Annotated in this window: 105 protein-coding genes and 2 pseudogenes (1 of these 107 cut by a window edge); 65 read left to right on the forward strand and 42 right to left on the reverse strand. The window is 64.3% G+C overall.

Going from position 1 to position 112,801, the window contains the following annotated elements; genetic code table 11:
- Window positions 1–95: the 3' end of a formate dehydrogenase subunit gamma gene (locus WDM24_RS16030; RefSeq protein WP_338699425.1), read on the forward strand. Its footprint begins 907 nt before the window's first position; only the last 95 of its 1,002 coding nucleotides appear in the window; its start codon lies off the left edge, out of view; its stop codon occupies window positions 93–95.
- 30 nt (window positions 96–125) lie between these two features.
- Here WDM24_RS16030 and WDM24_RS16035 read toward each other — a convergent pair whose 3' ends face one another.
- Window positions 126–305 (reverse strand): hypothetical protein, encoded by a 180-nt coding sequence (locus WDM24_RS16035; protein WP_338699427.1) that lies wholly within the window; start codon window positions 303–305, stop codon window positions 126–128.
- Window positions 306–732: 427 nt separating this feature from the next.
- Here WDM24_RS16035 and WDM24_RS16040 point away from each other — a divergent pair, with 427 nt between their 5' ends.
- The 15 genes from WDM24_RS16040 (at window position 733) to dusA (ending at window position 16,116) form a co-directional block, all read left to right on the forward strand.
- On the forward strand, window positions 733–1,395 hold the full coding sequence (locus WDM24_RS16040; RefSeq protein ID WP_338699429.1) for a response regulator transcription factor: 663 nt from the start codon (window positions 733–735) through the stop codon (window positions 1,393–1,395).
- A gap of 61 nt (window positions 1,396–1,456) precedes the next feature.
- Window positions 1,457–3,226, forward strand: coding sequence for a hybrid sensor histidine kinase/response regulator (locus tag WDM24_RS16045; RefSeq protein WP_338699432.1), 1,770 nt, complete (start codon window positions 1,457–1,459; stop codon window positions 3,224–3,226).
- A 199-nt stretch (window positions 3,227–3,425) separates the two neighbouring features.
- Window positions 3,426–3,593: a hypothetical protein gene (locus WDM24_RS16050; protein ID WP_338831802.1), complete on the forward strand. Its 168-nt coding sequence runs from the start codon at window positions 3,426–3,428 to the stop codon at window positions 3,591–3,593.
- 91 nt (window positions 3,594–3,684) lie between these two features.
- A complete protein-coding gene (locus WDM24_RS16055; RefSeq protein WP_166204152.1) occupies window positions 3,685–4,416 on the forward strand; it encodes a sulfite exporter TauE/SafE family protein in 732 nt (243 codons plus the stop codon).
- 616 nt (window positions 4,417–5,032) lie between these two features.
- Window positions 5,033–5,236 carry a hypothetical protein gene (locus WDM24_RS16060; protein ID WP_338699436.1) on the forward strand — a complete coding sequence of 68 codons (204 nt, stop codon included), beginning with the start codon at window positions 5,033–5,035 and terminating at the stop codon, window positions 5,234–5,236.
- Between the two features lie 76 nt (window positions 5,237–5,312).
- Window positions 5,313–6,581 carry an NHLP bacteriocin system secretion protein gene (locus WDM24_RS16065; protein ID WP_338699438.1) on the forward strand — a complete coding sequence of 423 codons (1,269 nt, stop codon included), beginning with the start codon at window positions 5,313–5,315 and terminating at the stop codon, window positions 6,579–6,581.
- 12 nt (window positions 6,582–6,593) lie between these two features.
- A complete protein-coding gene (locus WDM24_RS16070; protein WP_338831803.1) occupies window positions 6,594–8,822 on the forward strand; it encodes an NHLP family bacteriocin export ABC transporter peptidase/permease/ATPase subunit in 2,229 nt (742 codons plus the stop codon).
- Window positions 8,819–11,725 (forward strand): NHLP bacteriocin export ABC transporter permease/ATPase subunit, encoded by a 2,907-nt coding sequence (locus WDM24_RS16075; protein WP_338831804.1) that lies wholly within the window; start codon window positions 8,819–8,821, stop codon window positions 11,723–11,725. Before WDM24_RS16070 ends, WDM24_RS16075 begins: the two co-directional genes overlap by 4 nt.
- A gap of 11 nt (window positions 11,726–11,736) precedes the next feature.
- Entirely contained in the window at window positions 11,737–12,300 is a 564-nt protein-coding gene (locus WDM24_RS16080) for a cyclic nucleotide-binding domain-containing protein (protein WP_338699445.1), read from the forward strand.
- 262 nt (window positions 12,301–12,562) lie between these two features.
- The gene (locus tag WDM24_RS16085) at window positions 12,563–12,736 is read left to right on the forward strand and encodes a hypothetical protein (protein WP_338699447.1); all 174 of its coding nucleotides are present in this window, start codon (window positions 12,563–12,565) and stop codon (window positions 12,734–12,736) included.
- A gap of 45 nt (window positions 12,737–12,781) precedes the next feature.
- Window positions 12,782–12,982: a hypothetical protein gene (locus WDM24_RS16090; RefSeq protein WP_338699449.1), complete on the forward strand. Its 201-nt coding sequence runs from the start codon at window positions 12,782–12,784 to the stop codon at window positions 12,980–12,982.
- A 32-nt stretch (window positions 12,983–13,014) separates the two neighbouring features.
- Window positions 13,015–13,209, forward strand: coding sequence for a hypothetical protein (locus WDM24_RS16095; protein WP_338699451.1), 195 nt, complete (start codon window positions 13,015–13,017; stop codon window positions 13,207–13,209).
- Window positions 13,210–13,874: 665 nt separating this feature from the next.
- The gene (locus WDM24_RS16100; RefSeq protein ID WP_338699455.1) at window positions 13,875–14,075 is read left to right on the forward strand and encodes a hypothetical protein; all 201 of its coding nucleotides are present in this window, start codon (window positions 13,875–13,877) and stop codon (window positions 14,073–14,075) included.
- A gap of 194 nt (window positions 14,076–14,269) precedes the next feature.
- Window positions 14,270–14,473 (forward strand): hypothetical protein, encoded by a 204-nt coding sequence (locus tag WDM24_RS16105; protein ID WP_338831805.1) that lies wholly within the window; start codon window positions 14,270–14,272, stop codon window positions 14,471–14,473.
- Between the two features lie 656 nt (window positions 14,474–15,129).
- Window positions 15,130–16,116, forward strand: coding sequence for a tRNA dihydrouridine(20/20a) synthase DusA (dusA, locus tag WDM24_RS16110; protein WP_166294597.1), 987 nt, complete (start codon window positions 15,130–15,132; stop codon window positions 16,114–16,116).
- A 9-nt stretch (window positions 16,117–16,125) separates the two neighbouring features.
- Here the strand turns inward: dusA and WDM24_RS16115 are convergent, their stop codons facing one another.
- The 5 genes from WDM24_RS16115 to WDM24_RS16135 form a co-directional block, all read right to left on the reverse strand.
- Window positions 16,126–17,022: a LysR family transcriptional regulator gene (locus WDM24_RS16115; RefSeq protein ID WP_338699459.1), complete on the reverse strand. Its 897-nt coding sequence runs from the start codon at window positions 17,020–17,022 to the stop codon at window positions 16,126–16,128.
- A gap of 186 nt (window positions 17,023–17,208) precedes the next feature.
- Complete coding sequence (locus tag WDM24_RS16120; protein WP_338831806.1) at window positions 17,209–18,387, reverse strand: muconate/chloromuconate family cycloisomerase; 1,179 nt, start codon at window positions 18,385–18,387, stop codon at window positions 17,209–17,211.
- A gap of 68 nt (window positions 18,388–18,455) precedes the next feature.
- Entirely contained in the window at window positions 18,456–19,325 is an 870-nt protein-coding gene (locus tag WDM24_RS16125) for an intradiol ring-cleavage dioxygenase (protein ID WP_338699463.1), read from the reverse strand.
- A 70-nt stretch (window positions 19,326–19,395) separates the two neighbouring features.
- Entirely contained in the window at window positions 19,396–19,920 is a 525-nt protein-coding gene (locus WDM24_RS16130; protein ID WP_338831807.1) for a flavin reductase family protein, read from the reverse strand.
- Window positions 19,917–20,546, reverse strand: coding sequence for an FAD synthetase (locus WDM24_RS16135; protein WP_338831808.1), 630 nt, complete (start codon window positions 20,544–20,546; stop codon window positions 19,917–19,919). Before WDM24_RS16135 ends, WDM24_RS16130 begins: the two co-directional genes overlap by 4 nt.
- Window positions 20,547–20,821: 275 nt before the next feature.
- On the opposite strand from WDM24_RS16135, the gene WDM24_RS16140 reads away from it, so the two are divergent.
- Window positions 20,822–22,399 (forward strand): 4-hydroxyphenylacetate 3-hydroxylase N-terminal domain-containing protein, encoded by a 1,578-nt coding sequence (locus tag WDM24_RS16140; protein WP_338699469.1) that lies wholly within the window; start codon window positions 20,822–20,824, stop codon window positions 22,397–22,399.
- A gap of 107 nt (window positions 22,400–22,506) precedes the next feature.
- The gene (gene catC / locus WDM24_RS16145; RefSeq protein WP_166294606.1) at window positions 22,507–22,797 is read left to right on the forward strand and encodes a muconolactone Delta-isomerase; all 291 of its coding nucleotides are present in this window, start codon (window positions 22,507–22,509) and stop codon (window positions 22,795–22,797) included.
- Between the two features lie 49 nt (window positions 22,798–22,846).
- Here catC and WDM24_RS16150 read toward each other — a convergent pair whose 3' ends face one another.
- From WDM24_RS16150 to WDM24_RS16165, 4 genes are all read right to left on the reverse strand, one after another.
- Window positions 22,847–23,830, reverse strand: coding sequence for a cysteine synthase A (locus WDM24_RS16150; RefSeq protein ID WP_338831809.1), 984 nt, complete (start codon window positions 23,828–23,830; stop codon window positions 22,847–22,849).
- 304 nt (window positions 23,831–24,134) lie between these two features.
- Window positions 24,135–24,722: a TIGR02281 family clan AA aspartic protease gene (locus WDM24_RS16155; RefSeq protein WP_338699472.1), complete on the reverse strand. Its 588-nt coding sequence runs from the start codon at window positions 24,720–24,722 to the stop codon at window positions 24,135–24,137.
- Window positions 24,723–24,747: 25 nt separating this feature from the next.
- Window positions 24,748–24,951, reverse strand: a complete 204-nt coding sequence (locus WDM24_RS16160) for a DUF1289 domain-containing protein (protein ID WP_029078517.1) — start codon at window positions 24,949–24,951, stop codon at window positions 24,748–24,750.
- A gap of 107 nt (window positions 24,952–25,058) precedes the next feature.
- Window positions 25,059–26,663 (reverse strand): sensor histidine kinase, encoded by a 1,605-nt coding sequence (locus WDM24_RS16165; RefSeq protein ID WP_029078518.1) that lies wholly within the window; start codon window positions 26,661–26,663, stop codon window positions 25,059–25,061.
- 235 nt (window positions 26,664–26,898) lie between these two features.
- Between WDM24_RS16165 and WDM24_RS44500 the strand changes: the two genes are divergently transcribed.
- Window positions 26,899–27,006 carry a hypothetical protein gene (locus WDM24_RS44500; protein WP_414645727.1) on the forward strand — a complete coding sequence of 36 codons (108 nt, stop codon included), beginning with the start codon at window positions 26,899–26,901 and terminating at the stop codon, window positions 27,004–27,006.
- Window positions 27,007–27,051: 45 nt separating this feature from the next.
- Window positions 27,052–27,450: an Imm1 family immunity protein gene (locus WDM24_RS44505; RefSeq protein ID WP_166204171.1), complete on the forward strand. Its 399-nt coding sequence runs from the start codon at window positions 27,052–27,054 to the stop codon at window positions 27,448–27,450.
- A 448-nt stretch (window positions 27,451–27,898) separates the two neighbouring features.
- Here WDM24_RS44505 and WDM24_RS16170 read toward each other — a convergent pair whose 3' ends face one another.
- The gene (locus tag WDM24_RS16170) at window positions 27,899–28,771 is read right to left on the reverse strand and encodes an NAD(P)-dependent oxidoreductase (RefSeq protein WP_166294613.1); all 873 of its coding nucleotides are present in this window, start codon (window positions 28,769–28,771) and stop codon (window positions 27,899–27,901) included.
- A gap of 209 nt (window positions 28,772–28,980) precedes the next feature.
- Here WDM24_RS16170 and WDM24_RS16175 point away from each other — a divergent pair, with 209 nt between their 5' ends.
- The 6 genes from WDM24_RS16175 (at window position 28,981) to WDM24_RS16200 (ending at window position 33,825) form a co-directional block, all read left to right on the forward strand.
- On the forward strand, window positions 28,981–29,418 hold the full coding sequence (locus tag WDM24_RS16175) for a VOC family protein (RefSeq protein WP_414645728.1): 438 nt from the start codon (window positions 28,981–28,983) through the stop codon (window positions 29,416–29,418).
- 56 nt (window positions 29,419–29,474) lie between these two features.
- Complete coding sequence (locus WDM24_RS16180; protein ID WP_338699477.1) at window positions 29,475–30,605, forward strand: Mrp/NBP35 family ATP-binding protein; 1,131 nt, start codon at window positions 29,475–29,477, stop codon at window positions 30,603–30,605.
- Between the two features lie 209 nt (window positions 30,606–30,814).
- Window positions 30,815–31,045 (forward strand): hypothetical protein, encoded by a 231-nt coding sequence (locus WDM24_RS16185; protein ID WP_338699478.1) that lies wholly within the window; start codon window positions 30,815–30,817, stop codon window positions 31,043–31,045.
- A 309-nt stretch (window positions 31,046–31,354) separates the two neighbouring features.
- Window positions 31,355–32,443 (forward strand): TRAP transporter substrate-binding protein, encoded by a 1,089-nt coding sequence (locus tag WDM24_RS16190; protein WP_338831810.1) that lies wholly within the window; start codon window positions 31,355–31,357, stop codon window positions 32,441–32,443.
- A gap of 123 nt (window positions 32,444–32,566) precedes the next feature.
- Window positions 32,567–32,740: a hypothetical protein gene (locus WDM24_RS16195; RefSeq protein WP_166294618.1), complete on the forward strand. Its 174-nt coding sequence runs from the start codon at window positions 32,567–32,569 to the stop codon at window positions 32,738–32,740.
- Window positions 32,737–33,825: a TRAP transporter substrate-binding protein gene (locus tag WDM24_RS16200; RefSeq protein WP_166294620.1), complete on the forward strand. Its 1,089-nt coding sequence runs from the start codon at window positions 32,737–32,739 to the stop codon at window positions 33,823–33,825. The genes WDM24_RS16195 and WDM24_RS16200 overlap by 4 nt, the downstream gene beginning before the upstream one ends.
- A 68-nt stretch (window positions 33,826–33,893) precedes the next feature.
- Here WDM24_RS16200 and WDM24_RS16205 read toward each other — a convergent pair whose 3' ends face one another.
- The 3 genes from WDM24_RS16205 to WDM24_RS16215 are packed head-to-tail and all read right to left on the reverse strand — an operon-like array spanning window position 33,894 to window position 39,965.
- Window positions 33,894–35,438: an efflux transporter outer membrane subunit gene (locus WDM24_RS16205; protein ID WP_414645729.1), complete on the reverse strand. Its 1,545-nt coding sequence runs from the start codon at window positions 35,436–35,438 to the stop codon at window positions 33,894–33,896.
- A gap of 10 nt (window positions 35,439–35,448) precedes the next feature.
- The gene (locus WDM24_RS16210; protein ID WP_338831811.1) at window positions 35,449–38,694 is read right to left on the reverse strand and encodes a CusA/CzcA family heavy metal efflux RND transporter; all 3,246 of its coding nucleotides are present in this window, start codon (window positions 38,692–38,694) and stop codon (window positions 35,449–35,451) included.
- Window positions 38,695–38,750: 56 nt separating this feature from the next.
- Window positions 38,751–39,965: an efflux RND transporter periplasmic adaptor subunit gene (locus tag WDM24_RS16215; RefSeq protein WP_338831812.1), complete on the reverse strand. Its 1,215-nt coding sequence runs from the start codon at window positions 39,963–39,965 to the stop codon at window positions 38,751–38,753.
- A 404-nt stretch (window positions 39,966–40,369) separates the two neighbouring features.
- On the opposite strand from WDM24_RS16215, the gene WDM24_RS16220 reads away from it, so the two are divergent.
- Window positions 40,370–41,044, forward strand: a complete 675-nt coding sequence (locus tag WDM24_RS16220) for a response regulator transcription factor (protein ID WP_338699488.1) — start codon at window positions 40,370–40,372, stop codon at window positions 41,042–41,044.
- A 2-nt stretch (window positions 41,045–41,046) separates the two neighbouring features.
- Window positions 41,047–42,372, forward strand: a complete 1,326-nt coding sequence (locus WDM24_RS16225; RefSeq protein ID WP_338699490.1) for a sensor histidine kinase — start codon at window positions 41,047–41,049, stop codon at window positions 42,370–42,372.
- A gap of 83 nt (window positions 42,373–42,455) precedes the next feature.
- Here WDM24_RS16225 and WDM24_RS16230 read toward each other — a convergent pair whose 3' ends face one another.
- The 4 genes and pseudogenes from WDM24_RS16230 to kynU form a co-directional block, all read right to left on the reverse strand.
- Window positions 42,456–43,817: a PDZ domain-containing protein gene (locus WDM24_RS16230; RefSeq protein ID WP_338831813.1), complete on the reverse strand. Its 1,362-nt coding sequence runs from the start codon at window positions 43,815–43,817 to the stop codon at window positions 42,456–42,458.
- A gap of 119 nt (window positions 43,818–43,936) precedes the next feature.
- Window positions 43,937–45,226 carry a M20/M25/M40 family metallo-hydrolase gene (locus tag WDM24_RS16235; protein ID WP_338831814.1) on the reverse strand — a complete coding sequence of 430 codons (1,290 nt, stop codon included), beginning with the start codon at window positions 45,224–45,226 and terminating at the stop codon, window positions 43,937–43,939.
- 146 nt (window positions 45,227–45,372) lie between these two features.
- Window positions 45,373–46,211: pseudogene (kynA, locus tag WDM24_RS16240) on the reverse strand (tryptophan 2,3-dioxygenase).
- Complete coding sequence (gene kynU / locus WDM24_RS16245; protein WP_338699496.1) at window positions 46,208–47,401, reverse strand: kynureninase; 1,194 nt, start codon at window positions 47,399–47,401, stop codon at window positions 46,208–46,210. The pseudogene kynA and the gene kynU overlap by 4 nt, the downstream one beginning before the upstream one ends.
- A gap of 177 nt (window positions 47,402–47,578) precedes the next feature.
- On the opposite strand from kynU, the gene WDM24_RS16250 reads away from it, so the two are divergent.
- Window positions 47,579–48,412, forward strand: a complete 834-nt coding sequence (locus WDM24_RS16250; RefSeq protein ID WP_338831815.1) for an alpha/beta hydrolase — start codon at window positions 47,579–47,581, stop codon at window positions 48,410–48,412.
- A 217-nt stretch (window positions 48,413–48,629) separates the two neighbouring features.
- Here WDM24_RS16250 and WDM24_RS16255 read toward each other — a convergent pair whose 3' ends face one another.
- From WDM24_RS16255 to WDM24_RS16275, 5 genes are all read right to left on the reverse strand, one after another.
- Complete coding sequence (locus WDM24_RS16255; RefSeq protein WP_166294637.1) at window positions 48,630–50,231, reverse strand: TRAP transporter large permease; 1,602 nt, start codon at window positions 50,229–50,231, stop codon at window positions 48,630–48,632.
- Window positions 50,228–50,767, reverse strand: coding sequence for a TRAP transporter small permease subunit (locus WDM24_RS16260; RefSeq protein ID WP_029078537.1), 540 nt, complete (start codon window positions 50,765–50,767; stop codon window positions 50,228–50,230). The genes WDM24_RS16255 and WDM24_RS16260 overlap by 4 nt, the downstream gene beginning before the upstream one ends.
- Window positions 50,768–51,084: 317 nt before the next feature.
- Complete coding sequence (gene moaA / locus WDM24_RS16265) at window positions 51,085–52,119, reverse strand: GTP 3',8-cyclase MoaA (RefSeq protein ID WP_338699502.1); 1,035 nt, start codon at window positions 52,117–52,119, stop codon at window positions 51,085–51,087.
- Between the two features lie 274 nt (window positions 52,120–52,393).
- Window positions 52,394–52,879 (reverse strand): hypothetical protein, encoded by a 486-nt coding sequence (locus WDM24_RS16270; RefSeq protein WP_338699504.1) that lies wholly within the window; start codon window positions 52,877–52,879, stop codon window positions 52,394–52,396.
- Window positions 52,880–53,039: 160 nt separating this feature from the next.
- Window positions 53,040–53,720, reverse strand: a complete 681-nt coding sequence (locus WDM24_RS16275) for an HAD hydrolase-like protein (RefSeq protein WP_166294642.1) — start codon at window positions 53,718–53,720, stop codon at window positions 53,040–53,042.
- A gap of 139 nt (window positions 53,721–53,859) precedes the next feature.
- Between WDM24_RS16275 and WDM24_RS16280 the strand changes: the two genes are divergently transcribed.
- From WDM24_RS16280 to WDM24_RS16305, 6 genes are all read left to right on the forward strand, one after another.
- Window positions 53,860–54,630, forward strand: coding sequence for an SDR family NAD(P)-dependent oxidoreductase (locus tag WDM24_RS16280; RefSeq protein ID WP_338699507.1), 771 nt, complete (start codon window positions 53,860–53,862; stop codon window positions 54,628–54,630).
- A gap of 108 nt (window positions 54,631–54,738) precedes the next feature.
- Window positions 54,739–55,437 (forward strand): ribose-5-phosphate isomerase RpiA, encoded by a 699-nt coding sequence (gene rpiA, locus WDM24_RS16285; RefSeq protein WP_338699509.1) that lies wholly within the window; start codon window positions 54,739–54,741, stop codon window positions 55,435–55,437.
- A gap of 23 nt (window positions 55,438–55,460) precedes the next feature.
- Window positions 55,461–55,991 (forward strand): DUF2059 domain-containing protein, encoded by a 531-nt coding sequence (locus WDM24_RS16290; RefSeq protein ID WP_338699511.1) that lies wholly within the window; start codon window positions 55,461–55,463, stop codon window positions 55,989–55,991.
- A gap of 173 nt (window positions 55,992–56,164) precedes the next feature.
- Window positions 56,165–57,550 (forward strand): glutathione-disulfide reductase, encoded by a 1,386-nt coding sequence (gene gor, locus WDM24_RS16295; RefSeq protein WP_338699513.1) that lies wholly within the window; start codon window positions 56,165–56,167, stop codon window positions 57,548–57,550.
- Between the two features lie 43 nt (window positions 57,551–57,593).
- The gene (locus tag WDM24_RS16300) at window positions 57,594–58,682 is read left to right on the forward strand and encodes an alpha/beta hydrolase family protein (protein ID WP_338699515.1); all 1,089 of its coding nucleotides are present in this window, start codon (window positions 57,594–57,596) and stop codon (window positions 58,680–58,682) included.
- A gap of 222 nt (window positions 58,683–58,904) precedes the next feature.
- The gene (locus WDM24_RS16305) at window positions 58,905–59,093 is read left to right on the forward strand and encodes a DUF2934 domain-containing protein (protein ID WP_166294654.1); all 189 of its coding nucleotides are present in this window, start codon (window positions 58,905–58,907) and stop codon (window positions 59,091–59,093) included.
- Here the strand turns inward: WDM24_RS16305 and WDM24_RS16310 are convergent.
- The gene (locus tag WDM24_RS16310; RefSeq protein ID WP_338831816.1) at window positions 59,069–59,560 is read right to left on the reverse strand and encodes a hypothetical protein; all 492 of its coding nucleotides are present in this window, start codon (window positions 59,558–59,560) and stop codon (window positions 59,069–59,071) included. The genes WDM24_RS16305 and WDM24_RS16310 overlap by 25 nt on opposite strands.
- 56 nt (window positions 59,561–59,616) lie before the next feature.
- Here WDM24_RS16310 and WDM24_RS16315 point away from each other — a divergent pair, with 56 nt between their 5' ends.
- On the forward strand, window positions 59,617–59,970 hold the full coding sequence (locus WDM24_RS16315) for a cupin domain-containing protein (protein WP_166294656.1): 354 nt from the start codon (window positions 59,617–59,619) through the stop codon (window positions 59,968–59,970).
- 1,118 nt (window positions 59,971–61,088) lie between these two features.
- Here the strand turns inward: WDM24_RS16315 and WDM24_RS16320 are convergent.
- A complete protein-coding gene (locus tag WDM24_RS16320; protein WP_338699520.1) occupies window positions 61,089–62,015 on the reverse strand; it encodes an alpha/beta fold hydrolase in 927 nt (308 codons plus the stop codon).
- 146 nt (window positions 62,016–62,161) lie between these two features.
- Here WDM24_RS16320 and WDM24_RS16325 point away from each other — a divergent pair, with 146 nt between their 5' ends.
- From WDM24_RS16325 to WDM24_RS16340, 4 genes are all read left to right on the forward strand, one after another.
- On the forward strand, window positions 62,162–63,550 hold the full coding sequence (locus tag WDM24_RS16325; protein WP_338699522.1) for a class II 3-deoxy-7-phosphoheptulonate synthase: 1,389 nt from the start codon (window positions 62,162–62,164) through the stop codon (window positions 63,548–63,550).
- Between the two features lie 29 nt (window positions 63,551–63,579).
- Window positions 63,580–63,933, forward strand: coding sequence for a diacylglycerol kinase (locus WDM24_RS16330; protein WP_165123196.1), 354 nt, complete (start codon window positions 63,580–63,582; stop codon window positions 63,931–63,933).
- Window positions 63,934–63,974: 41 nt separating this feature from the next.
- Window positions 63,975–65,120, forward strand: a complete 1,146-nt coding sequence (locus WDM24_RS16335; protein WP_338699527.1) for an NAD(P)/FAD-dependent oxidoreductase — start codon at window positions 63,975–63,977, stop codon at window positions 65,118–65,120.
- 87 nt (window positions 65,121–65,207) lie between these two features.
- The gene (locus tag WDM24_RS16340) at window positions 65,208–66,959 is read left to right on the forward strand and encodes an NAD+ synthase (RefSeq protein ID WP_338699529.1); all 1,752 of its coding nucleotides are present in this window, start codon (window positions 65,208–65,210) and stop codon (window positions 66,957–66,959) included.
- 66 nt (window positions 66,960–67,025) lie between these two features.
- Here the strand turns inward: WDM24_RS16340 and WDM24_RS16345 are convergent, their stop codons facing one another.
- Window positions 67,026–68,030 carry a DUF2865 domain-containing protein gene (locus WDM24_RS16345; RefSeq protein ID WP_414645730.1) on the reverse strand — a complete coding sequence of 335 codons (1,005 nt, stop codon included), beginning with the start codon at window positions 68,028–68,030 and terminating at the stop codon, window positions 67,026–67,028.
- A gap of 307 nt (window positions 68,031–68,337) precedes the next feature.
- Window positions 68,338–68,646 carry a hypothetical protein gene (locus tag WDM24_RS16350; RefSeq protein ID WP_029078553.1) on the reverse strand — a complete coding sequence of 103 codons (309 nt, stop codon included), beginning with the start codon at window positions 68,644–68,646 and terminating at the stop codon, window positions 68,338–68,340.
- 297 nt (window positions 68,647–68,943) lie between these two features.
- Between WDM24_RS16350 and cysS the strand changes: the two genes are divergently transcribed.
- From cysS to WDM24_RS16370, 4 genes are all read left to right on the forward strand, one after another.
- Window positions 68,944–70,359 (forward strand): cysteine--tRNA ligase, encoded by a 1,416-nt coding sequence (cysS, locus tag WDM24_RS16355; protein ID WP_338699534.1) that lies wholly within the window; start codon window positions 68,944–68,946, stop codon window positions 70,357–70,359.
- A complete protein-coding gene (locus WDM24_RS16360) occupies window positions 70,356–70,862 on the forward strand; it encodes a GNAT family N-acetyltransferase (RefSeq protein ID WP_338699536.1) in 507 nt (168 codons plus the stop codon). The genes cysS and WDM24_RS16360 overlap by 4 nt, the downstream gene beginning before the upstream one ends.
- Complete coding sequence (cimA, locus tag WDM24_RS16365; RefSeq protein WP_338831818.1) at window positions 70,859–72,457, forward strand: citramalate synthase; 1,599 nt, start codon at window positions 70,859–70,861, stop codon at window positions 72,455–72,457. Before WDM24_RS16360 ends, cimA begins: the two co-directional genes overlap by 4 nt.
- Window positions 72,458–72,613: 156 nt before the next feature.
- Window positions 72,614–72,991 carry a VOC family protein gene (locus tag WDM24_RS16370; protein WP_338699540.1) on the forward strand — a complete coding sequence of 126 codons (378 nt, stop codon included), beginning with the start codon at window positions 72,614–72,616 and terminating at the stop codon, window positions 72,989–72,991.
- Window positions 72,992–73,207: 216 nt separating this feature from the next.
- Here WDM24_RS16370 and WDM24_RS16375 read toward each other — a convergent pair whose 3' ends face one another.
- Window positions 73,208–73,813, reverse strand: a complete 606-nt coding sequence (locus WDM24_RS16375) for a TIGR00730 family Rossman fold protein (RefSeq protein ID WP_166296821.1) — start codon at window positions 73,811–73,813, stop codon at window positions 73,208–73,210.
- A gap of 261 nt (window positions 73,814–74,074) precedes the next feature.
- Here WDM24_RS16375 and WDM24_RS16380 point away from each other — a divergent pair, with 261 nt between their 5' ends.
- The 4 genes from WDM24_RS16380 (at window position 74,075) to WDM24_RS16395 (ending at window position 78,799) form a co-directional block, all read left to right on the forward strand.
- Entirely contained in the window at window positions 74,075–76,015 is a 1,941-nt protein-coding gene (locus WDM24_RS16380; protein WP_414645755.1) for an ABCB family ABC transporter ATP-binding protein/permease, read from the forward strand.
- Between the two features lie 140 nt (window positions 76,016–76,155).
- The gene (locus WDM24_RS16385; protein ID WP_338699545.1) at window positions 76,156–76,854 is read left to right on the forward strand and encodes a phosphatidylserine decarboxylase; all 699 of its coding nucleotides are present in this window, start codon (window positions 76,156–76,158) and stop codon (window positions 76,852–76,854) included.
- Between the two features lie 78 nt (window positions 76,855–76,932).
- On the forward strand, window positions 76,933–77,811 hold the full coding sequence (pssA, locus tag WDM24_RS16390; RefSeq protein ID WP_338701256.1) for a CDP-diacylglycerol--serine O-phosphatidyltransferase: 879 nt from the start codon (window positions 76,933–76,935) through the stop codon (window positions 77,809–77,811).
- A gap of 268 nt (window positions 77,812–78,079) precedes the next feature.
- Window positions 78,080–78,799 (forward strand): RraA family protein, encoded by a 720-nt coding sequence (locus tag WDM24_RS16395; protein WP_338699548.1) that lies wholly within the window; start codon window positions 78,080–78,082, stop codon window positions 78,797–78,799.
- A 63-nt stretch (window positions 78,800–78,862) separates the two neighbouring features.
- On the opposite strand, the gene WDM24_RS16400 is transcribed toward WDM24_RS16395, so the two are convergent.
- Together WDM24_RS16400 and WDM24_RS16405 are read right to left on the reverse strand one after the other, a co-directional pair.
- Entirely contained in the window at window positions 78,863–79,483 is a 621-nt protein-coding gene (locus tag WDM24_RS16400) for a TerC family protein (protein WP_166296816.1), read from the reverse strand.
- A gap of 189 nt (window positions 79,484–79,672) precedes the next feature.
- Window positions 79,673–79,954, reverse strand: coding sequence for a hypothetical protein (locus tag WDM24_RS16405; RefSeq protein WP_166296814.1), 282 nt, complete (start codon window positions 79,952–79,954; stop codon window positions 79,673–79,675).
- A 505-nt stretch (window positions 79,955–80,459) separates the two neighbouring features.
- On the opposite strand from WDM24_RS16405, the gene WDM24_RS16410 reads away from it, so the two are divergent.
- On the forward strand, window positions 80,460–81,287 hold the full coding sequence (locus WDM24_RS16410) for an SDR family NAD(P)-dependent oxidoreductase (protein WP_166296812.1): 828 nt from the start codon (window positions 80,460–80,462) through the stop codon (window positions 81,285–81,287).
- Here the strand turns inward: WDM24_RS16410 and WDM24_RS16415 are convergent.
- Window positions 81,265–82,719: a PLP-dependent aminotransferase family protein gene (locus tag WDM24_RS16415; protein ID WP_338831820.1), complete on the reverse strand. Its 1,455-nt coding sequence runs from the start codon at window positions 82,717–82,719 to the stop codon at window positions 81,265–81,267. The genes WDM24_RS16410 and WDM24_RS16415 overlap by 23 nt on opposite strands.
- An 88-nt stretch (window positions 82,720–82,807) precedes the next feature.
- Between WDM24_RS16415 and WDM24_RS16420 the strand changes: the two genes are divergently transcribed.
- Both WDM24_RS16420 and WDM24_RS16425 read left to right on the forward strand, forming a co-directional pair.
- Entirely contained in the window at window positions 82,808–83,215 is a 408-nt protein-coding gene (locus WDM24_RS16420; RefSeq protein ID WP_338699555.1) for a cupin domain-containing protein, read from the forward strand.
- Window positions 83,212–83,679 (forward strand): carboxymuconolactone decarboxylase family protein, encoded by a 468-nt coding sequence (locus WDM24_RS16425; protein WP_166296810.1) that lies wholly within the window; start codon window positions 83,212–83,214, stop codon window positions 83,677–83,679. The genes WDM24_RS16420 and WDM24_RS16425 overlap by 4 nt, the downstream gene beginning before the upstream one ends.
- 118 nt (window positions 83,680–83,797) lie before the next feature.
- Here the strand turns inward: WDM24_RS16425 and WDM24_RS16430 are convergent, their stop codons facing one another.
- The 3 genes from WDM24_RS16430 to WDM24_RS16440 all read right to left on the reverse strand — a co-directional run bounded on the left by WDM24_RS16430 (window position 83,798) and on the right by WDM24_RS16440 (window position 86,894).
- A complete protein-coding gene (locus WDM24_RS16430; RefSeq protein ID WP_166296809.1) occupies window positions 83,798–84,394 on the reverse strand; it encodes a DUF2889 domain-containing protein in 597 nt (198 codons plus the stop codon).
- Between the two features lie 213 nt (window positions 84,395–84,607).
- On the reverse strand, window positions 84,608–86,164 hold the full coding sequence (locus WDM24_RS16435) for an acyl-CoA synthetase (protein ID WP_166296808.1): 1,557 nt from the start codon (window positions 86,162–86,164) through the stop codon (window positions 84,608–84,610).
- Complete coding sequence (locus WDM24_RS16440) at window positions 86,094–86,894, reverse strand: TetR/AcrR family transcriptional regulator (protein ID WP_166296807.1); 801 nt, start codon at window positions 86,892–86,894, stop codon at window positions 86,094–86,096. The genes WDM24_RS16435 and WDM24_RS16440 overlap by 71 nt, the downstream gene beginning before the upstream one ends.
- A 96-nt stretch (window positions 86,895–86,990) precedes the next feature.
- On the opposite strand from WDM24_RS16440, the gene WDM24_RS16445 reads away from it, so the two are divergent.
- The 7 genes from WDM24_RS16445 (at window position 86,991) to WDM24_RS16475 (ending at window position 94,537) form a co-directional block, all read left to right on the forward strand.
- Window positions 86,991–88,175 (forward strand): lipid-transfer protein, encoded by a 1,185-nt coding sequence (locus tag WDM24_RS16445; RefSeq protein ID WP_338699561.1) that lies wholly within the window; start codon window positions 86,991–86,993, stop codon window positions 88,173–88,175.
- A 7-nt stretch (window positions 88,176–88,182) separates the two neighbouring features.
- Window positions 88,183–88,638, forward strand: coding sequence for a MaoC family dehydratase N-terminal domain-containing protein (locus tag WDM24_RS16450; protein ID WP_166296805.1), 456 nt, complete (start codon window positions 88,183–88,185; stop codon window positions 88,636–88,638).
- Entirely contained in the window at window positions 88,635–89,042 is a 408-nt protein-coding gene (locus tag WDM24_RS16455; RefSeq protein WP_338831821.1) for a MaoC family dehydratase, read from the forward strand. Before WDM24_RS16450 ends, WDM24_RS16455 begins: the two co-directional genes overlap by 4 nt.
- A 219-nt stretch (window positions 89,043–89,261) precedes the next feature.
- Window positions 89,262–90,089 (forward strand): SDR family NAD(P)-dependent oxidoreductase, encoded by an 828-nt coding sequence (locus WDM24_RS16460; RefSeq protein ID WP_166296803.1) that lies wholly within the window; start codon window positions 89,262–89,264, stop codon window positions 90,087–90,089.
- A gap of 12 nt (window positions 90,090–90,101) precedes the next feature.
- A complete protein-coding gene (locus WDM24_RS16465) occupies window positions 90,102–91,247 on the forward strand; it encodes an acyl-CoA dehydrogenase family protein (RefSeq protein WP_166296802.1) in 1,146 nt (381 codons plus the stop codon).
- Between the two features lie 354 nt (window positions 91,248–91,601).
- The gene (locus tag WDM24_RS16470; protein WP_338699569.1) at window positions 91,602–93,266 is read left to right on the forward strand and encodes a thiamine pyrophosphate-binding protein; all 1,665 of its coding nucleotides are present in this window, start codon (window positions 91,602–91,604) and stop codon (window positions 93,264–93,266) included.
- Window positions 93,266–94,537, forward strand: coding sequence for an NAD(P)/FAD-dependent oxidoreductase (locus WDM24_RS16475; RefSeq protein ID WP_166296799.1), 1,272 nt, complete (start codon window positions 93,266–93,268; stop codon window positions 94,535–94,537). Before WDM24_RS16470 ends, WDM24_RS16475 begins: the two co-directional genes overlap by 1 nt.
- A 10-nt stretch (window positions 94,538–94,547) precedes the next feature.
- Here the strand turns inward: WDM24_RS16475 and WDM24_RS16480 are convergent, their stop codons facing one another.
- On the reverse strand, window positions 94,548–95,816 hold the full coding sequence (locus WDM24_RS16480; RefSeq protein ID WP_338699570.1) for a lipoprotein-releasing ABC transporter permease subunit: 1,269 nt from the start codon (window positions 95,814–95,816) through the stop codon (window positions 94,548–94,550).
- A gap of 63 nt (window positions 95,817–95,879) precedes the next feature.
- Window positions 95,880–96,113, reverse strand: a complete 234-nt coding sequence (locus WDM24_RS16485) for a hypothetical protein (protein WP_166296796.1) — start codon at window positions 96,111–96,113, stop codon at window positions 95,880–95,882.
- An 858-nt stretch (window positions 96,114–96,971) separates the two neighbouring features.
- Here WDM24_RS16485 and WDM24_RS16490 point away from each other — a divergent pair.
- Entirely contained in the window at window positions 96,972–98,489 is a 1,518-nt protein-coding gene (locus WDM24_RS16490; protein WP_338699572.1) for a papain-like cysteine protease family protein, read from the forward strand.
- Between the two features lie 10 nt (window positions 98,490–98,499).
- Window positions 98,500–99,075 carry a hypothetical protein gene (locus tag WDM24_RS16495; protein WP_338699574.1) on the forward strand — a complete coding sequence of 192 codons (576 nt, stop codon included), beginning with the start codon at window positions 98,500–98,502 and terminating at the stop codon, window positions 99,073–99,075.
- Between the two features lie 117 nt (window positions 99,076–99,192).
- On the opposite strand, the gene WDM24_RS16500 is transcribed toward WDM24_RS16495, so the two are convergent.
- Together WDM24_RS16500 and WDM24_RS16505 are read right to left on the reverse strand one after the other, a co-directional pair.
- The gene (locus WDM24_RS16500) at window positions 99,193–99,603 is read right to left on the reverse strand and encodes an ASCH domain-containing protein (RefSeq protein ID WP_338701258.1); all 411 of its coding nucleotides are present in this window, start codon (window positions 99,601–99,603) and stop codon (window positions 99,193–99,195) included.
- 71 nt (window positions 99,604–99,674) lie between these two features.
- The gene (locus WDM24_RS16505) at window positions 99,675–100,580 is read right to left on the reverse strand and encodes a hypothetical protein (RefSeq protein WP_338699577.1); all 906 of its coding nucleotides are present in this window, start codon (window positions 100,578–100,580) and stop codon (window positions 99,675–99,677) included.
- Between the two features lie 266 nt (window positions 100,581–100,846).
- On the opposite strand from WDM24_RS16505, the gene WDM24_RS16510 reads away from it, so the two are divergent.
- Window positions 100,847–102,040, forward strand: a complete 1,194-nt coding sequence (locus WDM24_RS16510; protein ID WP_338831822.1) for a succinylglutamate desuccinylase/aspartoacylase family protein — start codon at window positions 100,847–100,849, stop codon at window positions 102,038–102,040.
- 209 nt (window positions 102,041–102,249) lie between these two features.
- Here the strand turns inward: WDM24_RS16510 and WDM24_RS16515 are convergent, their stop codons facing one another.
- From WDM24_RS16515 to WDM24_RS16525, 3 genes are all read right to left on the reverse strand, one after another.
- The gene (locus WDM24_RS16515; protein ID WP_338699579.1) at window positions 102,250–104,448 is read right to left on the reverse strand and encodes a xanthine dehydrogenase family protein molybdopterin-binding subunit; all 2,199 of its coding nucleotides are present in this window, start codon (window positions 104,446–104,448) and stop codon (window positions 102,250–102,252) included.
- Between the two features lies 1 nt (window position 104,449).
- A complete protein-coding gene (locus tag WDM24_RS16520; protein WP_338831823.1) occupies window positions 104,450–104,905 on the reverse strand; it encodes a (2Fe-2S)-binding protein in 456 nt (151 codons plus the stop codon).
- A gap of 868 nt (window positions 104,906–105,773) precedes the next feature.
- Window positions 105,774–105,962, reverse strand: coding sequence for a hypothetical protein (locus WDM24_RS16525; RefSeq protein WP_338699581.1), 189 nt, complete (start codon window positions 105,960–105,962; stop codon window positions 105,774–105,776).
- A gap of 513 nt (window positions 105,963–106,475) precedes the next feature.
- Between WDM24_RS16525 and WDM24_RS16530 the strand changes: the two are divergent.
- A pseudogene (locus WDM24_RS16530) lies at window positions 106,476–107,251 on the forward strand (IS5 family transposase).
- Between the two features lie 398 nt (window positions 107,252–107,649).
- Here the strand turns inward: WDM24_RS16530 and WDM24_RS16535 are convergent.
- On the reverse strand, window positions 107,650–108,627 hold the full coding sequence (locus WDM24_RS16535) for an NADPH:quinone oxidoreductase family protein (protein ID WP_338699582.1): 978 nt from the start codon (window positions 108,625–108,627) through the stop codon (window positions 107,650–107,652).
- Between the two features lie 375 nt (window positions 108,628–109,002).
- Here WDM24_RS16535 and WDM24_RS16540 point away from each other — a divergent pair, with 375 nt between their 5' ends.
- The 3 genes from WDM24_RS16540 to WDM24_RS16550 all read left to right on the forward strand — a co-directional run bounded on the left by WDM24_RS16540 (window position 109,003) and on the right by WDM24_RS16550 (window position 112,683).
- Window positions 109,003–109,776: a motility protein A gene (locus WDM24_RS16540; RefSeq protein ID WP_029078588.1), complete on the forward strand. Its 774-nt coding sequence runs from the start codon at window positions 109,003–109,005 to the stop codon at window positions 109,774–109,776.
- 28 nt (window positions 109,777–109,804) lie between these two features.
- Entirely contained in the window at window positions 109,805–110,635 is an 831-nt protein-coding gene (locus WDM24_RS16545; protein WP_029078589.1) for an OmpA/MotB family protein, read from the forward strand.
- Between the two features lie 113 nt (window positions 110,636–110,748).
- On the forward strand, window positions 110,749–112,683 hold the full coding sequence (locus WDM24_RS16550; RefSeq protein ID WP_338699587.1) for a potassium transporter Kup: 1,935 nt from the start codon (window positions 110,749–110,751) through the stop codon (window positions 112,681–112,683).
- Window positions 112,684–112,801: the final 118 nt, after the last annotated feature.

Raw genomic sequence — 112,801 nt, forward strand, 5'->3', positions numbered from 1 at the left:
GGGCGAAGGAGCACCACAGCCTGTGGCTGGAGGAGGAGACGCGCGCCGCGGCCAATGATGCGCGCTCGAAGCCGGCCGCCACGGCGGCGGAGTAGGAGCAACGCCGCCCCCCGGGGGCGAGATCGCTAAAGCCGCACGGCCGTCGTTGCAAAGGCCTCTGCGACCGGCTCTTGCACGCGGTCAAGGACCGCGGCGCTGACTCCCGCCACAACGACGGCGGCCGCGCAGGCGAGCAGGAAGGCTCTCATGGCTATCCTCCCAAAGAGGTCGAGTGCAGCGAGAGAATACACAAAATCGATCGTCACGGACAGCGCTGCTTTCCCGCGCCGTTGCGTCGACGCTTGCTTCTGACGCATCGCAGCTGCCGGCATGACAGCCATTGCCGTCGTGGCGCGTTATCGGGCACCTGTGCTGCAAAATGCGGCTCCGCCACTTCGTCGCGTAATCCGGCAACCACGCCTCGCACGGCACCCATAACAGATGTCGATGTGATGACGAGCCCGTTGATGGAAAATCAGGACGCGGGCGGCGGCCACCATGAAGAATCAAATCCGCCGGTGGATCGACCAGGGTCCGCGTCCGCCCGGCGCCAGCCGCGCAACACGGCAACGGGGCATTCAGACGATCACTGCAAAATGACCAGACTGACCAAACCGGCAAATGGATTTGTGAATCGAACTCCTTGATTGGAGTTGGTTGATACCCTAATACCGTCATCGGCAGGGGTGATGCATGTGCGGGCTGGTTAAAGCGATCATTGCTGACGATCACGCCGTGGTTCGGGAAGGGCTGAAGCAGCTTCTGTCGACCGTGGACCAGCTTACAATCGGTGGAGAAGCCGCGGACGGCGAAGCCGTTCACCGGCTGCTGAACGAGAGCTCCGCCGATCTTCTGATACTCGATCTCGGCATGCCGGGTGTGGGCGGGTTTCAGTTCATAGCGAACCTGAAAGCCGAATGGCCTGAGCTGCGCGTTCTTGTCCTCACCGCCAATGTTGAGCCACGTTCCGTTCGGGCAGCCTTTTCCGCGGGCGCGAACGGCTATTTGACCAAGAGCGGGGATCCGTCGGAGCTCATCGCTGCAATCGATGCCATCAGAAAAGGCAACGCCTATGTGGCGGAGGAGGTTCGCTTTGCGGTGGACCAGCATGACGGCCTGAACGAAACCCCGGAGCCCACGGCTGCGATCATATCTCCGGTCACGCTGACAAGGCGTGAGCGGCAAATCCTGGGGATGATCCCTCACGGCGCCACCAGCCGCGACATCGCCAACCGCCTCGGCATTAGTCTGCTTACCGCCCGGAAGCATCGCGAAAACCTGATGCGGAAGCTCGATCTGCATAGTGGTGCCGAATTGACAGCCTACGCGATCCGTCTCGGCCTTCCAGCGGGCTAGCTAGCGCAGCGGCAATTCGTGAACGAAGCCGCCGCAACGATCGGCGCGCGGAGAGGTTTCGATGCAAGAAGACAAGATACGCGAGGCGCTCGTCGAGCTCTTGTATCGTAATTCCTATGGCGTGGTGGCCTCCAACGTCCTGATCTCCCTGGCGGCGGCGTACGTCCTGAGGAACACCGTACCGGCGAGCTGGTTGGTCGGATGGCTCGGTGCGCTGTATCTGCTCACCGCCATACGCGTCCTGGCGGCGCGCCGGTTCTTCAGCCGGAATCGAGAACCAGCGTCTGTGTTGCGATGGGCGTGGCTCGCGGCTTCTTTTTCCTGCGTGTCGGGCCTGCTGTGGGGAATGCTCGGCTGGGTCGGGTTCGTTCCTGAACAGCCCGTTCCTTTTTTATTCACCGCTGTTGCCTTGACCGGTCTGGTCTGCGGCACGGTTCCGTCGCTCTCGGCCTTTCCGCCGGCTCTGATCGGCTCGATCATCGCAACGGTGCTGCCGGTCATGGCGCGCTCCTTTATCAATGGAGGTGATGCTTCCGGCGCATATCTCGCCCTGCTTACGGGGCTTGTGGCCATCAATTTCTACTACTGCCGCACGACGCACCGCATGCTGCGTGAGACCATCAGGTTGCGTCTGGAAAATGTCGAGCTCGTCAGCCACTTGCAGGAAGAACGCGACCGCGCGCAGGCGGCCGATCGTGCGAAAACGCGTTTCCTTGCGGCGGCAAGTCATGACCTGCGCCAGCCGATCCATGCCTTGAGTCTGCTGATCGCCACGCTCGCGGCGCTGGGTCACCGCGGCGCTGTCCAATCCGGCGATGCACGCGATCTGGCTGGCAAGGCAAAATCCATTGTCGGCAACCTCAGCGCCCTCCTGAACGGACTGCTCGACATCTCCCGGCTCGATGCCGGCGTCGTCACTGTTGCGAAGGAGACGGTGAATCTCTCCCAGCTGTTCTACCAGCTCAACAACGAGTTCGCTTCCGTTGCGAAGGATCGCGGCCTTGATTGGCGTGTCGTTGAAAGCCGTCTCCAGGTGGACAGCGATCCCATGATGCTGAAACGGGTGTTGGGCAATCTGCTGTCGAACGCCTTTCGCTACACGGGATCCGGCGGCGTTCTGCTCGGCTGCCGCAGGCGCGGCGCGTCGGTGGAAATCCAGATATGGGATACCGGCCCCGGCATCCCCGCAGATCAGCAAGCAATGGTCTTCGAGGAGTTCGTGCAATTGCAGAACCCGGCGAGGGATCGCACGCAAGGGCTTGGCCTCGGCCTCGCCATCGTTCGCCGCACCGCCGCGCTGCTGCAACATCCGGTGAAACTGGTCTCCGTCACCGGGCGCGGCTCGATGTTTTCCGTTACGGTTCCGCAAGCCAGTGCGGTGGCGCCTCCCTTGCCCGATAGCGCGGCATCACCCGCAGCCATCGCCGTCAGCATCATGGTCGTGGAAGACGAGGAGGATGTTCTCGATGTCATGGTGCAGTTGCTCACGCTGCAGGGGCATCGGGTCTATGCCGGCCGATCTGCCGCTGAGGTGCAACAGATTCATGCAGAGGCGATGATAACAGGCGATGCACCGGTCGATCTGATCATCGCCGACTACCGCCTCGGAGATGGTGCTACAGGCCTGGAGGCAATCGAGGCTCTTTGCGCCCATATCGGCCGCTCGGTCCCTGCCTTTATCGTAACCGGCGATACCTCGCCGTCGCGCATCAAGGAAGCGACCGCCAGCGGCTATCGTGTTCTGCACAAGCCGATCAGCGGCGAGGAATTGCACGATGCGATCGTCACAGCCTGCGTCGATGGCAAGGAAGCAATCATGAGTGATTGCTGAAACATTAGACGACGAAATACGACATCTGCCGTATCGCTCGCGAATCAACCCAACGATATCCTTCACCCCAACTGGACGCGCTTGAACGGCAGCCGATCTCGAACCCGGCTGTTGGGAGCAGGAGTGTGCCATCAACGGGGGCTGTCAAGACGGGCAGCTTCGCTCCGAGCGCGTACAAGAAGGCAAGTTGGATATGGCAATGACCGATAGCTCCCACGCCCGGCGGCCATCGCCAGCTCTCAAGGCGTGGACAATCGCCGTCCTGGCCGGCTTCGGCATTTTTCACGTGGTCGGAGGATACATGCTGCATCACGCGCTGAGGTTCCGACCCATCGAAACGGCAACAACGGCGATCCAGGGCGACTAGATGGATTGGCTGACGCCACGCGCGTGAGTTCGGACGCCCCCCACGCTGTCCGGCCATCGCCGGCAATCACCGTTCTCCAGGAAGCGATACCATGTCAGACGTAGCGGTTTATTTGGTGCTGAGTGGGGCGGTTTTTGCGGGCGCGTTCGTTTCCGGCCTTTCCGGATTCGCGTTCTCGGCGGTCGCCGGCGCGATCCTGCTACACGTTTTTCCGCCTATCGAAGCAGTGCCTTTGATGATGGCTTGCAGCATCACCGTGCAAGCCGCCAATCTGTTTGCGCTCCGCAAGAGCATGCAATGGAAAACCAGCCTCGTTTTCATCGCTGGTGGATTATTGGGCATTCCGATCGCGATCTATTTCCTGCAGAATGTGGACACCGGGATGTTCAGACTGGGCTTTGGAATTCTTGTATCGCTTTACGCGGCATATGCCTTGTTGCGGCCAACGGCTGCCTATTTGCGTCAGATGGACAGCCGGAGCAGGAACGCGCTGGTGGGGTTTGGTGGTGGGCTGGTCGGGGGGCTGACTGCGATGCCCGGCGCACTTCCTGCGATCTGGTGCGACATCCATGGTCTCCCGAAAACTCAGCAGCGCGGCCTGGTCCAGCCCTACATCGGGGTGATGCAGCTTTTCGCCCTCGCGCTCATGCTTTCGCACCACAGCCTCTCGCTCAAGGTCTTGATCGACTTTGGCATTTCGCTGCCCGCCTTGGCCGCTGGAACGGCCGTGGGTATCGTTCTGTTCGGACGCGTCAACGAAGCAGCCTTCAAGCGGATTATCCTGGGTTTGTTGCTGTTTTCGGGACTCTGCCTTGTGATCTAGAAGGGGTCTCGGTGGAACGGTGCGGGCGGCTTCGGGCTGAACATCTCACACCGCGCCGTCACCTGCGGCGGCACAGGGCCTTTCGACATTAACCTCCTGACCGACGACGAAATACGACATCTGCCGTATCGCCCAGCGACCGGGATAAGGATATGAAGCCGGGTCATTGGGACGAAGTTCGTCTCGCGCATTCGCGTGAGACGCTTGCCATTGACGAAACGGGAGATGGAATATGACCATTGCGCAAGATGCGAATAAGCAAGGGGAAGCTGAGGGTCTCGAGGGCGCCGCTCAGGACAAAGCTTCCGAAATCTCAGCGACCTCTGATGCGCTCAGCGACAGCTCCCTGGACAAAGTGTCAGGCGGTTGTTGGCCGTTCAGTACTCTGGCGGCTGCCATCTACGCCAGCGCAGGCCCGACGGGCTAGAAAGCACCTGAGCCGACGACGGCTTGAAGAGGTCGCCTCCGCCGCCGCGCATCGAACCGGAAATGGTCGATCTCATTGATATCGGCATGTCCGCTTTGCTCCATTTCTGGAGGAGCGGACATGAGTTGAGCGCAGGGTTGCAACGTCGGGCTGGCCCCGATCAGCATTGATCAAGGATGGAGATTGAAGATGGCCAATGAGCAGGACACCAATTCGAAAGCGCAAGCCGATGCTGGCGAGAGCCTCAAGGACGACGCACAGAGCAAAGCCTCCCAGATCTCGGCGACGTCCGATGCGCTCAGCGACTGCTCCCTGGACAAAGTGTCGGGCGGCGCCTGGCCGTTCAATAATCTGGCGGCTGCCAGCTACGCCAGCACAGGCGGGGGAGGTTGACCGAGAAAGCACCTGAGCCGACGACGGCTTGAAGAGGTCACCTAGCCAAAGTGGCTTCGGTGTTTGCGGGGGCTGCGTGAGACGGGAAACGGAGCGAATCTTTCGGGCAGCGGCCATCGAGCGGCTTTCGAATCCCGAACAGCTCGACCATGTTGTCGGCGTCACGCGCCCGTTCGACTGGATGGCTGCAGCGGCGCTGGCACTTGGTCTTGCCGTGCTGGTTGCCTGGAGCGTGCTCGGCCGCATTCCAACCCGTGTATCCGGTGATGGCATTTTGTTGAGCAGCGGCGGTCGTCTGGTCGACGCCGTCTCCGCGGTCAGCGGCAAGCTGGCCTCGCTCGAGGTCGGCATCGGCGATGCCGTCCGCCGCGATCAGGTGATCGCCCGGATCGTCCAGACCGAGACCGAGCAGCGGCTTCAGCAGGCGAGGGATGTCCTGCGCGAGCGCGAACGCGAGCATGCCGAGCTCGCCGGGGCGATCTCGCGGGAGATCGATGCCAAGCTTGCCAATTATGCGGCGCAGGAGGCAGGTCTGGGCAACGTGATCGCGGCTGCCGAGAAGCGCACCGCCTATCTCACCGACGAGGTGGCCAAGCTCGAACCGGCGGCAGCGAACGGAACTGTCACGCGCAGGTATCTCGAGGACCGCCGCGTCGAACTCAACAATGCGCGGGAACGCATCACCGACGCAAGGAACGACATTCTCAAGCTCAATGCGCAGCAGCTGGATCTGCAGACCCAGCGGGAGCGCGATCGGCTGCTTTCGGAATTCAAGGTCAATGATGCGAAGCGGACGGTTGAGCAGCTTGCGGCCGAGCTGGAGCGGGGATCACGGATCCTCAGTCCTGCCGACGGGCGCGTCGTCGAACTCAAAGTGTCCAGCGGCGCCGTGCTTGCCTTGGGTACGCCGGTTATCGAAATCGAGACCGCGGGACAGGTCCTCGAAGCGACGGTCTACATGCCGCCGGACCGTGGCAAGAACATCAGGCCCGGCATGGAGGTTCGTGTCGAGCCGAGCACCATCAAACGGGAAGAATACGGCGCGATTGTCGGCAATGTGGTGGCGGTTTCGGAATTCCCTGTGACGCCCCAGGGCATGCTGGCGGACCTGCACAACGATGCATTGGTCAAGCGCTTTTCGCAGGACGGCGCGCCCTATACGGCCAAGGTGACCCTGGAGCGCGATCCCTCCACCGTCAGCGGGTATCGCTGGACCTCCGGCAAGGGGCCGCCGATCCAGCTCTCGACCGGTACGCTGACCCGGGCCGAAGTTACGACGCGCGAGCAGCAGCCGATCGATCTGGTGATTCCGCTGATGAAGCGGCTCAGCGGCATTGGCGGCTAGGATCGGCAGCGCATGACCGCGTCATCGCGCCAAACCGATGCTCGGCCGGCGCTCCTCGATCGCCTCGGCAACTGGATCAGGCGCATTCCGCTGCCGGCGCGACGGCGCTGGGTGACGCCCACGGTATTCCAGATGGAAGCGCTGGAATGCGGCGCAGCTTCGCTCGCGATGATCCTGGCGTATCACGGTCTCTGGGTGCCGCTGGAAAAGCTGCGCGAAGCCTGCGGCGTGTCCCGGGACGGCAGCAAGGCTAGCAACGTGCTGAAGGCCGCGCGGCAATTCGGACTGACGGCAAAGGGGTTCAGGAAGGAGCCGGCAACGCTGCATGAGCTGCCGATGCCATCGATCATCCACTGGAACTTCAACCATTTCGTGGTGCTCGAAAGGCTGGATTCGGATTACGCCTATCTCAACGATCCCTCGACCGGGCGCCGCAAGGTCGGTCACGATGAATTTGACGCGGCCTTCACGGGCGTTGTCCTGGCGATGGAGCCGGGCCCCGACTTCAAGCCGGGTGGTCGCGAGCCCGACCTTGTTCCGCTGCTGCTGCGGCGACTGTCGAATTCGTTAGGGGCGGTGCTGCTGCTGGTTGCACTCAGCATGGCGCTGGTGGTGCCCACCATCCTGGTTCCGGCATTCGCGAAAATCTTTGTCGATGACGTTCTGATCAAGCATGTGGAAGGCTGGTTCACACCTTTGCTGATCGGCATGGCGATGACAGCCGTGGCGCGGGCGCTGATGACAGCATTTCAACAGTCGCTGCTCCTGCGCATCCAGACCAAGCTCACGGTGACGATGGTCAGCCAGTTGCTCTGGCACGTCCTGACCCTTCCGATGGAATTCTTCACCCAGCGGCACTCCGGCGACCTCGCCAACCGCATAGCCGCCAGCGAACAAATCGCCCAGCTGCTTTCGAACGGGGTGGCTGCCAATGCGCTGAACCTGATCGCGGTCGTCTTCGTTGCCGTGACGATGGCGTTCTACGACGGTTTGCTGGCCGCGATCAGCATCGCCATGGCTCTCCTCAATGTCCTCGTCCTCAGGCTGGTCGCGCGCCAGCGCGAGGACCTCAACCGCAAGCTGTCAATCGAACGTGCCAAGCTGAATGGAAGCACCATCGAAATCATCCGCACGATCGAAACGATCAAGGCCGGCGGCCTGGAAGATGACGCCTTCGCGCGCTGGGCGGGGTTTCAGGCCAAGGTCCTGAACGCCGAGCGTGATCTCGGCGTCTACTCCACCTTCCTCGACAGCTGTCCGATCTTCCTGACCGGATTGACCACCGCGATCGTGCTGGGGGTGGGGGGCCTTCGGATCGTCGACGGCGCATTGACCATCGGTGGCCTCGTCGCCCTGCAGGCGCTGCTCACCAGCCTGGTCGAGCCGGTCAACGCACTTGTGCAGCAGGCCGCTGTCTTCCTCGCCACCAAGGGCAATTTGTTCCGGATCGAGGACGTCTTCAACTATCCCGCCCGTCCCCTGGTGCCGATCGAGCGCACGCCCGCAACGATGCCCGCAAAACTGTCGGGCCGGGTCGAGTTGAAGGACGTCTCGTTCGGCTATTCGGCGCTCGAGCCGCCGCTGATCGAGGATTTTTCGCTGGTCGTCGAGCCCGGCCGCCGCGTCGCGCTGGTCGGAGCATCAGGCAGCGGCAAATCCACCGTTGGACGGCTGGTCAGTGGACTCTACCGGCCGTGGTCCGGCGACATCCGCATTGACGGCTGGCCGATGGCCGAGATTCCCCAGGAGATATTCACCAATTCGGTTGCCTATGTCGATCAGGAAATCTTGCTGTTCGAAGGGACCGCCCGCGACAACCTCACGCTCTGGGACCATACCGTGGCTGAGGCCAGCGTGTCCCGGGCGCTCAAGGATGCGCTGATCCACGAGGAGGTTGTCGTCCGGGCCGGCAACTACGATTGCCACGTGGCCGAGGACGGCAGGAATTTCAGCGGCGGCCAGCGGCAGCGGCTCGAGATCGCACGGGCGCTGGCAGGCAATCCTTCCGTGGTCGTCCTCGACGAGGCCACTTCCGCCCTGGATCCGATCGTCGAGAAGGCGATCGACGACAATCTCCGGCGCAGGGGATGCACCTGCATCATCGTCGCGCACCGGCTCAGCACGATCCGCGACTGTGACGAGATTCTTGTGATGAGCAACGGGCGGGTCGTGCAGCGGGGAACGCATCAGAAGCTGCTCGCCGAGGGCGGCGAATATGTCCAGCTGGTGTCGAGCGAATGAACCGCGTCTACCAGCCTCCCGCCCTCGAAACTTCGCCCTGGCGCGAAGGCGCGGCGTCTCGCCCAGTCGGGCTCGATAGCCACCGACCGCTGCCGATCAATGACCTCGATCTCGTTCTGCACGTCGTGCGCGGCTATGTCGACCTGTTTGCCGTCAGGGAGAGCGCCAGTGGCGAGCCGAGCCGGCGGCATCATCTGTTTCGGGTCGAGCAAGGCGCGGTGGTTTTTGGCCTGCCCGGCATCGGCGATGGAAACGGAAATTCGGTGGCTGTGATTGCGGTCGGCGGTCTCGAGACCGAAATCGTGATCGATCATCGCGGCCGTTTTGCCGATCGGGACGCAATCGACGCATGGACCGCGCTTGTGTCGGGAGTCATCGCAGCGTCTCCTCAAGGAGCGGTCGTGCAGCAGGCCGCGATCGGCTCGCGATACGCATTGGCAGCCGGCGACATTCTCCGGCTTTCCGGCCGGCGGGTCGGCTGGATCGGGATTGAGCATGGGACCATCGGCGTGATGGAGATGCCGGCGACCCATGGCTCCAGGGAGTGCCCCGCGCCGATGCCGCCGGGAACGTGGATCGTCGCCCGCGAGGAGGCGACGCTGGTGGTGCGGGAGAGCACGGCATTCCCGCTTGCGGAGATATGGGCCGCGCTTGATCGATTCCATACACGTGTCATGGAAGGCCTGTGTCGCAGGATCGACGAGGAAACCCTCGCGGAGGCCGACCGCCTGCGCCTGCGCTCGAACCTCAATCGGCTACGGACCAGCAGCATTGTCGGTCGGCTTGCCGGTATCATCGCTGCCGAGCCCGGATCGACGCAACCCGGCGCGGTTGGTGCTAGCCGTCTGCTCGCCGCCTGTCGGGAGGTCGGAGCAGCGCTGGGCATATCGCTCCAGGCTCCGGCCAATATGGCGTTCGACAATGATGATCTTGCGAGCGCCGTGAGGATCGCGGAGGCGTCGCGGGTGCGGACGCGGCGGCTGTTGCTGCGCGCCGACTGGTGGAGCAACAGTGCCGGACCATTCGTGGCGTTTCTCGGCGAAGACCGGCGGGCCGTCGCGATCCTTCCGGGGGCAGGCGGCCGCCACATCATCGTTGACCCCGACGCCGGCACGCGCCGTGAATTGACGCGCGCAACCGCCGCCGAACTGGCGCCCGAGGCAGTGATGTTCTATCGCCCGCTGCCTTCGGGAGCTCTGACGGTCCGCGATCTCCTGAAGTTCGGCGCCGCGACGGTCCGGGCGGATTTTCTGCGGATCATTCTGGCGGCCCTGTGCCTCGGTCTTCTCGCGCTGGCCACGCCGCTGGTGACCAAACTGCTGATCGATTCCGTGCTCCCGCGCGCGGAGGTCGACCAGCTCCTGATCTGCGCCATCGCGCTCATTGTCGTGACGCTGGTGACCGGCGGATTTCAGGTGATGCAGGGCATCGCCATGCTTCGGCTTGAGAGCCGGCTGGACTGGGTATTGCAGGCGGCGGTTGTCGACCGCCTGCTGCGGATGCCGGCCGGTTTTTTCCGTAACTTCTCTGTTGGTGACCTCGCGGACCGCACCCTTGGGGTCGAAGCCGTCCGCACCATCGTCACCGGCCGCGCCATTCGCGGATGTCTGGCGTTGGTGTCCAGCGCCTGCAGTTTTGCCGTGATGCTCATCCTCGACATCAGGCTCGGCATGCTGGCCGCGGCGCTCGCCGTGCTGCGCGTCGCAATGGTGGTCGCGATCAGTCTGGTCCGGCTGTCGGAGGAGCGCGAGAGCCTTTATCAGCAGGGATGGCTGGAGGGGCTGGTGCTACAACTCCTCACCGGCGTCGGAAAACTGCGGATTGCGAACGCGACCATGCAGGCGCTCTCGATCTGGGTCGAGCGCTTTTCCAAGCAGAAGCGCCATTTTATCGCGTCGCAGCGTGCGGGAAACCTCCAGAAGAGCCTCGAGGCGGGGTTTCCGGCATTGGCGACGCTGCTCATCTTTGCCCTGGCCCAGACGACTTCAGGCGCGCGGCCGGTACACGAGCTTGGTACGTTCCTGGCATTCTATGCGGCGTTCGGGCTGTCGCTCGCCGCGGTCGGCGAGTGGGCGCTGGCGCTCGGAGAGCTGCTGGTCGCAATCCCGAGGATCGAGCGGATCAAGCCGATCATCTCGACGGCGACCGAAATCAGCGACGAGCAGAAGTCGGTTGGCGAGATCGGCGGCTCGATCGAGTTTGCCAACGTGTCGTTCCGCTACGGCGACAGCGGGCCGCTGATCCTCGACGATGTCAGCCTCAGCGTCGGGACAGGAGAATACCTCGCCATTGTCGGCCCGTCGGGGAGCGGGAAGTCGACACTGTTCCGATTGCTTCTCGGCTTCGAGAAGCCGGAGTCCGGCGTGATCTTTGTCGACGGCAAGTCGCTCGAGACCATCGACGTCGGCTTGTTGCGCCGCGACGTCGGTGTCGTGCTGCAGAACTCCAGGCTCGCCTCCGGCAGCGTCTATGAAAACATCTGCGGCGCAGCGCAGCTATCGATTGACCAGGCCTGGGAGATCGCACGGCTGGCAGGATTCGACCGCGACCTCGAGGCCATGCCGATGGGCATGCAGACACTCGTTGCAGAGGGCGTCAACACGCTCTCGGGTGGCCAGCGCCAGCGATTGCTGATCGCACGGGCGCTGGCGCATCGGCCGCGGCTCTTGCTGATGGATGAGGCTACCAGCGCGCTCGATAACCGGTCGCAGGCCATCGTCAGCGATTCGATCTCACGGTTCAACCTGACGCGCATCGTCATCGCGCACCGGCTCAGCACCGTTCAGTCGGCGGACCGGATTGTCGTGCTGGACGGCGGCAGGATCGTGCAGACCGGCACTTTTGCCGAACTGATGGCGCAGCCGGGCCTGTTTGCGGATTTCGCAAAACGTCAACTGATCTAGGGGGCACCGATATGCGCAAGGTCCTCTTCATATTCGGCGTGCTGAATGACTCCGACATCGACTGGATGGCCCGTGCCGGCGCCCGCCGCGGCATCGGGCGGCAGGACGTCCTGATCGATGAAGGCGTGCCGATCTCGTCGATCGTCCTGCTGTTGCAAGGACGAATGGGCGTGAGCGTGTCCGGCATCGGCGAGATCGCCCAGCTCGAGGCGGGCGACTTCGTCGGCGAGATGTCGCTGGTCGATTCAGCGCCGCCCTCGGCCACGGTGGCTGCGAAGGTCGATTCGGTTGCCCTGTTCCTGGACAAGCAGCTCCTGAAACGAAAGCTCGCGGGAGATCACGCCTTTGCCAGCCGCTTCTATCGCGCGCTGGCCATCCTGCTGTCGGACCGTCTGCGCGCCACCGAGCGCAGGATGGCCTACGGCGAGCAGGAAAGCGGTCTCGGCGACGAGACGACCCGGTTGAAGGACGAGCTTGATCCTGCCGTGCTCGACCAAGTGTCGATCGCGGGCGAGCGATTCGACCGCCTGCTCAAGCTGGTCGAGGAGGTCGCGATGAGGGGCGCCAGATCCTGAGATCGAAGGCAGGGCCTTTCGAAGGGGAGGCCTTTCGACGGGGGGCCTTTCGACACTTCCCCGTGACCGGCGACGAAATACGGCATCTGCCGTATCGCTCGCAAATGGATCCAGCGGTACCTTTCACCCTCAAGCGCACCAAACAAAGGGTCAGCCGGGAAACCGTTTTCCCGCCCCTGGCTTTGAAATATTTGGGAAATGACTTCATCGTAGCTATGCAACTATAAATCTAGTTTTCATATACTGAAATTGGAGATTGAGAATGGCCAACAAGCAGGACGCGAATTCCAAGCCGGAAGCCAAATCCCTCGATAGCCTCAAAGAGGGCGCTCAGAACAAAGCATCCCAAATCTCGACGTCTGAAAAGGATGCACTCAGCGACGGTTCGCTGGACGATGTGTCCGGCGGTCGCGTGCCTCCGACCCACGGGTTCTGACGTCCGGCCATAGCGCTTGGCATTGATCAGAGTTGGAGATTGAACATGGCCGATCAGCAGGACACGAATTCCAAAGGGCACGCCGGACCTGGCGAGAGCCTCGAGGACGGCGCGCAAAATCAAGCCTCCCAAGTCTCGCCGGCGGCTGATGCGCTCAGCGAAGGCTCGCTGGACGATGTCTCAGGCGGCGGTTGGCCCCTCAATACTTTCTCGAGCAGCGTCTACCGCCCCACGAACGGTGGCTAACCAATCAGCATCGATGAAGGTAGAGATTGGACATGACCAACAAGCAGGATGCGAATTCAAAGGCGGGGGCTGAACCTCGCGAGAGCCTCAAGGACGGCACGCAGCACAAGATTTCCGCGACGCCGGAGAAGGATGCGCTCCGCGATGGCGCGCTGGACGATGTGTCGGGCGGCGCTTGGCCGTACTACACCAACACGGCTTCATCCGGGGGAACGCCGGGGGGCTAACCGCTCGGGAAACCGTTTTCCCGCGCACTCGAAATACCCAGGAAATAAGCCCAGCGTAGCGCTTCAACGTCGGGTTGGCCCGATCAGCATCGATGAAGGTGGAGATTGAATATGACCAGTGGGCAGGACACGAATTCAACGGCGCAAGCGGAATCTCTCGAGAGCAGCAAGGGGGGCGCCGAGAACAAGACATCCGAAATCTCGACGACGTCTGATGCACTCGCCGACAGTTCGCTGGATGATGTGTCAGGCGGCGCTTGGCCGTACTTGACAAGCAGCTATTCATCCGGCGGTACGCCTGGGGGCTGATCGAGGAAGCGGCTGTGCCGCATCGGTCTGGAAACCGGCTCATCGCGATCACCACTGATTAAAATGGAAATTGAATATGACCAATAAGCAGGACACGAATTCAACGGCGCAAGCGGAATCTCTCGAGAGCAGCAAGGACGGCGCTCGGAACACGGCGTCCCAAGTCTCGCCGGCGGCTGATGCGCTCAGCGACAGCTCGCTGGACGATGTGTCAGGCGGCAGTTGGCCGTATAATAACGCTGTGCGTGCCGGCATCGGCGCCACAGGCGGCGGAGGTTGACCGAGAAAGCGTCTGAGCCGACGACTTGAAGCAATGGCGGGCTAACAATCAGCCTTGGTGAAGCTAGAGATTGAACATGACCAACAAGCAGGATGCGAATTCGAAGGCGGCGGCCCAACCTCGCGAGAGCCTCAAGGACGGCACGCAGAACAAGATTTCCTCGACGCCGGAGAAGGATGCGCTCCGCGATGGCGCGCTGGACGATGTGTCGGGCGGCGCTTGGCCGTACAATGGCACTGCGGCTGCCAGCTACGGCGCCGGCGGCCCGGGGGGCTAGCCGAAAAGCGCTCCGCCCGCGCATCGGTGCGGAATGGCCCATCGCTCAAGGGCCCCGCGCGATGCCACGAAACAAAGGGGCGACGCCGGGGAAATCGTTTTCCCCGGCCCTTGAAATCCTTGCGAAACAAGACCAGCGCAGCATTTTCAGCATTGGGTTGGCCCGATCAGCATCGATGAAGGTGGAGATTGAATATGACCAGTGGGCAGGACGCGAATTCAACGGCGCAGGCCGAATCTCTCGAGAGCAGCAAGGACGGCGCTCAGAACCAGGCATCCCAGATCTCGCCAGCGGCTGGTGCGCTCAGCGACAGCTCGCTGGACGATGTCTCAGGCGGCTCTTGGCCGTTCAGTAGTGCCGCGCGCGCCAGCTACAGCGCCAACGGCCCGACGGGCTAGCCGAAAGCGCTCCGCCGCGCATCGGTGGGGAATGGCCCATCGCCCAAGCGCGATGCCGCGAAACAAAGCGCGACGTCGGGGAAACAATTTCCCCGGCCCTTGAAATCCTTACGAAACAAGACCAGCACAGCATCCTCAACGTCGGGTTGACCCGATCAGCATTGATGAAGGCGGAGATTGAACATGACCAGTGGGCAGGACACGAATTCAACGGCGCAAGCGGAATCTCTCGAGAGCAGCAAGGACGGCGCTCAGAACACGGCACCGCAAACCTCGACGACGTCTGATGCGCTCAGCGACAGCTCCCTGGATAAAGTGGCAGGGGGCGGGTGGCCCTACGCAACGATGGGCTCTGCTCAGGTCACCCCGACCATCTGACTTGGGGCGACAGCGGAATCGGGTCTGGATATTGCCGAGATCTTACGATGATCGATGGTCCTGCGGGCCATCGATCATTTCGTTCTGCTGTCGAGCAACTTCAAACGTACTCGCGTCGCCCGGAGCGTCCCGCGGCCGCGACGCTACTTTGCATGGGGTTGTTTTCGATATTTTGGTTTGGCCGGACGTTGCTCGCAGCTTTATGGCGCAGATCGGACGGGCAGGGTTTCCGAAAACATCATATTGCATTGCGCCGGTGTTGTGATTAAGCAATTGAGATGAAATACAAATTCTCCATTGCGCCGATGATGGATTGGACCGATAGGCATTGCCGCATCTTCCATCGCCTGATGTCGCGGCGGGCGCGGCTTTATACGGAGATGCTGACGACCGGCGCCGTGATCCATGGCGACCGGGCGCGGTTGCTCGGCTTCGACGCCAGCGAGCATCCGGTGGCGCTGCAGCTCGGCGGTTCCGATCCGCGCGATCTTGCGACCGCAGCAACGATCGGCGAGGAGTTTGGTTACGACGAGATCAATCTCAATGTCGGCTGCCCCTCGGATCGGGTGAAGGATGGCCGCTTTGGCGCCTGTCTGATGGCGGAGCCCGCGCTGGTCGCCGAAGGCGTTGCGGCGATGAAGCGCGCGGTGAAGGTCCCCGTCACGGTGAAATGCCGGATCGGCATTGACGACCAGGATCCGGAGGTCGCGCTCGATACGCTCGCCCGCGGTGTGATCGCCGCCGGCGCGGACGCGCTCGTCGTGCACGCACGCAAGGCCTGGCTGAACGGCTTGTCGCCGAAGGAGAACCGCGACATCCCGCCGCTCGACTATGATCGCGTCTATCGCCTCAAGGCGGCCTTGCCGGATGTGCCCGTCATCATCAACGGCGGCATCACGAGCCTCGCCGAGGCCAAACAGCATCTGGCGCATGTCGATGGCGTGATGCTGGGGCGGGCGGCCTATCAGGAGCCGTGGCGGTTGCTGTCAGTCGATTCCGAGCTGTTCGGCGAAGCTTCGCCGCACGCGACGATGAAGGACGTGTTCGCGGCGATGCTGCCCTATATCGAGCGGCAACTGGCCGAAGGCACGCGGCTGCATTCGATCACGCGCCATTTCGTCGGCGCCTTCCACGGCGTGCCCGGCGCGCGCGCCTTCCGCAGGCATCTGGCCGAGAACGGCGTTCGGCCGGGCGCTGATATCGACGTGCTGCGCGATGCGATCGCGCGTGTTGACGATCGCGCGCCTGCGGCGGTCGCGGCCTGAGGGCGCGGATTACGACTTGCGCTGACGCCGCGTCACCTCCTGCGCGATCTTCAGGAAATTGAAGAGATGCGGCATCCGGTTGTCGCGCCGGTAGTTCAGCGACAGCGCGGTGCCGGGATTGTGCCCCTCATAGGCGCGGTAGGTGACGCCGGGCCGTTCCGACTGCGAGACTGATTTCGGCACCAGCGCGATGCCGACGCCGACCGACACCAGGCTGATCGCGGTCTGATAATCCTGCGCCAGCACCTGCGATTTCGGGATGAAGCCTTCTTCGAGGCAGATATTGAGGATGTGGTCGGCGAAGCTCGGGCGCGGCTTGCGCGGGTAGAGGATGAATGTCTCGGCCTTGAGCGCCGACAGTCGCGTGATCTGCTGTTCGAGCAGCGGCGAGGTGTCGGGCAAAGCGAGGATCAATGGTTCCTGCAGCAGCGGCTCCGATTTCAATTCCTCGTCGTCGAGCGAGGGGCGGGCGACGGCGATATCGATCTCGCGCTGGATCACCGCGCGCTTCTGTTCGGCATTGTTCATCGCCGACAACGCGAGCTCGACGTCGGGATAGGCCGAACGAAACGCCTTGATCACGTTGGGCAGCACGCCATAGGTCGCCGAACCGACGAAGGCGACGCGCAGGTGACCGGAAAAGCCTTCTCCGATCCGTTTGATCTCGCGGTGCGTTCGATCGAGCCGCTCCAGCACGTCGCGCGCGCGTTCCAGCAGGACGTTGCCGGCCTGAGTCAAGCGGATCTGGCTGCGGCTCCGGTCGATCAGCATGACGCCGAGATCGCTCTCCAGCTGCGCGATCTGCCGGCTTAGCGGCGGCTGGGCGATCGCGAGCCGCGATGCGGCGCGACCGAAATGCAATTCCTCGGCGACGGCGACGAAGTAGACCAGTCGCCTCAGATCCATGACATCGTCGCGATCGGTCACGGCCAGGCGAACGTTGGTTCGCGCGCTTCCGCGGAAGCTGCGGGGAAGGCCTGCCGGGTTTGATGCCGCGTGGTCATCAGCGCTTGATCGAGACGATGGTTCCAGCGGGAAGACTGAGCGGGCATCCCTGGATTGTCAATTGTCTGCGGGGACGACGCCATCTGCCTAATCCTTCCGGGCAAAGGCGCGGATCTTGTCCTCGTCGACCTCGACGCCGAGACCGGGGCCATCGGGGACGCAAATCTCGAACTCGTCGAACCTGATCGGGTTGACGACGAGATCCTCCACGAGAATCCGCGGACCGAAATGCTCGCTGCCCCATTCGAGCCTGGGCAGGGTGGCGAATGCGGCGAGATGCGCGGCCGCGCCGATGCTGCTCTCCAGCAGACAACCGCCATAGAGTTCGAGGCCGTGCGCGGCCGCGACCGCCGCCGCGCGCTTCATCTCGAACAGGCCGCCGCTTTTGACGAGCTTCAACGAGTAGACGCTGCCGCAGCCCATCGTGGCGGTCCGGGCGATTTCTTCCTTGGTGAAAGCGGCTTCGTCGATCAGCAGCGGGATCGAGGTGCGTGCCGCGACACGCGCCATGACTTCCAGCTGCTGCGCTGACACCGGTTGCTCGACCAGAGCGACGTCCAGCTCCTCCAGCGCCGGCATGAAGCGGATGCATTCGGCCTCGGTCCAGCCCTGGTTAATATCGACGATCAGCTGTACCTCGTCACCGAGGCCGGCGCGCAGCGCCTGCAGCCGCTTCAGATCGGCCTGCGGCCGGCTGAAGCCGAACTTGATCTTGAACTGGCGGTGCTCGCGGCGGCGCAGCTTCTCCTTGGCTTCCTCCAGCTCCTGGCCGCTGTCGCCCGAAGCCAGCGCCCAGATCACCTCCATGCGCGCGCGCACCGCGCCGCCGAGCAGGGCGCTGGCGGACAGGCCGAGCGTCTTGCCGGCGGCGTCGACCAGCGCGGATTCGATGGCGCCCTTGGCCGCGAAATTGCGGGTCGCAGCCTTGCTCATGCGCAGCGCATTGGCTTCGAAGGCGAGGGCAGGCTGTCCCAGCAGTGCCGGCGCCAGATAATTCGTGACCGCGGCCTTGATCGATTCCACGCTCTCCTCGGCCCAGCGCGGCCCGCCGAGCGTCGAGGCTTCGCCGATACCCGACACGCCATTGTCGAGCAGGACACGGACCAGCACATAGCCCTGATGCGTGACTTCGGTGTTGGACAGCTTGTGCCGGCGGCGGGTCGGCGCCTCCACGATGGTCGCGCGGATGCTGCGGATCGTGGTGTCTTTCGCGAGAGGCGGCACGTGTTGCACGGGCTCGGCGATGTCGATCAAGGCACGACTCATATGTCCTCACATGTCAGTTCAAATGAGCCCTGCCGGGCTTTGCGAGGCCTGGCAGGGCGTAAGACGTATCACTCGGCTGCGACCAGCCGCTCGACCGCCGCCTTCTTGAGCTTGAAGTCGAAGTCGAGAACGAGGTCGGTATCAGCGCCGGCCGGGGCCTTGCTGAACTTGCCGATCAGGCTCTGCTTCACGGCAAACACCGAGTCGTTGTCGAGGTACTTGGTCTCGGAATCGTAGATCTGCGAGATCAACGATTGATAGCCGTCCTTCGAGAGCATGAAGTGGATGTGGCCCGGACGCCAGGGATGGTGGCCCATGTATTTCAGGAGCTCGCCGCCGGCCCCATCATAGGGGATCGGGTAGGGCTCGGGGCGGAGCGCCACGAAGGCATATTCGCCGTTGGCATCAGTGGTGAACCGTCCGCGCAGATTATAGGCCGGCTGCTCGGGGTCTTGCAGGTCATAGAGCCCGTTCGGCGCGTCCTCCCAGACGTCGAGGGTGACGCCCTCGATCGGCCGTCCCGCGGTGTCGCTGATGCGTCCGCTGACTCTCACGGTCTGCGCGTTGTCGAACGACTTCTTGATGATGGAGGCGCCCTTGGCCAGCACCGGCGGATTTTCCCGGTAGAACGGTCCGAGCACGGTGGACTCGCTCTCGCCGTCGGTGACGCGGTGATCGAGCATGTCGACCAGCACCTCGACGCCGAGAATATCCGCGATCAGGATGAACTCGTTGCGCTTCTCGTCCGAGATATCGCCGGCGCGGCGCAGGAATTCGCAGGCGGCGAACCACTCGGCGAAGGTCAGGTCGACCTCCTTGCAGAAATCGTGCATGTGGCGGATCAGGCTGGTCATGATCTGACGGTTGCGGTCCGGAATGTCCTTCGCGAGCGCGGCGATCACGTGGTCGGTGATGGTGTCCTTGTTGACGTTCAGCATGGTCGTTTCCTCCTTTTCTTGCAGTTTGATCGAACTTGCATCCCCGTTTCGGGAATCTCGGTTGGTGGTCTCACCAGACGAATTCGTAGCCGGCATTCTCCAGCATCGCGGGCGCGGGGTGTGGATCGGCAAGCCCGCCGAAACGGCCGCGGAAGAACAGCAGCGGCTTCTTGCTTTGCTCGAGCGCCATCTCGCGGACATGGCCGAGGAAGATGGTGTGATCTCCTGCGATGATCTCATCGGCAAGATCGGTCACGAAATACGCCGCTGCGTTGGCGATGACGGGCAGCTCGTTGCGGCGTTCGAACACGTCGGAGAGGTCGAGCCTGGGCTTGCCGGCGAAATGCCAGGCCAGATCCTCCATCCCCTCGGCAAGGACGCTGACCGCAAAGCGGCCGGTCTTCTGGATGTTGCCAAGCATCTTCGCGCTTTTCGCGATCGAGATCGCGACCAGCGGCGGCTCGAGCGACACCGACATGAAGGCGTTGGCCGTCATGCCGTGGTCGCGTCCCTCGCAATGCGTCGTGATGATGGTGACGCCGGTGCCGAACTGGCCACAGGCATTGCGCAGTTCTCGCGGATCGATAGCGGTCATTGGCTTGCGACCTCGAGTTGGGCGAGAGCGGATCGATTGGCCGGTGGCGCGGTCACGATATCCCGCCAGTTTTCCAGCGCCGCTGCGGCGGCGGCAAGACCGGACCGCCGCAAGCTTCGGATGCGGCTGCTCGACACGATCTCGCCATTGCCGCAGCGCACCGGCGGCAGAACACGCGTATTGAAGTGTTGCCGCAGCAGCTGCGCGGTGCCGCCCTTGCAGGATCCGAAGCGAAAATCCTCGCCGACGATCACCTCGCTAGGCTGCAGACGCTGCAACTCGGCGAGGAAATCGGCCGCGCTGCGCCGGACGTAGATCTGGTCGAAACCGGCGACGACGATGTGGTCCGGCGCGAATGTTGCGATGCGCTCGAGCTTTTCGCGCAGCGATATCAGCGGCTCGGCCTGGCCGAAATAGACCTTTGGCGGCGGATCGAAGGTGTAGACCACGGCCGGAACGCCGCAGCGTCGCGCCGCCGCGATCGTCTGCCGGAGCAGTTCCTGATGGCCGCGGTGGACGCCGTCAAATGCGCCGATCGTCACGACGCTCGAGTCGAGGGCCGATTCTCCATCGCGATGGAAAGCGACAGCCGTGCTGTCAAAAACCTTGCCCAAACCTTGGCCCATGGTTCGCTCCGGTTTCGCTCCCTTGCCGTGCTGTGCAATTGCTGCGTCAGCTACGGCGTTGCATCGGCCGGACGGTCATTGCCGTCAGGTCCGTGCCACCCGAGTCATAGCCCGAGCCGCGGCGGTCCGCGCGGTATGGTGTGATACCTTTCGCCCGCTCCCGCTCAGCGCGTAGCGTTTCCCCCGATGTCACGCCGACCAAGAGCGTGACGAGATGGTCCCGGGCCGGTGTGGCAATTCCGCCGGTCCACCACAGAAGCGGAGGAGAAACGTCCATGACTACTGCAGCTGCCCTGCGGGCTGATGCGCCTGCGTCAACCACTAGCGTCTATACCGGCGCGGAATTCCTGGACAGCATCCAGGACGGCCGCGAAATCTACATCTATGGCGAGCGGGTCAAGAACGTCACGGCGCATCCTGCCTTCCGCAATTCGGCGCGGATGGTGGCGCGCTGGTACGACCGCTTTCATGAGAAGAAGGATCAGATCGGCGTCCTGACCGACACGGGCTCGGGACAGTTGACCCATCCGTTCTTCCTGGGTTCGCGAACGGCCGACGACCTGATCAGGGGGCGCGATGCGATCGCCGAATTGCAGAAGGTTGCGTTCGGCTGGATGGGCCGTTCGCCCGACTACAAGGCGGCATTCCTCGGCACGCTCGGCGCGAATTCGGGCTTCTACGGCGAGTACGCCGGCAACGCCCGGAAGTGGTATGCCCGGACCCAGGAGCGGCTCGATTTCTGGAATCACGCCATCGTCAATCCGCCGATCGATCGCGACCGCGCGATCGAGGATGTGCGCGACGTCTTCATGCATGTCGAGAAGGAGACCGATGCAGGCCTGATCGTCTCAGGCGCAAAGGTGGTCGCGACCGGCTCGGCGCTGACGCACTACAATTTCATCGCGCATTACGGCATCCCGATCAAGGACAAGTCATTCGCGCTGATCTTCACGGCCCCGATGGACGCCAAGGGCGTCAAGCTGATCGCGCGCTCGTCCTACGAATTCACCGCGGCCGCGACCGGCTCGCCGTTCGACTATCCGCTGTCGAGCCGCTTCGACGAAAACGACTCCATCCTGGTCTTCGACAAGGTGCTGGTGCCCTGGGAGAACGTCTTCATCTATGGCGACGTCGACAAGATCAACCAGTTCTTCCCGGCGTCGGGCTTCGTGCCGCGGTTCACCCTGCACGGTGTGACGCGGCTTGCCGTCAAGCTCGACTTCATCGCCGGACTGTTCTCGATGGCGGTCGAGGCGACCGGGTCGAAGGATTTCCGCGGCGTGCAGACGGCCGTCGGCGAGGTGATCGCCTGGCGCAATCTGTTCCACGGCATTTCCGATGCGATGGTGAAATCGCCGATCGCCTGGCAGGGGACTGAGGGCTACAATCTACCCAACCTGAACTACGGGCTGGCCTATCGCGTGTTCGCGCCGATGGCGTATCCGCGGATCAAGGAGTTGATCGAGCGCCATGTCGCGAGCGGCCTGATCTATCTGCCGTCGAGCTCGGCCGATCTGGAGAGCGAGGCGATCCGGCCCTATCTCGACCGCTTTGTGCGCGGTTCCAACGGCTATGCCGCGATCGACCGGATCAAGCTGCTCAAGCTGCTCTGGGATGCGATCGGCTCCGAGTTCGGCGGCCGGCACGAGCTCTACGAGCGCAACTATGCGGGTAATTACGAGAACCTGCGCGTCGAGACGCTGATGGCCGCGAGCGCCACCGGCGACCTCGGCGCGATGCAGGATTTCGTGCGCAACTGCATGAGCGACTACGACGTCTCCGGCTGGACGGCGAAGGACCTCATCAACCCCGATGACATCAACCTCGTCAGCCGCGGTCTGGTGCAAGGCTGACGACAGGGCTGACGATCTGGTAGACGGAATATCGGAGCCGCCGCGATCGCACGGCGGCTGCGTTCCGTTTTCGCGCCACTTCATCCTTGCAGAGAGAGTTCACCGTCATGCTGTTTCACGTCGAAATGGAAGTGCGGATTCCGCACGATCTCCCGACTGAGCGAACCGACGCGTTGAAGCAGGCCGAACGTATCAGAGCCATGGAGCTGCAGCGCGCGGGCGTCTGGCGCCATTTGTGGCGGGTGGCCGGTCGCTACGCCAATGTCAGCGTCTTCGACGTGTCAGGCCCGCAGGAATTGCACGACATCCTGTCCGGCCTGCCGCTGTTTCCATTCATGGAGATACGGGTCACGCCGCTGTGCCGGCATCCGTCGTCGATCCACGATGATGACCACTAGCGGCGGGCGAGCGCTGTTCGCGAAGCGATCGCGCCAAATCGCTCCCGATTCACGTCATCCAGGGTGGCAGCGGGAGATTTTTCTTGCGCAGGAAGTCCGGATTGAAGAGTTTGGACTGGTAGCGCTGGCCACCGTCCGCGAGGATGGTGACGATGGTCTTGCCCGGACCAAGGTCGCGTGCCAGCCGCATGGCTCCCACCACGTTGATCGCGCTCGAACCGCCGAGTACCAGTCCCTCTTGCGCGATCAAGTCGAACAGGACGGGCAGCGCCTCCTGATCGGTGATCTGGTAGGCCATGTCGATCGGTGTGCCTTCAAGGTTCTTCGTCACACGGACCTGGCCGATGCCTTCCGTGATCGATTCTCCTTCGGTCGTCAGCTCGCCCTTTGTGAACCAATTGTAGAGCGCGGCACCCATTGGATCGCTGAGCGCGATCTTCACATCGGGATTGCGCTCCTTGAGGGCGCGCGCGATTCCACCCAACGTTCCGCCACTGCCGACGGCACACGTGAAGCCATCGACCCTTCCGCCTGTCTGGTCCCAAATTTCAGGGCCGGTCGTGCGGTAGTGGCCATCGCGGTTGGCGACGTTGTCGAACTGGTTTGCCCAGAATGCGCCCAGTTCGTCAGCGAGGCGACCGGAATAGCGGGCATAGTGGCCGGGGTCGGAAGATGGTACCGCGGGCATCAGGCGCAGATCGGCGCCGCATAGCCGCAGCATATCCTTCTTTTCCTGGCTTTGCGTGTCAGGCATCACGATCACGGAACGATAACCGCGCGCATTGGCCACGAGCGCAATGCCAATGCCGACATTGCCGGCTGTGCCTTCCACGATGACACCGCCCGGCTTGAGCTGACCGCGCTGCTCGGCGTCGTTGATGATGGCAAGCGCCGCACGATCCTTGATCGAGCCGCCCGGATTCAAAAATTCGGCCTTACCGAAAATGTCGCAGCCCGTGATTTCCGATGCCGCGCGCAGTCTGATCAATGGCGTATTGCCAATGGATTCTAGGAAGCCAGATCGAACGTTCATGGTTGCCCGCCCCAGCCGAACAATGGCTTGATGCTATTTTTTCGTTGGTTTCGGAAATTTCCTTGTCGCTTGGTGTGCGAGATTGGAAGTCCTGGCCTCCGAGCGTGCTGCTATCAAAGACATCATGTGCCGACATGCTGAAGCAGCGCGTAAGGCTCAGTAGAGCCATTTTTTATGCGACGTACAATCTTCGTTTTTCGACGCTGCGGCTGCGGATCATTCTTGCAAGATGCGGGAGTTGATCCGGCGTTTGTTTGAGCATGATCTTTTCGGAAAACCGCTTCGCACTTTTCCGGATCATGCTTTAGTCGACGGCGGTGCGCGGGCGCCGGTGACGGCTTGAGGGGGAGACACTACCGGTGACGTCGGGGTATCCGGTCAGCGATAGTGTGTCGGAGCGGACGCCCCAGCTCTCGAGCCGATCGAGGAAGCTCATGCCGAGCAAATTGGTCTTCATCTGCCCGCGCTGCACCACCAGCGCCGGCACCGATTTCTCGACCAGCTTGCCGACCGCGAGCCGATCGAGCGTCAGCCGCGCCGCCTTGGTGTGACCGCCGGCGGTCTCCAGGTCGACATTGTATTCGAGCATGTCGGTCGGCAGCCCGATCGCCTTGGCGGTTTCCCAGGTCAGCACCACCGAGGTCGCGCCGGTGTCGATCACCATCGGCGCGCTGACGCCGTTGATCTTGGCGCGGAACGCGAACTCACCGCCCTGGCCGCGTGCGATCTGCACTGCGGGGGCAGAGGCGGGGGCCGAGGCAGTGGCGGTGCTGCGGCCGAGGATCTGGTTGAGATTTTCCCTCGCGCGCGCGATCTGGTCGGGATCGCCATAGGTCACGACGGCGCCGGCGGTCGTCATCAGCAGCAGGATGACGAGGAGGATGCGGGTCACGGTGCGTCTCCGGCGGCTGCGCCGATCAGGCGCGCTTCGGATGCGGCTCCATGCGCTCGAGCCCGGCGTCCGCCATGCGCGCCGGCAACGTCGCCATCACCGTCAGCCGCTCCGTGCGGTCCATCTTGTGCCAGCGCGCGATCTCCGGAAGCGTGCGGCCACAGCCGAAGCAGAGCTTCGTTTTGGGGTCCATCATGCAGACTGCGATACACGGCGTTTCTGAGCTCATTCTTCCAGTGTTGAACGGTTTCAGCCGCTGGTGCAAGCCGGCCGAAGCGCGATGCTGTCATCACGCCTCAGCTTTTTGTCGTGAGCATGGTCTCCCGCGCCATGCTGCTACAATCCGGTGCCGGCACTCATGATCGCCCTGCGGCGCACACGTGTGCGGTCGGCGCCCATCGTGGGCTCCGCGGGCTCCGGCTGCATCGGCGGCGATTCTTCCGCCATTGGCGCCAGCGCGCTCATCACCCGTTCCGGCGGTAAGGTCACGATCACCTCGGTGCCGATGCGCAGCTTCGATTTCAGCGTGAAGGTGCCGCCATGCATGTCGATCAGGCTTTTCGCGATCGGCAGGCCAAGGCCTGCACCCTGTTCCGCCGACTTGATCGAGTTGGAGCCCTGGCCGAACGAGGCCAGCACGACCGGGATCTCGTCCTCGGCGATGCCGCTTCCGGTATCCTTGACGCTCAGATATTGCCCGCCCGATGCGGTCCAGCCGACCTTCAGCCAGATCTCGCCGCCCTGCGGCGTGAACTTGATTGAATTGGAGAGCAGGTTGAGCACGACCTGGCGGATGGCGCGCTCGTCGCCCCAGATCCTGGGCATGCCGTGCTCGAACACTTCGTGGATCGTGATGCCGCGGCTGGAGGCACGCAGCTTCAAGAGATGGTGGCAATCGGCGACGACATGCACCAGTGCCACGGCTTCTTCATTCAGCTCGTAGCGGCCGGCCTCGATGCGCGACAGGTCGAGGATCTCGTTGATGAGGTTGAGCAGGTGCACGCCGGAATTATGGATATCGGCGGAATATTCCTTGTACACCGCAACGGCATGCGCGCCGAAAATCTCGCTCTTCATCACCTCGGAGAAGCCGAGGATGGCGTTAAGCGGCGTGCGCAGTTCGTGGCTCATCTGGGCGAGGAAGCGCGACTTGGCGACGTTGGCGGATTCGGCGCGGTGCCGCGCCTCGTCGGAGATCGCCTTGGCCTGCTCCAGTTCGCCGATCAGCGCGTCCTTTTCGGCGCGGGCTTCCAGCGTCGCCAGCGTGGTCGAATGCAGGCGGTGCGCCAGCAGCGCGAAATAGCCCTCGGCGGCAAGCGCGAGCAGCGCCAGCACGTAATTGTCGAACGCGCCGTTGAGCACGAGATCGAGCGCGATGCCGACCGTCACTGGAACGGTCGCCGCGAGGGCCGCGATCGGCAGGCTCGCCGCCAGCATGCTGGAGACTGCGATCACCAGCAGCATCAGGAACATCATCAGCGTGTTGGAGGCGAGATCGCGCCCGGCGGGGTGGATCAGTATCGCGGTCCAGCACAGGCCGTAGAGCAGGTCGAGCAGCACGAAGCGCGTCCGCCATTTGCGGGTCACCGCGACCGAGGGGGGCTCGGCGAGGAAGCGGGCGCAGCTGCGGATGATCGCGAGATGGACGGCGAGGATGCCGACGGTCCAGGCGCCGGCCACGATCGGCTGCATCCAGAGGCCAAACAGCACGCCGGTCGCCACCACGAGCAGCATCACGACGTAGGACGCCGACATCCGGGTCTGGGCGTATTGCCGGAGCAGTTCGGCGTCGAACGCCGGGCGGGTTCCACTGGTTGACGTTAACCGATCCCGCGCCTCACGCACCCGCTGCGCGGCGGCACGCCGGCTATTCACCGGCGACGCCACCTGGGGGCTTGCCGGAAGCTGTACAACTTCAGGCTTTTCTGCGGGATTACTCATAAACAACACAAATCCTGCCCGCGAACCGCGCGGGCTTTTTGCATTGTCTATCTGTGACGCCAAATCATTAAGCGATGACTTAAAGAGCTAAAGAAACTCGTTAACGGGGGGTTAAATTAACTTTTGCGCGGGCGCCGCGCTGACGGGCCATCCACGCCTTTCTTCGCATTGATCCAAAGACGTGGATGCCCAGGACTAGCCCGGGACCCACGTCGAAGGTCATGCTGCGGCCGTTATGCAGCAGCAGGGACTTTCGGAAGGCACGCTGTTTATAAACAACCCAACCATCTGCTCAAGTTGCACAAACCTTCTTCCACGCATGCTACCATCAGGCGCAGCTTAACGTTATAACTCCGAATGGCTCGACAGTGTTCGTTGGGGTGCATCCATGAGAGCCCAGTTTTTCGACAGACAGGACGCCACGAATCCTCTGAATGAGACAGTAGTTGACGGGTCGCCAGCGTTGCGAAGGATCATTAACGACACACGGCAGAGGCAACCATTTTTGTCGGAGCTTGTCGGCACAAACGATCGCAAGCTGCTCTTAGGCCTCGGATCCGGGGATGGTTGCGTACAGTTTAGTTCAACTGATGGGGCTCCGCCTTACTTGATGGCGGTGGGGACAATTGAGCACGAAGGAGGGGGTACGCAAGAGTTCTTGATGGGCGATACATCGACACCAATGCCGCGGCGCTATTGTCTTCCAATGGAAAAGGTAGCTGAGATTGCGGTCGCTTTCTTGGAAACTGGCGAGCGATCGTCGAGCGTGGAGTGGGAGGAAATTTAAGCCGCAGAGAGCGCGATACCGGAACCCCCAGCCTGTGTGCAAGGTGGTAAGACGGTGGGCGTTTTGCGCACGTCGGCCGGAGACTTATCTCTCGAAAGTGGATGGGCTGGACCTGCCGCAGACATTCCGCGCGGAACCTCTGCCAATTTCGGTGACAGTGCACTTAACTCCCCGACAATGATCATTCTTGACCCTGTTCTGCGGATACGGTGACAGTGCACTAAACCGCCAACTAGAAGTTACAATTTCGGAATAATGGAAGTGTGCCCCTGATTTGCCCGACATGTCAAGTTGCCATATCGAATGCCGGCGGCCGGCCAGCTCCTTTGCATGGGGTTGTTTTCGATATTTTGGCAGCGCGACCTTCAAAGGGAAAATTCTCCTTCGCGAGACGACGCTGCATGGCTGGTGACCCGCCGACGCGGGTCACCGCGACCTATGCGAGCAGCTACCGCTGCAGCCGCGCCAGCAGGCTCGACGTATCCCAGCGCTTGCCGCCCATCTTCTCGACCTCGGCATAGAACTGGTCGACCAGGGCGGTCGCCGGCAGCGTGGCGCCGTTGCGGCGGGCTTCCGCCAGCGCGATCGAGAGGTCCTTGCGCATCCACTCGACCGCGAAGCCGAAATCGTACTTGCCCTCGTTCATGGTCTTGTAGCGGTTCTCCATCTGCCAGGACTGCGCCGCGCCCTTGGAGATGGTCTCGATCACGGCCGCGACGTCGAGGCCGCTCTTCTTGGCGAAGTGGATGCCCTCGGAGAGGCCCTGCACGAGGCCGGCGATGCAGATCTGGTTGACCATCTTGGTCAGCTGGCCGGCGCCCGCCGGTCCCAGCAATTTGCACATCCGCGCATAGGCGCCGGTGATGATCGGCTCGGCGCCGGCATAGGCGTCCGCGCTGCCGCCGCACATCACCGTTAGCACGCCGTTCTCGGCGCCGGCCTGGCCGCCGGACACCGGCGCGTCGACGAATTTGAAGCCGGCCTTGGTGGCGGCCGCATCGAGCTCGCGGGCGACCTCGGCGGAGGCGGTGGTGTGATCGACGAAGGTCGCGCCCTTCTTCATCCCGGCGAAGGCGCCGTCGGGGCCGATCGTGACCGCGCGCAGGTCGTTGTCATTGCCGACGCAGCACATCACGAAATCCTGGCCTTCGGCGGCGGCCTTCGGCGTCGGCGCGGTCTTGCCGCCGAACTTGTCGGCCCATTCCTTCGCCTTCGCCGCGGTCCGGTTGTAAACGGTGACCTCATGGCCGCCCTTTTTCACGAGGTGTCCCGCCATCGGGAAACCCATCACGCCGAGACCGAGAAAAGCGACTTTAGCCATATCTGTTACCTTGGGTTCTGTGATTTGCCGTGGTGATCGCCCCTTGAGACCGCCGGAAAACGTCGCGGCGGGCAGGGCATTCCGTCCATGGAAGGAGCCGCACCATACCCCCTGCGCAGCGGAGGGCAACGCCTTCGTTGGATGGCAGACCCCGGTTTTGTGCTAGGATCGCCCCACCAAAGAACTTCACAAAAATGGGAGTGTCTCGCATGGGCATGAGCGTGGGTGTGCTCGATCATTTCAATATCCGGACCCGGAATCTCGCCGCCACGGTGCGGTTCTATGAGGACATTCTGGGCCTGGAGAAGGGCGCACGGCCGAACTTCGCGTTCCCCGGCGCATGGATGTACAGCGAGGGCAAGGCGGTCGTGCATCTGGTCGATATTTCGCAGACCAGCGAGGCACAAAAGCCGGATTCCGGCGTCGTCCACCACGTCGCCTTTGCCAGCCAGGGCTTTGACGGGATGAGGCAGCGGCTTCAGTCCAAGGGCATGGAATTCGACTCGCGCCAGGTTCCCGGCGGCGACCTCTGGCAGATCTTCGTCAACGACCCCAACGGGGTCATGATCGAGCTGAACTACGAGGCCGCCAAGGAAGGCGGCTCGGCAGCGCCGGCCGAGCGGCGGGACGACGTCGGAGCGAGGTAGCCTTTTGCGCTGCAACGCTCTATGGGTCGTCGCTTGAACTTTTCAGGAGATGCGCCGTGAGCGTGACGCAGCAACAGGTTCTCGATTGCCTTGCCAAGGTGATGTCGCCGCGCGGCACAGTCTTGACCAACGCCAATGTGCTGTCGGCGATCACGGTCACCGACGGCAAGGTGTTCTTCTCGATCAACGTTGACGCAGCGGAGGCCCGCGCCTGGGAAAGCGTGCGTGCGCAGGCCGAGAACGCCGTGCGCGCCATTCCCGGCGTCAGCGTGGCGATGATCGCGCTGACCGCGGAGCGCAAGGCGGGCGCTGCGGCGCCTGCGCCGCGGCCGGCCGGCGGCGTCCCGCCGGCGTCCGCGCACCGGCATCCGCATCCGCCTGGCGCGCAATCGCCGATGGCGCGCCAGGCCGAGATTCCCGGCATCTCCGCCGTGATCGCGGTTGCCTCCGGCAAGGGCGGGGTCGGCAAGTCGACCACGGCGCTCAACCTCGCGCTCGGCCTGCGCGACCTCGGCCTGCGCGTCGGGCTGCTCGACGCCGACATCTACGGCCCGTCGGTGCCGCGGCTGACCGGCATCCGCGAGAAGCCGCAGCTCAACGCCGACAAGAAGATGATCCCGCTGCAGCGCTTCGGCCTGTCGATCATGTCGATCGGCTTCCTGGTCGAGGAGGACACCGCGATGATCTGGCGCGGGCCGATGGTGATGTCCGCGATCACCCAGATGCTGCGCGACGTCGCCTGGGGCACGCTGGACGTGCTGGTGGTCGACATGCCGCCCGGCACCGGCGACGCCCAGCTGACGCTGGCGCAGAACGTCCCGCTCAAGGGCGCCGTCATCATCTCGACCCCACAGGACCTCTCGCTGATCGACGCCCGGCGGGGATTGGCGATGTTCAAGAAGGTCAACGTGCCGGTGCTCGGCATCGTCGAGAACATGAGCTATTTCCAGTGCCCGCATTGCGGCGCGCGCTCGGACATCTTTGGCCATGGCGGCGCCCGCCACGAGGCCGAGAAGCTCGGGGTGCCGTTCCTCGGCGAAATTCCCCTGCACATCGCCATCCGGACCGCGTCCGATTCCGGCACCCCCGTGGTCGAGAGCGAACCGGACGGCCCGCACGCGGCGATTTACCGCGCGATCGGCGGCAAGGTCCGTGAGCAGCTGCAAGGTGTCATCGCCGCAGCCTGAAGTTGCCTTGCCGTCGTCACGGGCCGGGCTCTAAAGGCGTCGGCCTCGGCGGCGGTTCTTCACAGAACTGTCGCGCTGAACGGTTGCTGGACCGCTTTCGGCCTGTATGGTTGTGAAGAGATAGCCGAATCGTACCAGTCTGTCCGTCAGCTTAAACGAGTCCATCGCCAGGCCGTAACCGCGGGAAAGGCCGTGAGGCCACGATCAACATGGCAGCACCAGCAAAGAAAGCACGCCGCAAACATCTGACGCGGGAGAAGCGCGAAGAGGCTTCCCGGATGGCATTCAACATTGCGAAGAAATCCGACTCGATTAAGGAGGCCGCGGCGGCGATCTCGAAGACGTATGGCGTGAGCCACACGACCGCACAAAGCTGGATCCGGCGCGGGCGGCACTTGGCCAGCCAGGCCAAGAAAGCGCGGGAGACGACGCGGCGCTGATTGCCCCGGTAGCCCGGTGGTTGAGCGCGGGCCGGACGGCGCGCACGCGGCGATTTACCGCGCGATCGAAGGCCCGGTCCGCGAGCAGCTGCAAGGCGTCATCGCCGCGGCCTGAGCAGCAATTTCCGGCCGATTCCCGCGTCATCAGACTTTCGTTTAATTGGCGCGGTCATGCCATTGTCGCGTTTCCGTGAGGCCGCCTTCCGTGTTAAAGGGCCGACCCAGAGCGCCTCGGCAGGCCTGTGCAAGCGTCCCGCCGGAGAACTGCTTGCGGTCACTGGGAAACGCCCCTCAAGGAGAAGCCTTACGATGAAGCGTCGTGATTTTTTGAAAGTTTCTGCGGCCGGTGCTGCCGCGACGGCGGTTGCGGCGCCGGCGATCGCGCAGTCCTCGCCTGAAATCAAGTGGCGCCTGACCTCGAGCTTCCCGAAGTCGCTGGACACCATCTATGGCGGCGCCGTCGAGGTTTCGAAATACGTCGCCGAAATGACCGACAACAAGTTCCAGATCCAGGTGTTCGCGGCGGGTGAAGTCGTCCCCGGCCTGCAGGCGCTGGACGCGACCTCCAACGGCACGGTCGAGATGTGCCACACCGTCTCGTACTACTATGTCGGCAAGGACCCGACCTTTGCGATCTACGCGTCGGTGCCGTTCGGCCTCAACGCGCGCATGCAGAACTCCTGGTGGTACCAGGGCGGCGGCGAGGCGCTCGGCAACGAGTTCTTCAAGAAGTTCGGCGTGATCGGCTTCCCGACCGGCAACACCGGCACCCAGATGGGCGGCTGGTTCCGCAAGGAGATCAAGACGGTCGCCGATCTCTCCGGCCTCAAATTCCGCATCGGCGGCATCGCAGGTCAGGTGCTGCAGAAGGTCGGGGTGGTGCCGCAGCAGCTCGCCGGCGGCGACATCTATCCGGCGCTCGAAAAGGGCACCATCGACGCCGCCGAGTGGGTCGGTCCCTATGACGACGAGAAGCTCGGCTTCCAGAAGGTCGCCAAGTACTACTACTATCCGGGCTTCTGGGAAGGCGGTCCGACCGTGCACTCCTTCATCAACCTGGAGAAGTGGAACGCGTTGCCGAAGAACTACCAGGCGATCCTGACCAATGCGTGCGCCAACGCCAACAGCTGGATGAATGCGCGCTACGACATGCAGAACCCCTCGGCGCTGAAGCGGCTGGTGGCCGGCGGCACCCAGCTGCGCCCGTTCACCAACGAGGTGCTCGAGGCCTGCCTCAAGGCGACCAACGAGCTGTGGGGCGAGATCTCGGCCAAGAACGCCGACTTCAAGAAGTCGATCGACGCCATGCAGGCCTACCGTTCGGACCAGTATCTGTGGTGGCAGGTCGCCGAGTACACCTTCGACAGCTTCATGATCCGCTCGCGTACCCGCGGCTGATCGGCGCAGCGTTCGCGCGAGGAGAACGCTGCAAGACGACAAGCAGGGGTTTCGCTTCCAGGAATGAAGCCCACGCCAAGCTTCAACTTAAGTAGCCCGGCCTCTGCAAGGAGGCCGGGTTTTTTGCGTCTGGCGTTCGGCAAGGGGATGCTCCATGCTCGCGCCCGAAGCCTCGACACGAAGGCGGCGCATGATCGGTCACCGGTCATGACGGCAAAAAAAGAAAACTGGCGCGACGATCGCAAGCAGTCGACGCTCGGACAACACAATCATACAGGGCAGGATTCATTCAAATGAAGCGCAGGGATTTCATCAAGGTCACGGGTCTGGGCGTCGCTGGTGCCGCAACCGTCGCGGCGCCGGCCATCGCGCAGTCGATGCCGGAGCTCAAGTGGCGGCTGACGACGAGCTGGCCGAAGTCGCTCGACACGTTGCACGGCGGCGCCGAGCTGATGGCGAAGGCGGTGGGTGAAGCCACCGACAACAAATTCCAGATCCAGACCTTTGCCGCCGGCGAGATCGTGCCGGGCCTGCAGGTGCTCGACGCCGTGCAGAACGGCACTGTCGAGATGGGGCACACCGCGCCCTATTATTATTACGGCAAGGACGCGACCTTCACCTTCGGCTCCTCGGTGCCGTTCGGACCCAACATGCGCCTCAACCAGGCCTGGTACCTGCTGGGCGGCGGCAAGGAGCTGCTCAACGAGTTCTACAAGAGCTACAACGTCACCTCGCTGCTGGCCGGCAACACCGGCTGCCAGATGGGCGGCTGGTTCCGCAAGGAGATCACCAGCGTCGACGATCTCAAGGGCCTCAAATTCCGCATCGGCGGCTTTGCCGGAAAGGTGATGCAGAAGCTCGGCGCGGTGCCGCAGCAGCTTGCCGGCGGCGACATCTATCCGGCGCTGGAAAAAGGCACCATCGATGCAGCCGAGTGGGTCGGTCCCTACGACGACGAGAAGCTCGGCTTCCACAAGGTTGCGCCGAACTATTACTTCCCCGGCTGGTGGGAAGGCGGCCCGATGCTGGTGGCGATGATCAACCTCGACAAATGGAATGCGCTGCCGAAGCACTATCAGTTCGTACTCGAGCAGGCCGGCCATCTCGCCAACAACTGGATGATGGCGCGTTACGACCAGGCCAACCCGATCGCGCTGAAGAAGCTGCTCGCGGTCGGCACCAAGCTGCGCCCGTTCCCGGCCACGGTGATGGAAGCCTCCTTCAAGGCCGCCAAGGAGCTGCATTCCGAGGTCTCGGCGACCAACGCCAACTTCAAGAAGGTCTATGACTCGCTGACGTCGTTCTCCAACAACGGCTATCAATGGTTCCAGGTCGCCGAAGTCGGCTACGACAATTTCATGGCGCGCCACTCGCAGGTGTGACCGCGGCTCGGCATGATGACGACAGCAAGCCCCGAAGCCATCGCTTCGGGGCTTAGCTTATTCAACGGTCAGTTCTTCGACGCGACGCGGCTTTCGAACACGCAGGCGCGCCAGTCGCTGGTCGCGCAATCGGTCGGCCAGCCGCCGCCGAGCGCCATGAACAGCGCCGCGGTGTCGGACAGCCGCGTCGCCACCGCCTGCACGCGGGTGATCGCGGCATTCAAATAGACCTGCTGCGCGTTCAGCACATTGACCTGATTGACCTGGCCGAGCCCGAGCTGCTTCTGCACGATGTCGAGGCTGGCCTTGGCGGCGTCCTCCGCCTTGATCGCGGCCTGCACGGCACGGGCGTCAGCCTGCAGGCTGCGCAGCGCGTCGGCGACGTTCTGGAACGCCGTGACGACGGCCTGGCGGTACTGCGCGTTGGCCTGCTCAAGCGCGGCCTCCGCCGCCTTCTGCTTGTGGTACAGCGTCAATCCGTCGAACACGGTCTGGGTCGCGCTGCCGGCAACCGTGTAGAACAGCGTTCCCGGCGTGAACAGCTGGGCGGCGTTGAAGGCGGTCGAGCCGGGGTTGGCGGAGATGGTGAAGCTCGGCAGCCTTGCTGCGATCGCGGCACCAACCAGCGCGCTTGCCGAATGCAGATTGGCCTCGGCCGCCCGCACGTCGGGGCGCTGCGCCACCAGCGTGCTTGGCAGGCTCACCGGCAGATTGCCCGGCAGCGCGAGGCGCTGCAGATCGAATTTCTGCAGGATCTCATCGGCGGAAAATTGCCCGGCCAGCGCCGTGAGCAAATCGCGCTGGATCGCGAGCTGCTTCTGCAGCGGCGGCAAGGTCTCCTCGGACTGCGCCAGCGCCGCCTGCTGCGCCAGCACGTCGACCTGCGCCGCCTGGCCGGCATTGAACTGGTTCTGCAGAATGCCGAGGATGTCGCGCTCGACCTTGATGATGTGCTCGGTGGCGGCGATCTGGCCGCGCAGCGAGGCCTCCTGGATCGCCGCCGTCACCACATTGGAGGTGAGCGTCAGATAGGCCGCCTCGAGCTGGAACTGAGCCTGCTCGGTGAGCGCGTCGAGGCTCTCGACGTTACGCATGTTCTCGCCCCACACGTCGGGCACGAAACTGATATTGAGCTGCGCGGTGTACAGCGTGTAGCGGGCCTGCGCCGTGTTGCCGGGCCCCGACACGGCGTTGGAGACAAGCTGGTCGGACGGGGTGAAGTTTGCGCCGACTTGCGGAAAGTACAGGCCGCGCTGCGCCAGCGCGTTGAAGTTCGCCAGCCTGATCGCGGCCTCCGCGGCCTGCAGCGACGGATTGCGCTCGACCGACATGCGGATCAGCTGGTTGAGCGGTGCGGAGCGGAACGCGGCCCACCAGCGCGTCGGGATGTCGGCGCCGTTGACGAAGCGTTGCCCGGCCACGCGCGGTCCGGCCGGATCGGATGGCGGCGATTGCAGCTTCTCCGGCGTGTAGCCGGCGACGGTGGGGGCGGGCGGCGACGAGAAATTGAGGCCGACCGCGCAGCTTGCAAGCATGAGGGCGCCGGCGGCCGCGGCCAGCCCGCGCATCGCGGGAGCGGCATGACGCGGCGTGCTGGTGCTGAAATCGTCCATGGCAGGCCCCCTAATGCGCGGCTTCAGGCGGCGCCGCGGCAGGCGTCTCGCTGGGCGCGGCGGCACGTTCGCGCGACAGGAAGATCTTGCGCAGCGCGGGTGCTACGATCAGGAGCAGCAGCGGGCCGATGAACATGCCGCCGACCACCACGGTTGCGAGCGGCCGCTGCACCTGGCTGCCGATGCCATGCGACAGCGCGGCCGGGAACAGGCCGACGCCCGCGGACAGCGCGGTCATCAGCATCGGGCGCATGCGCTGCTCGGCGCCGTTGAACACCGCCTCCGCAATGCTCTGGCCCGACGCGCGCAGCTCGCGGAAATAGGTGATGTTGAGAATGCCGTCCATGACCGCGACGCCGAACAGCGAGATGAAGCCGATCGCGGCCGAGATCGAGAAGTCGAGCCCGGCGAGGTACAGCGCGATCAGGCCGCCGCCGACCGCGAAGGGAATGCCGGCCAGCGCCAGCAGGCTGTCGCGCAGCGAGTTGAACAGGCTGTAGAGCAGCACGAAGATCAGAAGCAGCGTGACCGGCACCACGATCATCAGCCGTGCCTTGGCGGCTTCGAGATTGTCGAACTCACCGGACCAGATCATCCGGTAGCCGGTGGGCAACGGCACCGCCTCGGCGATCTTCGCCTGCGCCTCCGCCACCGTGCTGCCGAGATCGCGGCCGCGGACGCTGAACTTGATCGGGATGTAGCGCTGGCTGCGTTCGCGATAGATGAACAGCGCGCCGGTATCGAGCGAGATGTCGGCAAGCTCGCTCAGGGGGATATAGGCGTTGGTGCCCGACGGAGTGGCATAGGCGACCTTGATGTCGCGCACCGCGTCGATGCTCCTGCGGAATTTCGGATCGAGCCGCACCACGACGCCGAACTGCCGGTCGCCCTCCAGCACCGTCGTCGCATTGGCGCCGCCGAGCGCGGCCTGCACCACGGTGGTGACGTCGCCGGTGTTGAGGCCGTAGCGCGCGGTCTTTTCCCGGTTGACCCGGATGTTGAGGTTGGGCTGGCCGACCAGATGGAAAATGCCGAGATCGGCGACGCCGCGGATTTTCGCCATCTCCTGCGCCACCTTGGTCGCGAGCCCTTCGAGCACGTCGAGATTGGGGCCGATGATCTTGATCGAGTTCGCGCCCTTCACGCCGGAGAGCGCCTCCTCGATGTTGTCCTGGATGTACTGCGAGAAGTTGAAGGTGACGCCGGGCATCTCCTCGTCGAATTCCTTTTGCAGCTCCTCGGTGAGCTTCTCCTTGGTCAGACCCGGCGGCCACTGGTCGAACGGCTTGATCGGCGCGAATAACTCGACATTGGAGAAGGGCGAGGCGTCGCTGCCATTGTCGGGGCGGCCATGCTGCGACACCACGGTGATGATCTCGGGGTGGCGCAGCAGGATCTCGCGCATCTTGCGGGTCGGGTCGGTGCCGGCCTCGAGCGAGATGGTCGGCGGCATCGAGGCGCGGATCCAGAAATTGCCTTCCTCGAGCGCGGGCAGGAATTCGCTGCCGAGCCGGCTCGCCGCCAGCGCGCTGAGGCCGAGGAACACGATCCCGGCCGCAACCGCGATCTTCAGATTGGCCTGCGACCAGCGCAGCACCGGCGTGTAGCTCTTGCGCAGCCAGCGCACGATGATGGTTTCGGTTTCCTCGATATGCCGCGGCAGCAGCAGCGACGCCAGCACCGGCGTCACCGTGAAGGTCGCCAGCAGCGCGCCGGCCAGCGCATAGCCATAGGTGCGCGCCATCGGGCCGAAGATCTGGCCCTCGACGCCCTGCATCGTGAACAGCGGCACGAAGGCGGTCACCGTGATGGCCGCGGTGAAGAACACCGCCTTGTCGACCTGCAGCGCGCTGACGAAGATCATGCGCAGCCGTTCGGTCCAGCCCGGCGCAGGCCCGCCGTGCTGCGTCGTCGGGTCGCTCCCCCAATAGCCTTCGGCGAGGTTCTGCAGCACGCGCAGCCGGTTCTCGGGGCTGGACTGGAAGTTGCGGAAGATGTTCTCCATCATGATGACGGCGGAATCGACGATGATGCCGAAATCGACCGCGCCGAGCGACAGCAGATTGGCGTCCTCGCCCTGCAGCACCAGGATGATGATGGCGAAGAACAGTGCGAACGGGATGTTGGCGCTGACGATCAGCGCGCTTCTGAGGTCGCCGAGGAAGACCCACTGGATCACGAACACCAAAAGGCAGCCGAACAGCAGATTGTGCAGCACCGTGTGGGTCGTCACGCTGACCAGCGAAGAGCGATCGTAATAGGGTACGATCTTGACACCAGGGGGCAGGGTGCCGTCGCTGTTGATGCTGGCGACCTCTTCCTCGACCCTGGGGATGATGTCGTTGGTGTGCTGGGTGCGTCCCATCACCACGATCGCGGCGGCGACGTCGTCATGGCCGTCCTTGCCGGCGATCCCGAGCCGCGGCACATAGCCGATCGACACCTTGGCGGCGTCCTTGATCTGGACCGGCAGCCCGTTCGACTGGGTCAGGACGATGTTCTCGATGTCCTGGACCTTGTAGCCCTTGGTGACGTCGTCATCGCCGCCGGAATTGATCAGGCCGATGCCGCGGATGTTGACGGATTGCTGGCCGATCGCGATCTCGCGGCCGCCGACATTGACGTTGGAATTGCCGAGCGCGCTGATCAGCTGCGGCACGGTGATGTTGTAGGCCTCGAGCTTGGCGAGATCAGCGTCGACGTTGAACTGCTTGGTGGTGCCGCCCCAGGAGTTGATCTGCACCACGCCCGGAAGCGTCATCAGCCGGCGGGCAACGACATAGTCCTGCAAGGTCCGCAAATTGGTCAGGCCGAAATTCGGCGGCCCGACCAGCTGGTAGCGGTAGATCTCGCCGACCAGGCTCGATTGCTGGATCTGCGGGACCTGACTGCCGGGCAGCTGGACGTTCTGCGTGAGGCTGTTGGTGGCCTGGGTCAGCGCGAAATAATAGTCGACGCCATATTTGAAGGTGACCCGCACGAAGGACAGGCCGTAGAACGAGGTCGAGCGGATGTTGACGACACCGGGCGTCGAGTACAACCCGACCTCCATCGGGATCGTGTAGTACTTCTCCATTTCCTCGGCGGAAAGCCCGGCGGCCTGCGCCGTGATCTCGATGATCACAGGCGCCGGGTTCGGATAGGCCTCGATGTTCAGCTTGGCGAACGCCGCGAACCCGGCGGCGCAGAACACGATGAGGCCAAGCACGATGACGGCGCTTCGGGTCAGGCCGAACTGGAGGAGGCTCTTGATCAAGGTGCTGCACTTCCTCTCGGGGTGACGAGCGCGCGCTCAGCGTCGCATCCGGCGTGCTATCCGGTGGCCGCATTGGCGAACTTGTTGCTGAGGAAGATCGCGCCGCTAGAGGCGACCTTTTCACCGGCGCCGAGGCCTGAGAGGATCTGCCGCCAGCCGTCCTGCTCCATGCCGATCACAACCGTGCGGCGGTCGAATTTGCGGCCGTCAGTCGTGACCCAGACCGTCATCGTTCCGTCGCCCTCGCGCACGATCGCGTCCGAGGGCACGCTGACCGACAGTTTCGGCGGCTCGGTTTCGATGGTGAAGCTCGCCAGCATGCCGGCGCGCAGCTTGTGCTGGGGATCGTCGATCACCGAGCGCACCAGCTGACGGTGCGAGGTCGGATCGATGTTGAGGCCGAGCGTCGTAACGCGGCCGCGAAACACCTCGTTCGGATAGGCGGGCAGGCGGACCTCGACCGTTTGGCCGATCCGATACGAGGGGGCATCGGTCTCGATCACATTGGCGACCATCCACATCGTCGAGATGTCGGCCAGCGAGTAGGGCGCCGGGGCATTGCCGGGCTGCACATAGAGCCCCGGCGCGGCGTTGCGCGCGATGATCCGCCCGGAGATCGGGCTCGGAACCACCAGGATGGAATCGACCTTGCGGTCGGCGACGATGCGGTCGATCTCGGCGTCGGTCTTGCCGAAGATGCGCACCGCGTCGCGCGCGGCCTTGTAGTTGCCTTCGGCGGTCTGCTGATCCGACGTCGCCTGGTCGACGTCCTTCTGCGCACCGCCGCCGGTCTTCAGCAGCTGCCTGACCCGCGCCAGTGTCCTGATCTGCAGTTCGAGCACGCCGGACGAGGCGAGCAGCGATGATTCCGCCTGCAGCAGGTCGGGGCTGTCGATCGTGAACAGCGTGTCGCTCTTGGCAACCTCGTCACCGACATTGAGCGGCGTGTCGACGATCCTGCCGGGATTCGGCGTGAAGGCCTGCACCAGCATGTTCTGGTTGAAGTCGATCGAGCCGACCGCGTTCTTCAGTGTCCGGAACGAACGTTGTTCCGCCGCCATGACCTTGAGCGAAGCGGCCTGCTTGTCGCTCAGCGCGACATATTGCTGCTCGACGTTGACATCCTGCGGCGCGGTCTCCTGCGCTGCCATCTTCTGTGCAGCCTTGGCGCTCACGACGCCGTCGGCGCGCGTCATCAGCCACGTGCCGGCGAGGAGCACGGCCAGCACCGGCATCGCCGCAAAGCCCATATGCTTCATTCGAAATGACATCGCCCGCCCGGCCAATCCTGCATGAAACCCTCGCGCGAGGATCGAGGTCTTGCCGCATATTGGGCAGTCGTCGAGCTCTCAGCGAGAACGAGCAATCTGTTATCAGGGCTTGCTGACGCCAGCCTTACGCTGGCCGGCCCATTCATGCGGGGGGTGCGCCGATTTTGATTGCAGCCGGTAGGCGTTTATCTATTTTCACGTCATGGCCGGTGGGACCGGCCATAGTGAAAACATAGCGCGGGTCGCGCAATCGAGGCGTTATGCCTAAATGCGTGTCGTTTGCACATCGTGATTGCCCAAGGTGATTGACCAAAACGCGATCCGTCGCGCTGTTCGTCTCGTGGCTGGCGCATCGCGACAGGATGTGCAAACGGAAGACATCGAATGAAGACAGGACTGCTGCGATGCGCCTTCTGATCGTCGAGGACAATGTCGAGCTCTCGAGACTTCTCGCCAGCGGGCTGATGGCGGCGGGGTATGAATCCGATGTCGTCAACAGCGTTGCCGAGGCGCGTGATGCGCTGCGCAGCGTCACCTATGCCGCCATGATCCTCGATCTCGGTCTACCCGACGGCGACGGCCTGTCGGTGCTGTCGGAGCTTCGCCGCAAGACCGACCCGCTGCCGGTGCTGGTGCTGACCGCGCGCAACGGCCTGCAGGATCGGGTCAACGGCCTGCGCAGCGGCGCGGACGACTATCTGGCGAAACCGTTCGCGCTGGAAGAGCTGGTGGCACGGCTCGAAGCCATCCTGCGCCGGCCCGGCCAGCTGCTCGGCTCGTCGCTGAAGCTCGCCAATCTTGTCTACGACACCGAGAGCAAGCAGGTGTTCGTCGACGGTGCGCCGCACGTGTTCTCGGCGCGTGAGACGTCGGTGCTGGAGATCCTGCTGCGGCGGCAGGGTCGGGTGGTGCCGAAGAAGAACGTCGAGGACCACATCTTCGGGCTGTCGGGCGAGGTGGCCTCGAACGCGGTCGAGGTCTATGTGTCGCGCCTGCGCAAGCTGCTCGCCGAGCACCACGCCAGGATCATCATCCACACCATTCGCGGCGTCGGCTATCTGATGGCGGAGGAGAAGTAGCGGTGTTCCGCTTCAAGTCGCTGACCTCGCGGATCGTGTTCCTGCACATCGTGGCGGTTGCGGTCGCCGCGATCTTCCTGCCGCTCTTGCTGCTATGGCTGTTGAATACGGAGATCAACCATCTGCATCGCGAGGCAATGCGCGATCAGGCTGCCGATCTCGGCCAAAACCTCTCCGTCGATTCCAGCGGCAAGGTATCGCTGAACCTGCCTGATAGCCTGAGGGGGCTCTATTCCGACGCCTATGGCCGCTACCGCTACGACATCTACGATGCGGACGGCCACGTGCTGTTTTCGTCGCATCGCGAGGCGCCGCCACTGCCGGCCTCGGTCGACCGGATCTCCGGTGCCAGCGTCACCAGGCTGCTCGGCGGCCAGACGCTGCGGATCCAGGTCGCCGAGGACCTGTCGCATCGCGACGTCATCATCGATGACATCGTCACCAACTTCTTCCGGCGGGTAGGCTGGATCACCATCCCGATCCTGCTGATCCTGCTTGCCGCCGATATCCTGATCTTTCGCCGCGCGATTGTCCCGCTGTTGCGCGCCTCGGAGGAGGCCAGGAGCATCGGGCCGGCCAGGACCGATATCCGCCTGCCGACCGAGGGGATTCCGAGCGAGATCCTGCCGCTGGTGACCGCCGTCAACCAGGCCTTCGACCGTCTGGAGGACGGCTTTCACGTGCAGCGCCAGTTCACCGCCGACGCCGCGCATCAGCTTCGTACCCCGCTCGCGATCCTCAGGACCCGGATCGAGACGCTGGACGCAGCCAAGGGGACCAGCGAGCTGCATGCCGACATCGAGAGCATGAGCCGGATCGTCAACCAGCTGCTCGAGATCGCCGAGCTCGATACGCTGGTGCTGGATCCCGGCGAGACTGCGGACCTGCGCGCGGTGTGCGCCGAGGTGGTCGGCTCGATCGCGCCCTACGCGCTGGCGCAGCAGAAGGACATCGCGCTGCGCGGCACCGACAGTCCGGTCCGGGTCAGGGGCAATGCCGAGATGCTGCAGCGGGCGATCTTCAATCTGGCGGAGAACGCCATCAAGTACACCGCCGATGCGACCTCAGTCGATGTCGAGGTGCACGAAGACGGCTCGGTGCAGGTGCGCGACTGCGGACCGGGGATTGCGCCCGCCGAGCAGGGCCTGATCTTCCAGCGCTTCTGGCGCAGCGATCGGCAGCGCACCGACGGCGCGGGGCTCGGGCTGTCGATCGTGCGCGGCGTCGTCGACGATCACGATGCGACGGTGAGGGTGGAGAACCTGCCGGCCGGCGGTGCCCAGTTCACGCTGCGCTTCCGCCTAGCCGAGGCTGAGCCGGCGTCGTGAGACGGCCTGCGGTTGAACAGAGGGTTTTGAGCGAAGTGGTAATGCACCCGAAAGCGGACGTCTCACGCTTCAAGCTGTAGCCTTCAACCGCTGTGGCCAGCTTGGGCCACCAGCCAATCGCCGACAACCGACTCGATCGCTGTTTGGTAGGCCGGATGCCGCGCCGGCGTCAGATCCCACGCCCGCGGAGCCTTGAAGCTCGTTGCCTGGTCTGCGGCATCAGTCAGGTAGTGGTCCATGTGGTCGATGATCCTGAGCTCGCCGCGGCCGGGGTGGACGCTGTTGACGTTCTGCAGAATCGCCCGGCTGTCGGCTTCACCGGTGATGAAATCCGCGTTTCCGTAAACCACCAGCACGGGTAGGTCGAGCGGCGCCCACAACGCCGGCAGGTTGAGCGCGGCGACCTGGCGCAGGTAAGCGTCCGAAGCCGGATACTTGATCATCGCCGCAGCGGCCGGCCGTTCAGCCAGCAGCGCCGCGCGTGGCTGGCCCTCGATCAGGAGGCGATGCATCGCCCATTCCTTGAGCGCCATGCGGTCGGCCACCGCGGCAGGCGCCAGCCCTTCCAGTTGCAATTGCCGGCGCACATTGACGAGTTCGTACTCGAACCACGTCGTGCCCACGCCTTGCATGACGACGATGCCACGCACCGGGTCGCGTGCCGCGGCCATCGGCGCTTCCACGCTGCCGATGCTGTGGCCCAGAATGAAGACCCGCTCGGGATCGACCTCCGGCCGCTGCTTGAGCATCCGCAGGCCGGCGACGTAACCGGCGAGCTCGCCCTCGAGATCCACTTCCTTGGCCGGCGGCCCTTCGCTGTCGCCGACGCCGCTCTTCTCAACCCTGAGGGTGACGAAGCCGCGGCGGGTGAGGGCGGTGAGCAGGCGCCGGTAGGGCTCGGCGACGTCGTGGTCGGGATCGAAGGAATAGTCGACGCTGTAGCTGCCGATGCCGCCGATCAGCAGCACCGCCGGTCGCCGTCCGGCAGCAGGCGCCTGCGGCGTGGTCATGATCGTGCGCCGAAGTCCGGTCGGCGTTGTGACGGCGTCATAGGTGAAATCGACGCCGGAGGCAGTCTCGAACGGTACAGCGCCGAGCGTGATCGCCAGTGTGAGCGGTTGGCCGGCGCGGCGCAGCTCGACGCGGATGGTGTCGCCGGCGCGGTGCACCCGCACCTCGCGCAGGAAGTCGTCAACTGCGGCGAGCGGCGTGCCGTCCACCGACACCACGACATCACCGGAGACCACGCCGGCTTGAGCGGCCGGCGAGCCGGCGATGACGCGCGCGGCCAGCACGCCAGGCCCGATCGAGCCGGTTCCTGCCGGCAGCGGCGTGGCCGTAATGCCGAGCAGTCCGCGACGCCCGAGATCGAGCGCCGACCCCGGGGTCGCCAGGATGACCAAGAGCAGGATCGAGCAAAGCAGTCCGATCAGGTGCTTGTACATCACACCGACCTCCCCAGAAGCGGTTTGCGGTGCGCCAGCTTAGGGACAGTGCGCAGTCGCCGCAATCACTGCGGTGCCATTTCGGGCCGTGCGCAAACGCCGTGCGGTAGCCTGCCGGTCTATTTCACCTTGCCGTCGGACAGGTCCATGATCATGCGGGCGGTCAGGTACAGACGCGGCACGACGCTGTTGATCTGCACGTACTCCGCATCGTTGGAGTGTGCGCCGAAGCCGGACAGGCCCATGCCTTCCACCACGGCGCCCTTGGTCTTGAGGGCGGCAAACGCAGCGTCGGTGCCGCCGCCTGTGGCTCTCTCGGCCACGTTCAGCGACATGCCCAGCTCCTGATAGATCGTCTTGCCGTGGCTTGCCACGCGGCGCGAGGCATCGTTGGCTTCGAGCGGCGGGCGACGCACCTCGAATTTCACGTCCACCTTGGAGTCGGCCAGTAGGCGGTTCTTGATCTTGTCCTGCAGCGCCTTCTCGAGCTCGTCGAAATCCGCAACCTTGAGCGCGCGCGCATCGGCCTGGGCGGTGGCTTCAGCGGGGATCACGTTGCGGTTGGTGCCGGACTTGGAAACCGTCCAGTTCAGCTTCAGGCCCTGCTCCGGCTTGGAGAGGTCCTTCATCTGCAGCACCTGGTGTGACAGCTCATAGAGCGCATTGACGCCGCCTTCGGGCCTGGCGCCCGCATGCGACGATCTACCCTGCACCGTCAGGTAGGCCGAGCCGATGCCGCTGGTGGCGAGGCGGAGCGTGCCGCTGGCGTCGCTGCCTTCGAACGAGAACACGGCATCCTGCTCCGCGGCAACGCGGGTGATGGTGCTGCGCCAGCCGGGCGAACTGATTTCCTCGTCGCCGTTGATGAGCACGGTGAGGGTGCCGTAGTCCTTGAAGTTGAGCTTCTGCAGCAGCGCCACGGCATGGAGGATGGTGGCGATGCCCTGCTTGTCGTCGGCGATGCCGAGCCCATAGGCCTTGTCGCCATCGATGCGGAAGGGTTGGTCCTTCAGCATGCCCTTGAGATACACCGTGTCCATGTGCGCGATCAGCATGATCTTCGCGCTGCCGGTGCCGGTGAATACGGCCTGCACGGCCGGGCCGATCTTCTCGGGCGTGTCGTCCAGCCGGTAGATGTCGGTGGTTTGCAGGATCTCCACCGCGCCGCCGATCTGCTTGAGCTGGCCGGCGATGCGCTCGGCGATCTGGTTGAGCCCCTCGATGTCCTTGCTGCCGGATTCGATCTGCACGAGGTCGCGCAGGGTGTCGAGGAGCGGCTGCTGCTCCTGCTGTGCCAGCGCGCGAAGGTCGGCCTCCGGCGCCGCATGCGCCACGGGCGCGGCAACGGCCAGGCCGAGCGACATGATCAGTGGGCGAACGAACGAGCGGGCGGGACGCAATTGGGGCATGGGCGGGGATCTGCGCGTTCGAGGACGATCGGTATCCGGTGTCTTCACAGGCCTCACGGCCGCCGTCAACAGTCGCGGCGTGCCTTGCTGCCGCAAGGCACGCCGAAAGCGCTGAAGCCCGCGACTGCTTCGGCTGGCCCGAGATCCTACAGCTCTGTTCTCACCTTCCAGAGCTCCGGGAACAGCACGACCTCGAGCATCCTGCGCAGATAGGAGACGCCGGAGGTGCCGCCGGTACCTTGCTTCAGGCCGATGATCCGCTCGACCGTGGTGACGTGGTTGAAGCGCCAGCGGCGGAAATAATCCTCGAATCGACCAGTTTCTCCGCGAGTTCGTAGAACATCCAGTAGGTTCCGGGAGATGCGTAGATCGTCTTCCAGGCGGCCAGAACCTTGTCATTTTCGCTCCGCGTCGCGCGCCAATCGGTGCGATGCGCATCCTCGCCGATATCGAAGCCATTGCGTCCGAGCAGAAGCAAGGCCTCGTCGTAGAGGCTGGGTGCGGCAAGAATCTCCTCCAGCCTCGCGACGATGTCGCCGCGATGGTCATGCGGGCGCAGCATCGCCAGGTTGCGGTTGCCGGCCAGGAATTCGATCGCCCGGTACTGGTATGACTGGAAGCCGGAGGATTGTCCGAGCCGGTCGCGAAACTTGGTGTATTCGCTCGGCGTCATCGTCCGCAACACGTCCCAGGCATTGTTGAGTTGTTCGAAGATCCGCGCCATGCGCGATAGCATCTTGAAGGCGGACTGAAGCTGATCCTGGCGAATGGCACTGATCGCCGAGCAGATTTCGTGTATCGCAAGCTTCATCCAGAGCTCGGACGTTTGGTGCTGGATGATGAACAGCAGTTCGTCATGCGCGCTCGAGAGCGGCTTCTGGGCTCCCAGCACAAGTTCCAGATTCAGATAGTCGCTGTAAGACATGCGTCCCGCAAACGACATCTGGGCGCCTTCCCGGGAGGGGTCGTAGGGTTTGTCGGTCATGTCATCAGGGCCCTTTTGCGATATTCGGCGGTGTCCCACCGTCGGTTGGCGATGACGTCAGCGATCACGTCGACCGCGGCGCGAACCTCCGTTTCCCCGATGTAAAGCGGCGTGAAGCCGAAGCGTATCGCGTCCGGCGCCCGGAAATCGCCGATCACGCCGCGCGCGATCAGTGCCTGCATGATCGCGTACCCATTGTCGTGACGGAACGAGACCTGGCTGCCGCGTTTGCTTCCGTCGCGCGGTGAGGCCAGCTTCAGCTCCTGGCAGCGCGCCTCCACTTCGCGGATGAAGAGATCGGCGAGCACGATCGACGCCTGACGCACGTCGTTCATGCTGACGCCGTCCCAGACATCGAGCGCGGCGTCCAGCGCGGCCATCGCAATCACCGGCGGCGTTCCGACCCGCATCCGCTCGATCCCCGAGCCGGGCCGGTAGTCGAGATCGAACGCAAACGGCGACTGATGTCCCATCCATCCCGACAGCGCCGGCCGTGCGTTCTCGGCATGCTGAGGCGCCACGTAGATGAAGGCCGGCGCGCCGGGACCGGCATTGAGATATTTGTAGGTGCAGCCAACCGCGAAATCCGCTTTCGCGCCCAGCACGTCAACCGGGATCGCGCCCGCGGAATGTGCCAGATCCCAGATCGTGATGGCGCCGGCGCTGTGCGCCTTCTGCGTCAGCGCGGCCATGTCGTGAAGCCGGCCGGTGCGGTAGTCGACCTCGGTCAGCATCGTCGCAGCGATCGTGTCGTCGATGGCGGCTTCGACGTCCTCAGGCGCGACGACCTTGAGCGTATATCCCCGGTCGAGCGTCCTGAGCAGACCTTCGGCCATGTAGAGATCGGACGGAAAGTTTCCGTTGTCGGTCAACACCGTGCGCCGCGACGGGTTGAGCTCGAGCGCCGAAGCCAGCGCCTGGTAGATCTTGATCGAGAGCGTGTCGCCGACCACCACCGTGCCCTCCGGCGCACCAATCAAGCGGCCGATGCGGTCGCCGATCCGGCGCGGCTGGACCATCCAGCCGGCGCTGTTCCAGCCTCCGATCAGTTGCTTTCCCCATTCCTCCGATATCATGCGGTGGACGCGTTCCGAGACCGCAACGGGCAACGGGCCGAGCGAATTGCCGTCCAGGTAGATCACGCCATCCGGCAGGCTGAACAGCGATTGCGTTCGTTTGAAATCGGTCATCCGTTTTCCTCACGCGCAACGGCAAATTCTGCCATGCGAGCCATTTACTTCAAGCCTAAAATTTATAGGCATGAAATATATTCCCGCTGTGCCTCGGGCCTCCATGCTATTAGATTCCGTCAACCTGCGTCGTATTTATCGGCGCTGACCCGCAGGTCCCCGAACGGACATCGGTCCATGATTTTCCATCAGGTTTCCGACTGGAATGATGCCTATGCCAACGCCGCCAACATCCCCGGCGGCGAACGCTGGCCGGGGGCGTGGGTGCAGCCGGCCGAGGCCTATCGTGATGAACTCCAGGGCACCGCCCGCGCCAGGCTCGACATCAGCTATGGCGAGAACGCACGGAACCGGTTTGACCTGTTCCTCCCGCAAGGTTCGCCCCAGGGCCTGGTCGTGTTTGTCCATGGTGGCTTCTGGCGCGCGCTCGACAAGAGCTACTGGTCGAACCTGGCGCGCGGCTCCGTCGACAGCGGCTATGCGGTGGCGATGCCGTCCTACACGCTGTGCCCTGCTGTTCGCATCGCGGACATCACGCGTGAGGTCGGCGCCGCGGTCGAGCGGGCCGCCTCGATGGTCGAGGGGCCGCTATTTCTGACAGGCCACTCCGCGGGCGGCCACCTGGTCACGCGCATGATCTCGGCGACGTCGCCGCTGCCGGATCAGGTGCGGGCGCGCATACAACACACGCTCTCGATTTCCGGCCTCCATGACTTGCGGCCGCTCATGAAGACCGCCATGACCGCCGATCTCAGGATTGATGACGCGGAAGCATGGGCCGAAAGCCCGGCATTGCTGCAGCCATTGCCCGAGGCACGGGTGACCTGCTGGGTCGGCGGAGCGGAGCGTCCGGAGTTCATCCGTCAGAATGCCCTGCTGGCCAACATCTGGACCGGCCTCGGGGCGCGGACCTGCATCATCGAGGAACCCGGCCGGCATCATTTCGACGTCATTGACGGTCTTGCCGATCACCGTCATCCGATGGTCCGGGCGCTGTTGTCTGCCACCTAAGCGTTTTCGAGCGAAGTGGACGCCGGTTCGCGTGAAGAAAACGCGTCAAAACAAAAAGCTAGAGCGTCGGTTCTGATTCAATCAGAACCGAAAGTGCTCTAGCCGATCGGTGGTTGCTCCGAGCGCGTCAAGGCCGACCTGTCTCGCGACCGCCAAAACAAGCGAAAACCCCGGCGCGAAAGCCCCGGGGTTTTTCCTTCTGAAGAAGCGAGGCGCGCTATTGCTTCGGTTGGCCGAAATCGAGCGGCGGCAGCTCGATCTGCGGCACCTCGATCTTGATCTTGCTGAGATCGACGTCGAGCGGCTTGTCGAGCAGGGCGGTCACCACGATCGGGAAAGCGATCACGATCGCCACCATGATCGCCTGCAGGCCGATCCAGGGCAGGGCGCCCCAATAGATGTCGGAGCTCTTGACCTCTTTCGGCGCGACGCCGCGCAAATAGAACAGCGCGAAGCCGAACGGCGGATGCAGGAACGAGGTCTGCATGTTGACGCAAAGCATCACGCCGAACCAGATCAGCGCGGCATCAGGTCCCACGACCGGCCCCAATACCTTCTGCGCGATCGGCGCGATCATCGGCAGGATGATGAAGGCGATCTCGAAGAAGTCGAGGAAGAACGCCAGGAAGAAGATGAAGAGGTTGATGAAGATCAGGAAGCCCCAGACGCCGCCGGGCAGCGAGGTCAGATGGTGCTCAAGCCAGACGCCGCCGGAGACGCCGAGGAACACCACCGAGAAGCAGGTCGAGCCGATCAGGATGAACACCACCATGGTGGAGAGGCGCATGGTCGACTCGTAACCCTGCTTGATCAGGCCGCGCAGGTCGGGGATGCGGACGGCTTCGAGACAGAGCCAGACGACGGCGAGATAGACCACTGCGAAAGTCAGCTTGAACAGTTTTCCATCGCCGATGAGCATTCCGATGATCGTGCCGATGCCCGTGGCGGCGATGCCGATCAGCAGCATCTTGTGGCCCTTGTTGCTCAGATCCTTGTGGTGGATCGCGGCGAGAACGATGGCGCCGATCGCACCCATCGCGCCGGCTTCCGTCGGCGTCGCCAGGCCGAGCATCATGGTGCCCAGCACCACGAAGATCAGCACGGCCGACGGAATGATGCCCATCAGGCATTTGCGCCAGAGCGGCCAGCCCGTCAGCGTCCGCGCTTCCTTTGGAACCGCAGGGACGTGACTTGGCTTGAAGATGCCGAGCAGGAACGTGTAGCCGGCGAACAGGGCGATCTGGAGCACCGACGGTCCCCAGGCGCCGAGATACATGTCGCCGACCGACTTGCCGAGCTGGTCGGCCATCACGATCAGCACCAGCGAGGGCGGCACCAATTGGGTGATGGTGCCGGAGGCGGCCAGCACGCCGGTGATGTAGCGCACATTGTAGCCGTAACGAAGCATCACCGGCATCGAGATCAGCGCCATCGCGATGACTTGCGCCGCCACCGTGCCGGTGATTGCGCCGAGGATGAATCCGACGATGATCACCGAGTAGCCGAGGCCGCCGCGGATCGGGCCGAACAGCTGGCCCATCGAATCCAGCATGTCCTCGGCAAGCCCGCATCGCTCCAATATCGCGCCCATGAAGGTGAAGAAGGGAATCGCCAACAGCAATTCGTTGGAGAGCACGCTGCCGAAAATGCGGCCCGGAATGGCCTGCAGGAAGTTCATGTCGAAGAAGCCGAGATAGATCGACAGGAAGCCGAACGACAGCCCGAGCGCGGCCAGCGTGAAGGCTACCGGGAATCCGATCAACATGGCCAGAATCAAGCCGCCGAACATCAGTGGCGGCATCATTTCCAGCGTGATCATTGGGTCGGCCTCTCATACTTCGCATCGATCACGACGTAACCCTTCAGTGCAGCGATGCGCTTGATCACTTCGGAGACGCCTTGCAGCGCCAGGAAAACGAAGCCCACGGGAACAACGAGCTTGATCGGCCAGCGGACCAGCCCGCCGGCATTGCTCGAAATCTCACCCACTTCGTAGGCTTGATAGAAGAATGGCCAGGACAGATAGCTGAGCAACAGGCAGGACGGGATCAGGAAGAACAGCGTTCCGATCATGTCGAGCCAGAGTTGGCCGCGCTCGGACAGCATGAGATAAAGAATTTCGACGCGAACATGCTCGTTCTTTTTGAAGGTATAGGAGGCGCCGAACATCACGAAGACGGCGAACATGTACCACTGCAATTCGAGCCAGCTGTTGGAGCTGTAGCCGAACGCGTAGCGGATCATCGCGTTGGCGGCGCTCACCACGCAGGCGGCGAGCACGAGCCAATTACAGATGCCGCCCAATTTCTCATTAAGCAGATCGATAACCGTACTTAGTGCCAGCAATGGGCGCATCACGATCTCCACGGTCGCGCCCTCTGCGCGCCGAATACGTTCTCAACCATCATCTGGCCGCCGCGCGCATGCGCACGGAGCCACGGCTCACTTTCAGGAGCAGTTGCAAACGTTCGTCCTCCCCCGAAATCCGCTTCAGCCGTTCTTGGCTGCCGGGGGCAGCGGCCTATCCTGGCCAGACTAGCGTGGAAGCTAAGGCACCAAATCAGCGCCGTGGAACGCCGTCAATCGGAAAATGGGCAAATTGACGCGCGGGCAAATCGTTGTCCCGCCTTGGCAATCAGGGGACAGGACAGGCGTCGGGGAGGGGGCCGAGTCTAGCCGCCGGTCACGCTCATATGGCGGCTGACGCTCGGACGATTGTGGCGGCGGTCGATGATGAAATCGTGCCCCTTCGGCTTCAGCCCGATGGCGCGGTCGATCGTCGCCGACAGCAGCTCGTTGTCGTCGGAGGCGCGCAGCGGCCGGCGCAGGTCGGAGGCGTCCTCGTGGCCGAGGCAGGTGTGCAGCGTGCCGGTGCACGTGATCCGCACCCGGTTGCAGGATTCGCAGAAATTATGGGTCATCGGCGTGATGAAGCCGAGCTTGCCGCCGGTCTCGGCGACCCGGACATAGCGGGCAGGGCCGCCGGTGTCGTCGGCGAGATCGGTCAGCGTGTAGTGCTTCTCGAGCCGCGCGCGCAGCAGCGACAGCGGCACGTACTGATCGATGCGGCCTTCGCCGATGTCGCCCATCGGCATCACCTCGATCAAGGTCAGGCCCATTGCCTTGCCGTGCGCCCATTGCATCAGCGAGGGGATCTCGTCCTCGTTCATGTTCTTCAGCGCGACCGCGTTGATCTTGACCGCGAGCCCCGCCGATCGCGCCGCCTCGATGCCCGACAGCACCTTGTCGATGTCGCCCCAGCGGGTGATGGCCCGGAATTTTACGGGGTCGAGCGTGTCGAGCGAGACGTTGACGCGGCGCACGCCGCAATCGGCCAGCTCCTGGGCGAAGCGGGCGAGCTGCGAGCCGTTGGTGGTCAGCGTCAATTCGTCGAGCGCGCCCGTTGTCAGATGGCGCGACAGCGATCGCACCAGGCCCATCACGTTGCGGCGGACCAGCGGCTCGCCGCCGGTGAGGCGGATCTTGCGCACTCCCTTGGCGACGAACGCCGAGCAGAGCCGGTCGAGCTCTTCCAGCGTCAGGAGATCGGCCTTCGGCAGGAAGGTCATGTCCTCCGACATGCAGTAGAAGCAGCGCAGGTCGCAGCGGTCGGTGACGGAGACGCGCAGATAGCGGATCGTCCGGCCGAACGGATCGGTCATCGGACGAAACAGCGAGTCAGAATGCGCTTGCGTGGATCCGTTCATTCAACCCAAGCCTTCAACTAGGTCTTGCGACCTGTTCCCTGCGTGCCGCGCCGTGATCGGCTCTGCACTGACAATCTATGCATGTTGGCTCGTTGTCACAATGCGTCCCTAAGGATGATCCGCAACATGTAACGCCGATTGCGCGCGATAGGCGAGCCATATCGCGTGATGCATGATCGCAATCGCCGATGTGTCTCCACAAACACCAAAAACCCGGCTTTGGGCCGGGCTCTTGTGCAGTGCAATCGTTTGCGATGTTCGACGCGCTTGCGCGCTAGCTTTTCGGAGCCGCAGCTGGCGGCGGCGCCGCGGCGGGAGCGGGGAACGCCGCGTCCGGAGCGGCAGCAGGAGCTGCGGCGGCCGGCTTCGGCTTCTTCTTTTTCGGCCGCATCGGCTTGCGTGCCGCGCGCGGCGGCGGGCCGGCGGGTTGCAGCTCGGCGAACACCGGGCTCGGATCGAGCGCGGTGGTGGCCGGGCTCGTGAAGTCGCCCGGTGTGCGGGTCACCGTCACCGGCACCGTCGCCGGCTGGAACTTCGGCATGTTGAAGGTGACCGTGAAGTTCGCCTCCGGCGCCGGGATCGACACGGTGCAGGGCGTCTTGCAGCCCGGACCGAGCGAGGTCACGGCGTCCGCGCCCTGCGGGTTCGAATCCAGCTGCACCGGTACCGGCGGTGGCGCCGACTTGAACGAATCCAATGAGAAGGAGGAGCAGCCGGCCAGGCTCAGCCCGGCGGCCGCAATGACGATGATACGACGCATGATCCACACTCTACTGCGGCAATCAGCCACAATCCCCGGCGCGACCATAGGAGCGTCGGAACAGGGGCGCAACCGGGGGAGGTCTGTTCGTTAAAGGATGGTTAACAGCAATATCGCATGGCAAAATATTGCCAAGTTATATCAATGCGTTGCAGAAGATTTATGCTGCGCCGAGGCTGGCGACGGCGTCCGGCAGGTCGCGCATATGGCTGATCAGCCGGTCGGGCTTCAGCTCGGTCATCGGTACGTCGGTATAGCCGAAATCGACGCCGATCACCGGGACCTGGGCCCGCCGCGCAACCCCGACATCGGGGCCGGCATCGCCGACCATGATGGCGCCGGGCAGCCGGCCGCCGGCGCGGGCCACCGTCTCGCGCAGGAACGCCGGATCGGGCTTGGCGACGCCAAACGTGTCCTGGCCGCAGATCGCGGCAAAGCGCGAGGTCAGGCCGAGCCGGTCGAGCAAGAGCTTCGACAGCCATTCCAGCTTGTTGGTGCAGACCGCGAAGCGATGGCCCTTGGCCGCGAGCCGGTCGAGCGCGGCCTCCAGCCCGTCGAACGGGCGCGAGCCGTCGGCGATGTGCTCGGCGTAATAGTCGACGAAGACCTTGGTCAAACGGTCGAGTTCGCCAACGCTGACCGCGCGTCCGTCCACCTCGAGGCCGCGTTCCAGCAGCTTGCGCGCGCCGGCGCCGATCATGTTGCGGGCGGCAGCCAGCGGCACCGGCGGCAAATCTTCGCGGGCGAGCACATGGTTCAGCGCGCTGATCAGATCAGGCGCGGTGTCGACCAGCGTGCCGTCGAGATCGAACACGATGATGGGGGGAGAGGAGGCGGACATCACGCTTTTCGCTATCGGGCTCGGCGCCGCGATGCAAGAGTAGATGTGCGCGCGTGATGAAATTGGGGAGGCCGCGATGCGGGAACTTGCCGGAAAAGCCGCTTTTGTCACCGGGGCGGCCAGCGGCATAGGATTGGCCATGGCAACCGCCTTCGCCCGCGAGGGCATGAAGGTGATGCTGGCCGATATCGAAACCGGCGCGCTGGACAAGGCGGTCGATGCGCTGCGTGCCACCGGCGCCGACGTTCATGGCGTCGTCTGCGATGTCGCCGATCCCGACAGCGTCCAGGGTGCGGCGCAGGCTTCATTCCTCGCCTTCGGCAACGTTCACGTCCTCTGCAACAATGCCGGCGTCGCGGGCGGCGGCGGCATCGACCCGATCTCGCTCGACGACTGGCGCTGGGTGATCGACGTCAACCTGATGGGCGTCGTGCACGGCTTGAGGAGCTTCCTGCCGCATATCCGCAGGCACGGCGAAGGCGGCCATATCGTCAACACCGCATCGATGGCCGGGATGAATGCCGGGCTCGGTCTCAGCCCCTATTCGGCGACCAAGTTCGCCGTCGTCAGCATGTCGGAGGGGCTCGCGGCGCAACTGAAGCCGCTCGGGATCGGCGTCAGCGTGCTCTGTCCGAGCTATGTGCGGACCCGGATCGGCGAGAGCGGGCGCAACCGCCCCGAGCAGTACGGCCCGTCCCGCCAGTTCGCTCCGGACAGCCCTGCGGCCGCGATCATCGCCGAGATCGCGCGTCGCCTGGAAGCCGGTCTCGATCCGGCGTCGGTTGCGGACCGCGTCGTGAACGCGATTCACGACGATCAGTTCTATGTTTTCACACATCCCGGGATGCGGGCCGAGGTCGAAGAGCGTTTTTCGGTGATTTTAGCCGCGATGGATGCCGTTTCGGCCTGAAGACGGGCCCGGATGCCGCTATTCCTGCCCGTGAATCGAGGCTAGATATGCGCGCGCCGGGCCGCCCATTGGCGTGTCCGGGACGGCGAAACCGGGGGCTAGCGGCACGTGGACATGGACGCACTGAAACGCCAGGCGGCGGCGCGCGCGCTAGAAGAGGTGCGCGACGGCATGAAGCTCGGGCTCGGCACCGGCTCGACCGCCAAGCATTTCGTCGAGCTGCTCGGCGACAAGGTCCGCGCCGGCATGAAGGTGATCGGCGTGCCGACCTCGGAAGCGACCCGCGCGGATGCGATCCGTTGCGGCGTGCCGCTGACCACGCTGGATGAGATCGACCATCTCGACCTCACCATCGACGGCGCCGACGAGATCGACCCCGCGCTCAATCTGATCAAGGGCGGCGGCGGCGCGCTGTTGCGCGAGAAGATCGTGGCGGCCGCCAGTGATCGCATGATCGTGATCGCGGACGACAGCAAATGGGTCGACGTGCTCGGCCGCTTTCCGCTGCCGGTCGAGGTGATCCCGTTCGGACTGGCCGCGACCCAGGCCGCGATGACGCGGGCGTTCGCAGAGGCCGGCGTGTCCGGCCAAATGGTCATCCGCAAGGGCAAGGACGGTCACGCTTTTGTCACCGATGGCGGCCACTGGATCATCGATGCCCATCTCGGCCGGATCGGCGACCCGCCGCGTCTGGCCGGTCTGCTCAGCGTAATTCCGGGCGTGGTCGAACATGGCCTGTTCATCGGGCTTGGCAGCGTCGCCGTTCTGGCCGGCGCACAGGGAATTCGGGTTGTTGAACGGCGATGACGCCGCAAGCAAGGAGACTTGGAATGAAGCGTTTTTCGGGACTTTTGTCGGCTGTGGCCCTGTCGGCCGGCCTCGCGTTCGCGGCCGCGCCGGCAATGGCGCAGCAGCCGCCCGCTGCGCCCAGCGTCAAGCAGTCGACCCCCGCGGCGATTGGGTACGCCAAGGAAATCCTGACGATGAAGAACGTGCAGGTGATGTATGCCGGCGCCGTTCCCGGCATCATCGAGAAGACCAAGACCGGTCTGCTGCAGCAGTACCTGAACTACCAGAAGGATCTCGACGAGGTCGCGGTGATCGTCGCCAAGGCCTACGCCGGCCGCGAGAAGGAGATCGGCGACGGCATGGCGCAGATCTACGCCGCCGAGTTCACCGAGCAGGAGCTGAAGGACCTCGTGACGTTCTACAAGACGCCCCTCGGTCAGAAACTTTTGACCTCGGAGCCCAAGGCAATCAACGACTCCCTCCAATATATGCAGCAGTGGGCGCAGCAGTTCGGCGTGCAGGTCAACGCCCAGTTCAAGGCCGAGATGAAGAAGCGCGGCAAGGATATCTAAGCGCGCTGCTTAGGAGCTTAGCGCTGACGTTTCCGCATCCGTCATGGCCGGGCTTGTCCCGGCCATCCACGTCTTTCTTGCTGCGGAAACCAAGACGTGGATGCCCGGGACAAGCCCGGGCATGACGAGTGATGAGGACAGCGCAGGGCGAGGCGTAGTGAGAGAGGGTTGCCATGGCCGAGTTTGACGTCGACCTGTTTGTCATCGGTGGCGGTTCGGGCGGGGTTCGTGCCGCGCGCATCGCCGCCAATTATGGCGCCAGGGTCATGGTCGCCGAAGAGTACCGGATGGGCGGCACCTGCGTGATCCGCGGCTGCGTGCCCAAGAAGCTATTCGTGATCGGCAGCCACGTCCACGACGAGATCGAGGACGCCGCCGGCTTCGGCTGGCGCATCGGCCAGGTCTCGTTCGACTGGGCCACGCTCGTCGCCAACAAGGACAAGGAGATCGCCCGGCTCGAGGCCGCCTACACCACCAATGTCGAGAAGTCCGGCGCCAAAATTGTGAAGACCCGCGCGGTGCTGGAGGATGCCCACACGCTCCGCCTCGCCACCGGCGAGAAGGTGACCGCGAAATACATCCTGATCGCGACCGGCGGCGCGCCCAATCACGGGCCGGCCGTGCCCGGTATCGAGCACGTGATCTCCTCCAACGAGGCGTTCCACCTCAAAGAGCTGCCGAAGCGGATCGTGATCCAGGGCGGCGGCTACATCGCGCTGGAGTTCGCCGGTATCTTCAATGGCTACGGCTCCGATGTGACCGTGATTTACCGCGGCGACAACATCCTGCGCGGCTTCGACGAGGACGTGCGCAAGCATGTGCGCGCCGAGATGGAGAAGAAGGGCATCACCATCATCACCGGCTGCACGGTGGCGAAGGTCGACAAGCACGGCCGTGACGTCACCACGCATCTGTCAAGTGGTTCGAGCATCGCCTCCGACCAGGTGATGTTCGCGATCGGCCGGCATCCCAATGTCGGGGGTCTCGGGCTCGAGGCCGCCGGCGTCGCCATCAATCCCGCCAATGGCGGCATTCAGGTCGATGCCTGGTCGAAGACCTCGGTCGACAACATCTATGCGGTCGGCGACGTCACCCACCGCACCAATCTGACCCCGGTCGCGATCCGCGAGGGCCATGCCTTCGCCGACACCGTGTTCGGCAAGCGGCAGGTCGCGGTCGACCACGCGACGATCCCGACCGCGGTGTTCTCGCAGCCCGAGGTCGGCACCGTCGGCCTCACGGAAGAAGAGGCGCGGGCGCAGTTTTCCCACGTCGACATCTACAAGACGGATTTCCGCCCGATCAAGGCGACGATGTCCGGCCGCGACACCCGGGTGCTGATGAAGCTCGTGGTCGACGGTGTGAGCGACCGCGTGCTCGGCTGCCACATCGTCGGCGACTGCGCCGCCGAGATCACGCAGGCGGTCGCGATCGCCGTGAAGATGAAGGCGACCAAGGCCGATTTCGACGCCACCGTTGCGCTGCATCCGACCGCGTCCGAAGAGCTGGTGACGATGCGCACCCCAACCGCGCGCCACGTCCGCCAGGCGGCGGAGTAGGGCTGCCGTCGCGAGATTTCTCGCGCATCAGAGGGAAGCCCCGATGAGGTTTCTGGTGCTGTGGCTGATCCTCGTCGCAGCACCGGGCCTCGCGTGGGCCGAGGATGCCGTATTCAAGGTCGGCGTCACCACGCGCGATTTCACTCCGGCCGAGCCTTACGATTGGCGCGGCGCCAGCATGCATGCGCTCCGCGCCACCATCTGGTACCCGGCCGCGGCAGATGCGCGCGAGCAACCGCAATGGATCGGGCCGCGCATCGTCCCGTTCATCAGCACCGGCATCGCCGCGCCTGATGCGGCGCCGGCGGCGGGGCTCCGCCACCCGCTGATCCTGCTGTCCCACGGTTTTGGTGGCTCGGCGTCCAATCTCGCCTGGCTCGGCGCGGGGCTTGCGGCGCACGGATTCATCGCCGTTGCGGTCAACCACCCCGGCAACAACGGATCCGAGCGCACGACGGTCGACGGTTATACGCTGACGTGGCTGCGCGCGGTCGATCTCAGCGCGCTGATCGACGCCATGCGCGCCGACAGCACGTTCGGCGACCGGATCGACCCGGCGCGGATCGGCGCCGCCGGCCATTCGTATGGCGGCTACACCGTGATCGCTATCGCCGGCGGCATCACCGATCCGGAACGGACTCCGGCATTCTGCCGCTCGCCCGCCGCCGATGCGCTGTGCACGTCGCAGTCAGGCGCGACAGAGCTGCGCCAGAAGAGCCAGTTGCGCTTGACGGCGGATCCTGATTTCCGGCAGCGCTATAGTCTGGCCGGCCATTCCTATCGCGACGAGCGCGTTCGCGCCGTGTTTGCGATGGCGCCGGGGCCAGTGCCAGCCTTCACGCCGGAGAGCCTTGCCGCCATATCGATCCCGATCGCGATCGTCGCGGGAAGCGCCGACGAGATCACGCCGACGGCCTCAGGCGCCGAGGCGCTCGGCAAGGCTGTCCCCCATGCGACGCTGAAGCTGTTTCCGCACGCGGGCCACTTTGTCTTCTTCGGGACCTGTACCGCGATAGGGCGCCTGGTCATCGGGGGGGCCGTATGCCGCGATCCCGATGGCACCGATCGCGACGCGGTCCATGCCGAGACCATCAGCCTTGCGCGCGATTTCTTCAGCGCGAACCTGCGCTGAGCGGACTGCGCCAGGCGCCGGAGTAGGGGGCTACCCGCACGCCCCCGGCGCGCGGTGGGTAATGGTGCGCCCGGCGCCCGGCGCCACACAATCTGATTGCTCCGGGCCGCGCCGCGTCGCAGACTGCGGCGGCGCACCATATCGCGCGCGTTTTGGAACATTGCGCCGAACTGGAAGTTCCCCATTCAAACGATTTGATATTCGCGATTCAGGGAGCCGCTCATGACAGGTCCCACCGAGCAGGAGATCAGGACCCGAGCCTACGAACTGTGGAAGGACGCCGGCGAACCGCACGGCAATATGGATCAGCTCTGGTATAAGGCCGAAAAGGAGTTGCTCGCGCGCAAGGCCGCCAACGGCGAGACGCCCTGCGGAATGAACGGCCATCACAAGCCGACGTCAGTCCAGTAGAGCGCCGGATCGAGCTCGACGCAATCAACGGCATGCGATCGCCGCGTCCATCGGGCGCGGCGATCGCGTCTTGCTCCCCGGCGATATGCTTCGAGATCACCTCGAAGCCGGCGACGCAACCCACCGGCGCTTGGAACGTCTCTCTGCCGCGGACATTGACATCGGTGTCCCATACGACGGAGGAAACCAATGATCCGGCCGATTGCTTTAGCTCTTTCAGTTCTCGTCGCCTCGACATCCCTTGCCTTCGCGCAAGCAAGCTCCAGCGGCAGCGCAAGCTCCGGTGGCAGCGCGAGCTCCAGCGGCAGCGCAAGCTCCAGCGGCAGCGCGAGTTCGAGCAAGAATTCGAGCGCTGCTGGCAGCAGCCAGGGTTCGCCCGCCACGACAGGACAAGGGCAGGGACAGAAGCCGCCGAGCGCAACAGACAAGTAATCAAAGAGGCCGCAGGAGTAAGCGGCCTCTTTCATTTGTCGCCTTCAGGCTGCCGTTTATCGCCTTCAATCTGGCGGGCCAGGAGGCATCCATGAGCGACGCGATCGATCTTTCACAAAAGCTGTCGACCTTCACCGATCACTGGTCGCCGCGCACCGTCGCACAATTCAACGCCTGCGACGTCATGGTCGTGAAGGTGCAGGGTGAGTTCGTCTGGCACAAGCACGACGACACCGACGACTTCTTCCTTGTGCTGAAAGGCGTGCTCGACATCGAGCTGCGCGACCGCACCGTGACGCTGAGGGAGGGCCAGATGTACATCGTGCCGAAGGGCGTCGAGCATCGGCCCGTTGCAAGGGAAGAGGTGCATCTGCTGCTGATCGAGCCGACGGGGACACCGAACACGGGCAACGCGGCGACGGCTGCGCCGCGCAAGCTGCTCTGATGCCTTCAGTTCACGGCGACGAAAAAAGGGCTCCAGCACTTGACCGGGACGGACAGCGCTGGAGCCGTCAAGTAAGCGCCCATGTTCGATCCGCCGAGTGACGATAGCTACGTAGCGAGGTGAGTGCGGGTTTCAGTGTTGAGAGAACTTGTTCAACGGGCGTCGCTCTGCGCCAAAGCGCGAAATTCATAAGTCCAATCAACGCGATCGACCCTGTCCAGTCCCTCGGCGGAAAATATTCCGCTTGGCGTTTGACCCAACTCAGATGTTCAATCTGGCCGTCTCACCCGATTGAGGGGCACGTCGCGGTCGTCACGAGTGTTGCGGTGGGATGCGGTGGACGCCGAGCATGCGAGAGACGAAATGCTTGTCAGGCGGACGGCGAAATCGTGTGGTCCTGACGCCCTAGTGGCAGGTGTCTCGTCGCAGGATGCGAAAGCGTTTTGCGACGGCGGTGACAAGCAAGCCCAGTCTCACCGGGGAGAGCACGTATAAGCCGTAACCCATCGCGCAGGGAAAGCCGGGATGTTTCCGGTTACACCTGTGGTCCTACCTCCCGTGCTTTCGCTGCACGGGACCCATGGGTGCGATCGGCACCCGGCTTTCCCTGCGCCCTCTGCTTGAGGAGAGGGTGGAACGAAGAGCAAAGCTCGGACGATTCATGTCGCGAGAACGTGGGTGCGCGCGCAGATCTATCCCCGTCATCCTGAGGTGCGAGCCTCTTCGGCGAGCCTCGAAGGATCGACGGCCACCGGCCGGGCCGTGCATCCTTCGAGGCTCGCTCCGCTCGCACCTCAGGATGACGGGATCGATAGCCGTCATGCGAGCGAAGCAATGACGCCGCGGTCCATCGGTTCAACGACGACTGTCTCTGGAATACTGGATCGCCCGGTCAAGCCGGGCGATGACACCGGAGGTGGGGTGCGCCAATGACGCTGCGAACGACGCTACAAACGATCGCGCGAGAACCATCCGCATCGTCGTCCTGGCGAAGGCCAGGACCCATTACCCCAAGTGCTCGTTGTTGCGCGACGCTGGGGCCGCGATCCCGTTCACAAACAAATGCGGTGGTTATGGGTCCTGGCTTTCGCCAGGACGACGGCCGGGGAAATCTAAGCCTACCCCTCCGCCTCAAGCCACTCCGCGGCGCCGCGCCACAGCGCGTCGCGGTGTTCGCTGCGGAAGAAGCCGAAATGGCCGATCGTCTTCGCGCCGGCATCCGCGGGGCGGATCGAGATGATCTCCGGTGTGGTCGAGGTGAACGCGGAGCACAGCAGCTCGACCGCAGGCCGTGTCGCCCAGGTGTCGTCGGTGATGCTGATGGCGCGGAGCTTGCCCTTGAACTTTGTAAAATTCTCCCGCGCGGCCAGCGTCGTGTCGTCGAGCAGGTAGCGCTTGCGCATCGCCCAGCGCGTCCATTGCTCGAACACGCCCCTCGGCAGGTCCATGCCGAGCCCGGCCCAGCCTGGCAGGTAGCCGAGCGTGCGCGCCAGCGGCAGGCCGACGCCGTTCATGAAGGCGACGACGCGGTAGCGCTCGGGCGAGGCTATCAGCTTCCAGGTGGCGGCCTGCGAGGCGATCAAGAGCGCGCGCGGGATCTCGGCGTTGTTCGGCAACAGGCCGAGCGCCTGGCCGCCGAAGGAGTGGCCGACATAGGCGAAGGGCAGGCCGCGGTAGCGCTCGCGCATCCAGCTCACGGCGGCGGTGGCATCGAGCGCGGCCCAGTCCGCCATCGTGGCCTTGAAGCCGGCGAGCGACTTCGGCTTGTTGAGGCCGGTCGCGGCCATCGGCCTGCTATCGCCGGTGCCGCGGTAGTCGTAGGTCAGCACCGCCGCGCCGCGGCGGGCGAGATAGCCGGCAAAGCCGCGATAGACTTTTCGGGACACGGCGGTCGCCGAATTGATCAGCACGGCGTGGCGCTTGGCGCCGCGCGGCAGGAACAGCGTCGCGGCGAGCAGATAGCCGTCCGCGGCCGGTACGACGATGTCGTCGCTAAAAACGTCGTCCAGCGTGGCGGAGGCCACGGCGATTTCCCTGGCATTCATGGTATGGTCCAGCAAAGGCGAATCCGCATTTTCCTGCAAGAGTTTGACGGGATTGCAGGAATCCTTCTAGCGGGGGACCGGGCGGCTGTGTATAAGCCGGGCTTTCCCGTCGATTAAGTCGCGGTTTTTGCTCAGGAGTTGACCTCATGTCCGAGCGGTGGACACCCGATAGCTGGCGCGCCAAGAAGGTGCTGCAGGTGCCCGATTATCCCGATGCCAAGGCATTGGCCGATGTCGAGGCCCAGCTCGCGACCTTTCCGCCGCTGGTGTTCGCCGGCGAGGCGCGCAGCCTGAAAAAGGCGCTGGGGCGGGTCGCCGCCGGCGAGGCCTTCCTGCTGCAGGGCGGCGATTGCGCCGAGAGCTTTGCCGAGCACGGCGCCAACAACATCCGCGACTTCTTCCGCGTCCTGCTGCAGATGGCGGTCGTGCTGACCTATGCCGGCGCGCTGCCGGTGGTGAAGGTCGGCCGCATCGCCGGCCAGTTCGCAAAGCCGCGCTCGTCGCCGACCGAGAAGCAGGGCGACGTCGAGCTGCCGAGCTATCGCGGCGACATCGTCAACGATATCGCCTTCACGCCGGAAGCGCGGATTCCCGATCCGCAGCGCCAGCTGATGGCCTACCGGCAGTCGGCGGCGACGCTGAACCTGCTGCGCGCCTTCGCCACCGGCGGCTTCGCCAATCTCGGCAGCGTGCATCAATGGATGCTCGGCTTCCTGAAGGATTCGCCGCAGTCCCGCCGCTACAAGGAGCTGGCCGACCGCATCTCGGATGCGCTGAATTTCATGCGCGCCTGCGGCCTCGATCTCGAGAGCCATCCCGAGCTGCGCGCCACCGATTTCTACACCAGCCATGAAGCGCTCTTGCTCGGCTACGAGCAGGCGATGACGCGGGTCGATTCCACCACCGGCGACTGGTACGCGACCTCCGGCCACATGATCTGGATCGGCGACCGCACCCGTCAGCTCGATCACGGCCATGTCGAATATTTCCGCGGCATCAGGAACCCGATCGGCCTGAAATGCGGCCCGTCGCTGAAGCCGGACGAGCTGTTGAAGCTGATCGACATCCTCAACCCCGACAACGAGCCGGGACGGCTGACGCTGATCAACCGCTTCGGCGCCGACAAGGTCGGCGACCATCTGCCGGGCCTGATCCGCGCCGTGCAGCGGGAAGGGCGCGTCGTGGTGTGGTCGTGCGATCCGATGCACGGCAACACCATCACCTCGACCTCGGGCTACAAGACCCGGCCGTTCGACCGCGTGCTGTCGGAGGTGAAGTCGTTCTTCCAGGCCCATGCCGCTGAAGGCACCCATGCCGGCGGCGTGCATCTGGAGATGACCGGGCAGGACGTCACCGAATGCATCGGCGGCGCGCGCGCCATCACCGATGAGGATCTCAACGACCGCTACCACACGGTCTGCGATCCCCGTCTCAACGCCGAACAGTCGATCGATATGGCCTTCCTGATCGCCGAACTGCTGAAGCAGGAGCGTGTCGGCAAGGTCAAACCGATGCCGGCCGCTGCGGGGTTGTGATTTGGGGCAGGTGACTTGGGGACAGTGACTTGCTGAGGTTCTGGCGGGCCACCATCAACTCGCGCAACGGGCTGGCGTTCGCCATTCGCTCGGAGCAGGCGATTCGCGAGGAGGTGGTGGCGCTCGTGCTGTCGCTGCCGCTGGCCTGGCTGGTCGGCGCCACCGTGATGCGCCGGGTCGAGCTGGTCGCGACGGTGGTGCTGGTGCTGGTGATCGAGCTGCTCAACACCGCGATCGAGAAGCTCTCCGACCGCCTGACCATGGATCACGATCCGCAGATCGGCCGGGTCAAGGACATGGGCTCGGCCGCGGTCGGCGTCGCGCTGGTGATGGCCGGGGTGTTCTGGCTGTTCGCTCTCGCCGAGCGCATGGGGGCGTTCTGAGTCTGACCATGATCCGGAACGGCAAGGCGTAGGAGGTCATCGTGAGCGCCAACAAGGCGATCAAGCTTGCGGTGATCGGACGCGGTCTGATCGGATCGGCGGCTGCGCGACATCTGGCCAAAATGGGCCACGACGTTGCACTGATCGGGCCCGATGAGCCGGCCGATTTTTCGCAGCACAGCGGCGTCTTCGGCAGCCACTATGATGAGGGCCGCATCACGCGGACCTACGATCCGGGGGCGTTCTGGCGACAGGCGAACCGCGCTGCGATTTCGCGCTACGGCGAGATCTCGGCGGAAAGCGGTGTGGAATTCTACCGCGAAGCCGGTGCGCTTCACGTCGGCAACAGCGAAACCACCGATGTCGCTTCGGTCGGCACGATCTGCGCCGAAGACGGGATCGCTTGCGAAGAATTTCGTGATGCGGGGCTAGCCGAGCGATTTCCGTATCTCAAATCAACCGCGGGAATGCAGGGCTTTTTCGAGCCGCGCAATGCCGGATACATCTCACCGCGCCGCCTGGTCCGCGCGCAGACGATCGCGGCGGAGCGGGCGGGCGTAGGGATCATCGACGAAGCTGCGCTGGGGATTTCGGAGAACGGCTCCGGCGTGACGATCCGGACGCGATCGGGCAGTGTGGAGGCCGAGCGCGTTCTCGTCGCGACAGGCGGGCATACAGAGTCGCTGCTCGGCCGCTCCCTGGGCTTCACGGTCTATGCGCGCACCGCGGCGCTGTTTCGGCTTGGTGCGGCGGAGGTTCAGCGCCTGGCCGGAATGCCGTCGATGCGCTGTCTGGGGCCCAAGGGCGACAATCCCTATATCCTGCCGCCGATCCGCTATCCGGACGGCCAGACCTGGCTGAAGCTCGGCGGTGATCCGGTCGACATTGCGCTCGACAGCGAGGCTGACATCAAGGACTGGTTCCGATCGGGCGGATCGGTTGACGTTGCTGATCACCTGCAAGGGCAGATCCTTGCCCGTATCAGCGACCTCAGGTTCGAGGAGCGCCGCGTGGTGCCGTGCATGACCACCTTTGGCGACACGGGCTTGCCCTGCATCGGACCACTTTCCGAGCGGGTGACGGTCGCATTCTGCTGCTACGGCAAGAGCGCGAAATGTTCGGACGAATTGGGCCGGTTGGGCGGCATGGCGCTGCTCGGCGAGGTCAGGGCAGAGCTTGCGCCCTGATTGGCCCCCGTCATGGTGCGATTTCTGCAATCGCACCATGACCGGACGACCATTGAAGTTTGCCCTTGTGCGGGACAACATGAGCGTATGAGCGAACAACAGATCAAGATCACCCTGGCGCAACTCAATCCGACGGTCGGTGACGTCACCGGCAACGCCGCGAAGGCGCGCGCCGCGCGCGAGAAGGCGAAGGCAGACGGCGCCGACCTCGTGGTGTTGTCGGAGCTGTTCGTCGCCGGCTATCCGCCGGAGGATCTGGTGCTCAAGCCGGCGTTCCAGTCGGCCTGCCGCGCCGCGATCGAGGAACTGGCGCGCGAGACCAAAGATGGCGGCCCAGCCATGCTGATCGGGACGCCCTGGGTCGAGGATGGCAAGCTCTACAATGCCTGCGCGCTGCTCGACGAGGGCCGCATCGCCGCGCTGCGCTTCAAGGCCAACCTGCCGAATTACGGCGTGTTCGACGAGAAGCGGCTGTTCGCGCGCGGCCCGGCATCGGGCCCGGTGACGGTGCGCGGCGTGCGCATTGGCGTGCCGATCTGCGAGGACATCTGGCTCGAGGAGTCGGAGGAATACGAGAACGTCGTCGAGTGCCTGGCCGAAACCGGCGCCGAGATCCTGATCGTGCCGAACGGCTCGCCCTATGCCCGCGACAAGACTGATCTGCGGCTCTCGATCGTGGTGGCGCGCGTCACCGAGAGCGGGCTGCCGCTGATCTATCTCAACGAGATGGGCGGCCAGGACGAATTGATCTTCGACGGCGCCTCGTTCGCGCTGAATGCCGATCTTTCGGTGGCAGCACAGCTGCCGGCGTTCGAGGAGAACATCACGACGCTGATCTGGCGCAAGACGGCGGACGGCTGGCGCTGCAACGGGCCGATCACGCCGCAGCTCGAGGGCGACAAGGCGGATTATGCGGCCTGCGTGCTCGGGCTGCGCGACTATGTCCGCAAGAACGGCTTTCCTGGCGTGCTGCTCGGCGTCTCCGGCGGCATCGACTCGGCGCTGTGCGCGGCGATCGCGGTCGATGCGCTCGGCGCCGACAAGGTGCGCGGCGTGATGCTGCCGTTCCGCTACACCGCGCAGGTCTCGCTCGACGATGCCGCCAAGCTCGCGACCGCGCTCGGCATCCGCTACGAGGTGCTGCCGATCGCCGATGCCGTGAACGGGTTCGAGGCGATTCTCGCGCCGGTATTCAAGGGGCTGGAGCGCGACATCACCGAGGAGAATCTGCAGGCGCGGGCCCGCGGCACGCTGTTGATGGCGATCTCCAACAAGACCGGCGCCATGGTGGTGACGACAGGCAACAAGTCGGAGATGTCGGTCGGCTACGCCACGCTGTACGGCGACATGAACGGCGGCTTCAACCCGATCAAGGACATCTACAAGACCGAGGTGTTCCGCCTGTCGAGCCTGCGCAATGCCTGGAAGCCGGACGGCGCACTGGGACCGTCGGGCGAGGTGATCCCGGTCAACATCATCATCCGGCCGCCGACCGCTGAATTGCGCGAGAACCAGACCGACCAGGATTCGCTGCCGCCCTACGACGTGCTGGATGCGATCCTCGAGCGGCTGGTGGAGCGCGAGGAGCCGCTTGCGACCATCATCGCCGCCGGCTTCGATCGCGACGTGGTGACCCGCATCGATCGCCTGCTCAACATCGCCGAATACAAGCGGCGGCAGGCCGCGCCTGGAGTGAAGGTAACGCGCAAGAATTTCGGCCGCGACCGCCGCTATCCCATCACCAACCGCTTCCGCGATTTCGGCCAGGCATTGCCGGAGCCCGACGACAAGCTGGTGACCCGCACCTCGCGCGCGTCGGCCGAAGCGTTCGAGGGATAGAGCATGATCCGGAAAAGTGGGGACCGGTTTTCCGCGAGATCATGCTCAAACAAAAAGGGATAAGCGTTACTGCTTCTTCTGCGGAATGAAGGTCGGTCCGACGGTGCGGATCTGGCCGTCGCTTGCGGGCGCGGCCGGCGCCGTGGCGTCAGCGGCGGCGGGTTGCTGCGGCGCTGCCGCGGCCGGCGCGCCCTTCTTGCCGGCGGCGGCCTTGGTCTGAGCCCGCTGCTGCATCTTCCGCGCGCTCTCCTCGGTGACGATGATGTCACCCTGCTGCTCGGCGGATGCCTTGTCGTCGACGGCCTTCAGCGCCTCCGCCCAGCTCTGGCCGGCCGGCTTGCAGGAGCAGGACGGGTTGAACTCGGTGCGGTACTTGAAGGCGTTCGGCAGCGACGAGTAGGACTGGCCGTTGATCGAGACCGCCTGGTTGATGTCCTCGCCGGGATTCCGGTAGGTGAACAGGCTGGCTTCCGCGGCGGGGCACTGCGCCTTGCAGATTTGCTCGTCGGCGGCGAAGCGTGCCTGCGAGGTCGCGAACGAGATCGGGAAATAGGCGCCGTCGCAGGTGCGGACGCAGACGGTGCGGAAGGTGCCGGACTGTGCGCCATATTGCGCGTCGGGCGGGGGCAGCGGATTGGGATTGTTTTGGCCGCCGCCGAACAGGTTCTCGATGAAATTGCCGGGGCCGCGCGCAGCCGCGGCGTATTGCGGGCCGCAATTGTTCTGCGCGAGCGCGGTCAAGACCGAGCGGCGCTGGTTCTCGCGGTCGGCGCCGCCGAGTCCGCCGGAGCGCAGCCGCTCCAGATTCGTAGTGATCTGGTCGAGATTGGCGCGCATCTGCTGGATCTGGGTGTTGACCGGACCGCACTGCGCCGAGTTGTTATTGAACAGCGAAAAGAAGCCGGAACTGTCGCAGCCCATCCGCCGAGCCTGCGCCGTCACCCGATCGAGCTCGCCCTGCTGCCTTGTGGCCGCATCCTGATAGCGGCGGATTTGCTCGTCCTTGGCCGGATCGCCGGTGCCGCCGCCACGATCAATCGCCGCCAGCTGGCCTTCGAGCCGTCCGCACATCGGATTCGCCTGCGGATTTGCCTGCGCGCCCTGAGGGGCCGGGCCGGCGGGCCCGGGGGCACCTGCGCGAATGCGCCCGTGGCGGGCAGGGCGATGCCGGCCAGCACGGCGCCGGTCAGAAGCCAGCGGGAGAAGCGAGAACAGGGGCTATTGGGCATATCCGGCCATTAAAACGACGCCGCGCGGCGATCAACGCCAAAGCGCGCGGCCAAGCCGCCTGCAATAGCCGTTTCTCGGGGCAGCGTCACGTCGTTTCCGGGGCGCCGGTGTGGCAATAACCCCGCTTGACCAGCGGCTTGCCGCGGCCTCAGCGCTGACAGGTGATGGCGACGTATTCGCCGCAGACGTTGCCCGAGCATTTCTCGTTCGCAGCGTGCGGAACTGCGCCGGTGATCTCGTCCGGATCGACGCGGCGGTAATTGGTGGCCTGCGCAAAATCGCGTGACTGGCAATAGGCGCGGGCGGCGGACGCGCCGCAGCGGTCGCCGCGGGCCAGGCATTGGTCGATGCCGTAGCCGTCGGCCTGGTTGGCGATGATGAAGACGCGGCTGTCGGCCAATGCGGCCGAGGAGACAAGGAAGAACGTGCAGGCAATCAATGCTGAAATGGGCCGCATGGCGCACCAATGAAATGGCGGGGAATCCGCTGGCCCTTCCGATACGCCCAAATGCTTAATAATGATTAACCATGAGGGCGTTGGCGTGATTTTGGTCCACCCCCGGCGCTGCAAATCGCCCGAAAACAGCCCCTTGACGCCATGCAGGGGGCATGAGACAGGATGGAACCATGAACGGCCACCTCGCCATCTGCAGCATTTGCCGCGAGATTATTAGCTAGCGATTCGCTGGCTGAGGCCGTCTTTTCTCAATCACCCTGAGATGATCGGACGCCCGGCCGCGAGGACAGGTGATCCATGGAATTGCGCCTTTACGATACGTTGACCCGGGAGAAGCGGCCGTTCGTGCCGCTCGATGCCAATAACGTCCGCATGTATGCCTGCGGACCGACGGTCTATGACTTCGCCCATATCGGCAACGGCCGCGCGGCTGTTGTTTTCGACGTGCTGTTTCGCATGCTGCGCCATCGCTATGGCGCCGGCCACGTGACCTATGTCCGGAACATCACCGACGTCGACGACAAGATCAACGTTCGCGCCGCGCGGGATTATCCCGGCGTGCCGCTGAACGAGGCGATCCGCAAGGTCACCGAGCAGACCTATCAGCAGTACCAGGACGACGTCACGGCGCTGGGCTGCTTGCCGCCGACCGTGCAGCCGCGCGCCACCGAGCACATCCCGGAGATGCGCGCGATCATCGAGAAGCTGGTCGCCGGCGGTTTTGCCTATGTCGCCGAGGATCACGTGCTGTTCTCGCCGCAGGCTATGAACGCGGCCAATTCGGAGCTGCCGCGCTACGGTGCGCTGTCGAAGCGTTCGCTCGACGAGATGATCGCCGGCGCCCGCGTCGACGTTGCGCCCTACAAGCGCGACAACACCGACTTCGTGCTGTGGAAACCGTCGAAGCCGGGCGAGCCGTCATGGCCGTCGCCGGCAGGCATCGCGGTCGAGGGCCGGCCCGGCTGGCACATCGAGTGCTCGGCGATGGCCTGGAAGCATCTCGGCGAGAAGTTCGACATCCATGGCGGCGGCATCGACCTGGTGTTCCCGCACCATGAGAACGAGCTCGCACAGACCTGCTGCGCGTTCAACTCCGACCGCATGGCCAATGTCTGGATGCACAACGGCTTCCTGCAGATCGAAAGCGAGAAGATGTCGAAGTCGCTCGGCAACTTCTTCACGATCCGCGATCTCCTGGCCGATTGGCCGGGCGAAGTGCTGCGGCTCAGCATGCTGAGGACGCATTACCGCTCGCCGCTCGACTGGACGCTCAAAAGCGCGGAAGAGGCCGCGAAGACACTCGACGACTGGTATGCGATTGCGGCCGACGCCGAGCCCGGCGCGCCGTCGCCGGCGATGGTCGAGGCGCTTTACGACGACCTCAACACGGCGCAGGCGATCGCCGTGCTGCACGGCCTGCGCAATGCCGCGTCGGCGAGCGAGCAGAGCCGCAAGGAGTTTGCCGGTTCGCTCCGGCTGCTCGGCTTCCTGTCGGAGAGCGCGGCCGCGTGGGAGGGACGCAAGCAGCAGGCAAGTGGCGTCGATGCTGCCGCCGTCGAGGCGCTGCTCGCCGAGCGCACTGCGGCGCGCGCACGCAAGGACTTCAAGGAGTCCGACCGGATCCGCGATCAACTCGCCGCGATGGGCGTGGTGATCAAGGATGGCAAGGATGCCGACGGCAAACCGGTGACGACCTGGGAGGTTGCGCGATGAGCCGCTCCGCACCCGCATTGCGCCCGTATCTGCCTGATGACGCGCCGCTGCTGGCGGCGATCTTTGCGGCCTCGATCATGGACCTGACCGGCGACGATTACAGCGAGGCGCAGCAGGAAGCCTGGGCGGGGGCCGCCGACGACGAGGAGGCCTTCGGCAAGAAGCTCGCCGGCCAGCTGACGCTGATCGCGACGTTGCAGGGCGCGCCGGTCGGCTTCGCCTCGCTGAAGGGGGCCGATCACATCGACATGCTCTATGTGCATCCGAGCGCGGTGGGGCAGGGTGCAGGCAGCGCGCTGTGCGACGCGCTGGAGAAGATCGCGAGCGCCCGCGGCACCAAGGCCCTGAAGGTCGATGCCAGCGACACCGCGCTGGAGTTCTTCCGCAAGCGCGGCTACATCGCGCTGCAGCGCAATACAGTCACCGTCAACGACGAATGGCTCGCCAACACCACGATGCAGAAGACGCTCGACGGTGTCGCGACCCCGGAAGGCCACGCATGAGCCGCGAACGCCTCTATCTGTTCGACACCACGCTGCGCGACGGCGCGCAGACCAACGGCGTCGATTTCACGCTGCAGGACAAGCAGGTGATCGCGGCGATGCTCGATCAGCTCGGCATCGACTATGTCGAGGGCGGCTATCCCGGCGCCAATCCGACCGATAGCGAGTTCTTCAGCAAGAAGCCCGCTTTCGACCATGCGCGCTTCACCGCCTTCGGCATGACGCGGCGGCCGGGCCGCTCGGCGTCGAACGATCCGGGGCTCGCCGCCATCCTCGCGGCCAGGGCGGATGCGATCTGCTTCGTCGCAAAATCCTCCGCCTACCAGGTCCGCGTCGCGCTCGAGACCACCAATGAGGAGAACCTCGCCTCGATCCGCGACAGCGTCGCCGCGGCCAAGGCACTCGGCCGCGAGGTGATGGTCGACTGCGAGCATTTCTTCGACGGCTACAAGGAGAATCGCGACTACGCGCTCGCCTGCGCCAAAGCGGCCTATGAGGCCGGCGCGCGCTGGGTGGTGCTGTGCGATACCAATGGCGGCACCATGCCGCATGAGGTCGAGACCATCGTCGGCGACGTGATCAAGCATGTGCCGGGCGCGAACCTTGGCATCCATGCGCATAATGATACCGAGCAGGCGGTGGCCAATTCGCTCGCCGCGGTGCGCGCCGGCGCGCGGCAGATCCAGGGCACCCTCAACGGCCTCGGCGAGCGCTGCGGCAACGCCAATCTCTGCTCGCTGATCCCGACCTTGAAGCTGAAGCAGGAGTTTGCCGAGAAGTTCGAGATCGGCGTCACCACGGAGAAGATGGCGACGCTGATGAAGGTGTCGCGCACGCTCGACGACATGCTGAACCGCGCTCCCAATCGCCACGCGGCCTATGTCGGCGAGAGCGCCTTCGTCACCAAGACCGGCATCCATGCCTCCGCGGTCATGAAAGATCCGCAGACTTACGAGCACGTGCTGCCGGACTTGGTTGGCAACCACCGCAAGGTGCTGGTCTCGGATCAGGCCGGCCGCTCCAACGTGATGGCCGAGCTCGACCGAGCCGGCATCGTCTACGACAAGGGCGACCCGCGGCTGACGCGTCTGGTCGAGGAGCTGAAGGAGCGCGAGGCCGCAGGGTTCGCCTATGAATCCGCCAACGCCTCGTTCGAGCTCCTGGGGCGGCGCACGCTCGGCAAGGTGCCGGAATATTTCAAGGTCGAGCAATTCGACGTCAATGTCGAGCAGCGCTACAACGCCAACGGTCAGCGCGTCACGGTGGCGCTCGCGGTGGTGAAGGTCGACGTCGACGGCGAGCGGCTGATCTCGGCCGCCGAAGGCAACGGTCCGGTCAATGCGCTCGACGTGGCGCTGCGCAAGGATCTCGGCAAGTACCAGAAATATATCGACGGGCTGAAGCTGATCGACTACCGCGTGCGTATCCTCAATGGCGGCTCCGAGGCGGTCACGCGCGTGCTGATCGAGAGCGAGGACGAGACCGGTGACACCTGGACCACGGTCGGCGTGTCGCCCAACATCATCGACGCCTCGTTCCAGGCGCTGATGGATTCGTTGGTCTACAAGCTGGTGAAGTCGGGCGCGCCGGTGTGAGTGGCTAGGCCGTTATTCCGGGGCGCGTCGACGACGCGAACTATGGTGCGCAATTGCGCACCTGAGAATCTCGAGATTCTCAGATGTGCAATTGCACATCATAGTTCGATGCCTCGCATCGCCCCGGAATGGCAGCATAACGAGAAGGGCGCTTGCATGATCGACCACGTCTCCGTCGGCGTCCACGATCTCGAACGCGCCGCGCGGTTCTATGAACCGACGCTGGCCGCGCTCGGCCTGACCCGTCTGGTCACGCGGCCGGCAACGATCGGCTTCGGCAAGGCCTATCCCGAATTCTGGATCAATCTGCGCGCCGCCATGGCACCCGTGCCGCATGAGAGCGGCAGCCATATCTGCCTGCGCGCCAAGACCACCGCCGAGGTCGATGCCTTCCATGCCGCCGCGTTGGCCTCCGGCGGCTTATCCGATGGCGCCCCTGGCCTGCGCCCGCACGACCGCTTGCGCTACTACGCCGCCTTCGTCCTCGACCCGGACGGCAATCGCATCGAGGCCGTGACGTTTCCGAGCGAGTAGGGTGCGGCTTTCCGCCAGGTCGCGATGTTGCCAAACGCGTCATCCTGAGGTGCGAGCCCTTGCGAGCCTCGAAGGATGCACGGCCCGGCTGGTGGCCGATTCATCCTTCGAGGCTCGCCGAAGAGGCCTCGCACCTCCAGCGACAAAGGCGAAGCCTTTGCGCGGGGATGACGGTGAGAGGGCTGTGCAAGCCGGCACAGCTCGAAAACTTCTCGCCTACAGCCGCCGCGCCACTTCCGGCGCGAGTTCCTTCGCGGCTTCCGGTGTGCGCGCCACCGCCGAGCGCAGCCGCGGCAGGATGTCGTCGACGCGGTCGGCCATCAGGACGTTGATCGGCAGCGTCGCGCGGATGAATTCGGTCGTGCGCATGTGGCTCAGCAGCGAGAGCAGGGGTTCCCAGAAGCCATCAATATTGGCGAGCAGGATCGGCTTGTGGTGACGGCCGAGTTGCTGCCAGGTCAATTGCTCGACCAGCTCCTCCAGCGTGCCGATGCCGCCGGGCAGCGCCACGAACGCGTCCGAACGTTCGAACATCAGGCGTTTGCGCTCATGCATGTCGGGTGTGACGATCATCTCCTGAACCGAGGTCAGCGCGTTCTCGCGCGCGCGCAGGAATTCGGGAATGATGCCGGTGACGGAGCCGCCATGGTCGAGGGTGGATTTTGCCACCGCGCCCATCAGGCCGATCGAACCGCCGCCATAGACCAGGCGCACGTTGTTTTCGGCAAAGCTCTTGCCGAGCGCGACGGCAGCTTCGATGAAGCGGGGATTGTTACCGGGGCCGGAGCCGCAATAAACACAGACAGTCTTGATTTGGTTCATACATTCCTTGTGGCACTGCAGCGTAAACAGGGTCAAGACTCGCATATGGGGATTGTGGGCCAAAAAACCCCGTAAATTCCCGCGAATCGCGAACAAATTTCGCCATAAGCCTGTACGTGACATTCAAACGATCTATATGACGAGCACAATGGCAAATCGTGGAAAAGCTGTGGCAGCGGACCGCCGCGCCGCGAACGCGCGGGCGGGCTCCTGATGGTGCCGCCGCAACCGAATGTGACCGCTGCTGCGCCGCCCGCGGCCATGGCGCCGGCCGTCGAGAAGGGGACGCTGCTCGGCACCCTCGTACATCTCTGGCCCTATATCTGGCCGGGCGATCGCGCCGATCTGAAGACGCGCGTGGTCTGGTCGGTGGTGCTGCTGCTGTTCGCCAAGCTCGCGACGCTGTCGGTGCCGTTCACCTTCAAATGGGCGATCGATGCGCTGAACGGCACGGGCTCGGCGCCGGTCGCGCCGTCGAACTGGGTGGTGTGGCTGATCGCCTCTCCGGTGCTGATGACGATCAGCTACGGCGCGGTGCGCATCATCATGGCGGTGCTGACGCAGTGGCGCGACGGCATCTTCGCCCGTGTCGCGATGCACGCGGTGCGGCGGCTCGCCTACATCACCTTCGTGCACATGCACGAATTGTCGCTGCGCTTCCATCTCGAGCGCAAGACCGGCGGCCTGACCCGCGTGCTGGAGCGCGGCCGCTCCGGCATCGAGACCATCGTGCGGATGGTGATCCTGCAGCTGATCCCGACCATCGTCGAGGTCGCGCTGCTGGCTGCGGTGCTGCTCTGGCAGTTCGACTGGCGCTACGTGCTCGCCGTGCTGCTCACCGTCGTGGTGTTCATGTACTTCACCTACATCGCGACCGAGTGGCGGATCGAGATCCGCCGCAAGATGAACGACTCGGATACCGAGGCGAACACCAAGGCGATCGACTCGCTCCTCAACTACGAGACGGTGAAGTATTTCGGCGCCGAGGAGCGCGAGGCCAGCCGCTACGACCGCTCGATGGAGCGCTACGAGCAGGCCAGCGTGAAGACCTATACCTCGCTTGCGGTGCTCAACACCGGGCAGGCGATCATCTTCACCGCGGGCCTGACCGCGACCATGCTGATGTGCGCGTTCGGCATCCGCAACGGCACCCACACCGTCGGCGATTTCGTGCTGATCAATTCGATGATGATCCAGCTCTACCAGCCCTTGAATTTCATGGGCATGGTCTATCGCGAGATCAAGCAGGCGATCATCGACATCGAGAAGATGTTCGACGTGCTGGAGCGCAATCCCGAGGTCAAGGACGTGCCGGGCGCGAAGCCGCTCACGGTGTCCTCCGGCAGCGTGCGCTTCGAGGATGTCCGCTTCGCCTACGAGCCCGACCGGGCGATCCTTAAAGGTCTGAGCTTCGAGGTGCCGGCCGGCAAGACGGTCGCAATCGTCGGTCCCTCCGGCGCCGGCAAGTCGACGATCTCGCGGCTGCTGTTCCGGCTCTACGACGTTTCGAGCGGCCGGATCCTGATCGACGGGCAGGACATCAGGAACGTGACGCAGGCCTCGCTGCGATCGGCGATCGGCATGGTGCCGCAGGACACCGTGCTGTTCAACGACACCATCCGCTACAACATCCGCTATGGCCGCTGGGACGCCAGCAATGACGAGGTCGAGGAGGCGGCGCGGCTGGCGCAGATCGACGGCTTCATCCGGATGTCGCCGCAGGGCTATGAGACCCAAGTCGGCGAGCGCGGCCTAAAACTCTCCGGCGGCGAGAAGCAGCGCGTCGCAATCGCGCGCACGGTGCTGAAGGCGCCGCCGATCCTGGTGCTGGACGAGGCGACGTCTGCGCTCGACAGCCACACCGAGCACGAGATCCAGGGCGCGCTGGAGCGGGTCTCGCGCAACCGCACCTCGCTGGTGATCGCGCATCGGCTCTCGACCATCGTCGGCGCCGACGAGATCATCGTGCTGGATCAGGGCCGGATCGCCGAGCGCGGCACCCATGCGCGGCTTTTGGCCGGCGGCGGCCTCTACGCCAGCATGTGGAACCGGCAGCGCGAGGCCGAGGAGGCCCGCGAACGGCTCGCCCAGGTCGACGACGATGGCCCGGCGCCGAATCGCCTGCCGCCGCCGGTGACCGAATCCTCTGACGATTCCACCCCGGTTGCGGGTGAGAAGCCCTTGCCGACCGCCGCGGAATAGTCGATTTAGGGCATGATCCGGAAAAGTGCGAAGCGGTTTTCCGAAAGATCATGCTTAAACAACCAACTAAAGCGCGATGATCCCATCGCGCTTTAGGGCCTCTCCCGCCAAACCGGGCGGGGAAACGCAAGCGAGCTTTGATGTCGATCGCGAATTCCATCCGCGCGCAGATCCCGCCGATCCACCCCGAGGGCTATCCCTTCATCGGCGGCTTCGCGCTGGCGAGCCTGATCCTGTTCTGGATCTGGACCCCGCTCGGCTGGATCGGGACGCTGCTCACGGTCTGGTGCGCGCTGTTCTTCCGCGATCCCGTCCGCGTGACGCCGCTGCGCGACGGCATCGTGGTGTCGCCGGCCGATGGCCGCGTCTCGATGGTGGTGCAGGCGCTGCCGCCGGCCGAACTCGGCCTCGGCGACAAGCCTTTGCCGCGCGTCTCGGTCTTCATGAGCGTGTTCAACTGCCATGTGAACCGCAGCCCGGTGGTCGGCCGCATCGACCGCATCGCCTATCGCCCGGGCGCGTTCATCAATGCCGAGCTCGACAAGGCGAGCGAGGACAATGAGCGCAATTCGCTTGTCATCTCGACCGCCAACGGGCGCATCGGCGTGGTCCAGATCGCGGGTCTGGTTGCGCGCCGCATCGTCTGCTTCGTCAAGGAAGGCCAGTCGATCGGCGCCGGCGAGCGCTTCGGCCTGATCCGCTTCGGCTCGCGGCTCGACATCTATCTGCCCGAGGGCACCAAGGCTTTGGTCTCCGAGGGGCAGACCGCGGTTGCCGGCGAGACGATTTTGGCGGATTTCCGCGGCGCCGATCCGGGCCGCACCTACCGCGCCGATTAACTCTGTTTCGCCCGCCCAATCGGCCGGTTCCGGCCGCGATGGCGGAGCCGGGCCATGCTTGCTATATTACCAAGCATGATGCCATCCGATCCCAATTCCACCGAGTTTCGCCGCCGGCGGTTCCGCCCGATTCCGGTGCGGATGCTGGTGCCGAACATGATCACGCTGCTGGCGATCTGCGCCGGCCTCACCGCGATCCGGCTGTCGACGGAAGGGCGGATGGAGCTTGCGGTCGCCGCCATCGTGTTCGCCGCGATCCTCGACGGCATCGACGGCCGCGTCGCGCGCCTGATCAAGGGCCAGTCGAAATTCGGCGCCGAGCTCGACAGCCTGGCTGACTTCGTCAATTTCGGCGTCGCGCCGGGCCTGATCCTGTATTTCTGGACGCTGCACGAGCTGAACAATGGCGGCTGGATCGCCGCGATGGTGTTTGCGATCTCCGGCGGCCTGCGGCTGGCGCGCTTCAACGCCTCGATCGACGATCCGAACAAGCCGGCCTTCGCCGTCAATTATTTCACCGGCGTACCGGCGCCGGCCGGCGCGATCACCGTGCTGCTGCCGATCTATCTCGCCTTCCTCGGCGTGCCGATGCCGCCGGCGACGCTGACCGCGTTCTACACGCTCTTGATAGCGTTCCTGATGGTATCGCGGCTGCCGGTGTTCTCCGGCAAGACCGTGAAGATGCGCGTGCCGCCGGAGATGGTGCTGCCGGTGTTCGTCGCCGTGGTGTTCTTCGTCGCGCTGCTGATCGGCTATCCCTGGCACATCCTGTCGGCCGGCTCGGTGCTGTATCTGATCAGCCTGCCCTGGGGTTGGAAATCCTATCGCGACCAGGAGCGCAGCCTCGCCGCGCAGACGCAGGCGGCGAGTGCAGCCGCGCCGGCATCGGCTGCCGCGCCCTACGCGGCACCGGCCGCGGAGAGTGACCGGGACGATCGTCCGACGCATTTGCACTGACACATCTGCCTGACCCGTCATCCCCGCGCAAAGGCTTCGCCTTTGTCGCTGGAGGAGCGCGTAGCGCGTCTCGAAGGATGCACGGCCACACTGGGGCCGTCGACCCTTCGAGACGGCCGCTGTGCGGCCTCCTCAGGGTGACGGTGATGAAGTTCGTTCGCGCTCTCCCAAATATCAGCCATGAGCGTGGCTCGGTTGGGTTCGCCGCCGATCTCGGCTATAGGCCTAAGACCGGCCAGCGAACGCCAAAAATCAGGAGAGAAACGCCGTGACGACATCCGCTTCCGCCCCGCTTCCTGCCTCCGTCTTTGAAGCGTTGGCGCGCTACGACACGCCGACGATCTGCAACGCGATGGAGATCGTCGCGCCGGAGCGCCGTCTGATCGGCTACACGGTGAAGCCGCTGGTCTGCCCGTTCCCGACGCTGCCGCCGATCGTCGGCTATGCGCGCACGGTCGCGATCCGCTCGGTGCTGAAGTCCGGCCTGTCGGCCGAGGAGCAGTCGAAGCGCCGCATCGAATACTACGAATATGTCGGCACCGGCTTCGGTCCGCGCATCTCGGTGATCCAGGACATCGACGGGCCCGACGTCGGCTACGGCGCGTTCTGGGGCGAGGTGCAGAGCGCCGTGCACAAGGCGCTCGGCTGCCTCGGCGTCATCACCGACGGCTCGATCCGCGACATCCCGCAATGGGCCCCTGGCTTCCAGGCGCTGGCCGGCTCGATCGGCCCGTCGCACGCCTGGGTGCATGCCGAGAGCTTCGGCGGCGAGGTCCGCGTCGCCGGCATGACGGTTCGCTCCGACGATCTGATCCACGCCGACAGCCACGGCGCGATCGTGATCCCCTACGAGGTCGCGGCCAAGCTGCCGGAAGCCGCCGAGCTCTGCGGCCGCCGCGAGACGCCGATCCTGGACATCGCGCGCTCCAAGGATTTCACGCTGGAGAAGCTGAAGGAAGCGCTGAAGCGCTCGGCGGAAATTCACTGAGGCGGCATGCGCTGTCGATTTGCGGAACGGCGGGCCGTGAGGCCCGCCGTTCTGCTTTCATGGTCACGCCGGCGCGACCTTGGCGATCTCGGACGCGCCGCGCACCGTCATGTCGATGGCGACATAGAGGATCACGGCCAGGCCGACATAGGCGATCCAGCGATGGTTCTGCAGCAGTTTTGCGATGAAGCTGGCGGCCGCGCCCATCATCGCGATCGAGAGCGCCAGCCCGAACACCAGCACGATCGGCTGCTCGCGCGCCGCACCTGCCACGGCCAACACGTTGTCGAGCGACATCGAGACGTCGGCGACGATGATCTGGGTCGTCGCCTGCAGCAGCGTCTTACGTGGCGTCTCGGTCCCGTCGGCGCCATGCACGGCCGTCGCCTCGTGTTCGGTGGCGCGCAGCTCGCGCCACATCTTCCAGCACACCCAGAGCAGCAGGATGCCGCCGGCCAATAGCAGGCCGACGATCTGCATCAGTTGTGTGGTGACAAGGGCGAACAGGATGCGCAGCAGCGTGGCGGCGCCGATGCCGATCAGGATCGCCTTGCCGCGTTGCTTCTGCGGCAGGCCGGCCGCGGCAAGGCCGATCACGACGGCGTTGTCGCCGGCCAGCACGAGGTCGATGACGACGACTTGCAGCAATGCGCTGAGGGCGTCGAGTGAAAACAGGTCGGACATGGATCATGCTCCCCTTGAGGTCGGGGAGTGGACCGGTTCGACGACGCCGGCTGTTGCCGTCATGCGGACGGAAAATCCGCCACGACGCTGGTCACGTCGTGGGTCGAAGCAGGGCCACTCCAACTGAGTTCCAGTCCGACATCGCAGCTTGTGGCTGCCAGAGGGGCCCGGCCTGGGATTACGGTCGCGTTACCGACGCAGCGCGGCCTGTTCCTCGAAGAACAGCGCCGCCTGATCCGGCTCGCCGAGGATCGCCGCCGCGCACCCCATGAAGGTGAACGCGCCGGCAAAATCCCACAGCGTGAGGTTCGCCGCGCTGCTGCGCACGTGGATCACGCACGCGGCCATCGCGGCAATGGCTGCCTCGGCGAACAACAACAGGCTGAGCGCGGGCAGCACGAGTGCGGGCTCAACCAGGCGGACCGTCAGGATGATCGGCAGCGCGGTGAGCACGCCGAACAGCAGGAGCATGCCGTACGGCTCCAGCGAGGGAGCCCTTCGCAAAATCCGGTCTGGAATGGTCGAGGACATTTCGATCCCTGCCGACCTTTGCCGATCCTGGCCTTGTCGTTCATCTCAACGATATCAGAATGCATTCACCTTGACGCGCGGCGCGGCGCCGCGCGTCGGCAGGTCGCGCGACAAGCTGACCATGCAGGCATCGTATTTGCACTGGTCAGCAACGCCCTTGGGACCGTCTTTCTGCGCGGATGAGGCTGTGTTTGGTGATAAAATCCCGAACCATCACGACGAGGAGCGCCGCCTGCGGCGCGTCGGGAACCAGGAGGCCGAGCAGATGCACGACTGCCGAGTGGGCCATGTGGCCGCTCTGGGTGACCAAGGAGCGGGAGGCCTTGGGCCAGCCATGATGGACGCCGTTTTGGCGCCGCCGGCGCCGTGGCATGCCATGGCAATGTCCGCAAGGGGCCTTTATCTTCGGTGGCAGCGCTGGGCGTACGATCGAAAGGCAATTTCGATGAATATGGCAGGCAAGACGGTGCTGATCACCGGTTCCACCGATGGCGTCGGCCGCTACGTCGCGATGAAGCTGGCTTCCGCCGGCGCCCGGGTGCTGATCCACGGCCGCGATACCAAGCGGGCGCAGACCTTGGCCGACGAGATCAAGCGGGTCTCCGGCCGCGAGCCGATGTTCTATCAGGCCGACCTGTCCTCACTGGCCGAGGTCCGCGAGTTCGCCCAGTTGGTGCTCGACGATCAGGAGCGGCTCGACGTGTTCATCAGCAACGCCGGCATCGGCTCGCAGAATGAGGGGCCGGCGCGGCAGACCAGCAAGGACGGCCACGAGCTGCGCTTTGCGGTGAACTATCTCGCCGGCTTCATGCTCGCACATCTATTGCTGCCGCGGCTCAAGGCGAGTGCGCCTGCGCGCATCGTCAATGTCGCCTCGCTCGGCCAGCACCCGATCGATTTCGACGACGTGATGATCACGAAGAACTACAGCGGCGCGCGCGCCTATGCGCAGAGCAAGCTGTCGCAGATCATGTTCACCATCGACCTTGCCGCGGAGCTGGAAGGCTCCGGCGTGACCGTCAATTCGCTGCACCCTGCGACCTACATGAACACCACGATGGTGCGCGCGAGCGGCGCCACGCCGATCTCGACCGTCGAAAAGGGCGGCGATGCCATCCTGCGTCTGGTCCATGACGACGATGTCGCAGGCCAAAGCGGGTTGTTCTTCGACGGCAGGCGCGAGGTGCGCGCCCATGCCCAGGCCTATGATGCCGAGGCGCGCAGGCGGCTGCGGGCGCTGAGTCTCGCGCTTACCGGCTTGCGGGCTTCCTGACACGGCGCGACGCCGGCGCGCCATGGGTGCGGTCTTGCGCGCGGATCGCCTCGAACAGACGCTTGCAGGCGGCCTGAACGCCGCGATCGGGCACCGTTGCAATGCCGAGCAGCAGGCCGGGTTGCGCGCGCTTCGGTGAGAGATACCAGGGCGAGAGCGGGGCGGGCGCCAGCCCATGCGCGAGCGCCTCGCGCGCGATTGAGACATCGTCGGCCTTGTCCGGCAGCGTCAGCATCACCGCGAGGCCGGCGACCCGGACATCGTTGCTCCACGTCCGCAGCGCAGTCGTCAGCGCATCACGGCTGTCGCAATAGGCCCGCTTGGTTCGCCGGAGATGGCGGATGTAATGGCCATCGCGCATGAACTCCGCGGTCGAAAGCTGTACCGCAGGTCCGGGGGCAGGGGCTAGACACGTCGCCACATCGGCGAACTGCGCCGCCAGCGCTTCAGGGGCAACCAGGAAGCCGAGCCGAAGCGTCGGCGAGATCGTCTTGCTGAAAGAGCCGAGATGGATCACGCGGCCCGCAGCATCGAGCGAGGCCAGCGCGGGCGCCGCGCGGCCATCGAGCTGCAACTCGCCGAGATAGTCATCCTCAATGATCCAGGCGCCGGTTTGCGCGGCCCAGTCGAGCAGCTGCGTGCGACGCTTCGGTGACAGCGGCGGACCGAGCGGCGCCTGCTGTCCCGGCGTCACGACCGCGAGCGCCGCGTCGGGCGCGTGCCGCAGGCCGTGCTCGACATCGACGCCATTGGCATCGACCGGGATCGGCACCGGCTCGAGCCGGGCGAGCTCGAGGCCCTTCCGGGTCAGTGGAAATCCCGGGTCTTCCAGCCATGCGCGGCGGCCTTCGAGGCCGAGCACGCGCAGCGCGAGGCCGAGCCCGCCGCTGAAGCCCGACGTGATGACGATCTGCGCTGGCGAGCATTCAAGCCCGCGCGCGATCGCAAGGTGGGCTGCGATCTCGCGCCGGAGTTCGATCTCGCCGCGCGGATCGATGGTGCGCGTCACCGCGCTCAATTCCGCCCGCACGGCACGTGCGCGGATTCGCGCCAAGAGCTTGGCGGGGAGGGTCTCCTGCGCGGGGACACCCATGCGGAAGATGCCCTGACCGCTCAAATCCTGAAACATCTCCACGACCGAGCCGGGAACGACCGGCGCGTCGGGCTTTGCCGCTTTCCTCGGCCGCATCGCGACGGTGGTGCCGTTCGCCTTCGACGACACGATGTGCTGCGCGTCCGCCAGTCTGTCGTAGGCCGCCCGCACCGTGCCGCGCGCGACGCCGAGCTGGGCGGCGAGGTCGAGCCATGACGGCAGCCGGGCGCCAGGCACCAGCACGCCATTGTCGATCGCCGCTGCAATCGCCTTGCGAATCTGCTCGGACAGCGGCGTCCGGGCCGAGCGGTCGAGCGCGATGGGAAGCGGATTTGGCATGGCCCGTGGTACACCAATTCGGTTCATTCTTGGTGCTTCATTTTGGCCGTGTGCGCCCGCATCTATCCGATAGTAACGGAGGCATCAGATGAAAACCTTATGGACGACGCTGCTGGCCTGCGCCGCACTTGCGACCCCTGCGATGGCGCAATCAGTGACGCCGAAATTCGAGCACGCCATCACCAACATTCCCGGCAAATCGCTGATCGCGGTCGAGGTCAACTTCCCGCCGGGCGAGCCGTCGGCGCCGCACCATCACGCCAAATCGGCTTTCCTCTATGTCTACGTCCTGCAGGGCGCGATCGAGAGCCAGCTGGAGGGCGAGGCGGCGCACATCTATCGGGCCGGCGACAGCTTCTTCGAGCCGCCGGGCGCGCATCACGTGCTCGGCCGAAATGCCAGCGCGACCGAACCGGCGAAGCTGCTTGCGGTGTTCGTTGTCGACAGCAACGACAAGGCGCTGACCGTCTTCGACAAGGAGGGACACAAGCAGTGAGCATGCGGATCGATTACAACAAGGCCGCGCCCGCCGGCATCAAGGCGCTCGGCGGCGTCTACGGTTACATCACGCAGTCTGGGCTCTCCGCGGCGCTGGTCGAACTGGTCTATCTGCGCATCTCGCAGATTAACGGCTGCGCCTACTGCCTCGACATGCACACGCGCAGCCTGCAGAAAATGGGCGTCAAGATCGAGAAGCTGGCGCTGCTGCAGGTCTGGCGCGAGGCGGAGACGCTGTTCGACGCCGAGGAGCGTGCCGCGCTGGCCTGGGCCGAAACCGTCACGCGCGTCGCCGAGACCGCGATCCCGGACGCGGATTATCAGGCGGCTCGCGCGGTGTTCAACGAGAAGCAGCTGGTCGACCTGACCATCGCGATCGGTCTGATGAACACCTACAACCGGATCGCGATCGGCTTCCGCAATCCGCCGCAAGCGGTGGTCGAGCATTCGGCTGCGGCGTGATTTTGTAGGGTGGGTTAGCCGCCCACGAGCGCGGTCGTTCGGCAAGCGATGGTGCAAGGCGTAAGCCACCATCTTTGTTGCGCGTAAGGTGGTGGGTTACGCCTTCGGCTAACCCACCCTACGAATCCTGCTTTGCCTCGACCGGCTTCGTCGCGAATTGCGGAAAGGTCTCGGCGACGACAGGCCCATCCAGCCGCCACGAATAGCAGCCGCCGACGAAGAACGGCGGCTCTTTTACGTCGCGCTGGTGATCGAGTGCGCCGCGGCCCTGCGGGTCCTTGCCCGCGGTCGCGGTCTGGAACAACGTGGTCACCGCAGGACCCAGCAGCTCGGCGAGATGGGTGCAGGTCTCGAGCTTGCCGATCTTGCGCCTGATAATCTCGCGCCAGCCCTTGCCGATGCGCTCGCCGACCAGGCGCTGCAAGATGCCCTCGACATCGAGGCAGGACGGGTAGGGCGTCGAGGCCATCGTGGTGCCGGTCTCGCGGATGGTAAAGCTGTCGTCGACCGCGAGCCGCAGCCGGATGTCGTGCACGGGATCGTCGGGCTGCTGCTCGCCGCGATATTTGTCGTGCCGCGCATACGGCTTGGTGTCGACCAGCCGCGCCTCGACCTCCCACAGCCCGTCGTCGCGGAGATAGCCCAGACATTCGACGGAGCGGCGGTGCATCAGGCGGCGGGGCTTGCCGTCGGCATTGGTATCGGGTGCGGACATCGGAACTCGCTGGATTGAAGCTGAACCGATCCAATCGGCGGGATGCTCCGATGTCAACGCCTGCTGCCGCGCGGCGCTATGCGACGTCCAAGGGGACACCGTCATTCCGGGGCGATGCGGAGCATCGAACCCGGAATCTCGAGATTCCGGGTTCATCGCTGCGCGATGCCCCGGAATGACGTGATCGAAAGCCTTGATTGCCAGAAGCCCGCCTCAACTCACCCGCCGCTCCCTGTTTTCCCAATACGGCTTGCGCAGCTCGCGCTTCAAAATCTTGCCGGCGCCGGAGAGCGGTAAGGGCGTCGAGGTGATGTCGACGCTGCGCGGGCATTTGTAGCCGGCGATCAGCGTCTTGCAGTGCTCCATCAGCTCGTCCGGCGTGGCGCTGGCGCCGCTCTTCAGCACCACGACGGCATGCACCTGCTCGCCCCAGCGCTCGCTCGGGATGCCGATCACGGCGCATTGCGCCACCGCGGGGTGCTGGGCGAGGGCGTTCTCGACCTCGGCCGAATAGACGTTCTCGCCGCCGGAGATGATCATGTCCTTGACGCGGTCGACGACGTAGACAAAACCGTCCTCGTCCATGTAGCCGCCGTCGCCGGTGTGCATCCAGCCGTCGATCACCGCGCGCGCGGTTTCCTCGGGCCGCTCCCAATAGCCCATCATCACCATATCGCCGCGCACCGCGATCTCGCCGACGGTGCCCAGTGGCACGACCTTGTCTTCCGCATCGACGATCTTCACTTCAGCGCCGAGCGTGGCGCGGCCGGCGCCGCGGTGCCGGCCCTTGGCGCGACCGTCGCCGACATGCTCCTTCCAGTGCAACAGCGTCGCGATCGGCGACAGTTCGGTCATGCCATAGGCCTGGGTGAATTCGACATGCGGCAGCGCCTTCATGGCGCGCATCAGCACGGCGTCGCTGATGACAGAAGCGCCGTAGGAGATGCCCTTCAGCGACGACAGGTCATAAGTGCCGAGCGTCGGATGATCGACGAACATCTGGATCATGGTCGGCACCAGCAGCACGTCGGTGATGCGCTCCTTCTGGATCGCAGTGGCGACGCCATCGGGCGTAAAGCCCTGGATCACGACGTTGGATCCGCCGGACAGCAGCACCGAATACATCGCAGCGCCATTGGCGAGGTGGAACATCGGCGCGGCGTGCAGATAGATCGTGCTGCTCGGCCACAGGCCTTCGCCGAGCGCGTTGAGCGCATTGGCCATCAGATTGCCGTGGCTCAGCATCACGCCCTTGGAGCGGCCGGTGGTGCCGCCGGTGTAGAAGATGCCGGCGAGATCGTCGCGCGAGCGCATCGCGTCCGCCATCGGCTCGCTGCGCGCGATCAGCGTCTCGTAGTTCTCCATGCCCGCGGGCGTCTCGCCTTCGTCGGCATAGACCAGCCTGAGGCCAGGGATGGTGGTTGCGAGCGTCGCGCCGACCGGTGCAAACGCCTTGTCGACGAACAGGATTTTGGCACGGCAGTCGCGCAGCGCGTCCTCGTTTTCGAGGGGGCTCCAGCGGATGTTGAGCGGCACGATCACGGCGCCGGCCCAGCCGACCGCAAGGTACAGCTCGAGATAACGATCGGAGTTCAGCGACAGGATCGCGACGCGGTCGCCGTTGTCAGCGCCAAGGCCGCGGATCGCCGCGGCGAGGCGGGCGACGCGGGTGCCGACCTCGCGCCAGTTGCGTCGCCGCTCACCGCAGACGACTGCGAGCCCGTTTGGATTGACCTGCAGCGCGCGCCGCAGCCCGTGTGTGATGTTCACTTCCGTCCTCCCTTGGTGCGTTTCCATTGCGAGGCGGTTTGTCCGCCTTCTCTGCAGCCGGAACGGCTGCTTTGTGCGCCGTTGTTTTGCGCGTTGATGTCGTGGCGATCCCCTCGGTGAGGCGGATCGCGAATTCCTCGGCGACGGCGCGTCCAGTCAACTCACCGCCGGGCTGGAACCAGTGGCCGATCCAGTTCAGCGAACCCGCGATCGCAAACGCCGCGAGCTTCGGGTCACACGGTTTTACCGAACCGTCCTCGACACCCTGTACGATGTAGTCGCGGAAGGCGCGGTCGATCCGGCGCTTCGCGGTCTGCACGATCTTGCGGTTGTCCTCGCTGAGGTCGCGGATGTCGAAGCGGACCAGGCTCTTGCCGTAGTCCTCGGTCATCAGCTCGGCATAGCGGACCACCAGCTTGCGCAGCTTGGCAAGGCCGCTGCCGGCGCCGGCTGAGGTTTCGGCGATGCATTCGTCGACCAGCTCGTTGCCGATCGACCAGCACTCGAACAGGATCTCGTCCTTGCCGCGGAAGTAATTGTAGAGCGCCGGCTTGGTGATGTTGAGCCGCTTGGCGACGTCGTTCAGCGTGGCGCGGTGATAGCCCTGTTCGAGGAACAGTTGCACCGCGGCGCGCAGCACCGCCTCGCGCTTCTCGTCGCGGGCGCGGCGTCGGCTCTCGAAGGGCAGCCAGGGGGACTGGCCGGAGGAGGGGATGTGTCCGTCGTCCATGGGGTGAAGCCGGTGCCGCATTGACTCTGTGTGAGGTGCCGTATATTACCCATGGGTAATAAATAGTCCAGCGGGTAATTTTCTGGAGGACACGCGATGACGTCACGCACCTATGTTGCCGGGGTTGGCATGATCCCGTTCGTCAAGCCCGGCGCCAACGCGCCGTATCACGTGATGGGCGCCGAGGCCGCCAGGCTCGCGCTTGCCGACGCCGGCCTCGACTACGACCGCGTGCAGCAGGCCTATGTCGGCTATGTCTATGGCGACTCCACCTGCGGCCAGCGCGCGCTGTATCCGGTCGGCATGACCGGCATCCCGATCGTCAACGTCAACAACAACTGCTCGACCGGCTCGACCGCGCTGTTCCTGGCGCGGCAGGCGATCGAGTCGGGCGCGGCCGATTGCGTGATGGCGCTCGGCTTCGAGCAGATGAAGCCCGGCGCGTTAGGGGCCGTGTTCACCGACCGCCCCAGTGCGTTCGACGATTTCGATGCCGCGGCCGACAAGCTGGTCGATGCGCCCGGCGTGCCGCTGGCGCTGCGCTATTTCGGCGGCGCCGGCCTTAGCCACATGAAGAAATACGGCACGCCGCTCTCCGCGTTTGCAAAAGTGCGCGCCAAGGCGAGCCGCCACGCCAAGAACAATCCGCTGGCATTGTTCCGCAAGGAGGTCACTGCCGACGACGTCATGAACGACCAGGTGATCTGGCCCGGCGTGATGACCCGGTTGATGGCGTGCCCGCCGACCTGTGGCGGCGCCGCCGCAATCCTGGTCCCGGAGAAGTTCGCCGACCAGCACGGGCTCAACAAGCAGGTCCGCATCGCGGCGCAGGCGATGACGACCGATACGCCGTCGACCTTCGGTGCCGACGACATGATGCAGGTGGTCGGCTACGACATGACGCGCGATGCCGCCAAAAAGGTCTATGAGGCCGCCGGCATCGGGCCTGCGGATCTCGACGTTGTCGAGCTGCACGACTGCTTCGCCCATAACGAGCTGATCACCTATGAAGGGCTCGGCCTGTGCGCTCAAGGTGAGGCCGCGAAGTTCATCGACGACGGCGACAATACTTATGGCGGCAAGTTCGTCACCAATCCCTCAGGCGGCCTGTTGTCGAAGGGCCATCCGCTCGGTGCCACCGGCCTTGCGCAGTGCTACGAGCTGACGCGGCAGCTGCGCGGCACCGCGGCGGCGACGCAAGTGGAGGGTGCGCGGCTCGGCCTGCAGCACAATCTCGGCCTCGGCGGCGCCTGCGTCGTGACGCTCTACCAACGCGCCTGAGGTCGTCATGGTCGATCAATCCGCTGTCGGGCGTGCGTTCACGCCGGTGACCGCACGCGTCGAGCTGGGTCGCCTGCGCTTCTTCCTCGACACGCTCGGCGAGAGCAATCCGGTCTATCGCGACGAGGCGGCCGCGCAGGCGGCGGGTTTTGCGGCGGCACCGGTGCCGCCGACCTATCTGTTCTGCCTGGAGATGATGGACGCAACGGTGCCGTTCGAGTTCCTGACCGCGCTCGGCATCGATCTCGCCCGCGTGCTGCATGGCGAGCAGCGCTTCGACTATCACGCCCCCGTTGTGGTCGGCGACACCCTGACGTTCCACCCGCGCGTCACCAGCGTGACCGACAAGAAGGGCGGGGCGATGACGCTGATCGTGGTCGACACCCCGGTCACCAACCAGAGCGGCGATCATGTCGCCGATGTCTCGCGCACCATCGTGGTGCGCAATGCGAGGCCGTCATGAGCGCTGCACATCCGTCGGTCGGCGACCGCATCGTCCACAAGGAATTCCCGCCGATCACCCGCCATCGCCTCGCGCTGTATTGCGGCGCCTCCGGCGATCACAATCCGATCCATGTCGATATCGACTTCGCGAAAGCGGCCGGCTTTCCCGACGTGTTCGCGCACGGAATGCTCGTCATGGGCTATCTTGGCCAGGCGCTGACCGACGCGGTCGCGCTGTCGCGCATCCGCTCGTTCTCGACCCGCTTTGCCGCCATCACCCAGCTCGGCGCCCAGCTGACCTGCGAGGGTACGGTGACGGAGCTGATCGAGCAGGGCGGCGAGAAGCGGGCGAAGCTTGCGCTGACGACGAAAGATCAGAACGGCGAGATCAAGCTCGCGGGGGAAGCGGTTATTGCGCTGTAGGGGATGAGGTCTCGCCGCGCGCGATTGTATGCTCCCTCGCCCCGCTCTTGCGGGGAGAGGGTTGGGGTGAGGGGCTGTCTCCGCACACACGGTGACAGCAGGACTCGCGGAGGCTCCCCCTCACCCGGAACGCATCTGGCGATGCGTTCCGGCCTCTCCCCGCAAGCGGGGCGAGGCAAGGTGGAGCTCGCGGAGATGATGTTGTTCTAGGGAGAGATCATGTCGAAACTGCAAGGCAAAGTCGCGCTCATCTCAGGCTCGGGCCGCGGCATCGGGCGGGCGATTGCGCTGAAGCTTGCGAGCGAGGGCGCGCGCGTCGTGGTCAACGACCTCGATGCCGAGCCGGGCAATGCCGTCGTCGCCGAGATCAAGGCAATGGGCGGCGAGGCGATCGCGGTCAATGGCAGCGTGACCGAGGCAGGCTTTGCCGATCGTTTCGTAGGGCACGCGATCGAGCAATTCGGTGGCCTCGACATCATCGTCAACAATGCCGGCTACACCTGGGACTCGACGATCCAGAAGATGACCGACGAGCAGTTCCAGGCGATGCTCGACGTCCATCTGGTTGCCCCGTTCCGGATCATGCGTGCCGCGTCCGAGCCGATCCGGCTGATGGCGAAGCGGGAGGCCGAGGCCGGCCGCGAGGTGTTCCGCAAGGTCGTCAACATCTCCTCGATCGCGGGCCTCTACGGCAACGCCGGGCAGGCGAGCTATTCTTCCGCAAAAGCCTCGCTGGTCGGGCTGACGCGCACGATGTGCAAGGAGTGGGGGCGCTACAAGGTCAACGTCAATTGCGTGGCGTTCGGCCTGATCAACACCCGCCTGACCCAGCCGATCGAGACCCAGCAGAAGACCATCGACGTCGCCGGCCGCGACATCAAGGTCGGCGTCCAGCCGCAGATGCTGGAGGCGATGGGCCGGATGATCCCGCTCGGCCGCGGCGGCACGCCGGAAGAGGCGGCGGACGCGGTCTATCTGTTCTGCGCTCCGGAATCGAACTACATCAGTGGTCAGGTGATCGTCGCGGGCGGCGGTCTTCTGATTTAGCACGAGGAAAACATGCACTACCGATCGTCCTGGATGACCGAGGAGCTGGACACGTTCCGTGACCAGTTCCGCAAATTCCTCGCCAAGGACCTTTTGCCGCACGCCGAAAAATGGCGCGAGCAGAAGCTGGTCGACCGCTCCGCCTGGCGCGCGCTTGGCGAGATGGGCGCGTTGCTGCCGAGCGTGCCGGAGGCCTATGGCGGCTTAGGGGCCAGCTTCGCCTATGATGCCGCGGTGCTCGATGACCTCGAGAGCACGGTGCCGGAGCTGACCACCGGCGTCTCCGTGCACAGCGCGATCGTCGCGCATTACATCGTCAATTACGGCTCGGAGGAGCAGAAGCTGCGCTGGCTGCCGAAGATGGCGTCCGGCGAGATGGTCGGCGCCATCGCGATGACCGAGCCCGGCACCGGCTCCGACCTGCAGGCCGTCAAGACCACGGCCAGGAAACAGGGCAATGCCTACGTCATCAACGGCCAGAAGACGTTTATCACCAACGGCCAGGCCGCTGATCTCGTCATCGTGGTGGCGCGCACCGGGGCTGCGGGCTCGAAGGGCATCTCGCTGATCGTGGTGGAGACCGCGGGCGCGGAGGGCTATCGGCGCGGGCGCAATCTCGACAAGATCGGCCTGCACGCCTCGGATACCTCGGAGCTGTTCTTCGACAATGTCACGGTGCCGCCGGAAAACCTGCTCGGGGCCGAGGAGGGCAACGGCTTCGTGCAGCTGATGCAGCAATTGCCGCAGGAACGGCTGGCGCTCGCCGTCGGCGCCGTCGCCTCGATGGAGCGCGCGGTCCGGATCACCGCGGAGTACACCAAGGAACGCACCGCGTTCGGCAAGCCGCTGCTCGAATTCCAGAACACCGCCTTCAAGCTCGCCGAGCGCAAGACCGAGGCGATGATCGCCCGCGTGTTCGTCGACTGGTGCATCGAGCGCCTGGTTGCCGGGGACCTCGACACCGTGACCGCCTCGATGGCGAAATGGTGGTGCTCGCAGAAGCAGGTCGAGACCGCCGACGAATGCCTGCAGCTGCACGGCGGTTACGGCTACATGCAGGAATATCCGATCTCGCGCATGTTCATCGATGCCCGCATCCAGAAGATCTATGGTGGCACCAACGAGATCATGAAGCTCCTGATCGCGCGCTCGCTATAGCGCTTCGCTCCGACCTCAAGCACTGTCATGGCCGGGCATAGCCGTTCGAAGAACGGCGTCGCTTCCGCTCGCCAATGTCCCGGCCATCCACGTCTTCCTTCACGCAAAAACCAAGACGTGGATGCCCGGGACAAGCCCGGGCATGACGGGTGAGTGCAAACGTTCCAGCCGGCCGCCGCCCGCTCTGCGGAAATCGGCGGGCGCGGCGCGCTGCCCTTTCCCTGCCGCATGGCTCGATGCCGCCGCCGCATCCCGCGGCGAGTTCGGCCTTGCGCCATATTGCCGTCTATCATACCCCCGTCGGACCATTTTCCGCGCGAGCCGCGCGCGCGCCAATGCCTGCAGGGAGCCCTCATGACCAAAAGCAATGCCCGCACCGGAGGCCAGATCCTGATCGACCAGCTGGTCGCGCAGGGGGTAGAGCGCGTCACCTGCGTGCCGGGCGAGAGCTATCTGGCGGCGCTCGACGCCCTGCATGACAGTCCGATCGACGTCGTGATCTGCCGCGCCGAGGGCGGGGCGGCGATGATGGCGGAGGCCTATGGCAAGCTCACCGGGCGGCCCGGCATCTGCTTCGTGACCCGCGGTCCCGGCTCGACCAATGCCGCGCACGGCGTGCACATCGCGATGCAGGATTCCACCCCGATGATCCTGTTCGTCGGCCAGGTCGACACCGGCATGCGCGAGCGCGAGGCGTTCCAGGAACTCGACTACAAGGCGGTGTTCGGCACCATGGCGAAATGGGCGGTCGAGATCGATCGTCCGGACCGCATTCCGGAGCTGGTCGCGCGCGCCTTCCGCGTCGCGCTCCAGGGCCGCCCGGGACCGGTGGTGATCTCGCTGCCGGAGAACATGCTCACCGAGACCGCGGCGGTCGCCGACGCGCCGAAGGTCGAGCCTGCGGTGACCTGGCCTGCGCCTTCGGATCTCGAACGCCTCGGCACGATGCTCGCCGGCGCCAAGGCGCCGATCGTGGTGCTCGGCGGCTCGGCCTGGACCCCAGAGGCCGCAAAAGGCATCGCGCGCTTTGCCGAGCGTTTCGACCTGCCGGTCGCGACCTCGTTCCGCCGCGCCTCGCTGTTCGACGCTGACCATTCGCACTATGCCGGCGATCTCGGCATCGGCCCGAGCCCGAAGCTCAGGGATCGCTTCACCGGCGCCGACGTCATTCTCCTGATCGGCAGCCGCATGTCGGAGATGCCGTCATCGTCCTACACGCTGCTCGACATTCCCGTACCGAGCCAGAAGCTGATCCATGTCCATCCCGGCTCCGAGGAGCTCGGCCGGGTCTATCAACCGGCGCTGGCGATCCAGGCGACGCCAGCCGCCTTCGCCGCGGCGGTCGAGACCATGAAGCCGTCGGCCGCGCCCGCCTGGAAGGGCGAGGCGGCGAAGGCGCACGCGGATTATCTCGCCTGGACCGACAAGCCGCGCGAGCTGCCCGGCCATTTCCAGTACGGCGAGGTCGTCACCTGGCTGCGCGATCGTCTGCCGAAGGATGCGATCGTCTGCAACGGCGCCGGCAATTACGCCGGCTGGATTCACCGCCACCATCGCTTCCACACCTTCGCAGCGCAGCTCGCGCCGACCTCGGGCTCGATGGGTTACGGCGTGCCGGCGGCTGTGATGGCCAAGCGGCAGCATCCGGATCGCGTCGTCGTCGCGTTCGCCGGCGACGGCTGCTTCCTGATGAACGGGCAGGAATTCGCCACCGCCGTGCAGTACGACGCGCCGCTGATCGTCGTCGTCATCGACAACGCGCAATACGGCACCATCCGCATGCATCAGGAGCGCGACTATCCCGGCCGCGTCGTCGGCACCCAGCTCAAGAACCCGGACTTTGCGCTTTATGCCAAGGCGTTCGGCGGCCATGGCGAGCGGGTCGAGCGCACCGAGGATTTCGCACCCGCCTTCGAGCGCGCGCTGGCCTCCGGCAAGCCTGCGATCCTGCACTGCCTGGTCGATCAGCGCGCGCTGTCGGTCGGCAAGGACTTTGCGCCGCAGCAGGCTGCGCGCTGATGGCGGAGCCGGCCGGCCGTCACGTCGCGATCATCGGCGCCGGCGCGGTCGGCGTGATCAGCGCCATCGAGGCGCTGCGCTGTGGTCACCGAGTCACGCTGATCGATCCGGGCGATCCCGGCGGTGAGCAGGCGGCGAGCTATGGCAATGCCGGCTGGCTGTCGTCGCATTCGGTGATCCCGCCGGCCGAACCCGGCACCTGGAAGAAGGTGCCTGGCTATCTGATGGATCCGCTCGGGCCGTTGTCGATCCGCTGGTCGTATCTGCCGAAGGCGCTGCCGTGGCTGATCAAGTACCTGCTGGCGAGTCGCACCGAGGCGCAGGTCGAGGCCACTGCGCGGGCGATGCGCGATCTCCTGAGGGACGCGCCGCTGCTGCACCGGCAACTCGCCGAGGAAGCCGGCGTGCCCGAGCTGATCGAGCGGCGCGGGGTTATGCATGTGTTTCCCTCGCGCGAACCGTTCGACCGCGACCTCGGCTGGCGCATCCGCAAGCGTGTCGGCATCGAATGGCTCGAGCTCAACGAAGACGAGATGCGCCAGCACGAGCCCGATCTGCATCCGCGCTACAAGTTCGGCGTCGTGGTCGAGGAGGCCGGCCGCTGCCGCGATCCCGGCGCCTACGTCGCAGCGCTCGCCGCCCACGCCATTGCGAACGGCGCCGAGCGTGTCGCCGCCAAGGCGGTCGGTCTCAGACTTGCGGGCAACCGGCTCGCCGCCGTGGTTACCACGACCGGCGAGATTGCCTGCGACGCCGCGGTGGTCGCGGCCGGCGCGCGCTCCAGGCAACTGACCGCGTCGATCGGCGATCCGTTGCCGCTGGAAACCGAGCGCGGCTACCACGTCATGATCGAGAATCCGGAATCCGGACCGCGCAATTCCATGATGGCCTCGGACGCCAAGATGGTCGTCAACTGGACCGACAAGGGCCTGCGCGCCGCAGGTACGGTGGAGATCGCGGGGCTCGACGCCGCGCCGAACTGGAAGCGCGCCGAGATCCTGCGCGAGCATCTCTTCAGCATGTTCCCGAAACTGCCGAGGGATATTCCGGCGTCGCGGATCAAGACCTGGTTCGGTCATCGCCCGAGCATGCCCGACGGACGGCCCTGCATCGGCCATAGCAGCGCCACCCGCGACGTCGTCTATGCTTTCGGCCACGGCCATGTCGGCCTGGTCGGCTCGGCCCGCACCGGCCGGCTGGTCGCGCAATTGCTCAGCGGCAAGGCGCCGGAAATCCCGCTCGGGCCGTTTGCGCCGTCACGCTTTCTGTAACGAAGCCAGATCATCGGAAGGCCTCGACCGGATCGAGCCGCGCCGCGCGCCAAGACGGATAGAGCGTGGCAAGCAACGACAGCGTCAGCGCCATGATCACGACCGCTGCGGTCTGCGCGATGTCGACCTCCGCCGGCAGCTCGGACAGGAAATAGAGCTCGGGCGGGAACAGTTGGATGCCGGTCAGCCATGACAGGAATTGGCGGATCGCTTCGACATGGCGGCATACGAAAAGACCGACCGCGAAGCCGACCAGCGTTCCCACCACGCCGATCGAGGCTCCGGTGATCAGGAAGATCCGCATGATCGCGCCTTGCGAGACGCCCATCGTCCGCAGGATCGCGATGTCGCTGCCCTTGTCCTTCACCAGCATGATCAGCCCGGACACGATGTTCAGCGCCGCCACCAGCACGATCATGGTCAGGATCACGAACATCACGTTGCGCTGGACCTGAAGCAGGCCAAAGAAGGTCGTGTTGCGCTGACGCCAATCCACCAGGAAGACCGGCCGCTCGGCCGCTTCCGTCACCGTCCTGCGAAACTGGTCGACCCGATCGGGATCAATGGTGAAGACCTCGATCCCGGTGACGTTCTTGCCGCGGTTGAAATAGGCTTGTGCTTCGATGATCGGCATGAAGATCAGACCGGCGTCATATTCGGACATGCCGATCTCGAATACGGCCGATATCGGGTACTTCTTGATCCGCGGCATGATGCCCATCGGCGTGGTCGCGCCGCGCTGCGCGACCAGCGTGATGCCGTCGCCGACATGCGCCGAGAGTTGATCGGCGAGCCGGCGGCCGATGACGATCCCCTGGCCCTCGTCAAAATGCTCGATCGATCCCTTGATGGTATTGCTGACCGAGGGCAGGCGGGAGAGGTCGGCGGCGCGAATACCGCGCACGAGAACACCGGAGGCGTTGGACGACGATGCCAGTGCCATGCCGTCGACCACGGGGACGACGAGGCGGATGCCCTGCAGCTGGCTGATGCGCTCGGAAACGTCCTGCCAGTCGGTCAGGGGCCTTTCCACCGGCTGAATCAGAATATCGCCGTTGAGGCCGAGGATCTTGCCCAGCAGCTCCTTGCGAAAACCGTTCATGACGGCCATGACGATGATCAACGTGGCGACGCCGAGCATGATGCCCAGAAACGAGAACCCGGCGATCACGGAGATAAAGCCTTCCCTGCGCCGTGCCCGCAGATAGCGCGCGGATAGCATCCATTCGAACGGTGCGAAGGGCGCTGTTTGCGATGGCTCTGCCACGGTCCTGCTCATTGGCCGGAGGGACCGGCATTCTGTCTGCTTGCCGTGGGATTCGCCAGCGCCCCTGCCGCCGCCTCAGCTCTCGCCGGCCCAGGCGGTGATCGCCGCCGGTGCGATCACGCGCCTCGGGGTGTGCGGGTTGATCGTTCCGGCGCTGACGTCTTGCGCCTGATCGAGCAGGGTGCGCGCGAATGCCTTGGCGTCCAGCTCGCTCGCGAAGGTGCGGGTCTGGCGTGGGAAGCGGTGGTGTCCGGCATCGGAATTTCTCACCGCGAACGAGACGTACCAGATGGCCTTGTCCGTCTTCATCGCGCGTCTCTAACGGCGGTGATCCGCCCGCGCGATCGGGACGTCGTGCTCGGTGCCTGATATGCAAAAAGTGCCAAAGTGAAGGATCCTGAAATTCAACAGATGACGACTAAATGACTCCCCGGCGGATAGGCAATGCGACAGAATCGGCACTCATGCCGATACTGGCGCGATCTGACCGCTCAACCGATGGATGAAATGACAATGCTCCGCAGCTAGGTTGGTTCCAGCGAGCCGAATGCCGCGACTTTCCAGCGCTTTCGAACTGTACGAGCGCGCATGCCGTGCCGACAAGCAGCGGCGCCGGCCTGCGCCGCGATGGCGGTGTGATGATCCGGTTCGGCTCTGCGTCGACAAAATCTCCAACCGTCCACCGACGGTTGGAGATTTTGTCGTGCAAGTGGAAACGGAAATTCGCGGAAGCAGAGCTGTTCAGTGCGGACGCGTGCTGCTGAGAGGAGCTGTGCCCATCGCGGTCGTTAAACTCTGAAATTCATTCTTCGCATTTTGACTCTCGGTGCGCTCGCGCCGCAAACATCGAATAAATCCCAAGTTGTGGCGTAGCTCACATGCACTGATCTGCGCAGCGTGTAGATTGCTGGCCATTGAAACGAACCGCTCAGCGATGCTGTCTGCTCCAGAAGGAGCCTCCGGCCAAAGCCCGGAGAAAGCCACGAGCGGGGTACGTGACGCCATCACTTGCGAGCAGCGATTCGACCAGGGTGAGCATGCAGGCGCGCGCGCCTCCGTGTGTAACCGCGGTGCAGTTGGCACGCGCTTGTTCGCCGCGATGACGGTCGAAATTTTTCGGTCTGACGAACGAAACAGCAGCGTCATTCATTTTGAGAGGAGTGCACTATGGGTTGGGCTCCGAATTGGGTCGGCGTCAGCGGCGGCGTTGCCGCGCCCGGAACGTCAATCACCTCGATTGCCAGGTACCCGCAGCATCTCGATGTCTTCTGCGTCGGCAGCGACAACGGGATCTACAGCGCGTGGTGGGATATCGCCACGGGATGGTCGAACTGGTTCAGGGTCGCCGGCGGTGTCGCTGCCCCGGGGACCACCATCACGGTGGTCGCCCGCAACCCCAACCATCTCGATCTGTTCGCCGTGGGGTCGGACCACGGCATCTACAGCATCTGGTGGGACGCCAACGGCGGATGGGCCGGGAGCTGGTTCAGGGTCGCCGGCGGCACGGCTGCCCCCGGCACCTCGGTCGCGGCGATCGCCCGCAACCCCAATCATCTCGACCTGTTCGTCGTCGGAACGGACATGAGGATCTACAGCATCTGGTGGGATGCCAACGGCGGATGGGCGGGAAGCTGGTTCAATGTGAGCGGCGGGGTGGCTGCCCCGGGCACGTCGATCACGGCACTGACACGCAACCCCAACCATATCGACCTGTTTGCCGTCGGATCGGACCACGGCATCTACAGCACGTGGTGGGACGTCAACGGCGGATGGGCGCACTGGTTCAGGGTCGCGGGCGGTGCCGCGGCGCCGAACACCTCCATTGCGGCCGTCGCAAGATACCCCACGCATATCGATCTGTTCGCTGTCGGTACCGACCACAGGATCTACAGCATCTGGTGGGACGCCAACGGCGGATGGGCGGCGAACTGGTTCAACGTGAGCGGCGGGGTCGCGGCTCCCAATACGTCGATCAACGTCGTGTCCCGCTATCCCAACCACCTCGACGTCTTTGCCGTCGGCACGGATCATGGCGTCTACAGTGTTTGGTGGGACGCCAGCAGCGGATGGAGCAACTGGTTCAAGATCGCCGGCGGAGTTGCCGCCCCGAACACGTCCATCAACGCGCTGAGCCGCTATCCGGACATCCTGGACGTCTTCGTCGTCGGGACCGATCAGCACATCTATACGATCTGGTGGCTCGACGAGATGTACTTCTCGATGCAGCATCAGCAGCAGACCAACTGGTGCTGGGCGGCGACCGCGACCAGCGTCGCGCTGTTTTACAAGCCGGGAAGCGGGTGGACGCAGTGCGGGGTTGCCAACCAGGAGCTCGGCCGCAATGATTGCTGCGGCGCGGGCGCGTCCGGGGCCTGCAACGTGCCTGGCTATCTCGATCAGGCGCTCTCGATCGTCGGCCATCTCGACCATTGGGTGGGTGGCATTGCCAGCGTCGCCCAGGTCGAGACCGAGGTGACGTTCGCCCGCCCGCTCGGGATCAGAGTGGCCTGGTCTGGCGGCGGCGCCCACTTCCTATGCATAATGGGGCACTATAACGCCGGGGGGATCGATTGGATCACGGTCGACGACCCGATCTATGGTCGCTCGAACGTCAACTACACGACGTTGCAGACCAAGTATCAGGGCACTGGTTCGTGGACCCACACCTACTACACCAAATACTGAGGAGCGTTCGATGGCTGTTCTCACCCCGTCACCCCCACAACAGGCGACCGAGGCTGTGCAATCGATCTTCCGCGACGCCCACCACAGGGCGCTCAGGTCCCCGGCATTGAGCAAGGCTGCCGGGCCGCTCCAGGCTGTCGAGCCCCTTCAAGTGTTCACGCTGGGTCTCGACGATCTCCTGGCCAAGAAAGACCTGCAGGCGGCCAAGTCGACCGGATGGCTCTTTCTCGTACACGACGGCAACCAAGCGCTTGCGTCCGCGGAAGCGGTCCCCACCGGGACCGGTGATGAACAAGTGCTCTCCGCCCTCAATGAAGGGCGCGCCGTCGGGTCCACGGCGGAGGCGATCCGGACGGTTCGTGGCTTGCCCGAGGTGAGCAAGGACGATTTCGAGCTCCGGCTTCTGCGCGTTCCCGCTCTCTATGTCACCGCGCTCTGGCTTCACAAGACCGCGGGGACCGGCGATCTGGTCGTGCCGCTTGCACCATCGCCGGTGGACGCTCAGATCGGCCAGGCGGCGCCTGCCTCCCAGCTGATCGATGAGCTCAGGTACAAGGCCGGGCAAGCGAACCGGGCCGCGCCTTAAAGCGTTCTCGAGCGAAGTGGATACTGGTTCGCGTGAAGAAAACGCGTCAAACGAGAATCTAGCGCCCCGTTCCGATTCAATCGGAACGGGGCGCTAAACCAGGCCGCAGCGCCCTGGCTAAGCGTCCGGGAGATCGCCGAAAACCTCGACCAGGCGAAAGCGTTCGCACATCAGCATCATGCCTTCGCTGAATCGTCCAAGGCGGCCGAAATAGGCGCGATGCGCATCACGCCAATAAGCCAGGCTTCGGTCGCCTTCACCCTCGTCACGTGCGAAGCTGGCATCTACCTCGCTGAAGCGCCGATACGTCACCTCGGTGGTTTCGATGACGCAGCGGGGCTCGCCGCGACCATCGAGCACGATCCAGCGCTCCCCGGGCGCCGAGGTGTTCGGCTCGTCTTCCGTGCTGCAGGTCGCGGTCTTGACGCCGTCGGTCACGAGTTCGACGAGTTGATCGGCGAGGGCGGGATTGTCGCCGAAAGCGAACGCGCGGAGGTGCTGGTACCGTTCGGGGATCGGCTTTGGCATGGGGACAGCGTAGCCGGCCCGGGCCGGCACGCAAGCGCTGCGCAGGACGAACGTCTCTGACCTCGGCGCGGTCAGCTTCGCAACGCAAGAACACGCAGAAGAATGGCGCGGCCGCCACGCGACAGGCGATCGTGAAACAATTCGGAGAGCCGGTCTCCTCGCTTTCGCAGCGAGAGCCGCCTCCGCAGCTCATGGGCGCGAGGCAGCGAGCAAAAGAGAAAATCCCGGCGGAGCTGGCGAAGGCGCTTGCCATAGCCTCTCACATCGGTGCTCGCATAGGCTTCCATTAAGGTGCGGATCAAATAGTCATCGCTCGGATCTGGATTGGATTCGTAGGCAACGCTCGATGATCGCATGGACACGGGTTCATCGGTCGTCGACAGAAATATGTTCATGCGGATCAGCCCGTCTGATACGCCGGTCGCCTCTTTGCTGAAACTTCCGTAGTTCACAGAGGGCAAGGCAGCGAGTTGCCGGCGCAAATTTTCGAGCGTCGCCGACGGAATCCTGACGCCGTTGCCCGCGCTGGTGTCGAGCCTGTTGGTGCGCACTGTGGCGTACATGTCGCCCCAGAACTTGTCCCAGGCGGCTGTGCCGGTGCGGTTAGCCGATGGATTCTTGCGCACGCTATAGGTCGTTTGGGTGAGATAGGCCGCCAATTCGCCCATGTGGCGCGTAACGGTGCCATCAGGATCATAGACGTCGATCATGGCGTGGACGCATTCATGCAGCAGCAGCGCCCGATCACCGTCATTTGCGGGCGGTGACTTCTTCTGTGTCAGCAGAATATCCGCCGTTTGATCGTAGAAGGCGAGATCCTCGGTGCCGCCCTTGACCAGGATATTGCCGGCGCGAATGTGATCGCGAACTGTCGTCAAGTATTCGCCTTTAATGTGAATCTTATCCACGTAGAACTCGATGCCAAGCGCTACCGGGTCGCTCAATGTATCCAGGACGTCGCCTTCGGTCAGTGGCATGACCTGCCTCCCTTACGAGATTGAGCAATGATGGTCCGGCCAATCTCTGGTAAAAGAAACCCTTCCTCTCAGGAGGAAGATCATCGAACTGCGCCTCTCCGATACCGCTTTTGGGCAGGCTTGGCGGCGTGCGGGGCGTGCCATTTTGATGCGGCAACCTCACCTGAGATTGCGTTTAAATGTGTCTGGCCAGGCGCACCAGGGTTCAAAGGGTATGCTGTGCCGTCGTACGAACGTTACCTTTCACAATCACTGAGGACACCATCATGCCGGAGAAGTCTGCAAAAGGCATCGATCGCCGCGATCTGATAATGGCATCCATTGCCACGGTCGGCTCCGCGGCCGCCGTCGCCGTCAACGCTGGTGCTGCGAATGCCCAGGGCGCAGCGACACCTCTTGGCAATCCGGCATCAGGAACGGTCTATACCGGCGATGTTATCGAAGGCAAAAAGGTCGTCAGTGCGCTCGACGTCAACGACCTAGAGCCCGGGAAGAAACACCGTTTGTATTTTCAGGGCGTTGAGATGCCAACCGGACAGCACTGGTATGTGTCTGTAACGGTCGCCAAGGGAGCAAAGCCAGGCAAGCGCGGTGTCCTGACCAGTGGCGTGCATGGCGACGAGATGAGTTCTGTGCATACGGTCCAGACTGTGATGAACCAACTCGACCCGGCGCAGATGTCGGGCACGGTGATGGCGGTCACGGACGTGTCCCGCCCAGCCCTGGAAAGCATGCAGCGCAGATGGCCCAACCAGGGCAGAGGCATCGATCTGATCGATATGAATCGGGAGTGGCCCGGGAACGAGAACGGCGCCACCGCACCCAGCCGACACGCCGGGGTTCTGTTCAAGCGGCTGCTGCGGCCGAACGCCGACTTCGCGATCGACTTCCACACAGGGACAACCGGATTCGAAGTCACCGCATTTAATATCGGCGGCATGGATGTGCCCGAGGTCAAGGCGATGGTTGAGCTCTATCCCGTCGGCCAGATCTTCGACAATCATGTGTATCCCGGTGTCCTGCACAACGCGTTCATGGACGCCGGCATCCCGTCCTTCACGCCGGAAATCGGCGCTGCGCGCGTCCTGGACCCTGAGATGATCTCGCTCTTTGTGGAAGGCACAATGAACGTCCTCAAGCATCACGGCATCGTTGCCGGGCCAATGGGACGTACCGGCAAGGACGTGACTGTCTTTGTCGGTAACAGCGCGTACCCGATCCTGGCCACCGCGGGCGGTCTCGTTGAGCATCTGGTCAAACTCAACGACAAGGTCGAAGCCGGACAGAAAGTTGCCATCCAGCGCAATAGCTTCGGCGAGGTGATTGCGGAGTATACAAGCGGCGTGGCCGGAGAGATCACGGGCCAGCGCAGCGATGCAATGTCCGAGCCCGGCAACCCCCTGGTATTTATCCTTTTCAACAAGCCGGGGCCAAAGGACGTTCAGGTCTATCCCGAGTAGTTGCGTCACGCGCGAAGCCGGCATCGACCTCGCTGAAGCGCCGACGTGTCACCTCGGTGGTTTCGATCACGCAGCGGGGCTCGCCGCGCCCACGAGCACGATCCAGCGCTCCCCGGGCGCCGAGGTGCTCGTCTCGTCTTCCGTGTTGCAAGTCGCGGTCTTGACGCCGTCGATCACGAGTTCGAGGAGTTGATCGGCGAGTGTTGCGCTCAGCTGTTTTCCGAATTTGCAAACGGCAAGATGCGAATGCGCCTGCCGGTCGCCTTGAACATCGCATTGGCCACCGCTGGTCCGATCGGCGGAACGCCGGGTTCGCCAACGCCGGTTGGCGGAGCCGACGAATTGACGATGTGAACTTCGACCGCTGGCATTTCGTTGATTCTCAATACGTCGTAGCCATCGAAATTGCCTTGGACGACTTGGCCCTTGTCGAGCGTAATCTGTGATTTCAGGATCGCACCAAGCCCGAATCCGATGCCTCCCTCCATCTGTGCGCGAACCTGATCGGGGTTCACGGCTATGCCGCAATCGACGGCGCAGACGACGCGGTGGACCTTGGGCAGTCCCTTGTTGTCGACCGAAATCTCTGCCACTTGCGCGACATAGGAGTGGAACGACTCGGCGACGGCGACGCCGCGAAAGCGTCCCGCAGGGGGCGGCGTGTTCCAACCGGCTTTTTCGGCGGCAAGCTGCAGGACCGCCGCGTGCCGCGGCTTGTCCTTCAATATGGCCAGCCGAAACTCCACCGGATCCTTGCCGACTGCATGCGCGATCTCGTCGATGAAGGCCTCGAGCGCGTACGCTGTGTGCGTGGATCCCACCGCGCGCCACCACAGCACGGACACCGGGGAAGTTGTTGTTGTCAGGTCGACGCGCAGATTTGGAATGGCATAAGGCTGGTTGGCCATCCCCTCCACCGATAGCACGTCCACTCCGTTCTTGACGAGACCCGCCTCCATCACCGTGCCTTTGGAGATGGACTGGCCAACGAGTGTGTCGCGAAGAGCGATCAGATTGCCGTTCTCGTCGAGCCCCGCCCTCATTTTGTGGATGAAAGCTGGACGATAGCGACCGGCGCGCATGTCATCTTCGCGGGTCCACTGGACCTTGACGGGCGCCTTCCATCCGATCGCTTTCGCCGTCGCGACCGCCTCGACAATGATGTCGGAATCGACGGAAGCGCGTCGACCGAAACCGCCCCCGGTCTTCATCACGCGCAAAATCACCTTATCCGGTGCAATGCCGGCAACCTTGGCTGCAACCGCCTGATAAAGGTCGGGCATCTGATGGCCGCCCCATACTTCGAGCGTCCCATCAGGATTCATTCTTGCGGCAGCGTTGATCGGCTCCAACGGAGCATGCGCCAAGTATGGGAATTCATACTGCGATTCGATCACCTTCGTTGCTTTCATAAACGCCGCATCGACGTCGCCGACATTGGCTGCAACGACTTCGCCCCCTTTCTGGGCGGCAGCGCGATATTCTGCGGTGATCTCGCTAGAACCTCGCTTCTCGGCGTTGGTATCCTCCCACTCAACGGTGACGACCTCGCGGGCTTTCATGGCCTCCCACATTCCCGTCGCAACGACCGCCACGCCCCGCGGGATTTCGACAACGTCGACAACGCCCTTCATCGCCTTGGCTTTCGATCCCTCGAAGGATTTCAACGTCGCGCCAAAGAGCGGCGGATGGATCACCACCGCCGTGAGGATGCCAGGCTCGCGCAGGTCGATCGTGTACCGCTGCGTGCCGTTGGATTTTGGCCGGGAGTCGTATCGCGGTAGCGCCGCATTGCCGATGTATTTCCATTCGTTCGGCTGCTTCAAGGCGACGCTCGTCGGAACCGGACCACTCGCGGCACTCGCGGCCAGCGCACCATAGGTCGCCGACTTGCCGGACGCGTGGCTCACAACGCCGTTCTCCGCCTTGATCTCGGCGACCGGCACATTCCAGTGTTCCGCGGCAGCCGCGATCAGCATCGTGCGCGCGGTCGCGCCAGCCCGGCGATAACGCTCCCAGGACGAGGCGGTCCCGCTGGATCCGCCGGTCATCTGAATCTTCCCGCCAAAGGGAATGTTGCCGTACAGCGCTGTATTCCCGGCCCCGCCGACCACGGTCACTTTCGACCAGTCGGCATCGAGCTCTTCCTGAACCAGAGTGGCAATGCCGTGATAGATACCTTGGCCCATGTCCATTTGCGACGAGTGGATCGTCACAGTGTCGTCTGGCGCGATCTGCACATATCCGACAAATGGGTTCGCGCCCGGCTTGGCGGCATCCGGTACTGCATCAGACTTCGCCGAGAAACCGACGACGAGGCTCGAACCGAGCGCTGTCGCTCCGATGAGAAACGAACGACGAGATGGCTCCGAGTGGGGAGGGAGCGAAGCAAGAGATGAGTCGTGCATGTCAGGCCTCCAGCAGCTTGGCGGCTTCGTGGACGGCAGCTCTAATGCGATGATAGGTGCTGCAGCGGCAGAGATTGCCACTGAGCGCGTCATCGATGTCGGTGTCGGTCGGCTTCCGGTTTGCTGTCAGCAGGGCGATCGTAGCGACCACCTGACCCGACTGACAGTAACCGCACTGCGGGACGTCGAGTCTAGTCCAGGTCGTCTGAACGACCTCAGCCACCTTTCCGGAGACGCCCTCGATGGTGACGATGCTTCGGCCTTCAGCATCAGCGATCGTCGTCTGGCAGGCGCGCGCGGGTTGTCCGTCGATGAGAACGGTGCAGGCCCCGCAAAGAGCCTGGCCGCAACCGTATTTGGTGCCAACCAGACCGAGATCATCTCGCAAGACCCAGAGCAGCGGCTTGCCGGCGTCGACGTCAATATCTGTCGTCTGCCCGTTCAAGGTCATTCGCATGCTGGCTCCTCCCATTAAACTTGCCGCTGCTGTCGGGCACGCGCGCTGTCTTTAGGCGGAAGCTGCGACTCGGTGATCTTCTCGACCGCGTTCGACACCAACGGCCAAAAATCTCACCTCGAAGACATTCTCCCGGTGCCCGAGCCGGATCGGCCGCCTCTGATATGCGCGACGGCGGCGTGCGAGATGGCCGAGAGCGCGGCGGCATCCGCCGCTAGTAGTTGAAAGAAGTTGCAGCGCGAAAATTGCATGACGGACCCCGAAGCGTGACCGCACGATCGCGTATTTGCAATTGTAAAGAATAGAGCTGGAACGCCAGCCGACAGCACCAGCGGCTGCCTATTGCAATCCTCGGGGATTTCGGCACGCCCCGGTGGCAGCTGTTACGGAAAAGACTACATCGATTGCCGGAAAGCTTGCAAGGGGTGTGACGTCTCTGGTTGGCCCCTGAGGGCGCGCTCCATCATGGCGGAGTATCCGACCACGTCGGCCGCCGGGATGGCTGCTAATCGCCTCTCAAAAGGACCTTCCACGGAACGTCCCTCCACAAGTGGCATCAAAGCACAACCGGGAGCCTAACCGCTAGCGGGCGCAGTCTGCCAAGTAAAGGGTGAAGAAGTCGTTCTGAGCTGCAAGCCACTCCGCAGCGATGTCGCCTTTAGCCGATTCCGTTGAAACAGACCGGCAGCATTCCATCGTAATGGCTGTTCCGATGTGGCTGCGCTAGCGGCCCGCCATTAGTCGGCCGCCTTGATTGTCGTTGCGGTGGCGCCGAGTCTATTTCTGGCCCTTCGCGGACCTCGTGCAATGTTCGTTTCTGTGCCGCTGTCGGGGGACAAACGGACATCGCGGATTTCTGAGCCATGCCCTAGCTGGCTTCGCCCTCTTTGCGGGCCGCGGCAATGGCCTTCTCGACTTCGGCAGCAAGGCTCGCAAGATCCTCGGCAAGCTTGGCAAACAGTTCACGCTTCTGGATGTCCGTGGCCAGGTCGCGGATCAGGGCGCACTCCGCAGCGTCGGTGCGAAGTTTCTCGAGATGCGTCAGCATGTCCTGCATTTTTCTGTCCCGCTGCCGTTTTCGGCAAACGGTAGGCGGCACGGAACCCGGCGACAATAACGTGTGATAGTGCCGGGCATGGGGCCGCGCGCCGGCTGATGCGTCCGCGAGCGGCCTCGACGACAGGCAACTCGGCATAACCCGGTAATGTCCAGTGATAGAGCGATTTCGTTTTTTCGGAAATTCCTCTTGACGCGGCCCCCAACTCAGCAGTCTAATGCCGCCGTCTCACCCGATCGAGGGGCGCTTCGCGATCGTCACGAACGCGGTGTGAGATGCGGTGGACGCCGAGCGCGCAGTCGACGAATGCGTGTGAAGCGGACGGTGAAGTCGTGTGGTCCTGACGCCCTAGCGGCCGGTGTCCCCTTGTAAGACGCAATTGCGTGTTGCGAAGGCGGTGACAAACAAGCCCAGTCTGCCGGGGAGAGCACGTATAAGCCGTAGGTGGTGTGGACTCTAAGGATTCCCTTTTAGGAGCAAATCAGATTCAAGGCTGCTTTTGGGGAGGCCGCCTTGGGTGTGATGGACCGTTTGGTATTGAGCGACGCGGCGTGGGAGCGGATAGCGCCGCTGATCATAGGGCGCCCCGATCAGAAGGGCTCCACCGGGCGCGACAACCGGATGTTCGTGGAAGGTGTGCTGTGGATCGTGCGTACGGGGTCTCCCTGGCGCGATCTTCCGGAGGTGTTTGGGGACTGGAACAGCGTGTTCCGGCGCTTCAGTCGATGGAGCATCAAGGGTGTTTGGTGGCGGATCTTCGAGGCGATGTCCGATGATCCGGACTTCGAATATCTGATCGTCGATTCCACCATTGTTCGGGCGCATCAGCACGCCGCCGGCGCCAAAAAGGGGGGTCTGAAGATCAAGCGGAAGATCAAGCGATCGGCCGCTCGCGCGGCGGCCTGAGCACCAAGATACACATGGCCGTTCGAGGCTTGGGATGTCCGGTGCGGTTCACGCTTACCGCAGGTCAGAAGGGCGATGCACCGCAAGCCGCCGCATTGATCGAAGGCTTATCCGCCGAGGTCGTCATGGCCGATACGGCCTATGACGCCGATCACTTGCGCCAGGCCATCGCCGCCAAAGGCGCGCTCGCCGTGATCCCCAACAACCCGTCACGCGCGCTCAAATATCCACTCGACAAGCATTTCTATGCCCAGCGTCATCTCGTCGAATGCTGCTTCTCAAAGCTCAAGCAGTTCCGCCGCGTTGCAACCCGCTTCGAAAAGACCGCCCGAAATTACCTGGCCGTCGTCACTCTCGCAGCCATCGTCTTATGGATGCGATAAGTGTCCACACCACCTAGCCCATCGCGCAGGGAAAGCCGGATTGCTCCGGTTACACCTGTGGTCCTACCCCCGAGCTTTCCACCTTTCGCTCGGGGCCCATGGGTGCGATCGGCACCCGGCTTTCCCTGCGCCCTCTTCAAGAGAGAGGGCAAACGAGATGCAAGACTCGGACGATTCATGTCGCGAGAATACCGATGCGTGGGTCACGTCACAAACGCTGCGACAATTTCAGTGTCGTCCCGGGCAAGCGAAGCGCGACCCGGGACCCATAACCACGAATGGCAATTATGCGAGCGACGCTGGGGCCACAGCGTGTTCAACAACAGAACCCCGTGGTTATGGGTCCCGGCTTTCGCCGGGACGACAGTGAGTATGACGTGACGGCGGTGTCCCTCCCGCTACCCGATCCGCACCACCATCTTGCCCAGCGCCGCGCGGGTCTGCATCGTTGTGAACGCATCGCGAAAATCCTCGAACGCGAACACCTTGCCGACCACCGGCGTCAGTCGGCCGTCGTTCAGCCATGCCGACAATTGCGCCATCACGCGCGCCTGCGCCTCGGGCTCGCGGCGCGCGATCTGGGCGGCGTCGACGCCGATCAGAAGTCCGCCTTTCAGGAGCGGCAGATTGAACGGCAGCGCGGGGATGCTGCCTGCTGCAAAGCCGACCACGACATGGCGGCCGTTCCAGGCGATCGAGCGGAACGCCTGCAGCGAGACCTCGCCGCCGACCGGATCGAAGATCACGTCGGGGCCATGGCCGCCGGTCGCGTCCTTCAGCGCGTCGCGCCAATCGGGCCTCGTGTAGTCGACGACAGCATCGGTGCCGAAGCTTGCGGCGAAGTTGCGCTTCTCCTCGGTCGAGGCCGCGGCGACGACCCGCGCGCCGAGCAGCTTGCCGATCTGGATCGCGGCAATCCCGGTGCCGCCGGCGGCACCGAGCACGAGCAACTGCTCGCCGGATTGCAGCCGGCCGCGCTCGCCGAGTGCATAGAGCGCGGTGAGGTAGTTGGTGCGGAAGGCGGCTGCGGCCTCCATCGAGAGGCCGTCGGGCATGATCTCGACGGCGGCAGGCGGCACCACGATCTGCTCGGCCAGCGCGCCCGAGCGCGCCGCGCCCATCACCCGCATGCCCGGCGTGATGCCGGTGACGTCGCTCGCGACCTGATCGACCACGCCGGCGAATTCCGCGCCGGGCGTAAAGGGCAGGGGATCCTTGGTCTGGTAGCGGCCCTCGACTTTCAGCCCGTCGACAAAGCCGATGCTCGCGGCGTGGACCCGGACGCGGATTTGTCCGGGGCCAGGTTCGGGAGTGGCGATCTCTTTCAACCCGATCTGATCGATGGGCGCATATTGCTCGACGACGACCGCCTTCATCCTGTCCTGCTCGCTGGTTCGTTTCCTCTAGAGCCGTTTCCGTTCCGATGGAATCGGAACGGAGCTCTAGATTCTTGTTTTGACGCGTTTTCTTCACGCGAACCGGTAGCCACTTCGCTCGAAAACGCTCTGAGCCAACCTATCTCATGTCCGTTGTTCTACGGGGAGGCCTTTTCCGCATGCAGCGACAGCGTCGCATGCGGAAAGCCAGCATCTTCAACGACATCGCGAAAAGACCGGCGTTTACCCGTTGTTATCCCTACCAAATTCGGTAACGCGTCCTTAATGGCATTAACGCTAGGGTTTTTCCACGCGGCCCGCCTTGGGCTGCGCGCCGTCCAGGACAGGCGGGTTGCGTTCGCGTTGGAGTTTTTCATGGATATCATGACAGGCGCCGGGCTGTTGGCCGGCATCATCGTCATCGCGGTGATGATGTTCATGGGCGGCGACCTGCACATGTTCATCTCCGAACACGCCATGATCATCATCTTCGGCGGTTCGATCGCGGCGACGATGATCCGCTTTCCGCTCGGCGTGATGCTGCACGGCCTGCCGCTCGGCGCCAAATTTGCCTTCACCATGAGCCGGCTCTCGGCCCGCGACCTCGTCGACGAGCTCGCCCGCATCGCCGAGATCGCCCGCAAGCAGGGCCCGGTCGGCCTCGAGAAGGTCGAGACCGACGAGCCGTTCCTCGCCAAGGGCATCCGCTACGTCGCCGACGGCTACGACCTCGAATTCATCCGCGACAACATGGAACGCGACCGCGACAATTTCCTGATGCACCTCGACGAGGGCAGCAAGATCTATCGCGCGATCGGCGACTGCGCGCCCGCGTTCGGCATGATCGGCACGCTGATCGGCATGGTGCAGATGTTCGCCAACATGACCGACCCCTCCAAGCTCGGCCCGTTCATGGCGACCGCGCTGCTCGCGACGCTGTACGGCGCGCTGGTCGCCAATTTGTTCTGCCTGCCGATCGCCGACAAGCTGCACGGCAAGCTGCTCGACGAGGAGACCAACCGCACGCTGATCATCGACGGCATCCTGATGATCCGCGACTCCAAGAGCCCGGCACTGGTGCGCGAGATGCTGCTCGCCTATTTGCCGGAGAAGCATCGCAACGAGGAAGGCGAGCCGGTCCCGGCCTGACGGATCGGCGCTTTCGGGAAACGCAGCGATGGCCAAGAAAAAGCGCGGCGACGCTCACGGTGGAGGTCACGGCTGGTTCGTGACCTTCGCCGACCTGATGGGCCTGATGATGAGCTTCTTCGTGATGCTCGTCGCGTTCTCCACCATGGACAACAACAAGCTGAAGATCGTCGCCGGCTCGATGCGCGACGCTTTCGGCGTGCAGACCGACGTGCGCTATTCCGGCATCGTCGAGTCCGACGGCCTGCCGACCCGGCCGAAGCTGAAGAATGTCGAACACATCTCGCCGGAGGAGTCCTCGGCCAATCCGACGCCGGACGAGAAGGAGCGCAGCCAGATCAACGGCGCGCGGCTGAAGATCGACCGCGAATTCGCGCTCGCCTCCGCCTCGCTGCGCCAGGCGCTGCAGGACATGCCGGAATTGACCGAGATCTCCAAGAACATCATGTTCGAGGAGACCAAGGAGGGGTTAAACCTCGAGATCGTCGACCAGGACGGCCGCTCGATGTTCGCCGACGGGTCCAGGGAGCCCTATGAGCGCACCCGCCGGCTGATCCAGAGGCTCGCAGCTCCCTTGAAGGCGACGCCGCTGCGGGTCGCGATCGTGGGGCATACAGCCGCAGGCTTCGTGCCGGCGCGCAGCGACTACGACGCCTTCGACCTGTCCGCGGACCGCGCCAATGCGGTGCGGCAGATCCTGGAGCGGGAAGGGCTGCCGCCGTCCCATATCTTCGCGGTTTCCGGCAAAGCTGACGGCCAGCCGCTGTTTCCCGACGATCCGACCTTGCCGGCCAACCGTCGCGTGACGATCACGTTGATGCGGGAAAATCCGCCGCTGCCGCCGGATCTGAAGCCGTAGCTCCGGGTTACATGCTACCGTCAAGCTCGTAATGTTGCGCGGTTGACACGCGGAGCGGAAGCGTCGATAGCCGCGCGGATCAAAATCAACCGATCGGGCGTTCCAATCTCGCCATGGCTGCCAGCGTCTCATCCACCGAAGCCCAGGAGGGTCAAGGCTCGGGCCAAGGCACAGGCCAAGGAACGGGCCAAGGTACCTCCGGCTTCTGGGCCCTGACACTGGGCAGCATCGGGGTGGTGTTCGGCGATATCGGAACGTCGCCGCTCTACGCATTCCGCGAGGCGGTCGGCGGCGCCGCGCATGGCCAGCCGGTCACCCGCATCATGGTGCTCGGGGTGCTCAGCCTGATCCTGTGGGCGCTGTTCACCGTCGTCACCGCCAAATACGTGCTGCTGCTGCTGCGCGCCGACAACAATGGCGAGGGCGGCACGCTGTCGCTGATGGCGCTCGGCCAGCGCGCGATCGGACGGCGCAGCTGGCCGCTGCTTGCGCTCGGCGTGGTCGGCGCCTCGATGTTCATCGGCGATTCCATGATCACGCCGGCGATCTCGGTGCTGTCGGCGGTCGAAGGTCTCAAGCTCGCCACGCCGCATCTCGAGCACTATGTGGTACCGCTGACGATCTTGATCCTCGTCGCACTGTTCTCGGTGCAGAGCTCCGGCACCGCCCGCGTCGCCTCCGCCTTCGGGCCGGTGATGGTGCTGTGGTTCGCTGTGCTGGCGGTGATGGGGCTGGTCCACATCACGGACGATCCGTCGGTGCTGGCGGCGATCAATCCGTATTACGCGCTCCAGTTCATGCTGACCCACGGCACCATCGGCCTCGTGACCTTGGGCGCGGTGTTCCTCGCGGTGACCGGCGGCGAGGCGCTGTATGCCGATCTCGGGCATTTCGGCCGCAAGCCGATCCAGTCAGGCTGGCTGTTCTTCGTGCTGCCCTCGCTGCTCCTCAACTATTTCGGGCAGGGTGCGCTGGTGCTGTCCGATCCCTCGGCGATCGAGAACTCGTTCTACCGCATGGTGCCCGACGTGCTGTTGCTGCCGCTGGTCGGGCTCGCCACGGCCGCGACCGTGATCGCGAGCCAGGCCGTCATCACCGGCGCCTATTCGCTGATCAGCCAGGCGGTGCAGCTCGGGCTGTTGCCGCGCTTCGAGGTTCGCTACACCTCGGAGACCCATGCCGGCCAGATCTATTTGCCGCGCGTCAACCGGCTGCTGCTGGTCGGCGTGCTGCTGCTGGTGTTGCTATTTCGCACCTCGAGCGGGCTCGCCTCGGCCTATGGCATCGCGGTCTCCACCACCATGGTGGCCGACGGCATCATGGGCTTCATCGTGATCTGGAAGCTGTGGAACTGGCGCGTGGCGTCGGCCGCGGCACTGATCCTGCCGTTCGTGATCGTCGACATGACCTTCTTCAGCGCCAATCTGCTGAAGCTGTTCGAGGGCGCCTGGGTGCCGCTGTTGTTCGGCGCCGTCATGGCGACGATGATCTGGACCTGGCGCCGCGGCGCCGCGATCTTGATCGCCAAGACCCGCCGCATCGAGGTGCCGCTGCGCGACCTGATCCACAGCTTGGAGAAGCGGCCGCCGCACATCGTCAAGGGCACCGCGGTGTTCCTGACCAGCGATCCCAGTTTCGTACCGACCGCGCTGTTGCACAATCTCAAGCACAACAAGGTGCTGCACGAGCACAACGTGATCCTGACCATCGAGACCGCACCGACGCCGCGCGTCGATCTGTCGGAGCGCGTCAACATGGAGAAGGTCAGCGACAAGTTCACCGCGGTGCGGCTGCGCTTCGGCTACATGGAATCGCCGAACGTGCCGAAGGCGCTGGCGGTCGCACGCAAGCTCGGCTGGCAATTCGACATCATGGCGACGTCGTTCTTCGTATCGCGCCGCTCGCTCAAGCCCTCGGCCCAGTCCGGTATGCCGCAATGGCAGGACCATCTGTTCATCGCGATGAGCCGCTCCGCCAACGATGCCACCGACTATTTCCAGATCCCGACCGGCCGGGTGGTTGAAGTGGGTACCCAGGTAACTATTTGATTCGGCAACGAATTCTACAGTTGAAAAGCCGTGATCTATGCGTGATATGCATGGCGGAGGCCTGAATCCGGGCTAACCTATGCATTCCTGCCGGGAGTATAGCCCTGCGACCCGGCAT

Origin of the sequence: Bradyrhizobium sp. 27S5, assembly GCF_037217225.1 — a bacterium.
GTDB lineage: Bacteria > Pseudomonadota > Alphaproteobacteria > Rhizobiales > Xanthobacteraceae > Bradyrhizobium > Bradyrhizobium septentrionale.

What these genes read in the sequence shown, in the direction of transcription:
- WDM24_RS16040 (WP_338699429.1), top strand. Translation starts at nt 733, where the DNA reads ATGTGCGGGCTGGTTAAAGCGATCATTGCTGACGATCACGCCGTGGTT.
- WDM24_RS16045 (WP_338699432.1), top strand. Translation starts at nt 1,457, where the DNA reads ATGCAAGAAGACAAGATACGCGAGGCGCTCGTCGAGCTCTTGTATCGT.
- WDM24_RS16050 (WP_338831802.1), top strand. Translation starts at nt 3,426, where the DNA reads ATGACCGATAGCTCCCACGCCCGGCGGCCATCGCCAGCTCTCAAGGCG.
- WDM24_RS16055 (WP_166204152.1), top strand. Translation starts at nt 3,685, where the DNA reads ATGTCAGACGTAGCGGTTTATTTGGTGCTGAGTGGGGCGGTTTTTGCG.
- WDM24_RS16060 (WP_338699436.1), top strand. Translation starts at nt 5,033, where the DNA reads ATGGCCAATGAGCAGGACACCAATTCGAAAGCGCAAGCCGATGCTGGC.
- WDM24_RS16070 (WP_338831803.1), top strand. Translation starts at nt 6,594, where the DNA reads ATGACCGCGTCATCGCGCCAAACCGATGCTCGGCCGGCGCTCCTCGAT.
- WDM24_RS16075 (WP_338831804.1), top strand. Translation starts at nt 8,819, where the DNA reads ATGAACCGCGTCTACCAGCCTCCCGCCCTCGAAACTTCGCCCTGGCGC.
- WDM24_RS16080 (WP_338699445.1), top strand. Translation starts at nt 11,737, where the DNA reads ATGCGCAAGGTCCTCTTCATATTCGGCGTGCTGAATGACTCCGACATC.
- WDM24_RS16085 (WP_338699447.1), top strand. Translation starts at nt 12,563, where the DNA reads ATGGCCAACAAGCAGGACGCGAATTCCAAGCCGGAAGCCAAATCCCTC.
- WDM24_RS16090 (WP_338699449.1), top strand. Translation starts at nt 12,782, where the DNA reads ATGGCCGATCAGCAGGACACGAATTCCAAAGGGCACGCCGGACCTGGC.
- WDM24_RS16095 (WP_338699451.1), top strand. Translation starts at nt 13,015, where the DNA reads ATGACCAACAAGCAGGATGCGAATTCAAAGGCGGGGGCTGAACCTCGC.
- WDM24_RS16100 (WP_338699455.1), top strand. Translation starts at nt 13,875, where the DNA reads ATGACCAACAAGCAGGATGCGAATTCGAAGGCGGCGGCCCAACCTCGC.
- WDM24_RS16105 (WP_338831805.1), top strand. Translation starts at nt 14,270, where the DNA reads ATGACCAGTGGGCAGGACGCGAATTCAACGGCGCAGGCCGAATCTCTC.
- dusA (WP_166294597.1), top strand. Translation starts at nt 15,130, where the DNA reads ATGAAATACAAATTCTCCATTGCGCCGATGATGGATTGGACCGATAGG.
- WDM24_RS16115 (WP_338699459.1), bottom strand. Translation starts at nt 17,022, where the DNA reads ATGGATCTGAGGCGACTGGTCTACTTCGTCGCCGTCGCCGAGGAATTG.
- WDM24_RS16120 (WP_338831806.1), bottom strand. Translation starts at nt 18,387, where the DNA reads ATGAGTCGTGCCTTGATCGACATCGCCGAGCCCGTGCAACACGTGCCG.
- WDM24_RS16125 (WP_338699463.1), bottom strand. Translation starts at nt 19,325, where the DNA reads ATGCTGAACGTCAACAAGGACACCATCACCGACCACGTGATCGCCGCG.
- WDM24_RS16130 (WP_338831807.1), bottom strand. Translation starts at nt 19,920, where the DNA reads ATGACCGCTATCGATCCGCGAGAACTGCGCAATGCCTGTGGCCAGTTC.
- WDM24_RS16135 (WP_338831808.1), bottom strand. Translation starts at nt 20,546, where the DNA reads ATGGGCCAAGGTTTGGGCAAGGTTTTTGACAGCACGGCTGTCGCTTTC.
- WDM24_RS16140 (WP_338699469.1), top strand. Translation starts at nt 20,822, where the DNA reads ATGACTACTGCAGCTGCCCTGCGGGCTGATGCGCCTGCGTCAACCACT.
- catC (WP_166294606.1), top strand. Translation starts at nt 22,507, where the DNA reads ATGCTGTTTCACGTCGAAATGGAAGTGCGGATTCCGCACGATCTCCCG.
- WDM24_RS16150 (WP_338831809.1), bottom strand. Translation starts at nt 23,830, where the DNA reads ATGAACGTTCGATCTGGCTTCCTAGAATCCATTGGCAATACGCCATTG.
- WDM24_RS16160 (WP_029078517.1), bottom strand. Translation starts at nt 24,951, where the DNA reads ATGAGCTCAGAAACGCCGTGTATCGCAGTCTGCATGATGGACCCCAAA.
- WDM24_RS16165 (WP_029078518.1), bottom strand. Translation starts at nt 26,663, where the DNA reads ATGAGTAATCCCGCAGAAAAGCCTGAAGTTGTACAGCTTCCGGCAAGC.
- WDM24_RS44500 (WP_414645727.1), top strand. Translation starts at nt 26,899, where the DNA reads ATGCAGCAGCAGGGACTTTCGGAAGGCACGCTGTTTATAAACAACCCA.
- WDM24_RS44505 (WP_166204171.1), top strand. Translation starts at nt 27,052, where the DNA reads ATGAGAGCCCAGTTTTTCGACAGACAGGACGCCACGAATCCTCTGAAT.
- WDM24_RS16170 (WP_166294613.1), bottom strand. Translation starts at nt 28,771, where the DNA reads ATGGCTAAAGTCGCTTTTCTCGGTCTCGGCGTGATGGGTTTCCCGATG.
- WDM24_RS16175 (WP_414645728.1), top strand. Translation starts at nt 28,981, where the DNA reads ATGGGCATGAGCGTGGGTGTGCTCGATCATTTCAATATCCGGACCCGG.
- WDM24_RS16185 (WP_338699478.1), top strand. Translation starts at nt 30,815, where the DNA reads ATGGCAGCACCAGCAAAGAAAGCACGCCGCAAACATCTGACGCGGGAG.
- WDM24_RS16190 (WP_338831810.1), top strand. Translation starts at nt 31,355, where the DNA reads ATGAAGCGTCGTGATTTTTTGAAAGTTTCTGCGGCCGGTGCTGCCGCG.
- WDM24_RS16200 (WP_166294620.1), top strand. Translation starts at nt 32,737, where the DNA reads ATGAAGCGCAGGGATTTCATCAAGGTCACGGGTCTGGGCGTCGCTGGT.
- WDM24_RS16205 (WP_414645729.1), bottom strand. Translation starts at nt 35,438, where the DNA reads ATGGACGATTTCAGCACCAGCACGCCGCGTCATGCCGCTCCCGCGATG.
- WDM24_RS16215 (WP_338831812.1), bottom strand. Translation starts at nt 39,965, where the DNA reads ATGTCATTTCGAATGAAGCATATGGGCTTTGCGGCGATGCCGGTGCTG.
- WDM24_RS16220 (WP_338699488.1), top strand. Translation starts at nt 40,370, where the DNA reads ATGCGCCTTCTGATCGTCGAGGACAATGTCGAGCTCTCGAGACTTCTC.
- WDM24_RS16230 (WP_338831813.1), bottom strand. Translation starts at nt 43,817, where the DNA reads ATGTACAAGCACCTGATCGGACTGCTTTGCTCGATCCTGCTCTTGGTC.
- WDM24_RS16235 (WP_338831814.1), bottom strand. Translation starts at nt 45,226, where the DNA reads ATGCCCCAATTGCGTCCCGCCCGCTCGTTCGTTCGCCCACTGATCATG.
- kynU (WP_338699496.1), bottom strand. Translation starts at nt 47,401, where the DNA reads ATGACCGATTTCAAACGAACGCAATCGCTGTTCAGCCTGCCGGATGGC.
- WDM24_RS16250 (WP_338831815.1), top strand. Translation starts at nt 47,579, where the DNA reads ATGATTTTCCATCAGGTTTCCGACTGGAATGATGCCTATGCCAACGCC.
- WDM24_RS16255 (WP_166294637.1), bottom strand. Translation starts at nt 50,231, where the DNA reads ATGATCACGCTGGAAATGATGCCGCCACTGATGTTCGGCGGCTTGATT.
- WDM24_RS16260 (WP_029078537.1), bottom strand. Translation starts at nt 50,767, where the DNA reads ATGCGCCCATTGCTGGCACTAAGTACGGTTATCGATCTGCTTAATGAG.
- moaA (WP_338699502.1), bottom strand. Translation starts at nt 52,119, where the DNA reads ATGAACGGATCCACGCAAGCGCATTCTGACTCGCTGTTTCGTCCGATG.
- WDM24_RS16270 (WP_338699504.1), bottom strand. Translation starts at nt 52,879, where the DNA reads ATGCGTCGTATCATCGTCATTGCGGCCGCCGGGCTGAGCCTGGCCGGC.
- WDM24_RS16275 (WP_166294642.1), bottom strand. Translation starts at nt 53,720, where the DNA reads ATGTCCGCCTCCTCTCCCCCCATCATCGTGTTCGATCTCGACGGCACG.
- WDM24_RS16280 (WP_338699507.1), top strand. Translation starts at nt 53,860, where the DNA reads ATGGCAACCGCCTTCGCCCGCGAGGGCATGAAGGTGATGCTGGCCGAT.
- WDM24_RS16290 (WP_338699511.1), top strand. Translation starts at nt 55,461, where the DNA reads ATGAAGCGTTTTTCGGGACTTTTGTCGGCTGTGGCCCTGTCGGCCGGC.
- gor (WP_338699513.1), top strand. Translation starts at nt 56,165, where the DNA reads ATGGCCGAGTTTGACGTCGACCTGTTTGTCATCGGTGGCGGTTCGGGC.
- WDM24_RS16300 (WP_338699515.1), top strand. Translation starts at nt 57,594, where the DNA reads ATGAGGTTTCTGGTGCTGTGGCTGATCCTCGTCGCAGCACCGGGCCTC.
- WDM24_RS16305 (WP_166294654.1), top strand. Translation starts at nt 58,905, where the DNA reads ATGACAGGTCCCACCGAGCAGGAGATCAGGACCCGAGCCTACGAACTG.
- WDM24_RS16310 (WP_338831816.1), bottom strand. Translation starts at nt 59,560, where the DNA reads ATGAAAGAGGCCGCTTACTCCTGCGGCCTCTTTGATTACTTGTCTGTT.
- WDM24_RS16315 (WP_166294656.1), top strand. Translation starts at nt 59,617, where the DNA reads ATGAGCGACGCGATCGATCTTTCACAAAAGCTGTCGACCTTCACCGAT.
- WDM24_RS16320 (WP_338699520.1), bottom strand. Translation starts at nt 62,015, where the DNA reads ATGAATGCCAGGGAAATCGCCGTGGCCTCCGCCACGCTGGACGACGTT.
- WDM24_RS16325 (WP_338699522.1), top strand. Translation starts at nt 62,162, where the DNA reads ATGTCCGAGCGGTGGACACCCGATAGCTGGCGCGCCAAGAAGGTGCTG.
- WDM24_RS16340 (WP_338699529.1), top strand. Translation starts at nt 65,208, where the DNA reads ATGAGCGAACAACAGATCAAGATCACCCTGGCGCAACTCAATCCGACG.
- WDM24_RS16345 (WP_414645730.1), bottom strand. Translation starts at nt 68,030, where the DNA reads ATGTGCGGACGGCTCGAAGGCCAGCTGGCGGCGATTGATCGTGGCGGC.
- WDM24_RS16350 (WP_029078553.1), bottom strand. Translation starts at nt 68,646, where the DNA reads ATGCGGCCCATTTCAGCATTGATTGCCTGCACGTTCTTCCTTGTCTCC.
- cysS (WP_338699534.1), top strand. Translation starts at nt 68,944, where the DNA reads ATGGAATTGCGCCTTTACGATACGTTGACCCGGGAGAAGCGGCCGTTC.
- WDM24_RS16360 (WP_338699536.1), top strand. Translation starts at nt 70,356, where the DNA reads ATGAGCCGCTCCGCACCCGCATTGCGCCCGTATCTGCCTGATGACGCG.
- cimA (WP_338831818.1), top strand. Translation starts at nt 70,859, where the DNA reads ATGAGCCGCGAACGCCTCTATCTGTTCGACACCACGCTGCGCGACGGC.
- WDM24_RS16370 (WP_338699540.1), top strand. Translation starts at nt 72,614, where the DNA reads ATGATCGACCACGTCTCCGTCGGCGTCCACGATCTCGAACGCGCCGCG.
- WDM24_RS16375 (WP_166296821.1), bottom strand. Translation starts at nt 73,813, where the DNA reads ATGAACCAAATCAAGACTGTCTGTGTTTATTGCGGCTCCGGCCCCGGT.
- WDM24_RS16380 (WP_414645755.1), top strand. Translation starts at nt 74,075, where the DNA reads ATGGCGCCGGCCGTCGAGAAGGGGACGCTGCTCGGCACCCTCGTACAT.
- WDM24_RS16385 (WP_338699545.1), top strand. Translation starts at nt 76,156, where the DNA reads ATGTCGATCGCGAATTCCATCCGCGCGCAGATCCCGCCGATCCACCCC.
- pssA (WP_338701256.1), top strand. Translation starts at nt 76,933, where the DNA reads ATGCCATCCGATCCCAATTCCACCGAGTTTCGCCGCCGGCGGTTCCGC.
- WDM24_RS16400 (WP_166296816.1), bottom strand. Translation starts at nt 79,483, where the DNA reads ATGTCCGACCTGTTTTCACTCGACGCCCTCAGCGCATTGCTGCAAGTC.
- WDM24_RS16405 (WP_166296814.1), bottom strand. Translation starts at nt 79,954, where the DNA reads ATGCTCCTGCTGTTCGGCGTGCTCACCGCGCTGCCGATCATCCTGACG.
- WDM24_RS16410 (WP_166296812.1), top strand. Translation starts at nt 80,460, where the DNA reads ATGAATATGGCAGGCAAGACGGTGCTGATCACCGGTTCCACCGATGGC.
- WDM24_RS16415 (WP_338831820.1), bottom strand. Translation starts at nt 82,719, where the DNA reads ATGCCAAATCCGCTTCCCATCGCGCTCGACCGCTCGGCCCGGACGCCG.
- WDM24_RS16420 (WP_338699555.1), top strand. Translation starts at nt 82,808, where the DNA reads ATGAAAACCTTATGGACGACGCTGCTGGCCTGCGCCGCACTTGCGACC.
- WDM24_RS16430 (WP_166296809.1), bottom strand. Translation starts at nt 84,394, where the DNA reads ATGTCCGCACCCGATACCAATGCCGACGGCAAGCCCCGCCGCCTGATG.
- WDM24_RS16440 (WP_166296807.1), bottom strand. Translation starts at nt 86,894, where the DNA reads ATGGACGACGGACACATCCCCTCCTCCGGCCAGTCCCCCTGGCTGCCC.
- WDM24_RS16445 (WP_338699561.1), top strand. Translation starts at nt 86,991, where the DNA reads ATGACGTCACGCACCTATGTTGCCGGGGTTGGCATGATCCCGTTCGTC.
- WDM24_RS16450 (WP_166296805.1), top strand. Translation starts at nt 88,183, where the DNA reads ATGGTCGATCAATCCGCTGTCGGGCGTGCGTTCACGCCGGTGACCGCA.
- WDM24_RS16455 (WP_338831821.1), top strand. Translation starts at nt 88,635, where the DNA reads ATGAGCGCTGCACATCCGTCGGTCGGCGACCGCATCGTCCACAAGGAA.
- WDM24_RS16460 (WP_166296803.1), top strand. Translation starts at nt 89,262, where the DNA reads ATGTCGAAACTGCAAGGCAAAGTCGCGCTCATCTCAGGCTCGGGCCGC.
- WDM24_RS16465 (WP_166296802.1), top strand. Translation starts at nt 90,102, where the DNA reads ATGCACTACCGATCGTCCTGGATGACCGAGGAGCTGGACACGTTCCGT.
- WDM24_RS16470 (WP_338699569.1), top strand. Translation starts at nt 91,602, where the DNA reads ATGACCAAAAGCAATGCCCGCACCGGAGGCCAGATCCTGATCGACCAG.
- WDM24_RS16475 (WP_166296799.1), top strand. Translation starts at nt 93,266, where the DNA reads ATGGCGGAGCCGGCCGGCCGTCACGTCGCGATCATCGGCGCCGGCGCG.
- WDM24_RS16480 (WP_338699570.1), bottom strand. Translation starts at nt 95,816, where the DNA reads ATGAGCAGGACCGTGGCAGAGCCATCGCAAACAGCGCCCTTCGCACCG.
- WDM24_RS16485 (WP_166296796.1), bottom strand. Translation starts at nt 96,113, where the DNA reads ATGAAGACGGACAAGGCCATCTGGTACGTCTCGTTCGCGGTGAGAAAT.
- WDM24_RS16490 (WP_338699572.1), top strand. Translation starts at nt 96,972, where the DNA reads ATGGGTTGGGCTCCGAATTGGGTCGGCGTCAGCGGCGGCGTTGCCGCG.
- WDM24_RS16495 (WP_338699574.1), top strand. Translation starts at nt 98,500, where the DNA reads ATGGCTGTTCTCACCCCGTCACCCCCACAACAGGCGACCGAGGCTGTG.
- WDM24_RS16500 (WP_338701258.1), bottom strand. Translation starts at nt 99,603, where the DNA reads ATGCCAAAGCCGATCCCCGAACGGTACCAGCACCTCCGCGCGTTCGCT.
- WDM24_RS16505 (WP_338699577.1), bottom strand. Translation starts at nt 100,580, where the DNA reads ATGCCACTGACCGAAGGCGACGTCCTGGATACATTGAGCGACCCGGTA.
- WDM24_RS16510 (WP_338831822.1), top strand. Translation starts at nt 100,847, where the DNA reads ATGCCGGAGAAGTCTGCAAAAGGCATCGATCGCCGCGATCTGATAATG.
- WDM24_RS16515 (WP_338699579.1), bottom strand. Translation starts at nt 104,448, where the DNA reads ATGCACGACTCATCTCTTGCTTCGCTCCCTCCCCACTCGGAGCCATCT.
- WDM24_RS16520 (WP_338831823.1), bottom strand. Translation starts at nt 104,905, where the DNA reads ATGCGAATGACCTTGAACGGGCAGACGACAGATATTGACGTCGACGCC.
- WDM24_RS16525 (WP_338699581.1), bottom strand. Translation starts at nt 105,962, where the DNA reads ATGCAGGACATGCTGACGCATCTCGAGAAACTTCGCACCGACGCTGCG.
- WDM24_RS16535 (WP_338699582.1), bottom strand. Translation starts at nt 108,627, where the DNA reads ATGAAGGCGGTCGTCGTCGAGCAATATGCGCCCATCGATCAGATCGGG.
- WDM24_RS16540 (WP_029078588.1), top strand. Translation starts at nt 109,003, where the DNA reads ATGGATATCATGACAGGCGCCGGGCTGTTGGCCGGCATCATCGTCATC.
- WDM24_RS16545 (WP_029078589.1), top strand. Translation starts at nt 109,805, where the DNA reads ATGGCCAAGAAAAAGCGCGGCGACGCTCACGGTGGAGGTCACGGCTGG.
- WDM24_RS16550 (WP_338699587.1), top strand. Translation starts at nt 110,749, where the DNA reads ATGGCTGCCAGCGTCTCATCCACCGAAGCCCAGGAGGGTCAAGGCTCG.